Annotated in this window: 122 protein-coding genes, 1 tRNA gene and 1 riboswitch (2 of these 124 only partly in view); of the genes, 62 read left to right on the top strand and 61 right to left on the bottom strand. The window is 68.8% G+C overall.

The genetic code is table 11. The annotated features are described in order from the left end of the window. The 7 genes from ATK74_RS10695 to hutH all read right to left on the bottom strand — a co-directional run. On the bottom strand, positions 1 to 659 hold the 5' portion of the coding sequence (locus ATK74_RS10695) for an amino acid ABC transporter ATP-binding protein (RefSeq protein ID WP_098461015.1). The gene continues 115 nt to the left of window position 1, outside the view; only the first 659 of its 774 coding nucleotides appear in the window; it begins with the start codon at positions 657 to 659; its stop codon lies off the left edge, out of view. Beyond that, complete coding sequence (locus ATK74_RS10690; RefSeq protein ID WP_245840893.1) at positions 656 to 1483, bottom strand: amino acid ABC transporter permease; 828 nt, start codon at positions 1481 to 1483, stop codon at positions 656 to 658. Before ATK74_RS10690 ends, ATK74_RS10695 begins: the two co-directional genes overlap by 4 nt. Before the next feature lie 119 nt (positions 1484 to 1602). After that, positions 1603 to 2499, bottom strand: a complete 897-nt coding sequence (locus ATK74_RS10685; RefSeq protein WP_143483636.1) for an ABC transporter substrate-binding protein — start codon at positions 2497 to 2499, stop codon at positions 1603 to 1605. A 226-nt stretch (positions 2500 to 2725) separates the two neighbouring features. Then, positions 2726 to 3154 (bottom strand): DUF3830 family protein, encoded by a 429-nt coding sequence (locus ATK74_RS10680; protein ID WP_098461012.1) that lies wholly within the window; start codon positions 3152 to 3154, stop codon positions 2726 to 2728. 19 nt (positions 3155 to 3173) lie between these two features. Continuing rightward, a complete protein-coding gene (locus ATK74_RS10675) occupies positions 3174 to 3662 on the bottom strand; it encodes a cucumopine synthase-related protein (protein WP_098461011.1) in 489 nt (162 codons plus the stop codon). Between the two features lie 96 nt (positions 3663 to 3758). Next, on the bottom strand, positions 3759 to 4628 hold the full coding sequence (locus tag ATK74_RS10670) for a MurR/RpiR family transcriptional regulator (RefSeq protein ID WP_098461010.1): 870 nt from the start codon (positions 4626 to 4628) through the stop codon (positions 3759 to 3761). A 129-nt stretch (positions 4629 to 4757) separates the two neighbouring features. Beyond that, positions 4758 to 6275 carry a histidine ammonia-lyase gene (hutH, locus tag ATK74_RS10665; RefSeq protein WP_098461009.1) on the bottom strand — a complete coding sequence of 506 codons (1518 nt, stop codon included), beginning with the start codon at positions 6273 to 6275 and terminating at the stop codon, positions 4758 to 4760. Between the two features lie 77 nt (positions 6276 to 6352). Between hutH and ATK74_RS10660 the strand changes: the two genes are divergently transcribed. From ATK74_RS10660 to ATK74_RS10650, 3 genes are all read left to right on the top strand, one after another. Beyond that, positions 6353 to 7096 carry an IclR family transcriptional regulator gene (locus ATK74_RS10660; protein WP_098461008.1) on the top strand — a complete coding sequence of 248 codons (744 nt, stop codon included), beginning with the start codon at positions 6353 to 6355 and terminating at the stop codon, positions 7094 to 7096. Beyond that, entirely contained in the window at positions 7097 to 7537 is a 441-nt protein-coding gene (locus ATK74_RS10655; RefSeq protein WP_211283352.1) for an acyl-CoA thioesterase, read from the top strand. An 85-nt stretch (positions 7538 to 7622) separates the two neighbouring features. Continuing rightward, entirely contained in the window at positions 7623 to 9365 is a 1743-nt protein-coding gene (locus tag ATK74_RS10650) for an ABC-F family ATP-binding cassette domain-containing protein (protein ID WP_098461007.1), read from the top strand. 99 nt (positions 9366 to 9464) lie between these two features. On the opposite strand, the gene ATK74_RS10645 is transcribed toward ATK74_RS10650, so the two are convergent. Together ATK74_RS10645 and ATK74_RS10640 are read right to left on the bottom strand one after the other, a co-directional pair. Then, a complete protein-coding gene (locus ATK74_RS10645; RefSeq protein ID WP_098461006.1) occupies positions 9465 to 9662 on the bottom strand; it encodes a hypothetical protein in 198 nt (65 codons plus the stop codon). Between the two features lies 1 nt (position 9663). Next, on the bottom strand, positions 9664 to 10242 hold the full coding sequence (locus ATK74_RS10640) for a DUF3043 domain-containing protein (RefSeq protein WP_169923819.1): 579 nt from the start codon (positions 10240 to 10242) through the stop codon (positions 9664 to 9666). A 69-nt stretch (positions 10243 to 10311) separates the two neighbouring features. Here ATK74_RS10640 and ATK74_RS10635 point away from each other — a divergent pair, with 69 nt between their 5' ends. The 3 genes from ATK74_RS10635 to ATK74_RS10625 all read left to right on the top strand — a co-directional run bounded on the left by ATK74_RS10635 (position 10312) and on the right by ATK74_RS10625 (position 12083). Further along, the gene (locus ATK74_RS10635) at positions 10312 to 10653 is read left to right on the top strand and encodes a hypothetical protein (RefSeq protein WP_098461004.1); all 342 of its coding nucleotides are present in this window, start codon (positions 10312 to 10314) and stop codon (positions 10651 to 10653) included. Beyond that, positions 10650 to 11654 carry a glycerate kinase gene (locus tag ATK74_RS10630; protein ID WP_098461003.1) on the top strand — a complete coding sequence of 335 codons (1005 nt, stop codon included), beginning with the start codon at positions 10650 to 10652 and terminating at the stop codon, positions 11652 to 11654. Before ATK74_RS10635 ends, ATK74_RS10630 begins: the two co-directional genes overlap by 4 nt. 81 nt (positions 11655 to 11735) lie before the next feature. Continuing rightward, positions 11736 to 12083, top strand: coding sequence for a HesB/IscA family protein (locus tag ATK74_RS10625; protein WP_098461002.1), 348 nt, complete (start codon positions 11736 to 11738; stop codon positions 12081 to 12083). A gap of 27 nt (positions 12084 to 12110) precedes the next feature. Here the strand turns inward: ATK74_RS10625 and ATK74_RS10620 are convergent, their stop codons facing one another. Together ATK74_RS10620 and ATK74_RS10615 are read right to left on the bottom strand one after the other, a co-directional pair. Next, positions 12111 to 13388 carry a sensor histidine kinase gene (locus ATK74_RS10620; protein WP_098461001.1) on the bottom strand — a complete coding sequence of 426 codons (1278 nt, stop codon included), beginning with the start codon at positions 13386 to 13388 and terminating at the stop codon, positions 12111 to 12113. Between the two features lies 1 nt (position 13389). Further along, positions 13390 to 14082, bottom strand: a complete 693-nt coding sequence (locus tag ATK74_RS10615; RefSeq protein ID WP_098461000.1) for a response regulator transcription factor — start codon at positions 14080 to 14082, stop codon at positions 13390 to 13392. A gap of 48 nt (positions 14083 to 14130) precedes the next feature. On the opposite strand from ATK74_RS10615, the gene ATK74_RS10610 reads away from it, so the two are divergent. Further along, on the top strand, positions 14131 to 14505 hold the full coding sequence (locus ATK74_RS10610) for a hypothetical protein (RefSeq protein ID WP_098460999.1): 375 nt from the start codon (positions 14131 to 14133) through the stop codon (positions 14503 to 14505). Between the two features lie 65 nt (positions 14506 to 14570). After that, positions 14571 to 15395 (top strand): cytochrome b5 domain-containing protein, encoded by an 825-nt coding sequence (locus ATK74_RS10605; protein ID WP_211283351.1) that lies wholly within the window; start codon positions 14571 to 14573, stop codon positions 15393 to 15395. 135 nt (positions 15396 to 15530) lie between these two features. Here the strand turns inward: ATK74_RS10605 and ATK74_RS10600 are convergent, their stop codons facing one another. Further along, positions 15531 to 16976, bottom strand: coding sequence for a GuaB1 family IMP dehydrogenase-related protein (locus ATK74_RS10600; protein WP_098460998.1), 1446 nt, complete (start codon positions 16974 to 16976; stop codon positions 15531 to 15533). Between the two features lie 145 nt (positions 16977 to 17121). On the opposite strand from ATK74_RS10600, the gene ATK74_RS10595 reads away from it, so the two are divergent. Next, positions 17122 to 17541, top strand: a complete 420-nt coding sequence (locus ATK74_RS10595) for a response regulator transcription factor (RefSeq protein ID WP_098460997.1) — start codon at positions 17122 to 17124, stop codon at positions 17539 to 17541. Then, entirely contained in the window at positions 17538 to 18584 is a 1047-nt protein-coding gene (trpD, locus tag ATK74_RS10590; RefSeq protein ID WP_098460996.1) for an anthranilate phosphoribosyltransferase, read from the top strand. The genes ATK74_RS10595 and trpD overlap by 4 nt, the downstream gene beginning before the upstream one ends. A 21-nt stretch (positions 18585 to 18605) precedes the next feature. Here the strand turns inward: trpD and ATK74_RS10585 are convergent, their stop codons facing one another. Beyond that, complete coding sequence (locus tag ATK74_RS10585) at positions 18606 to 19541, bottom strand: aldo/keto reductase (protein ID WP_098460995.1); 936 nt, start codon at positions 19539 to 19541, stop codon at positions 18606 to 18608. Then, positions 19538 to 20398, bottom strand: coding sequence for an aldo/keto reductase (locus ATK74_RS10580; protein WP_098460994.1), 861 nt, complete (start codon positions 20396 to 20398; stop codon positions 19538 to 19540). Before ATK74_RS10580 ends, ATK74_RS10585 begins: the two co-directional genes overlap by 4 nt. Positions 20399 to 20515: 117 nt before the next feature. On the opposite strand from ATK74_RS10580, the gene ATK74_RS10575 reads away from it, so the two are divergent. Further along, entirely contained in the window at positions 20516 to 21406 is an 891-nt protein-coding gene (locus tag ATK74_RS10575) for a LysR family transcriptional regulator (RefSeq protein WP_098460993.1), read from the top strand. 12 nt (positions 21407 to 21418) lie between these two features. On the opposite strand, the gene ATK74_RS10570 is transcribed toward ATK74_RS10575, so the two are convergent. The 4 genes from ATK74_RS10570 to ATK74_RS15710 all read right to left on the bottom strand — a co-directional run bounded on the left by ATK74_RS10570 (position 21419) and on the right by ATK74_RS15710 (position 25532). After that, entirely contained in the window at positions 21419 to 23287 is a 1869-nt protein-coding gene (locus tag ATK74_RS10570) for a tetratricopeptide repeat protein (protein WP_098460992.1), read from the bottom strand. 77 nt (positions 23288 to 23364) lie between these two features. Then, positions 23365 to 24030 carry a prepilin peptidase gene (locus ATK74_RS10565; RefSeq protein WP_098460991.1) on the bottom strand — a complete coding sequence of 222 codons (666 nt, stop codon included), beginning with the start codon at positions 24028 to 24030 and terminating at the stop codon, positions 23365 to 23367. A 9-nt stretch (positions 24031 to 24039) separates the two neighbouring features. Continuing rightward, positions 24040 to 24543 (bottom strand): hypothetical protein, encoded by a 504-nt coding sequence (locus ATK74_RS10560; RefSeq protein ID WP_098460990.1) that lies wholly within the window; start codon positions 24541 to 24543, stop codon positions 24040 to 24042. Positions 24544 to 24614: 71 nt separating this feature from the next. After that, positions 24615 to 25532, bottom strand: coding sequence for a sunset domain-containing protein (locus ATK74_RS15710; RefSeq protein WP_098460989.1), 918 nt, complete (start codon positions 25530 to 25532; stop codon positions 24615 to 24617). A gap of 118 nt (positions 25533 to 25650) precedes the next feature. On the opposite strand from ATK74_RS15710, the gene ATK74_RS10550 reads away from it, so the two are divergent. Then, a complete protein-coding gene (locus ATK74_RS10550) occupies positions 25651 to 26169 on the top strand; it encodes a peptidylprolyl isomerase (RefSeq protein WP_098460988.1) in 519 nt (172 codons plus the stop codon). Positions 26170 to 26331: 162 nt separating this feature from the next. Beyond that, positions 26332 to 27084, top strand: coding sequence for a nitroreductase family protein (locus ATK74_RS10545; protein ID WP_098460987.1), 753 nt, complete (start codon positions 26332 to 26334; stop codon positions 27082 to 27084). A gap of 22 nt (positions 27085 to 27106) precedes the next feature. On the opposite strand, the gene ATK74_RS10540 is transcribed toward ATK74_RS10545, so the two are convergent. The 3 genes from ATK74_RS10540 to ATK74_RS10530 form a co-directional block, all read right to left on the bottom strand. Continuing rightward, positions 27107 to 27382 (bottom strand): Lrp/AsnC family transcriptional regulator, encoded by a 276-nt coding sequence (locus ATK74_RS10540; protein WP_098460986.1) that lies wholly within the window; start codon positions 27380 to 27382, stop codon positions 27107 to 27109. A 10-nt stretch (positions 27383 to 27392) separates the two neighbouring features. Further along, positions 27393 to 29180 (bottom strand): DEDD exonuclease domain-containing protein, encoded by a 1788-nt coding sequence (locus tag ATK74_RS10535; RefSeq protein ID WP_098460985.1) that lies wholly within the window; start codon positions 29178 to 29180, stop codon positions 27393 to 27395. A gap of 61 nt (positions 29181 to 29241) precedes the next feature. Beyond that, entirely contained in the window at positions 29242 to 30417 is a 1176-nt protein-coding gene (locus ATK74_RS10530; RefSeq protein ID WP_098460984.1) for a hypothetical protein, read from the bottom strand. A gap of 62 nt (positions 30418 to 30479) precedes the next feature. Here ATK74_RS10530 and ATK74_RS10525 point away from each other — a divergent pair, with 62 nt between their 5' ends. The 3 genes from ATK74_RS10525 (at position 30480) to ATK74_RS10515 (ending at position 32877) form a co-directional block, all read left to right on the top strand. Beyond that, complete coding sequence (locus ATK74_RS10525) at positions 30480 to 30713, top strand: hypothetical protein (protein WP_098460983.1); 234 nt, start codon at positions 30480 to 30482, stop codon at positions 30711 to 30713. Positions 30714 to 30820: 107 nt separating this feature from the next. Further along, a complete protein-coding gene (locus ATK74_RS10520; protein ID WP_098460982.1) occupies positions 30821 to 31840 on the top strand; it encodes a C40 family peptidase in 1020 nt (339 codons plus the stop codon). Between the two features lie 44 nt (positions 31841 to 31884). Continuing rightward, complete coding sequence (locus ATK74_RS10515) at positions 31885 to 32877, top strand: hypothetical protein (RefSeq protein ID WP_143483634.1); 993 nt, start codon at positions 31885 to 31887, stop codon at positions 32875 to 32877. An 18-nt stretch (positions 32878 to 32895) separates the two neighbouring features. Here ATK74_RS10515 and ATK74_RS10510 read toward each other — a convergent pair whose 3' ends face one another. Beyond that, positions 32896 to 33639: an alpha/beta hydrolase gene (locus ATK74_RS10510; RefSeq protein WP_169923818.1), complete on the bottom strand. Its 744-nt coding sequence runs from the start codon at positions 33637 to 33639 to the stop codon at positions 32896 to 32898. Between the two features lie 46 nt (positions 33640 to 33685). Here ATK74_RS10510 and ATK74_RS10505 point away from each other — a divergent pair, with 46 nt between their 5' ends. Genes ATK74_RS10505 through ATK74_RS10495 form a run of 3 tightly spaced genes read left to right on the top strand, consistent with a single transcriptional unit; the run spans position 33686 to position 36862 of the window. Next, on the top strand, positions 33686 to 34441 hold the full coding sequence (locus ATK74_RS10505; protein ID WP_098460980.1) for a lysophospholipid acyltransferase family protein: 756 nt from the start codon (positions 33686 to 33688) through the stop codon (positions 34439 to 34441). Positions 34442 to 34446: 5 nt separating this feature from the next. Continuing rightward, complete coding sequence (locus tag ATK74_RS10500; RefSeq protein WP_098460979.1) at positions 34447 to 35835, top strand: class II 3-deoxy-7-phosphoheptulonate synthase; 1389 nt, start codon at positions 34447 to 34449, stop codon at positions 35833 to 35835. Position 35836: 1 nt separating this feature from the next. Further along, positions 35837 to 36862 (top strand): threonine aldolase family protein, encoded by a 1026-nt coding sequence (locus ATK74_RS10495; protein ID WP_098460978.1) that lies wholly within the window; start codon positions 35837 to 35839, stop codon positions 36860 to 36862. Positions 36863 to 36865: 3 nt separating this feature from the next. Here the strand turns inward: ATK74_RS10495 and ATK74_RS10490 are convergent, their stop codons facing one another. Next, the gene (locus tag ATK74_RS10490; RefSeq protein WP_143483633.1) at positions 36866 to 37099 is read right to left on the bottom strand and encodes a hypothetical protein; all 234 of its coding nucleotides are present in this window, start codon (positions 37097 to 37099) and stop codon (positions 36866 to 36868) included. A 67-nt stretch (positions 37100 to 37166) separates the two neighbouring features. Here ATK74_RS10490 and ATK74_RS10485 point away from each other — a divergent pair, with 67 nt between their 5' ends. The 3 genes from ATK74_RS10485 to aroQ all read left to right on the top strand — a co-directional run bounded on the left by ATK74_RS10485 (position 37167) and on the right by aroQ (position 40146). Beyond that, positions 37167 to 38468 (top strand): shikimate dehydrogenase, encoded by a 1302-nt coding sequence (locus ATK74_RS10485; protein WP_098460976.1) that lies wholly within the window; start codon positions 37167 to 37169, stop codon positions 38466 to 38468. Positions 38469 to 38620: 152 nt separating this feature from the next. Beyond that, on the top strand, positions 38621 to 39652 hold the full coding sequence (locus ATK74_RS10480; RefSeq protein ID WP_169923817.1) for a YeiH family protein: 1032 nt from the start codon (positions 38621 to 38623) through the stop codon (positions 39650 to 39652). A gap of 47 nt (positions 39653 to 39699) precedes the next feature. Next, the gene (aroQ, locus tag ATK74_RS10475) at positions 39700 to 40146 is read left to right on the top strand and encodes a type II 3-dehydroquinate dehydratase (RefSeq protein ID WP_098460975.1); all 447 of its coding nucleotides are present in this window, start codon (positions 39700 to 39702) and stop codon (positions 40144 to 40146) included. Here the strand turns inward: aroQ and ATK74_RS10470 are convergent. Then, the gene (locus tag ATK74_RS10470; RefSeq protein ID WP_098460974.1) at positions 40143 to 40649 is read right to left on the bottom strand and encodes a ClbS/DfsB family four-helix bundle protein; all 507 of its coding nucleotides are present in this window, start codon (positions 40647 to 40649) and stop codon (positions 40143 to 40145) included. The two genes, aroQ and ATK74_RS10470, sit on opposite strands and share 4 nt — an antisense overlap. Positions 40650 to 40715: 66 nt before the next feature. Here ATK74_RS10470 and ATK74_RS10465 point away from each other — a divergent pair, with 66 nt between their 5' ends. Next, the gene (locus ATK74_RS10465; protein WP_098460973.1) at positions 40716 to 41360 is read left to right on the top strand and encodes an MBL fold metallo-hydrolase; all 645 of its coding nucleotides are present in this window, start codon (positions 40716 to 40718) and stop codon (positions 41358 to 41360) included. A 477-nt stretch (positions 41361 to 41837) separates the two neighbouring features. Here ATK74_RS10465 and pknB read toward each other — a convergent pair whose 3' ends face one another. Continuing rightward, a complete protein-coding gene (gene pknB, locus ATK74_RS10460) occupies positions 41838 to 43829 on the bottom strand; it encodes a Stk1 family PASTA domain-containing Ser/Thr kinase (protein ID WP_098460972.1) in 1992 nt (663 codons plus the stop codon). Positions 43830 to 43945: 116 nt separating this feature from the next. Here pknB and ATK74_RS10455 point away from each other — a divergent pair, with 116 nt between their 5' ends. Next, positions 43946 to 44647 carry a thiamine phosphate synthase gene (locus ATK74_RS10455; protein WP_211283350.1) on the top strand — a complete coding sequence of 234 codons (702 nt, stop codon included), beginning with the start codon at positions 43946 to 43948 and terminating at the stop codon, positions 44645 to 44647. 237 nt (positions 44648 to 44884) lie between these two features. Next, the gene (locus tag ATK74_RS10450) at positions 44885 to 45493 is read left to right on the top strand and encodes a GNAT family N-acetyltransferase (RefSeq protein WP_169923816.1); all 609 of its coding nucleotides are present in this window, start codon (positions 44885 to 44887) and stop codon (positions 45491 to 45493) included. A 113-nt stretch (positions 45494 to 45606) separates the two neighbouring features. Here ATK74_RS10450 and ATK74_RS10445 read toward each other — a convergent pair whose 3' ends face one another. Then, a complete protein-coding gene (locus ATK74_RS10445; RefSeq protein ID WP_098460970.1) occupies positions 45607 to 46701 on the bottom strand; it encodes a polyprenyl synthetase family protein in 1095 nt (364 codons plus the stop codon). A gap of 52 nt (positions 46702 to 46753) precedes the next feature. On the opposite strand from ATK74_RS10445, the gene ATK74_RS10440 reads away from it, so the two are divergent. Beyond that, positions 46754 to 47680: a methylenetetrahydrofolate reductase gene (locus ATK74_RS10440; protein ID WP_098460969.1), complete on the top strand. Its 927-nt coding sequence runs from the start codon at positions 46754 to 46756 to the stop codon at positions 47678 to 47680. Positions 47681 to 47683: 3 nt separating this feature from the next. Here the strand turns inward: ATK74_RS10440 and ATK74_RS10435 are convergent, their stop codons facing one another. From ATK74_RS10435 to ATK74_RS10420, 4 genes are all read right to left on the bottom strand, one after another. After that, complete coding sequence (locus tag ATK74_RS10435) at positions 47684 to 49849, bottom strand: HelD family protein (RefSeq protein WP_098460968.1); 2166 nt, start codon at positions 49847 to 49849, stop codon at positions 47684 to 47686. Positions 49850 to 50326: 477 nt separating this feature from the next. Then, positions 50327 to 50755, bottom strand: coding sequence for a hypothetical protein (locus tag ATK74_RS10430; RefSeq protein ID WP_098460967.1), 429 nt, complete (start codon positions 50753 to 50755; stop codon positions 50327 to 50329). Then, the gene (locus ATK74_RS10425) at positions 50752 to 51564 is read right to left on the bottom strand and encodes a permease prefix domain 1-containing protein (RefSeq protein ID WP_143483632.1); all 813 of its coding nucleotides are present in this window, start codon (positions 51562 to 51564) and stop codon (positions 50752 to 50754) included. Before ATK74_RS10425 ends, ATK74_RS10430 begins: the two co-directional genes overlap by 4 nt. Continuing rightward, positions 51557 to 51898, bottom strand: a complete 342-nt coding sequence (locus tag ATK74_RS10420) for a PadR family transcriptional regulator (RefSeq protein ID WP_098460965.1) — start codon at positions 51896 to 51898, stop codon at positions 51557 to 51559. Before ATK74_RS10420 ends, ATK74_RS10425 begins: the two co-directional genes overlap by 8 nt. Positions 51899 to 52058: 160 nt before the next feature. Here ATK74_RS10420 and infA point away from each other — a divergent pair, with 160 nt between their 5' ends. The 7 genes from infA to rplQ all read left to right on the top strand — a co-directional run bounded on the left by infA (position 52059) and on the right by rplQ (position 55979). Continuing rightward, positions 52059 to 52280 (top strand): translation initiation factor IF-1, encoded by a 222-nt coding sequence (gene infA / locus ATK74_RS10415; protein WP_098460964.1) that lies wholly within the window; start codon positions 52059 to 52061, stop codon positions 52278 to 52280. A gap of 75 nt (positions 52281 to 52355) precedes the next feature. Then, a complete protein-coding gene (gene rpmJ / locus ATK74_RS10410) occupies positions 52356 to 52469 on the top strand; it encodes a 50S ribosomal protein L36 (protein WP_002514836.1) in 114 nt (37 codons plus the stop codon). Positions 52470 to 52755: 286 nt separating this feature from the next. Next, complete coding sequence (rpsM, locus tag ATK74_RS10405; protein ID WP_098460963.1) at positions 52756 to 53130, top strand: 30S ribosomal protein S13; 375 nt, start codon at positions 52756 to 52758, stop codon at positions 53128 to 53130. A 36-nt stretch (positions 53131 to 53166) separates the two neighbouring features. Continuing rightward, positions 53167 to 53583 (top strand): 30S ribosomal protein S11, encoded by a 417-nt coding sequence (gene rpsK, locus ATK74_RS10400; RefSeq protein WP_098460962.1) that lies wholly within the window; start codon positions 53167 to 53169, stop codon positions 53581 to 53583. A 26-nt stretch (positions 53584 to 53609) separates the two neighbouring features. Beyond that, positions 53610 to 54215, top strand: coding sequence for a 30S ribosomal protein S4 (rpsD, locus tag ATK74_RS10395; RefSeq protein ID WP_098460961.1), 606 nt, complete (start codon positions 53610 to 53612; stop codon positions 54213 to 54215). Between the two features lie 119 nt (positions 54216 to 54334). Beyond that, positions 54335 to 55339, top strand: coding sequence for a DNA-directed RNA polymerase subunit alpha (locus ATK74_RS10390; protein ID WP_098460960.1), 1005 nt, complete (start codon positions 54335 to 54337; stop codon positions 55337 to 55339). Positions 55340 to 55358: 19 nt separating this feature from the next. Next, positions 55359 to 55979 carry a 50S ribosomal protein L17 gene (gene rplQ, locus ATK74_RS10385; protein WP_098460959.1) on the top strand — a complete coding sequence of 207 codons (621 nt, stop codon included), beginning with the start codon at positions 55359 to 55361 and terminating at the stop codon, positions 55977 to 55979. A gap of 101 nt (positions 55980 to 56080) precedes the next feature. Here the strand turns inward: rplQ and ATK74_RS10380 are convergent, their stop codons facing one another. The 3 genes from ATK74_RS10380 to ATK74_RS10370 form a co-directional block, all read right to left on the bottom strand. Beyond that, positions 56081 to 56722: an NAD(P)-dependent oxidoreductase gene (locus ATK74_RS10380; protein ID WP_098460958.1), complete on the bottom strand. Its 642-nt coding sequence runs from the start codon at positions 56720 to 56722 to the stop codon at positions 56081 to 56083. Positions 56723 to 56797: 75 nt separating this feature from the next. Further along, positions 56798 to 57520 (bottom strand): MBL fold metallo-hydrolase, encoded by a 723-nt coding sequence (locus tag ATK74_RS10375; protein ID WP_098460957.1) that lies wholly within the window; start codon positions 57518 to 57520, stop codon positions 56798 to 56800. Further along, a complete protein-coding gene (locus ATK74_RS10370; RefSeq protein WP_098460956.1) occupies positions 57517 to 57855 on the bottom strand; it encodes a YrdB family protein in 339 nt (112 codons plus the stop codon). The genes ATK74_RS10375 and ATK74_RS10370 overlap by 4 nt, the downstream gene beginning before the upstream one ends. Positions 57856 to 57932: 77 nt before the next feature. Between ATK74_RS10370 and ATK74_RS10365 the strand changes: the two genes are divergently transcribed. Continuing rightward, a complete protein-coding gene (locus tag ATK74_RS10365; protein ID WP_098460955.1) occupies positions 57933 to 58505 on the top strand; it encodes a TetR/AcrR family transcriptional regulator in 573 nt (190 codons plus the stop codon). Between the two features lie 207 nt (positions 58506 to 58712). Here the strand turns inward: ATK74_RS10365 and ATK74_RS15685 are convergent, their stop codons facing one another. The 12 genes from ATK74_RS15685 to trmB form a co-directional block, all read right to left on the bottom strand. Next, positions 58713 to 59519, bottom strand: coding sequence for a resuscitation-promoting factor (locus tag ATK74_RS15685; protein ID WP_098460954.1), 807 nt, complete (start codon positions 59517 to 59519; stop codon positions 58713 to 58715). Positions 59520 to 59616: 97 nt separating this feature from the next. Next, positions 59617 to 60699, bottom strand: a complete 1083-nt coding sequence (locus ATK74_RS15680) for a resuscitation-promoting factor (protein WP_169923815.1) — start codon at positions 60697 to 60699, stop codon at positions 59617 to 59619. Positions 60700 to 60812: 113 nt separating this feature from the next. Next, positions 60813 to 61421 (bottom strand): superoxide dismutase, encoded by a 609-nt coding sequence (locus ATK74_RS10350; RefSeq protein ID WP_098460952.1) that lies wholly within the window; start codon positions 61419 to 61421, stop codon positions 60813 to 60815. Positions 61422 to 61483: 62 nt separating this feature from the next. Next, positions 61484 to 62344 (bottom strand): ECF transporter S component, encoded by an 861-nt coding sequence (locus ATK74_RS10345; RefSeq protein WP_098460951.1) that lies wholly within the window; start codon positions 62342 to 62344, stop codon positions 61484 to 61486. Beyond that, complete coding sequence (locus ATK74_RS10340) at positions 62344 to 63930, bottom strand: ABC transporter ATP-binding protein (protein ID WP_098460950.1); 1587 nt, start codon at positions 63928 to 63930, stop codon at positions 62344 to 62346. The genes ATK74_RS10345 and ATK74_RS10340 overlap by 1 nt, the downstream gene beginning before the upstream one ends. Next, positions 63927 to 65081 carry a CbiQ family ECF transporter T component gene (locus ATK74_RS10335; protein ID WP_143483631.1) on the bottom strand — a complete coding sequence of 385 codons (1155 nt, stop codon included), beginning with the start codon at positions 65079 to 65081 and terminating at the stop codon, positions 63927 to 63929. The genes ATK74_RS10340 and ATK74_RS10335 overlap by 4 nt, the downstream gene beginning before the upstream one ends. Before the next feature lie 5 nt (positions 65082 to 65086). After that, positions 65087 to 65893 (bottom strand): hypothetical protein, encoded by an 807-nt coding sequence (locus ATK74_RS10330; RefSeq protein ID WP_098460948.1) that lies wholly within the window; start codon positions 65891 to 65893, stop codon positions 65087 to 65089. Further along, positions 65890 to 67476 carry a terpene cyclase/mutase family protein gene (locus tag ATK74_RS10325; protein WP_098460947.1) on the bottom strand — a complete coding sequence of 529 codons (1587 nt, stop codon included), beginning with the start codon at positions 67474 to 67476 and terminating at the stop codon, positions 65890 to 65892. Before ATK74_RS10325 ends, ATK74_RS10330 begins: the two co-directional genes overlap by 4 nt. An 84-nt stretch (positions 67477 to 67560) precedes the next feature. Beyond that, positions 67561 to 67701, bottom strand: a riboswitch (cobalamin riboswitch). Between the two features lie 62 nt (positions 67702 to 67763). Then, the gene (locus ATK74_RS10320) at positions 67764 to 68066 is read right to left on the bottom strand and encodes a hypothetical protein (protein WP_098460946.1); all 303 of its coding nucleotides are present in this window, start codon (positions 68064 to 68066) and stop codon (positions 67764 to 67766) included. A gap of 40 nt (positions 68067 to 68106) precedes the next feature. Next, positions 68107 to 68703: a class I SAM-dependent methyltransferase gene (locus tag ATK74_RS10315; protein ID WP_098460945.1), complete on the bottom strand. Its 597-nt coding sequence runs from the start codon at positions 68701 to 68703 to the stop codon at positions 68107 to 68109. Further along, positions 68703 to 69512: a tRNA pseudouridine(38-40) synthase TruA gene (truA, locus tag ATK74_RS10310; protein ID WP_098460944.1), complete on the bottom strand. Its 810-nt coding sequence runs from the start codon at positions 69510 to 69512 to the stop codon at positions 68703 to 68705. The genes ATK74_RS10315 and truA overlap by 1 nt, the downstream gene beginning before the upstream one ends. After that, positions 69509 to 70213 (bottom strand): tRNA (guanosine(46)-N7)-methyltransferase TrmB, encoded by a 705-nt coding sequence (gene trmB, locus ATK74_RS10305; RefSeq protein WP_098460943.1) that lies wholly within the window; start codon positions 70211 to 70213, stop codon positions 69509 to 69511. Before trmB ends, truA begins: the two co-directional genes overlap by 4 nt. A 74-nt stretch (positions 70214 to 70287) precedes the next feature. Here trmB and ATK74_RS10300 point away from each other — a divergent pair, with 74 nt between their 5' ends. From ATK74_RS10300 to ATK74_RS10285, 4 genes are all read left to right on the top strand, one after another. Beyond that, a complete protein-coding gene (locus tag ATK74_RS10300; protein WP_098460942.1) occupies positions 70288 to 70671 on the top strand; it encodes a GntR family transcriptional regulator in 384 nt (127 codons plus the stop codon). Further along, the gene (locus ATK74_RS10295) at positions 70668 to 71522 is read left to right on the top strand and encodes an ABC transporter ATP-binding protein (RefSeq protein ID WP_098460941.1); all 855 of its coding nucleotides are present in this window, start codon (positions 70668 to 70670) and stop codon (positions 71520 to 71522) included. Before ATK74_RS10300 ends, ATK74_RS10295 begins: the two co-directional genes overlap by 4 nt. Next, positions 71519 to 72157, top strand: coding sequence for an ABC-2 transporter permease (locus ATK74_RS10290; protein ID WP_169923814.1), 639 nt, complete (start codon positions 71519 to 71521; stop codon positions 72155 to 72157). The genes ATK74_RS10295 and ATK74_RS10290 overlap by 4 nt, the downstream gene beginning before the upstream one ends. A 504-nt stretch (positions 72158 to 72661) precedes the next feature. After that, complete coding sequence (locus ATK74_RS10285; RefSeq protein ID WP_098460939.1) at positions 72662 to 73270, top strand: MarC family protein; 609 nt, start codon at positions 72662 to 72664, stop codon at positions 73268 to 73270. A 40-nt stretch (positions 73271 to 73310) separates the two neighbouring features. Here ATK74_RS10285 and ATK74_RS10280 read toward each other — a convergent pair whose 3' ends face one another. The 3 genes from ATK74_RS10280 to ATK74_RS10270 all read right to left on the bottom strand — a co-directional run bounded on the left by ATK74_RS10280 (position 73311) and on the right by ATK74_RS10270 (position 77834). Further along, complete coding sequence (locus ATK74_RS10280; protein WP_098460938.1) at positions 73311 to 74015, bottom strand: DsbA family oxidoreductase; 705 nt, start codon at positions 74013 to 74015, stop codon at positions 73311 to 73313. A 395-nt stretch (positions 74016 to 74410) separates the two neighbouring features. Then, entirely contained in the window at positions 74411 to 76489 is a 2079-nt protein-coding gene (locus ATK74_RS10275; RefSeq protein WP_211283349.1) for an elongation factor G-like protein EF-G2, read from the bottom strand. Between the two features lie 64 nt (positions 76490 to 76553). Beyond that, complete coding sequence (locus ATK74_RS10270) at positions 76554 to 77834, bottom strand: citrate synthase (RefSeq protein WP_098460937.1); 1281 nt, start codon at positions 77832 to 77834, stop codon at positions 76554 to 76556. Between the two features lie 263 nt (positions 77835 to 78097). Between ATK74_RS10270 and rplM the strand changes: the two genes are divergently transcribed. The 3 genes from rplM to glmM are packed head-to-tail and all read left to right on the top strand — an operon-like array spanning position 78098 to position 80440. Then, complete coding sequence (rplM, locus tag ATK74_RS10265; protein WP_098460936.1) at positions 78098 to 78541, top strand: 50S ribosomal protein L13; 444 nt, start codon at positions 78098 to 78100, stop codon at positions 78539 to 78541. Positions 78542 to 78555: 14 nt separating this feature from the next. Next, a complete protein-coding gene (rpsI, locus tag ATK74_RS10260; RefSeq protein ID WP_098460935.1) occupies positions 78556 to 79071 on the top strand; it encodes a 30S ribosomal protein S9 in 516 nt (171 codons plus the stop codon). A gap of 13 nt (positions 79072 to 79084) precedes the next feature. After that, positions 79085 to 80440 carry a phosphoglucosamine mutase gene (gene glmM, locus ATK74_RS10255; protein WP_098460934.1) on the top strand — a complete coding sequence of 452 codons (1356 nt, stop codon included), beginning with the start codon at positions 79085 to 79087 and terminating at the stop codon, positions 80438 to 80440. A gap of 23 nt (positions 80441 to 80463) precedes the next feature. Here the strand turns inward: glmM and ATK74_RS10250 are convergent, their stop codons facing one another. Both ATK74_RS10250 and coaA read right to left on the bottom strand, forming a co-directional pair. Further along, positions 80464 to 80871, bottom strand: a complete 408-nt coding sequence (locus ATK74_RS10250) for a GNAT family acetyltransferase (RefSeq protein ID WP_098460933.1) — start codon at positions 80869 to 80871, stop codon at positions 80464 to 80466. 1 nt (position 80872) lies between these two features. After that, positions 80873 to 81850 carry a type I pantothenate kinase gene (gene coaA, locus ATK74_RS10245; protein ID WP_098460932.1) on the bottom strand — a complete coding sequence of 326 codons (978 nt, stop codon included), beginning with the start codon at positions 81848 to 81850 and terminating at the stop codon, positions 80873 to 80875. Between the two features lie 63 nt (positions 81851 to 81913). On the opposite strand from coaA, the gene glmS reads away from it, so the two are divergent. The 12 genes from glmS (at position 81914) to ATK74_RS10185 (ending at position 92482) form a co-directional block, all read left to right on the top strand. Further along, positions 81914 to 83758, top strand: coding sequence for a glutamine--fructose-6-phosphate transaminase (isomerizing) (gene glmS, locus ATK74_RS10240; protein WP_098460931.1), 1845 nt, complete (start codon positions 81914 to 81916; stop codon positions 83756 to 83758). Next, positions 83755 to 84105, top strand: a complete 351-nt coding sequence (locus ATK74_RS10235) for a holo-ACP synthase (protein WP_098460930.1) — start codon at positions 83755 to 83757, stop codon at positions 84103 to 84105. The genes glmS and ATK74_RS10235 overlap by 4 nt, the downstream gene beginning before the upstream one ends. Further along, positions 84105 to 85511 (top strand): bifunctional ADP-dependent NAD(P)H-hydrate dehydratase/NAD(P)H-hydrate epimerase, encoded by a 1407-nt coding sequence (locus ATK74_RS10230; protein ID WP_211283348.1) that lies wholly within the window; start codon positions 84105 to 84107, stop codon positions 85509 to 85511. The genes ATK74_RS10235 and ATK74_RS10230 overlap by 1 nt, the downstream gene beginning before the upstream one ends. 60 nt (positions 85512 to 85571) lie before the next feature. Next, a complete protein-coding gene (gene tsaE / locus ATK74_RS10225) occupies positions 85572 to 86528 on the top strand; it encodes a tRNA (adenosine(37)-N6)-threonylcarbamoyltransferase complex ATPase subunit type 1 TsaE (protein ID WP_098460929.1) in 957 nt (318 codons plus the stop codon). Next, complete coding sequence (gene tsaB, locus ATK74_RS10220; protein WP_098460928.1) at positions 86525 to 87178, top strand: tRNA (adenosine(37)-N6)-threonylcarbamoyltransferase complex dimerization subunit type 1 TsaB; 654 nt, start codon at positions 86525 to 86527, stop codon at positions 87176 to 87178. Before tsaE ends, tsaB begins: the two co-directional genes overlap by 4 nt. After that, positions 87175 to 87645 carry a ribosomal protein S18-alanine N-acetyltransferase gene (gene rimI, locus ATK74_RS10215; protein WP_098460927.1) on the top strand — a complete coding sequence of 157 codons (471 nt, stop codon included), beginning with the start codon at positions 87175 to 87177 and terminating at the stop codon, positions 87643 to 87645. Before tsaB ends, rimI begins: the two co-directional genes overlap by 4 nt. After that, positions 87642 to 88685, top strand: coding sequence for a tRNA (adenosine(37)-N6)-threonylcarbamoyltransferase complex transferase subunit TsaD (gene tsaD, locus ATK74_RS10210; protein WP_098460926.1), 1044 nt, complete (start codon positions 87642 to 87644; stop codon positions 88683 to 88685). Before rimI ends, tsaD begins: the two co-directional genes overlap by 4 nt. Beyond that, entirely contained in the window at positions 88685 to 89164 is a 480-nt protein-coding gene (locus ATK74_RS10205; RefSeq protein WP_098460925.1) for an NUDIX hydrolase, read from the top strand. Before tsaD ends, ATK74_RS10205 begins: the two co-directional genes overlap by 1 nt. A 73-nt stretch (positions 89165 to 89237) precedes the next feature. Then, positions 89238 to 90005, top strand: coding sequence for a prolipoprotein diacylglyceryl transferase (locus ATK74_RS10200; RefSeq protein ID WP_098460924.1), 768 nt, complete (start codon positions 89238 to 89240; stop codon positions 90003 to 90005). Next, entirely contained in the window at positions 89998 to 90528 is a 531-nt protein-coding gene (locus tag ATK74_RS15180) for a hypothetical protein (RefSeq protein WP_143483630.1), read from the top strand. The genes ATK74_RS10200 and ATK74_RS15180 overlap by 8 nt, the downstream gene beginning before the upstream one ends. After that, complete coding sequence (locus tag ATK74_RS10190) at positions 90525 to 92132, top strand: radical SAM protein (protein ID WP_098460922.1); 1608 nt, start codon at positions 90525 to 90527, stop codon at positions 92130 to 92132. The genes ATK74_RS15180 and ATK74_RS10190 overlap by 4 nt, the downstream gene beginning before the upstream one ends. Beyond that, positions 92132 to 92482: a hypothetical protein gene (locus ATK74_RS10185; protein WP_211283347.1), complete on the top strand. Its 351-nt coding sequence runs from the start codon at positions 92132 to 92134 to the stop codon at positions 92480 to 92482. The genes ATK74_RS10190 and ATK74_RS10185 overlap by 1 nt, the downstream gene beginning before the upstream one ends. 10 nt (positions 92483 to 92492) lie before the next feature. Here ATK74_RS10185 and ATK74_RS10180 read toward each other — a convergent pair whose 3' ends face one another. Next, complete coding sequence (locus tag ATK74_RS10180) at positions 92493 to 92723, bottom strand: hypothetical protein (RefSeq protein ID WP_143483629.1); 231 nt, start codon at positions 92721 to 92723, stop codon at positions 92493 to 92495. Between the two features lie 104 nt (positions 92724 to 92827). Between ATK74_RS10180 and ATK74_RS10175 the strand changes: the two genes are divergently transcribed. Continuing rightward, positions 92828 to 93961, top strand: a complete 1134-nt coding sequence (locus ATK74_RS10175) for a class I SAM-dependent methyltransferase (protein WP_098460920.1) — start codon at positions 92828 to 92830, stop codon at positions 93959 to 93961. A gap of 262 nt (positions 93962 to 94223) precedes the next feature. On the opposite strand, the gene ATK74_RS10170 is transcribed toward ATK74_RS10175, so the two are convergent. Further along, the gene (locus ATK74_RS10170; RefSeq protein ID WP_098460919.1) at positions 94224 to 95321 is read right to left on the bottom strand and encodes an ABC transporter ATP-binding protein; all 1098 of its coding nucleotides are present in this window, start codon (positions 95319 to 95321) and stop codon (positions 94224 to 94226) included. 176 nt (positions 95322 to 95497) lie between these two features. Between ATK74_RS10170 and ATK74_RS10165 the strand changes: the two genes are divergently transcribed. Next, on the top strand, positions 95498 to 96211 hold the full coding sequence (locus ATK74_RS10165) for a DedA family protein (RefSeq protein WP_098460918.1): 714 nt from the start codon (positions 95498 to 95500) through the stop codon (positions 96209 to 96211). Between the two features lie 266 nt (positions 96212 to 96477). Here the strand turns inward: ATK74_RS10165 and ATK74_RS10160 are convergent. The 3 genes from ATK74_RS10160 to manA form a co-directional block, all read right to left on the bottom strand. Continuing rightward, positions 96478 to 96553: transfer RNA gene (locus ATK74_RS10160), tRNA-Thr, on the bottom strand. 74 nt (positions 96554 to 96627) lie between these two features. Beyond that, a complete protein-coding gene (locus tag ATK74_RS10155; protein WP_211283346.1) occupies positions 96628 to 97143 on the bottom strand; it encodes a nucleoside/nucleotide kinase family protein in 516 nt (171 codons plus the stop codon). A gap of 1 nt (position 97144) precedes the next feature. After that, positions 97145 to 98326, bottom strand: a complete 1182-nt coding sequence (gene manA / locus ATK74_RS10150; protein WP_098460917.1) for a mannose-6-phosphate isomerase, class I — start codon at positions 98324 to 98326, stop codon at positions 97145 to 97147. Between the two features lie 188 nt (positions 98327 to 98514). On the opposite strand from manA, the gene ATK74_RS10145 reads away from it, so the two are divergent. Continuing rightward, a complete protein-coding gene (locus tag ATK74_RS10145; protein ID WP_098460916.1) occupies positions 98515 to 98799 on the top strand; it encodes a DUF3263 domain-containing protein in 285 nt (94 codons plus the stop codon). Between the two features lie 9 nt (positions 98800 to 98808). Here the strand turns inward: ATK74_RS10145 and ATK74_RS10140 are convergent, their stop codons facing one another. After that, positions 98809 to 99276 (bottom strand): hypothetical protein, encoded by a 468-nt coding sequence (locus ATK74_RS10140; protein WP_098460915.1) that lies wholly within the window; start codon positions 99274 to 99276, stop codon positions 98809 to 98811. A gap of 244 nt (positions 99277 to 99520) precedes the next feature. Here ATK74_RS10140 and groL point away from each other — a divergent pair, with 244 nt between their 5' ends. The 3 genes from groL to ATK74_RS10125 all read left to right on the top strand — a co-directional run bounded on the left by groL (position 99521) and on the right by ATK74_RS10125 (position 103587). Beyond that, positions 99521 to 101149 (top strand): chaperonin GroEL, encoded by a 1629-nt coding sequence (groL, locus tag ATK74_RS10135; protein WP_098460914.1) that lies wholly within the window; start codon positions 99521 to 99523, stop codon positions 101147 to 101149. Positions 101150 to 101343: 194 nt separating this feature from the next. Next, positions 101344 to 102834 carry an MFS transporter gene (locus tag ATK74_RS10130; RefSeq protein WP_211283345.1) on the top strand — a complete coding sequence of 497 codons (1491 nt, stop codon included), beginning with the start codon at positions 101344 to 101346 and terminating at the stop codon, positions 102832 to 102834. A gap of 45 nt (positions 102835 to 102879) precedes the next feature. Beyond that, on the top strand, positions 102880 to 103587 hold the full coding sequence (locus ATK74_RS10125) for a copper homeostasis protein CutC (RefSeq protein ID WP_098460913.1): 708 nt from the start codon (positions 102880 to 102882) through the stop codon (positions 103585 to 103587). Here ATK74_RS10125 and ATK74_RS10120 read toward each other — a convergent pair. From ATK74_RS10120 to ATK74_RS10110, 3 genes are read right to left on the bottom strand one after another with little or no spacing between them, the layout of a single operon-like run. Continuing rightward, positions 103584 to 104504 (bottom strand): cation diffusion facilitator family transporter, encoded by a 921-nt coding sequence (locus ATK74_RS10120; RefSeq protein ID WP_211283344.1) that lies wholly within the window; start codon positions 104502 to 104504, stop codon positions 103584 to 103586. The genes ATK74_RS10125 and ATK74_RS10120 overlap by 4 nt on opposite strands. A 5-nt stretch (positions 104505 to 104509) precedes the next feature. Continuing rightward, complete coding sequence (locus ATK74_RS10115) at positions 104510 to 105034, bottom strand: NUDIX hydrolase (RefSeq protein WP_098460911.1); 525 nt, start codon at positions 105032 to 105034, stop codon at positions 104510 to 104512. After that, entirely contained in the window at positions 105031 to 105804 is a 774-nt protein-coding gene (locus tag ATK74_RS10110; RefSeq protein WP_098460910.1) for a hypothetical protein, read from the bottom strand. Before ATK74_RS10110 ends, ATK74_RS10115 begins: the two co-directional genes overlap by 4 nt. A gap of 146 nt (positions 105805 to 105950) precedes the next feature. Here ATK74_RS10110 and ATK74_RS10105 point away from each other — a divergent pair, with 146 nt between their 5' ends. Together ATK74_RS10105 and ATK74_RS10100 are read left to right on the top strand one after the other, a co-directional pair. Next, positions 105951 to 106337 carry a cold-shock protein gene (locus ATK74_RS10105; protein ID WP_098460909.1) on the top strand — a complete coding sequence of 129 codons (387 nt, stop codon included), beginning with the start codon at positions 105951 to 105953 and terminating at the stop codon, positions 106335 to 106337. Beyond that, positions 106337 to 107107 (top strand): DUF3027 domain-containing protein, encoded by a 771-nt coding sequence (locus tag ATK74_RS10100; protein ID WP_098460908.1) that lies wholly within the window; start codon positions 106337 to 106339, stop codon positions 107105 to 107107. The genes ATK74_RS10105 and ATK74_RS10100 overlap by 1 nt, the downstream gene beginning before the upstream one ends. On the opposite strand, the gene ATK74_RS10095 is transcribed toward ATK74_RS10100, so the two are convergent. Beyond that, complete coding sequence (locus ATK74_RS10095; RefSeq protein ID WP_098460907.1) at positions 107057 to 107395, bottom strand: DUF2530 domain-containing protein; 339 nt, start codon at positions 107393 to 107395, stop codon at positions 107057 to 107059. The two genes, ATK74_RS10100 and ATK74_RS10095, sit on opposite strands and share 51 nt — an antisense overlap. A gap of 38 nt (positions 107396 to 107433) precedes the next feature. Between ATK74_RS10095 and ATK74_RS10090 the strand changes: the two genes are divergently transcribed. Beyond that, a complete protein-coding gene (locus ATK74_RS10090) occupies positions 107434 to 108957 on the top strand; it encodes an NCS2 family permease (protein ID WP_098460906.1) in 1524 nt (507 codons plus the stop codon). Between the two features lie 73 nt (positions 108958 to 109030). On the opposite strand, the gene ATK74_RS10085 is transcribed toward ATK74_RS10090, so the two are convergent. After that, positions 109031 to 109391 carry the 3' portion of a DUF7691 family protein gene (locus ATK74_RS10085; RefSeq protein WP_098460905.1) on the bottom strand. Its footprint extends 275 nt past the window's final position, so only the last 361 of its 636 coding nucleotides appear in the window; its start codon lies beyond the right edge, outside the window; it ends in the stop codon at positions 109031 to 109033.

The raw sequence follows: 109391 nt of genomic DNA, 5'->3' as shown, positions 1-109391 counted from the left end.
GCCACCTCACGGGCGAAGCCGATCTCGTGGGTGACCACGATCATGGTGGTGTCGCTGCTCTCGGCGAGTTCGCGAATGACTGTCAGCACCTCGCCGACCAGCTCCGGGTCGAGGGCCGAGGTCGGCTCGTCGAACAGGATCAGCCGCGGCTGCATGGCCAGGGCGCGGGCGATGGCGACTCGCTGCTGCTGGCCGCCGGACAGCTGGGCCGGATACGCGCCTGCCTTGTGGGCCAGGCCGACCCGATCCAGGAAGTGCTGGGCCGTGGCGATCGCGTCCGCCTTCGGTGCGCGGCGGACGGTGATCAGCCCGCAGGTGACGTTCTCCAGCACGGTCAGGTGCGGGAACAGATTGAACGACTGGAAGACCATCCCGATGTGGCTGCGCTGGCGGCACAGATCGCGGTCACTGAGTTCGAACAGCCGGTTGTCGCGCTGCTCATAGCCGATCACCTCGTCGCTGACCCGGATCACTCCGGAGTCGATGCTGATCAGGTGGTTGATCGCGCGCAGCAGCGTCGACTTGCCTGAGCCGGACGGGCCCAGGATGCAGGTGACGGTGTTGGCCTCGACATCCAGCGACACCTGGCGCAGCACTTCCAGGCTGCCGTACCGCTTGGAGACGTTGCGGATCTGGACCGAATGGCTGTGCGGCTTCATGAGGCGATCTCCGAGGTGGTGCGGACGAACCGGAACGGGCTGCGGCGGGCCGAGGCGCCTTGATCGCCGCGACCGAAGTGCCGTTCGATGAAGCCCTGGCCGAAGGACAGCAGCGAGGTCAGCAGCAGGTACCAGATCGAGGCGCAGATCAGCAGCGGGATGGTCTGGAAGGTGCGCGAGTAGATGCTCTGCGCGGCGTACATCAGATCGGCCAGCGCGATCACCGAGACCATCGAGGTGGTCTTCAGCATGCCGATGGTCTCGTTGCCGGTGGGCGGGATGATGATCCGCATGGCCTGTGGCAGGACGATCTTGCGGAACGCCTGGAATCGGGTCATGCCCAGTGAGGAGGCGGCCTCGGCCTGGCCCGGTGGCACCGCCAGGATGCCGGCCCGGACGATCTCGGCCAGGTAGGCGCCCTCGTTCAAGCTGAGCCCGAGCAGCGCCGCGGTGAGCGGGGTGATGATGTCGTTGATGTTGGTCGAGAACCACGGCTCAGCGAACGGCAGGCCGATGCTGAACTCGGGGTAGAGGTAGCCGAGGTTGTACCAGAAGACCAGCTGGACCAGGATCGGCGTCCCCCGGAAGAACCAGATGTAGGCCGAGCTGGTGCTGCGGAAGATCTGGCTCTGGGAGACCCGCATCGCGGCCAGGATCACCCCGAGAGCCAGGCCGATGACCATCGCTGCGGCGGTCAGTGCGATGGTCATGGCCAGGCCGGACAGGATCGGCTTCGAGAACAGGTACTCGAAGACCACGTTCCACTCGAAGCGCTCGTTGGTGACCAACGAGTGCCCGACAGTGGCGATGAGAAGGGCGATCACAGCGATCCCGACCCACCTCCAGGGGTGCCTCAACGGTGTGATCGGCAGGGCCTGCAGATGGGCCGGGTTCGCCATGCTCGTGTCGTTTCTACTCAGGGACGGATGTGGTTACCGGATGCTCACTTGATCGGCCGGGTGGTGGCCAGGTTGATCCCCGGCTCGTTCAGGGCCAGCGAGCTGATGTCCCACTTCTTGAGGATCTCGGCGTAGGTGCCGTCGGCGATGATCGCCTCCAGGCCCTTCTGCCACTCGGCGATGGTGGCCGCGTTGTCCTTGTTGAAGATCATTCCGAGGTACAGCTTGGGCAGCTTGGAGTTCTCGTGAATGACCAGCTTCACCGGCGCGGTCTTGTTCAGCAGCGCTGCGGCCGCGGTGTCCTGGACGACGAAGTCGACCCGGCCGGCGTAGAGCGCGTTGTAGGTGGCCGGAGCGTCCGGGAACTCCTTGATCTCCACTTCCTTCTTGCCGGAAGCCACGCACTCGGGGTTGATCTCGTTCTTGATCAGGTCCACGGTGTCGAAGCCGGTCTGGGCGCCCATGGTCTCGCCGCAGACGCTCAGCGGGTCGGTGTCGTTGATCGGGCCGGCGTACTTCTCGGTGGTCACCACCGAGATCTCGGCGTAGATGAAGTCGAGGAAGGTCACCTGCTTCTCGCGGGCCTCGCGGTCGGAGATGCACTCCATGGCCAGGTCGTAGCGTCCGCTCTGGACGCCCGGGATCAGGCTGTCGAAGTCGGTGTTCTCGACCTTCAAGGTGACGCCGATCTTGGCGGCGATGGCGTTCCAGATGTCCGGCTCGAAGCCGATCATGGTCTCCGAGCCCGCCTCGATCGACTCACAGGGCGGGTAGTTGGCATCGGTGGCCAGAGTGACGACCTTGCCGGCAGCGCTGGACGCGGCCGGGCTGGACGGCGCCGAGCTGGATGCGGCCGGGCTGGCTGCGGTGTTCGCACTGCAGCCAGTGATCAGCAGCGAGGCGGTGGCTAGAGCGGCTAGCCAGGTGGTGGGACGGGTCACGTTTACTCCTGTGCGACGGTGGGCTGTGGCGGTCCGGATCAGGGGTGATGCGCGAGGAGTTGGGTCGCGCCATTCGGTGCCTGACTCGAGTATTGACGAATGGACTCTTTCGTGGCCAGAGTCTGCTGAATGGTTTACATACATGTAACTGCGGCGTAATGGACGGGGCCGGGGACGGCGAGGGGCCGTCCGGAAGTCTCCAGACGGCCCCATCGCGGTGTGCGGACTAGTCGGCTCGGAGCCGGAGTTCAACCACCTTGTCCTGCTTACGCCAGACCTGCTCGCCGACCAGGGCGAGCTCGGTCATGCCGTCGATGACCTCGCCGATGTAGCTGTTGAGTAGCGGCTCAACGGCCAGATCGTCGCTGTAGGTGACGCCGAAGACCTGCCGGGGCGCGTAGAACACCACGGTGCCGGCCACGGTGCCCTTCTCCTTGCGGCGCAGATCCCCGATGTCCTGAGTGAGCATGGGGTTCTCCATCGGCATCACGATGGGCAGGACGGCGAAGAGCTGGTCGCCGACCAGGGTGGCGTGCTGCAGGCGGGTCGTCATCGGCAGTGCCTCCCGCAGCTTGGCCGCGGTCTCGGGGACGACGTCCTCGAAGATCCGGATGGCGCAGGTCTGGGTGCCGTCGACGATGAAGTCGATGATCATGAAGGTTCCTCTCGGGTGTTCAGGCGGTCTGGCGGGCGTCGGCACGGGGGAACGCGCTGGCGATTCCCCAGGGGAAGACGCTCTGGATCCACATATGCACCCGGTTCATGTAGGACAGAGCGGCGCCGGTGACCTCGCGGAACTCCTCGAGGCTCTCGGCGGCGCGGGCGCCCTCGGCGTAGCGGTGCGTCCACTTGCAGATGAGTGGCAGCCCCACGAAGTCGAAGAAGTCGGCCTTGTAGTCGACGATCTGGTTGACCACCATCTTCAGGGTGTCCAGATCGGCCCCCGGCTTGCGGCTGATCTCGATCAGCCCCCAGAGCACCTCATCGGCCAGGGTGCGGGCTTCGCCGTCGGCGTACAGCAGCGAGGTGAAGTACTGCTTCTTGGGTCCGGTGAGCCGGGGGATGATCCCGTTGCCGAGGTCTCGGACGTCCTCAGGCAGGGTCAGCCAGATCCGTTCTCGCTCGGCATCCAGCTCGGCGATCACGTCGTGGACTAGTGACATGCGGGTCCTTTCGTAGGCGCGTTACCGCCTCAGTATCCCGCATGGGATCATTCATGCCAGCTCGGTAATGAATGATTCACAAACACGTAACGTGGGTCAGGCTCGGTACATCCCGGCGGCCTCGGCGGCGGCCTCGTAGGCCTCCAGCCGGCGATGGGCGGCTGCCACGTCCACCTCGGTCATGGCCGAGAGCAGCACATTGGCCACGATCATCGGCACGGCATAGGAGTCGAAGGGCAGTGAGGAGTCCACCGGCGAGATCAGCAGCCGGTCGGCCGACCCGGCGGCCAGTGAAGCCACGCTGTCGGTCATGCAGACCACGGTCAGCCCGACCTCTTTGGCCTTGTCGATGAGCTCGAGGGCGTCCTCGGCATAGCGGGGGAAGACCATCATCAGGGCTGCGGTGGCACCGGCCGAGCGGGCCTGGATCAGAACGTCCACGTCGCCGCCCATGAAGGACGGGACCAGCCGGACGTCGTCGAGGAACTGGGACGCGCAGTAGGCGAAGTACTGGGCCACGGACGCCCCGGCGCGCAACCCGGCCACCACCAGTGGGCGGCTGCTGGCCAGGATGGCGGCCACCTCGCGCATCTCGTCCTCTTTGGCCAGTGACTCGCGGACCTGCGCCATGGCGGCCAGTTCGAAATCGATCGATCGCTGCCACTCATTGCGCGGCTGGGAGTCGCCGTGGCCCGGGGCCCGGCCGGCCTCGCGCATGGCTGCGCGCAGCTGCGGGTAGCCCTCGAAGCCCAGCGCTACCGCGAACCGGGTCACCGACGGCTGGCTGACCTGGGAGAGCTCGGCCACCTCGGTGGCGGAGAGGTAGGCGGCGCGATCGGAGTGCCGGATCAGAGTGCGGACGATGTTGCGCTGGGTCGGCGTCAGGTGGACCGAGCGCACCAGCTCGACCAGCAGGTCAGCGCCCGCGCTCGACTTCTCGACCTGGAGTCCGACCTCGTCGCTCATGCTCGTCCTTCCGCCCAACTCGGCGGGCGGGCACGCTGCGAACGCCCTTGCGAGGTGGCTCTACAGATACGTTACAGGACAAGGCTGTCGTGAAAGAACGCATTCGCCAGATTCGGCGAGAGCGTTCTCTCAGGCGTGATTGGCGGCGGCCAGCAGGCCACCGCTGACGATCAGCTGGCGGGTGGCCTCGATGTCGGGGGCCAAGAAGCGGTCGGGGCCGGGGCCGTCCACCACCTCGCGCAGGGCGGCGATGGCCGCACCGGTGGCTGCACCGGGCTGCAGGGGAGCGCGCAGGTCGATCCCGCGGGCTGCGGTGAGTACTTCGATGGCCAGGACGCGGGCCAGCCCGTCCACGGCGGTGCGCAGCTTGCGGGCCGCCGCCCAGCCCATCGAAACGTGATCCTCCTGCATGGCGCTGGACGGGATCGAGTCGACGCTGGCCGGAACCGCCAGCCGCTTGAGGGTGGAGACGATGCCGGCCTGGGTGTACTGGGCGATCATCATGCCGGAGTCGATGCCGGGGTCGTCGGCCAGGAACGGCGGCAGGCCGCGGTTGCGGGTAGCGTCCAGGAAGCGGTCGGTGCGCCGCTCGGAGATGCTGGCCACATCGGCCACCCCGATGGCCAGGAAGTCGAGCACGTGGGCGATCGGGGCGCCGTGGAAGTTGCCGTGGGACTCCACCCGTCCGTCGGCGAGCACCGAGGGGTTGTCGATGGCGGCGGCCAGCTCGCGCTCGGCGATCATGGACGCGTAGCCCAAGGCGTCGCGCAGGGCGCCGTGCACCTGCGGGGTGCAGCGCAGCGAGTAGGCGTCCTGGACGACGCCGTCCCCGTGCCGATGGCTGGCCACGATCGGCGAGCCGGCCAGGAAGCGGCGCAGGTTGGCCGCGCTGGCGGCCTGGCCCAGCTGCGGACGCAATGCCATCAGGTCGGCGGCGAAGACCCGGTCGGTGCCGAGCTGGCCCTCGACGCTCATGGCCGCGGCCAGGTCGGCCACCTCGGCCAGCTGCTCCAGATCGGCCAACGCCAGGACGAGCATGCCGAGCATCCCGTCGGTGCCGTTGATCAGGGCCAGGCCCTCCTTCTCGGCCAACTCGACCGGGGTGAGCCCGTGCGCGGGCAGCGCCTCGGCGGACGGACGCAGCTGCCCGTCCTCGAGCACCTCGCCCTCGCCGATCAGGGCCAGCGCGGCGTGGGCCAGCGGAGCCAGATCGCCGGAGCAGCCCAGGCTGCCGTACTCGTGGACGGCCGGCACCAGAGGCGAGTTGAGCAGCGCCGCATAGGCCTGTGCCGTGGACAGTCGGACCCCGGTTCGTCCGCTGGCCAGGGTCTTCAGCCGCAACAGCAGCATGGCCTTGACCACCTCGGGCTCGACCAGCGGGCCGTTGCCGGCCGCGTGGGAGCGGATCAGGCTGCGCTGCAGCCGGGCGCGTTCGGAGACCGGGATGCTCCGGGTGGCCAGTGCGCCGAAGCCGGTGGAGACCCCGTAGATGCCGTCGCCGGCCGCAGCCAGGGCGTCGATGTGGGCTCGGGATGCGCTGATCTCGGCCTCGGCCTCGGGGCTCAGCCGGACCTGAGCTCCGTGGCGGGCCACCGCGACCACGTCCGCGCGAGTGAGGGGGACGGTTCCGACTGCGATCTGTGCCATGGCGCCATTCAAGCCAGCGACGGTTGCCGATTGAACAACCTGGGACGTGGTGCTGTCTCGGATGCGAGACTTGACCCATGCCTCGTCCGGTTCCCGCAGCGACCGCGGCCCTGCAGGTGCTGCGCTATCTGTCCGAGCGGACCAGCCCGGTGCCGGCGGCCCGGATCGCCGCCGACCTCGGTCTGCCCCGCTCGACCACTTACCACCTGCTGGTCGCCATGGCCGCGGAATCGTTCGTGGTGCACTACCCCGACGACCAGCTGTGGGGGGTCGGGGTGGCCGCCTGGGAGGTGGGCCAGGGCTACACCCGGCAGGCGCCGCTGACCCGGTTGGCTCGGCTGCCGATCGCGCGTCTCGTGGACTCACTAGGGCTTTCGGCCCATCTGGCGGTTCTGCTCGGCTCCGAGGTGGTCTATCTGGTCGAGGAGCGGGCCGCCGGACGTGCCCGGCTGGTCACCGACGTCGGGGTGCGGCTGCCCGCGCATCTGACCGCGTCCGGGCGGGCCATCCTGGCCGGGCTCTCGCCGGCTCAGGTCCGAGCGCTGTATCCGAGCCGGACGAACCTGGTCCGCCGCACCGAGGTCGGTCCGCAGACGCTGGCCGAGTTGCGCGGGCTGCTGGCCGCCACCCGGCACCGCGGCTGGGCCGAGGAGGATTCCGAGGTCACCGAGGGCTTCGCCTCGGTGGCGATCCGGCTGGACTCGCCGTCCAATCTGGCCGCGGTGGCGGTCACCTGGCAGTCGCCGCTGGAGGTGGACGTGGCCGTGGTGCTCGACCGGCTGCGGACGACTGTGGCCACCATCGAAGCTAGGCTGCGCTGAGTGGAAGCTGATCACACCGAACCGCAGTCCGACGACCGGGAGCCTCGTGGCGTCCTGGTTCTTCGCACGCTGGCCATGCCCCGGGACACCAACCCGTGGGGGGACATTTTCGGCGGCTGGATTCTGTCCCAGATGGACGTGGCTGCCGGACTGATGGCCGGTGAAGTGGCCCAGGGTCGTTCGGCCACAGTGACCGTGGACGGGGTGGTCTTCCATCGTCCGGTGATCGTCGGTCACACCGTGTGCATCTATGCCGAACTGCTTCGTGTCGGACGCTCCTCGATGGACATCCGCTTGGAGGTCTGGACTCGCGACCTGGTGCACCGCTGGGAGCCGGAGCGCGACTTCGTGGCCGAGGCCGTCTTCCGCTACGTGGCCGTGGATGCCGAGGGCGCGCCCCGGATGATTCCGGACAACCCGGAGTTCTTCACCCGCTCCTAACCCCCTCCCGATCCTCGCAAGCTGTGAGTCACGCGGCGACATCGCCGCCTCACTCACAGCTTGTGAAGCCGCTACGGTGGCTGACGTGGGTCATGTGGACGTCGCCGGGGTGCGCTACCAGCTGCCGGACGGGCGCGTGCTGCTCGATGAGGTGTCGTTCCGGGTCGGCGACGGCGCCAAGGTCGCTCTGGTCGGCGCGAACGGTGCCGGCAAGACCACTCTGCTGCGGATCATCATCGGCGATCTCGCCCCGCATTCCGGCGCGGTGACTCGTTCCGGCGGGCTCGGAGTGATGCGCCAGTTCGTCGGCCAGGGCGTCGTCGAAGGTGGCAGCGAAGACCCCACGGTGGCTGAGCTACTGCTGTCGGTGGCTCCCGAGCGCATTCGCAACGCCGCAGCCAAGATCGACGAGCTGGAGCTGGCCCTGATGGAGGGCGACGAGCTGTCGGTCCAAATGGCCTACGCCGAGGCGCTGTCGGAGTTCGCCGACGCCGGCGGCTACGACCTGGAAGTGCTCTGGGACGTGTGTACGACCGCAGCTCTCGGCGTGCCCTACGACAAGGCCAAATACCGCTCCTTGCGGACGCTGTCGGGTGGTGAGCAGAAGCGGCTGGTGTTGGAGTACCTGCTCCGCTCACCCGAAGAGGTGCTGCTGCTCGACGAGCCGGACAACTACCTGGACGTCCCGGGCAAGACCTGGCTGGAACAGCGGATCACCGAGTCGGCCAAGACGATCCTGTTCATCTCGCACGACCGCGAGCTGCTGGCCAACACCGCCACCGCGGTGGTCACCGTCGAACTCGGGGCCGAGGGCAACCGGGTGTGGACGCATCCAGGCGGCTTCGCCAGCTATCACCAGGCTCGCCGGGACCGGTTCGCGCGCTTCGACGAGCTGCGCCGCCGCTGGGACGAGGAGCACGCCAAGCTCAAGACGCTGGTATTCACCCTGAAGCAGAAGGCCACCTTCAACGACGGCATGGCCAGCCGCTACCAGGCCGCCCAGACCCGGCTGCGCAAGTTCGAGGAGGCCGGCCCACCCACCGAGCAGCCGCTGGAGCAACAGGTCAAGATCCGCCTGCGCGGCGGACGGACGGCCAAGCGGGCTCTGGTCTGCGAGCAGTTGGAGCTGCGGCTGCCGGCCGGCGCGGCAGCGTCCGAGGTGCTGATGAAGCCCTTCGACCTGGAGGTGTGGTTCGGCGAACGGGTGGCCGTGCTGGGCTCGAATGGCTCGGGCAAGTCCCACTTCCTGCGGCTGCTGGCCCGCGGCGGCACCCTGCCCGACCTGGAGCATGAGCCGGTCGGTGATGCCACCGCACTGGCCCCGGTGGCGCACACCGGACGGGCCAAGCTGGGCGCGCGGGTGCGTCCGGGCTGGTTCGTGCAGACCCATGAGCATCCCGAGCTGATCGGACGGACGCTGCTGGAGATCCTGCATCGCGGTGATCTCACCCCCGACGGCCGCGGACGGGCCGGCATGGGACGCGAGCAGGCCAGTCGGGTGCTGGATCGCTATGAGCTGTCGGCTGCGGCCGAGCAGAGCTTCGAGACCTTGTCCGGCGGTCAGCAGGCCCGGTTCCAGATCCTGCTGCTGGAGCTATCCGGGGCGACCATGCTGCTGCTCGACGAGCCCACCGACAACCTGGACGTCCAGTCCGCCGAAGCGCTCGAAGAGGGTCTGGCCGCCTTCGAGGGGACGGTGCTGGCGGTCACCCACGACCGTTGGTTCGCCCGCAGCTTCGACCGTTTCGTGGTGTTCGGCTCCGACGGCTCGGTCTACGAAGCCGACGAGCCGGTCTGGCAGGAGACCCGGGTCCAGCGCGTCCGCTGAGCCTGCAGGTGCACAAGCTGTGAGTTTGGCGGCGACATCGCCGGGCAACTCACAGACTGTGGGATGGGGCGGCGGAGTTGGGTCGCTGCCGGAGGGTTCTCAGGCGTCCAGGCTCATCGGGCCGTAGACCAGACGTCCCTCTTCGTAGAGGGAGACTTCGCGGACGCCCAGGTCGTCCAGCTCCAGGTAGTGCTCGGTGAGCCAGGTCTCGGCCGCGCTCTGGTCGGCGAAGTCGACGTTCAGGTTCAGGCCGGCATCGTCGATCGGCTCCGGGAACAGCGCCCAGGAGTAGGCCATCTCAGATCTCGTCGCCCGGCTTCACCCGGGCGGCCGGCACCCGGAACCGACGGAAGTTGATCGAGCGGTTGATCCCATAGGCGAGCAGGCCCTTCAGCGGGACCCGCGGCAGCCGCTGAGCGTGCAGCTTCTTGTAGCCGGCCCACATCAGGAACAGGTCACCGATGATCGCGAAGATGACCACGTAGGGCAGGAAGGCCGCGATGGTGGCCAGCTGGGTGTTCACGTAGACCAAGGCCAGCGAGACTGCGAGGCTGATCATCAGAGCCGGCATCGACCACTGGGCGAAGCCCTTGCGGGAGTCGATGAAGTCGCGCATCAGCACGCGTCCGGGCTCGTTGTCAGCCTCGACGAAGGAGCGCTGCCGGGCGGCCGCCTGGGCCTGCCGATCGGCCTTGCGCTGCTGCGCCGGAGTCAGGCTGGGGTGCAGCCGCTCCCGACGTGCCGCCTCGGCCTCCTTGCGGGACGGCGTCGGGGCGTCCTTCTTGGCTGGCTGGGCAGCCTGAGGGGCGGCGCCGGCGTCAGTACTAGTCGGCTCGGCGGCCTCTTCAGACCGCTCGTAGGGGCGGAACAATCCCACTTCAAACCTCGGTGTGGTGCGACGATGTCCGCAACATCCTAGTGGGCACAGAGCGGACGGAGTTCAGCGATGTCGGACGAGCAGGCGGTCACCGCCGCCGAGCGGGAGTACCAGGCTCGGCTGGTGGCTCTGCACGAGGCCCGGGCTGCGCTGGCGTCCGCCTCGGCCCGGCTGCGCCGTCAGCACCTGGATCGCCGCCTCGCCGCGACCGAGACCGACGGATCCGAGGCCGCGCTCGGCGCACACATTGAGGATCTGACCTCGCAGATCGCCCAGTTGCGTGCCCACGCCGAGGCGCAACGTCAGCTGTTGCGTCGGCTGACCGATGCCGACTACGAGCCGATCGAGGTCGCCGAGGCCGAGTTGGAAGCCGGTCACTTCGAGCAGCCGCCGTTCCAGGAGGCACAGTGAGCACGCCCGGCGGCTTCGACGGGCTCGGCCAACCTGAAGGCCGGTCGGTGAGCGTGTCGAAGGGACGGCTGCGAGTACTGGTGGCCACCGACCGGATCGGGGCGCTGGACTCCCTGGCGGCCGGGACGGCGCTGGCCCGGGGGTTCGCCGATCACGCCACGGTGGCGGTGGTGCCGCTGGCCGCCGGTGGGCCCGACCTGGCGGCGGCCGTAGCCGCGCTGACCGGTGCCGAAGCGGAGGTCGACCGCGATCGCTGGTGCGTCCGGACGTCCACGCTGGCCCTGTTCGGGCAGCGCGACACCGATCCGGACTCGGCCGGCTTCGGGCGATGGGTCGCGGCCGGCGTCGGCGATGCGCACCGGGTCGTCCTCGACCTGACCGGGCTCGGCGCGGCCGATGGCGGCGCCGGACTGCTCGAAGAGGCCCGGGACGCCCTGGCTGGACGCGACGTGATCGGCATCGTGGACGCCGAGGACCTCGACCTGCCGGCCACCGGGATCAACTCAGGGCATGCCAAGCGGGCCTACGCCGCCGGTGCCGACATCGCCGACGTGCTGGCCGCGGACGCCCGGCTGCGCGCCTGGGCCGAGAGTCTGGGCGAGGGGCTGGCCACCCGTGCCGGCGGGGGAGCGGCCGGTGGGGTGGCCCTGGCCGTCCTCGGTCTCAACGGACGGATCGTCACCGGTCAGCACTATTGCCACGAACTGGCCTCACTAGGGCAAACGATGGCCGCATCGGACCTGGTGGTGACCGGAACCACCAGCATCGGTGCCCTGGAGCGCGGCGGTCCGGTGGTGGCCCAAGTGGCTGCCTGGGCAGGGGAGGCTCTGCGCCCCTGCCTGGCATTCACTACCGGTGATGCCCTGTCACGGCGTGAATTACGGACCTTCGGCATTGAAGCGGCCTACTCCCTGGACCCTGATCCGAGTTCCGAGCAGCTCACCGCGCTGGCCGCGCGGGTGGCGTCCGGGTGGGCCGGTGGGGCTGCCGCTGACGCGTAGACTCATCGCACCGAAGGCGGAATACCAGGCCCCGAGCAGGGGTTTTCCTGGTCGTCATCTGTGATGCGGAAGGAACTGCCCATGTCTATTGATGCCAAGCCCACCACCGGCGTCGCCCTCACCGAGGCCGCTGCTGGCAAGGTCAAGGCGCTGTCGGCCGGCGAAGAGAACGCCGATCTCCAGTTGCGCATCTCGGTCGCTCCCGGCGGCTGCTCGGGCCTGCGCTACCAGCTGGCTCTGGACGACCGGAAGCTCGACGGCGACATCGTCAGCGAGTTCTACGGCGTCGAGGTCGTCACCGACAAGATGAGCTCGCCCTACCTGATCGGCGCCACGATCGACTTCGTGGACACCATCGAGCAGCAGGGCTTCACCATCGACAACCCGAACGCCACCGGCTCCTGCGCCTGCGGCGACAGCTTCCACTGAGCCGAACCCCGGCCACAGCGGACGCGACTAGCCGAGGCTCGTCCTCGGCAAGCTGATCTGAACCCGAAAGCCGCCCTGGGGAACCGGGGCGGCTTCGGCATGCCCGCCGACATCGGCGACCAACCGTTGCAGGATCCGCAGGCCCTGGCCAGAGGTACCGCGGCGCGGCTCGGGCTCCTCGCTGACCGGGCCGGGGCCGGAGTCGGTGATGGTGAGCAGGATCTGGGTCGCTTCCGCAGTGAGCTCCACGGCGAAGCTGGTGCCCTCGGGAGTGTGCGCGAAGACGTTGTCGATGCCGATGTCCACGGCGTCGCCCAGAGCCAGGGCGCTCAGCGGGACCGGGAGCCGGCCCGCCGGCAGCCGGACGTTCAGGGCCCGGCCCTGATCTTCGGCCAGCGGCGTCCAGAAGGCGATCCGCTCGGCCACCACGGCACGGGCATCGCAGCCGCCGGGCAGATCTTCGCGCAGCGGCTGCCGGGCCCGGCGGACGACGTCGTCGATGGCGTCCTGCAGTTCACCGATCGATCCGGTCAGGGCGGCTGCGCTCTGCGGGTCGGAGACCTGCTCGGCTTCCAGGCGCAACGCCGTTACCGGGGTGCGCAGCCGATGCGCCAGGCCGGCCACATTGTCCCGTTCGGCCGCCAGCAACTGCTCGATCCGGTTGGCCAGGCCGTTCAGGGCCGCGCCGAGTTCCACGGTCTCGCTGGTGCCGGCCAGCGGCGCTCGAGCGGCCAGGTCACCTTCGCGGAGCCGATGAGCGGTGGCGGTCACTGCGACCAGCGGCTGGCTGATGCTGCGTCCGGCCAGCGAGGCCACGCCGATGGCCACCGCGCACAGGACCAGGCCGAGCGCGATGATGATTCCCCAGGCCAGGCTGACTCCTGCGTTCAGTTGGGCGTCGGTCATGGTGGCCCGGACCACGAACACGCCGGACTCGACGATCACCGGCGCATAGGCCCGCCCACCGGCGGCGTCCCGCACCGAGAAGGCCTCTCCGGCCGCGGCGCGCAGGTAGTCCGGATCGGTGGCCACGGACGGCCAGGCGGCGCCGACCACGGTCTTGTCGGCCAGCACCACGCTGGTCTTGGCCGCCGATCCGGCGATGGTCGGTGCCAGCAGTTGGGCCAGCTTCGGGTTCTCCTGGAGCCCGGCGGCGGTGGTCGCCACCAGGCTGGCCTGCTGCCGGGCCAGCGACATGCCGCGATCCTCGGCGCTGGTCCGCACCAGGATCAGCAGCGGAATCACGAATGAGGCGACGATGGCGGTGCTGATGATCGCCACCATGGCGGTGATCCGGCGCCGCACGTCAGGCCTCGGGTTCCGGGGCGACCAGCTTCAGCCCGACGCCGCGGACGGTCTGCAGGTAGCGCGGTTCGGCGGCCGTCTCGCCCAGCTTGCGGCGCAGCCAGCTCAGATGGACGTCCACAGTCCGATCGCCGCCGCCGTAAGGCTGGTGCCAGACCTCGGCCAGCAGCTCGTGCTTGGTGACCACCTCGCCGGCCCGGCTGGCCAGCGTCCACAACAGATCGAACTCCTTGCGGGTGAGCTCGAGTGCGACTCCGTCCAACTCCGCTTCGCGGTTGGCCGGGTTGATTGACAGGCCGCCGATCACCAGCGATGCCCCCGGCTCGGCGGACGCTCCGGCGCGGCGCAGCACCGCCCGGATCCGGGCGCCGAGCTGCTCGCTGGCGAACGGCTTGACCAGGTAGTCGTCGGCGCCCGAGTCGAGGGCCTGAACCACGGTCTTGTCGTCGTCTTGGGCGGTGACCACGATCACCGGGACGCTGCTGACCGCCCGCAGCATGCTCAGCACCTGCAGTCCGGACAGATCCGGCAAGCCCAGGTCGAGCAGGACGATCTCCGGCTGTTCGCCGATGGCCGCGGTCAGGCCGTCCGCACCGGTGCGGGCCAAGCTGACCACATCACCACGATCGGTGAGTGTGCGCTGCAGTAGCCGTCCGATGTTCGGATCGTCCTCGACGACCAGTACCCGCGTCACAGCAGAAAGCTACCCCCACCCATCGGTAGGAGATGGGATCATGGCCTCGTGCGCGGACGCTGGGTGTTGATCGGACTGCTCTGGATCGCCACCGTCGCCGGCACCTCGGCCCTGGTCTGGACGGTGATCTCGGTCGCCGGGCTGCGCGGTGGGAACACGGCGATGGTGGCTTCTGCGCCGGCCGACCCCGACGGTACCGCAGTGCCCGGCTACTGGCGCGGAGCCGTCGGACGAGTGACCGCCACCTGCAAGGGCGACGACATTTCGATCGGCACCGTGGTGCCGCAGCCCGGCTATACCGCGGAGTTCTACAACCGTGGCCCGGTGCGGCTCGAGTTGGAGTTCGAAGGTACTCAGGGCGGATCGGACGTCTACCTGATCGTCCGTTGCGTCGATGGGGCGCCACAATTCCAGCACCGATGAGCTGTGGGCGAGGACTTAGCCGACGCTTGAGGTTCTCTTGAGGTGGGTCTTCCTAGGCTCAGGCTGTGACGACACTTGACCTGAACCTCTTTGACTCCATCGCAGGCCTCCCGGTGCACCCGCTCGTGGTGCACTTCGCGGTGGTGCTGCTGCCCCTGGCCGCGCTGGCCCTCGTGATTTTGGTGATCGTCCCGCGCTGGGCTGATCGCTTCGGATGGGTCACCCTTGCCGCTCTGGCCGGGGGTACGGCAGCGGCATTCGTGGCCAAAGAGTCCGGGGAAGCGCTCGCCGCCAAGATCGGGGAGCCGGCCGCTCACGCGACCTATGGAGACTGGCTGCCGCCACTGGCAGTTGCGCTGCTGCTGGTGGCGGTGGGCTGGTTCATCCTGCACCGCCGCGCCGCCAAGGCCGGACGGGGCCGCACCGCCGGCGTGATCGTGGCCGGTGCGTTGGCCGCGGTGCTTGCCCTGGGGGTCACCGGCCTGACCGTTGCGGTTGGCCATACCGGCGCCCAGGCCGCCTGGGGTGATGTCGAGGCTGAGGCAGCCGCTCCGGCAGAGACTCCTGCCCCGGCTGACAGCCCGTCCGCATCGGCTGCTGGTTCGACGTCGGCCAGCCCGACCGCGTCCCCGACGGCATCGTCCGGCGCCACCGCAGGCAGCTACAGCCTGGCCGAGGTGGCCAAGCACGCCGACGCCAACTCTTGCTGGTCTGCGGTCAACGGCAAGGTCTACGACCTGACCAAGTGGATCAACCAGCACCCGGGTGGCCCGCGTCGGATCCTGGCCATGTGTGGCAAGGACGCCTCCGATGCGTTCAACGGTCAGCACGGCGGCCAGGCCCGTCCCGAGAAGGAGCTGGCCGGCTTCGAGATCGGCACCCTCAGCTAGGCCGCTCAGCGACGGGCGCCTCTCCCGTCGCTGAGCCCGCAACGCCGCACGGCCCGGTTTCCGCGCCACTCCTTGTCATAGGAGTGGACGACGGGAACCGGGCCGTCTTGCGCTAGCGGAAGCGGACGGACGGGGTCACCAGCTGGAGTGCAGCGGGCGACCCTCGTTGTAGCCGGACGCGGACTGAACCCCGACGATGGCCTGGTTGGCGAACTCGACGAGGTCCCGAGCGCCGGCGTAGGTGCACGAGCTGCGCACCCCGGAGACGATGAAGTCGAGCAGGTCCTCGACCCCGGGACGAGCCGGATCCAGGTACATCCGCGAGCTGGAGATGCCCTCCTCGAACAGGGCCGCGCGGGCCCGCTCGAAGGCCGACTGGCTGCGGGTCCGGGCCCGGACGGCCCGGGCCGACGCCATCCCGAACGACTCCTTGTAGGGCCGTCCGTCCGAGGCATACAGCAGTTCGCCGGGCGACTCGTGAGTCCCGGCGAACCAGGAGCCGATCATCACCGCTCCGGCTCCGGCGGCCAGGGCCAGGGCCACGTCCCGGGGATGCCGGACGCCGCCGTCGGCCCACACGCTCTTGCCGGACTCGCGCGCCTCGGCCGCGCACTCCAGCACCGCCGAGAACTGCGGACGGCCCACGCCGGTCTGCATCCGGGTGGTGCACATGGCGCCCGGTCCGACCCCGACCTTGATCACGTCGGCACCGGCCTCGATCAGGTCGGCGGTACCGTCCGCGGTGACCACATTGCCGGCCACGATCGGAACCGTGCGGTCGGACGCCTCGACCACCGCGTGGCAGCGCTCCACCGCGGAGATCATCCGCTCCTGGTGGCCGTGCGCGGTGTCCATCACCAGGACGTCCGCGCCGGCCTCGAGCAGGGCTTCGACCCGGGCCTCGACGTCACCGGAGATGCCGACGGCAACCCCGATCTTCAGCCGCCCGGACGCATCCAGTGCCGGGGTGTACAAGGCAGCCCGCAGGGCGCCCTTGATCGTCATCAGGCCGACCAGCCGCCCGTCCGCCACGGCCAGGGCGGCGCGGTGCCGGTGCGCCGACAGCTCGTCGAAGACCTCGGTCGGAGTGGCGTCGGGAGAGACCAGAGTGAGGTCCGAGCTCATCGCCTCGTGCACCTGGGAGAACCGGTCCATCCCGGCCAGATCAGCCTCGGAGACGGTGCCGATCGGGGCGCCGTCCTGGTCGACAACGACCACCACCTGGTGGGCCCGCTTGGGCAGCAGCATTAGCGCCTCACCGACCGTGGCGTGCGGATCGATGGTCAGCGGGGTGTCGAAGACGGTATGGGCGGACTTCACCTTGGCGATCGCGTTGGCCACGATGTCGGTGGGCAGGTCCTGCGGAATCACCGCGATCCCGCCGCGGCGGGCTACGGTCTCGGCCATCCGGCGTCCGGAGATGGCGGTCATGTTGGCCACCACCAGCGGCAGCGGCAGGCCCAGCCCGTCGGTGCTGGTCAGATCGACGTCGAGTCGCGAGGTCACCGACGAACGCCGTGGCGCCATGAAGACGTCGTCATAGGTCAGGTCGTAGTCGGGCTTACCGGTCAGGAATCTCACCGGGAAAGATTACCGGGTGGCCACTAGGCCGGCTCGAAAAGGGTGGAGAAGTCAGTAGGCGAGGCCCGTGGCGAGGGACGGCTCGGGGCTGGCCGGGCGAACCGGCTACGATGACGGGACCGGCTGAAGTGAACAGGACGAACCGATGAGCGAAGACCGCACCGGCACCGCGCGGGTGCTGCTGTACTCCGACGATCGCACCGTGCGTGAGCAGGTGCGGTTGGCCCTTGGTGAGCGGCTGGCCGCCGACTTGCCGCCTCTGGAGTTCGTCGAGGTGGCCACCCAGCCCCTGGTCCTGCGGGCCCTGGACGCCGGCGGCTTCGACCTGATCATCCTCGACGGCGAGACCGTGCCTTCCGGTGGCATCGGTCTGAGCCACCAGCTGAAGAACGAGCTGCTCGACTGCCCGCCGATCCTGCTGCTGGTCGCCCGCGTCGCCGACGCATGGCTGGCCACCTGGGCCGAGGCGGACGCCATCGCGTCCTACCCGATCGATCCGCTGCGCCTGCCCGTGGCCGCCGCCGGGCTCTTGCGCAGCCGGGTGGCTGAGCAGGCCCAGGCGTGAGCCTGACCTGGCCCCAACTACTGGCCGATCTGGTCGCCAGGCGTGATCTGACGCCCGAAGCGGCCAGCTGGGCCATGGACCAGATCCTCGGTGGCGAACTCACCGCCGTCCAGATCGCCGGCTTCGCGATCGCGCTGCGGGCCAAGGGCGAGACCGTGGCCGAGATCAGTGGCCTGGCCCAGGCCATGCTCGACCGAGCCACCCCGCTGTCGGTGAACACCGACGCCGTCGACATCGTCGGCTCCGGTGGCGACCGGGCCAACACTGTCAACGTCTCCACGATGGCCGCGATCGTGGCCGCGTCCATGGACGTCCCCGTGGTCAAGCATGGCAACCGAGCCGCGTCCAGCGCCTGTGGCACCGCCGACTGCCTGGAGGCCCTCGGGGTCGCCCTGGACGTCCCGCCGGCCGCCCAGGCCGGCGTGCTGGCCGAGGCCGGGATCGTCTTCCTGTTCGCCCCGCTCTATCACCCCTCGCTGCGCCATGCGGCAGTGGCTCGGCGTGAGCTCGGGGTGCCCACCACCTTCAACTTCCTCGGCCCGTTGGCGAACCCGGCTCAGCCGAAGGCCCAGGCCGTCGGCGTGGCGGACGCCCGGATGGCCGCCCTGGTGGCCGGCGTGATCGCCGGCCGCGGTCACCGCGGTCTGGTCTTCCACGGCACCGACGGGCTCGACGAGCTGACCACCACGACAACTTCGCAGGTCTGGCTGATCGGGGACGGGCAGGTGGCCGAGGCCAGCCTCGACCCTGCCGAGTTGGGCCTGGCGCCGGCGCGTCCGTCCGATCTGGTCGGCGGCGACTCGGCCCACAACGCCCAGGTGGTCCGGACGGTCCTGGCCGGCGAGCCCGGCCCGATCCGTGACATCGTCACCCTGAACGCAGCCGCAGCCGCCCTGGCCTACGCCGGCCCGGTACTGGACCAGCCGGTGGCCGCCCAGTTGGCCCCGATGCTCGAGGCCGCCCAGGCCGCGATCGACTCCGGTGCCGCTGCGGCCACGCTGGAGCGCTGGATCCGAGTCAGCCAGGCCGCCCGCGAGAGCTGAGTTCGACCCGGCCGGATCGGCTCAGGGCACCAGGTGCCCGGCGGCCACGGCCAGTTCGTACCACTGCGCCCGAGTGAGTTCGACCTCGGCGCCGGCCGCCGCAGCGGTCAGCCGCTGCGGGTTAGTCGTTCCGAGGACCACCTGCATCTTCGCCGGGTGCCGCAGGATCCACGCGGTGGCGATCGCCTCCGGGCTCACCTGGTACTCACCGGCCAAGCGGTCGATCACGGCGTTCAGCTCGGGGTAGGCCGGGTTGCCCAGGAAGACGCCGGTGAAGAAGCCGGCCTGGAACGGTGACCAGGCCTGAATCGTGAGGTCGTTTAGTCGGCAGTAGTCCAGGATGCCGAGATCGCGGCTGATCGACTGGTCGGCCCCGTTCATGTTCATGGCCAGGCCCTGGGTGATGATCGCGGCGTGAGTGATCGACAGCTGCAGCTGGTTGGCCAGTAGCGGCTGTCGGACGTAGCGCTTCAGCAGCTCGATCTGAGCCGGGGTGTGGTTGGACACCCCGAAGTGACGCACCTTGCCGGACGCAGACAGCTCGTCGAAGGCCCGAGCCACTTCCTCCGGCTCGACCAGGGCGTCCGGACGGTGCAGCAGCAGGACGTCCAGGTAGTCGGTGCGCAGCGCGGTCAGCGACCCGTTGACCGCCTCGATGATGTGCTCGTAGGAGAAGTCGAAGTACGGACCCTCCTTCACGATGCCGGCCTTCGACTGCAGGACGATCTGTTCCCGCTCGGACGAACTCAGCCGCAACGCCTCGGCGAACCGGGCCTCACAGGCATGCGCCGGCGCCGAGCCGTAGATGTCGGCGTGGTCGAAGAGGGTCACTCCGGCGGCCAGGCTCGCGTCGTACAGGGCGCGCACCTCGGCGTCGGAGAGCTCCTCGATCCGCATCATGCCGGCCACCACGGCCGGCACCTGCAGGTCGCTGGTACCGAGCGGGAACGTCTTCATCGGGCCGACAGCCGATCCAGCTCGTCAGCGGTCAGCACCAGTTCGGTGGCCGCGGCCGAGTCGGTGATGCTGGTCGGACGGGACGCGCCCGGAATCGGGATCACCGTGTCGGACAAGGACAGTTCCCAGGCCAGGACGACCTGCTGCGGGCTGACCCCGTGAGCGGCCGCGATCTCGCCGAACGCCTGGTGACGTTCGCCGACCGCTGCGGCGCCGCGAATCCCGTCCAGCGGGCTCCACGGCAGGAAGGCCAGGCCGAGCTTCGCGCAGTGGTCGAGCTCGGGCCGGGTCACCTGATGCCGCGGCGAGAACTGGTTCTGCACCGAGACCAGGCGTCCGCCGAGAATCTGGTTGGCCTGATCGATCTGGGCCACGCTGGCGTTGGAGATGCCGGCCAGCTGGATCCAGCCTTCGTCCAGCAGCTCGGCGATGGCGCCGATCGAGTCGGCGTAGGGGACGGCCGGGTCCGGCCGATGCATCTGGTACAGCCCGATGGCCTCGACGCCGAGCCGCTTGGCCGACGCCTTGCAGGCCTCCTTCAGGTAGGCCGGGTCGCCGTTCTGGGTCCAGCTGCCGTCACCGGGGCGCAGGTGGCCGCCCTTGGTAGCGACCAGCACCTCGGAGGTGTCGCCGCCATAGCTGCGCAGCGCCTTGGCGATCAGCTCCTCGTTGTGGCCGACCTCACCGGCGAGCAAGTGGTAGGCATCGGCGGTATCGATCAGGGTCACCCCGGCGTCCAGGGCGGCGTGGATGGTGGCGATCGAGCGCTCTTCGTCCGGACGCCCCTCGATGGACATCGGCATTCCGCCCAGTCCGATGGCGCTGACCGTGCGCGGGCCGATGTTGCGGTACTTCATTGCGACGTGCCTCCTGCCTGGGCCCCGGTTTCGGACCATCTGAGGCCCACCATAGGCACCGGATAATCTAGAAGTCCAACAAGCTGCATCGATCTATTTCAGAAGGACGTGGCATAAATGGATCTGCGTCAGATGGAGTACGTGCTGGCCTTGGCCGACGAGCAGCACTTCACCCGGGCCGCGTCGGTCTGTGGGGTCACCCAGTCCGGCTTGTCGGCTTCGATTCGGGCTCTGGAAGGCGAGCTCGGCACCGAACTCTTCCATCGGACGACCCGGCGGGTGGAGCTCACTGACGCCGGGCTGGCCCTGCTGCCCTACGCGCGGGAACTGCTCAGTCAGGCCAGTGCCGGCCGGGACGCCGTGGTCCGGGTGACCCGGGCCCTGTCCGGGCAGCTGCGGGTCGGTGCCGAGCAGTGCCTGGGGGCCATCGACGTCCCCGCTTTGCTGGAACGCTTCCATCGCCGCTACCCGGCCGTGACCATCCGGTTCACTCAGGCCGGATCGCTGGAACAGCTGGATCAGCTGCGGGCCGGAGAGCTGGACGTGGCCTTCGTGGCCACCACCGACCACCTGGGTGGCCTGGAGCGGATCGAGATCGGACGCCGTCCGATCGTGGCGCTGTGCCCGCCCGGCCACCGGCTGGCCGGAATGACCCGGGTCGGCTGGTCCGATCTGGACGGGGCCGACTTCGTCGACCTGCACGAGTCCTGGGCGGTTCGGCAGCTCAACGACGGGCTGGCCCGCAGCCACGGCATCCACCGGCGAGTCAGCTGCACGGTCAACGACGTCCACACCCTGATCGACCTGGTCAAGCGCGGATTGGGACTGGCGCTGGTGCCGCAGAACATCGCCAACAAGCCCGAGGCTGCCGTGCTCACCCAGCTGCAACTGCCGGCAGGCACCGCCGACTGGGTGGTTTCGGCGGTCTCCGCCCAGCGCAGCTCGGGCTCGGTGTCGGCGACTCACCTTCTCGAACTGCTGGACGACTCGGTGGCCTGCGCCTCCTGATCGAGCCCGGCGCTACGCCTGAGCCGACGGCGGGCCTTGCAACTTAGGGCCCTGCTGTTCGGGGTTCTCCCGGCTGTCGATCGAGCTGAGGCCGGTCTGGCCCAGCCAGCTCGCGGCCGTCTGGCGTGCCGTGCCCAGCGCTGTCTCGAACCGTGCGGGCCACCGTGCGGCCAGTCCCTCGTAGAGGGTGATGGCCTCATCGATGGCCCGCTGAGCCTCGGCCGTTCGGTCCAGTTCCGCCAGCCGGTGGGCCTGGTTGGTCAGTGAGTCGGCGAGGTCCGGGGCGGCGGCAACGGGTCTGCTGGTGACTCGCTGTCGGCGGAGGGTGACCGCTTCGTTGCTGGCGACGAGAGCGTCTTCCTGGCGGCGCAGGGCCGCCAGGCAGGTGGCCTGATTGGCCAGCGCGTCGGCGAGTCCGGCGGTGAACGCATCAGGCCTGGTCTGGGCGAGTTCTCGATAGAGGGTCACGGCGGGGATGCTGGCGGCCAATGCGTCAGTTGGGCGGCCCAGTTCTGCCAGACGCTCAGACTGGTTGTTCAATGACATGGCCAGGTGAGGGGTGAAAGCGTCGGGCCGGGTGTCGGCCAGGTTCTGGCAGAGGGCGACGGCTTCGTCGATGGCGGCCAGAGCTTCTTCTCGCCGACCTAGTACTGCCAGGCGTTCGGACTGGTTGTTCAGCGCCATGGCCAGCTCAGGGTTGACGACGTCGGACCGGGTGCTGGCCAAGTGGCGGCGCAGGACGACGGCTTCGTTGATGACAGTGAGGGCCTCATCGGGGCGGCCCAGTTCTCCCAGACAGTTCGACTGATTGCTCAACGCCCGCGCCAATTCGCGGCCGAACCGGTCGGGTCGAGTGCTGACCAGGTTCCGGCAAACGGCGACGGACTGATCGATGGCGGCCAGCGCCTCGTCTCGGCGGCCCAGCTCCAGCAGGCAGTTCGACAGGTTGTTCAGCGATGTGGCCAGCTTGGGGTTGAACACGTCGGGTTGGGTGTCGGCCAGGTCCTGGTAGATGGCGACGGCCTGGCTGATGCCGGCCAAGGCCGCCTCTTGGCGGCCGAGGCTTGCCAGATGGCGAGTCTGGTTGGTCAGTGCCATGGCCAGGTCGGGGGTGAAGGCATCGGGTTGGGTGTCGGCCAGGTTCTGGTAGATGGCGACGGCTTCGCTGATCGCGGCCAGCGCCTCTTCTGGGCGACCGACTTCTGCCAGGTGGTTGGACTCGTTGGTCAGTGAGCTGGCCAGGCCGGGGGTGAACACATCGGGCTGGGAGCTGACCAGGTGCCGGCGCAGGGCGACGGCGTAGGTCACAGCGTTGAGCGCTTCTTCTCGGAGTCCTAGTTCTGCCAGCTGGTTGGACTGGATGTTCATCGATCTGGCTAGGCCGTCGGCGAACACGTCGGGTCGGGCTTCGACCAGCTTCTGGTAGATGATGATGGCTTGGGTGATGGCGGCCAGGGCCTCTTCTCGTCGTCCTAGCTCGGCCAGCTGGTTGGACTGGCTGATCAACGATCTGGCCAGGCTGGGGGCGAATGCGTGGGGTCGGGTGTCGGCCAGGTTGTGGTAGATGATGATGGCTTGGGTGATGGCGGCCAGGGCTTCTTCTCGGCGTCCTTGTTCTGCCAGCTGGTTGGACTGGCCGATCAACGACGTGGCGAGGTCGGGGTTCCATGCATCGGGCGGAGTACTGGCTGGGCTGCGGTGCCGTCGTCGCGGGCTGGACACGGCGCGCACCGGGCCGGCGAGATAGGCTGCCGCGATCGCTGCCACGGCGACCACAGCCCAGGCGCGAGGTTGTCCTTGGGCGTTCAGGGCCAACACCAGCAGACTGCCGGCCGCTCCGACAACGAGGAGTGCCCAGATGCCTCGCGCTAGTTTCCACATCACAGAGGGAAAACTAGGACGCGACGCCGGTCGGGTGGTGTCAATCGCGCGACTCGGCACTGATCTGGCCGCTCAGCTCAGAGGAAGCCGATGAACTGGCCGACGATCAGGGCGAGCGGCGGGCCGATCAGCATCGAAGGTCCGTAGGGGATGCCGCGACCGCGGGCGGCGATCAGGCTCCAGACCATCCCGACCAGGGAGCCGATCAGGAAGGCCCACAGCAACAGCGGCATCGAGGTGGCGCCGGTGATCACGCCCAGCACCGCGGCCAGCCGGACGTCCCCGAACCCCAACTGGCCGCCGCTGAAGTACCAGATCAGCCAGAACAGGCAGAAGCAGCCAACCCCGCCGACAGCCGCCCACAGCAGGATGCTCGGATCCGCCGACAGCCAGGCGGCCAGGCCGGCCCCGGCGATCGCGATACCCAGCCCGACATAGTTCAGCCGCAGTGGCAGGAGTCCGGTACGTCCGTCGATCAGGCCGAGCAGCGGACCGGTCAGCACCAGCGCCGACCAGGCCAGCCACAGTCGCGGATCGGTGAGGTAGAAGGCGATCAGGCCCGTGGCGAGCGTCGCCGCCGCCACAGTGATCCGGAAGCCGGGGGAGAGCAGTTCGGCGTACGGCCGGGCGTCCGGCTCGTCCGGCGGGACCGGGAGCCAGCGCAGAACCGGGCCGGTCAGAGCGGCCACCAGGCCGGTCAGCAGCACAGCCAGCAGTGCGGGGGTGATCGCTTGCCAGGGCACGTCGGCAGCCTACGCGCTCGCCTGTGCCGGAACCTCGACCCCCGCCGCACGGCGCGGACGAGTGGTGGCCGGCGATCCGGGCACCGACTGGAGTGAGCGGTGCCACTGCAGCCGGGCTGCCTGCGCGAGCAACTCGGTCAGCCGACTGCACAGGGCTGCGTCGAGCAGACCGATCAGCTCGGACTCGCTGAGCCGGCAGTACCGCGCCAGCGCGGCCGGCGAGCAGCCGGCCGCGAGCAGCTCAGTGATGACGACCGCGGCGGGCTCGGCCGGCACCCAGATCCGGCTCTGGCCGAGCAGGCGCTCGGCATCCAGTGCCAGCAGCGCGCGGGCGGCCGTTGCGGGCAGCCGGGTGCGGTGGCGTCCATCGCGGCCGAAGAGCAGATTGCGGATCAGGGTCGGAGGCAGGTTGCCTGCCCCGGCGATCACCGGCCAGGGCAGGCCGGTCTGGTCCAGGACGCGGCGGACGTGTGCGCGGAAGGGTGCCGCCAACACCCACAGATCATCACTCACACCCTAGATAGACGAATCCGGGGCCCGACTGTGAGTCGGACCCCGGATTCTCTGTGCTGTTGGAAATCAGCTCAGCGTTGGGCCCTGGTGAAGCCGGCCGCCTGAGCGGCCTCTTCGCTCTCGAACCAGACCTCGGCGATGGTGCGCTCGTACGCGGCCATCCCGGGGACGTGGTACTTCAGGGATCGGTCATTGCCCTTGATCTCGTAGCCTGCCGGCGGCTCGTCGCCGACGTAGGAGCCCGGACCGTAGGCGCTGGCCGACGGCTCGGCCGGAGCGTCCGCGGTTGTGGCGGGTTCGGTTGTGACGGGTTCACTGACTGTGGGCTCGGTCACCGGCTCGGCCACGGAGTCCTCGAACAGGTCATCGTCGTCGAAGGTCGGGTCGGCCACATAGGTGCTGTTCTTCGGCACGTGGTTCTCCCAGCCGGTGGCCGGGTCGGCGAACAGCTTGCGGACGGCCACGAACACGCCGCCGAGCAGAGCACCGGCCAGCAGGACCCGTCCGAACGTCCGCCACCCGGAGCGCTTCTTCTTGCCCGACGCCTTCTCCAGCTGGGCGGCCAGCGCGGACGCGGCAGCAGCGGCTTGGATCTCCTTGGCCAGCGGCTGGGCGGCCAGGTGACGCAGCTGCGCGGCCAGGGCCGGCAGGACGTCCTCCTGCACCCGCTCACGGGCGTAGTCGACGGTCGGCGGGATCCGCTCCAGGACATCGTCCACGGCCGGACGAACCTTCTTCACGGTGGCGTCCACGGCCGGCGAGACCCGGCTCAGCGCATCGTCGATGGCCGGCTGGACCTTCTCGAAGGTGTCGGCCGCGAAGCGGGCGCTGCGGATCTGGGCTTCCTTCAGGCCGGGGCGCAGTTTCGCGTACGCCTGGTCGGCCAGGTCGCCGCCCTCGCGCAGGGCCTGCTCGACATAGGGGGACAGGCGATCAACAGCAGCCTGGGTGCCCTCTTCCACTGAGTGGAGCAGTTTCTTGGTCTTCATGTGCCTCCGTTGCTCAGCCTGCACAGTCGTGCCTTGTCGTTAGTGACCACCGTACCCGCCCCGGGCGGTGGCTACCCAGCATCTGCAACGATGGGGGCGAGTAGAAAGGAAGGCCCCTATGGCCCAGACCGCAACCCTGCACACGAATCACGGTGACATCGTGATCGAACTCTTCGCCGACCAGGCCCCCAAGACCGTGGACAACTTCGTCGGACTCGCCACCGGGACCAAGGAGTACCTCGACCCGAAGAGCGGCGCCCGGACCACCGGCAAGTTCTACGACGGGCTCACCTTCCACCGGGTGATCGACGGCTTCATGATCCAGGGCGGCTGCCCGCTGGGCACCGGCACTGGTGACCCGGGCTACCGGTTCGGTGACGAGTTCCACCCCGAGCTGAGCTTCAACAAGCCCTACCTGCTGGCCATGGCCAATGCCGGGCCCGGCACCAACGGCTCGCAGTTCTTCATCACGGTGGCGCCGACCCCGCATCTGAACCGTCGGCACACGATCTTCGGTGAGGTGAAGGACGCCGCCTCGCAGCAGGTGGTCGACTCGATCGCGACCACGGCCACCGGCCGGATGGATCGTCCGGTCGAGCCGGTGGTGATCTCCTCGGTGGACATCAGCGAAGCCTGAGTTCTCCCGCAGTGGGACGAAGGGGATGGTTCCCTTTCGTCCCACTGTTGCGTTCCGGGCCTGGCTAGGGCACCGTCCCCAGTTCGGGCATCCACCGGACGTGCGGTGCTGACGGGCGTAGCCTCAGCTGTCAACTGCACGTCCGCTCGGGGGAGCCGCCGCATGCCCAACCAGACGATCCGCACTCAGCTGGAGCACCGCTCGATTCGGGCCTTCCGACCCGAGCCGGTCAGCGAGGACGTCATCTCGATCCTGCTGGACGCCGTCGATCGCGCGGCCACCAGCAGCTTCTATCAGCAGCGCACGGTGATCCGGGTCGTCGATCCGGACGTCCGGACTGCGGTGTACGCAGCCTCCGGGCAGCCCTACGTCGGCGGTGACCGCGGCGAGCTGTTCATCTTCGTGGTCGATCTGTATCGCAACGCGAGGATCCGCGATGAGGCTGGCGTCGACATCGGCGTCCTGTCGTCCACTGCGCTGTTCCTGCAAGGCGTCGAGGACGTCCTGATCGGCGCCCAGAACATGGTGGTGGCCGCCGAGAGCCTCGGCCTGGGCACGGTCTACCTGGGCAGCATCGGCGGCGACCCGCAGTCGGTGATCACGGCCCTGAAGCTGCCGCCCTACACGTTCCCGCTGGTCGGGTTGCTGGTCGGGCACGCCGACCAGGAGCCGACCCTCAAGCCGCGGCTGCCGCGGGAGTTCAGCTATGCCGTCGATGCCTACCCGCAGGTGGCCGATTACCACCAGGCGTTGGCCGGCTACGACGCGGTCGTGAAGACCTATTACGACCTGCGCGACGCCAGCAAGCCGGTGGACACCTTCACCCGGCAGATCGAGACCAAGCCTGGCGGTGGACGAGCCGAGCAGGCTCCGGTGCGGGCCGCGCTGACCGCGCAGAAGCTCGCCCTCTACTGAGGGCGGTCGGGAACCGGCGGGGTCAGCCGCCGATCGAGAATGCGGCTTCCAGGTCGAGCTTGGAGTACGCCTGGAAGGCGATGTGGGTCTCGGTGCTGAGCACTCCGGCCACCCGGTTCAGCTTCTCGGCAACGGTGGCCGCCACGGCGTCCACGGTCGGCACCCGGACCAGCGCGATCAGATCCACCTTGCCGGTGACCGAGTAGACCTCGGAGACCCCGTCGAGGTCGGCGATTTCCTGGGCGATCTCTGGGATGCGGGCCACCTCGGCCTCGACGAACACAATCGCGGTGATCATGGCCTTGATCTTAGGCCGTCGCGAGTGCGGCCGAGTCGGACGTCGCCGGGTCCGGCCCCTCGGCTTCCGGCTGGGATCCATCGGCTCCGCCGACCAGCGACGCGGCCCGCAGCTGTTCGCCTGCGCTCGGCCCGATGCCGAGCGGCCAGCACCAGTCGCCGTCGATCTCGATCAGTCGGACGCCGGGCAGCTCCAGCCAGTCGGCGATCCGCTCGGTCTCCTCGATGATGGCCGCCGGGGCTGGGCCGGACGGTGCCGCCACCCACTCGGCGGTGGTCACGGCGTCCCGGGCCACCTGCTGGGGCACCTCACCGGGCCGGGCCAGGGCGGCGGCCACCAGGCGTCCATGGCGGATCACGTGGATCTCCCAGCCGTCGTCGGTGCGCCGGGCGGCCACGATCTGTGCGCAGCCGGCCAGGCTGGCCAGCCGGTGATGCCGGGCTGCGGCCCGTCCGAAGCTCTCCAGGCGCTCGGTCAGGGCGCCGGCCTCCTCGAAGCGCTCGGCGGCCACCAGCTGGGCCAGCCGCGGCCGCAGCGCGGCCACCAGCGGCCGGAAGTCGCGGCTCAGGCAGGCCCGGACGTCCTCGACGAGTTCGGCGTACTCGTCCCGGCCGATCGTGAACTGGCAGGGCGCCGGGCAGCGTCCCATGCCGGCCAGAGCACAGGCCGGGCTGGCCTTCCGGGTCGACAGCCGGGCTGAGCACTGCCGCAGCCGAAACGCGTCGTAGATGGCCAGCATGGCCTGCTCGGCGGCCTCCTTGCGCCGGAACGGACCCAGATAGGTGGCGCCGTCGCCGGCGGTGCGGACGATGGAAAGCCGGGGGTAGGGCTCGTCGGTGAGCTTGAGCCACAGTTGCCGCTCGGGGAACTTGGAGCGCCGGTTGTAGCGCGGGGAGTGGGCGCCGATCAGCCGCAGCTCCAGGACGTCCGCCTCCAGCGGGGTGCGGCAGACCGTGGTCTCGACCGAGGTGGCGATCCGGACCATCTCGTCGATCCGGGACCGGGTCTCGGCCGCGGTGAAGTAGCTGGCCACCCGCTTGCGCAGGTTGCGGCTCTTGCCCACATAAAGCACCTGGCGGCGCGGCTGGCCGTCCGGGCCGGGCAACTCGGCGATGAACTGGTAGATGCCGGGGGCCGAGGGGACGTCCTTGGCCATCGTCCGCTTGGCGCGGCGCTGCGGGGAGACCTGGCGGGTGAACTCGAGTAGCTCGGGCAGCGTGTGTGCGCCCAGGTTGCCGATTCGCTCCAGCAGGCCGTGCAGCACGTCGACTGTGGCTTTGGCGTCGTCCAGAGCGCGGTGGTTGGGCGTGGTGGTGGCGCCGAAGTGGGCGGCCAGGGTGCCCAGCTTGGCGTTGGGCACCTCGTCGCGCAGCAGCACCTGGCGGGCCAGGGCAAGAGTGTCGACCACGGCCGGATTCGGCCAGGGGTAGTCGTAGCGCTCGCAGGCCCGGCGCAGGAAGCCGGTGTCGAAGCGGGCGTTGTGGGCCACCAGGACGCTGCCGGCGGCGAACTCCAGGAAGGCCGGCAGCACCTCGGGCAGCTTGGGGGCATCGGCCACCAACTGATCGGTGATCCCGGTGAGGACCGCGATCAGTGCCGGAATGTGCGCGTTCGGGTTCACCAGGGTCTGGAACTCGCCGACGAGCTGGCCGCCGCAGACCTTCACGGCCCCGATCTCGGTGATGGCGTCGGCGTCGCCGCCGCCGGTGGTCTCCAGGTCGACCACGCAGAACGTCACGTCGGCCAGCGGCTGGCCGAGATCGGCGAAGCTGGGCTGGAGGAGCGGTGACGGACTCACCCCTGTGACGCTAGCCCCCCGGACTGACAGCCCCGGCCCGGCGCCGCCGCGTGTCGGACCTTCAGCAGGGGCTGCGGTCGATGGCCCACAGCGTCCGCCCCTGCAGGACGTAGAGGCGCGCGCCGACGCCGGCCAGCCCGGTCACCGTGATCGGTGGGGACGGTTCCGAATCGCCCTGACCAGGGCGGATGGTGGTGGAACCGTCCCTGCGGTCCGGGAGGGGGAGGGAGCGCCAGCCGGAGTCGCAGCGGACCAGGAGCGTGGAGTCGGGGCCGTTCCCGGCGAGCACCGGACGGCCCTGCCAGAGCGCCAGCTGCGGGACCGGATCGGGGGAGCCGTTCGAGCCCACGGCGGCCGAAGTCGTGCCTGCGGGCAGCTCCGGGCCGGAGGCGGACGGCTGGGTGCCCGTCGTCACCGACCAGGCCACCAGCTGGCCGTGCACCCAGCCGGCCAGCCAGCACGAGGTGCCTTCGGCCGGGCAGGCCACGGCCTGGGCCCGGGCTAGCCCCGGACCGTCCTGGCCCGGCACGGCCAGCTCGAGCCGGGTCCAGTCGCCGCCGGGCCGGCCCACCCAGGCCAGCGGACGCTGTCGCAGTGGCTGAGTCAGCTGCACCTCATCGCCGGCGATCACCAGCTGATCCCCGGCGCTGCTCTGCCCGCCGAAGCCGAGTTGGGAGGTCGGGTTCGAGGCCAGCGTGGCCGGACGATCAGCGACCTCGGTCCAGGTCGTCCCGGACTCTGCGTAGAGCGCGGCCCGGGCTCCGGTGGCTGTGGTCCGACTGCCCAGGACGACCGGGGCATCGCCGACCCAGCCGATCCCGACCAGTGGCCCGGCGTCATGGCCGCCGAAGGTGAAGAACTCCTGCGGGTGGCTGGTCAGGGTGCCGGCGGACAGCGAGCTGTCCCAGACCGTCCAGCGCGGGTTGGAGTGGGCGCCGCTGATCATGGTGCCCAGTGCCTGCAGCTGATCTCCGCGTACGGCCAGCTGAACCAGTTCGGCGGCTTCAGCCTCCGGCCCGTCCGGGGCCACTCGGAGCGCGGTTGGTGTGCCGGTGGTGTTCAGCACTGCCAGCGCCGGTCCCCCGGAGGTGCTGCCGCCAACCAGCAGGCGATCTCCGGCCACGGCCAGGCCGGCCGGCCGCAGCGAGCCCAGGTCGATCGACTGCCAGGTCGGCGCGGCCGTGCAGCTGGTGGTGAGCAGAGCTGTGCAGAGCAGCCAGGCGGACCGCAACCTCATGCGCGAACCCTAGTCGCGACGTGAGTCGGAGAAATGTCAGTGCAGGCAGAGATGCTCAGGTCATGGACGTGATGCGAGTGGACTGTGGGACCTGCCGGGCGCGCGGCCCGGCCTGCGCGGACTGCGCGATCTCGGTGCTGCTGGGGCCGATGCCCGACGAGGTGTTGCTGGACGGTCCGGAGCGGGCCGCCCTGGCTGCGCTGGCCGGTTCGGGACTGCTTCCTCCGCTGCGGTTGACGGTCACCGAACGAACTGAGTCACCCATTCGAGTTGTCTTTCCGGAGGTTGCCCCTTAGGATTTTCTCAGTTTTACTTCAGCGACTCTCAGGTCGCGACTACTGGGGGGTTCTAGATGCCGGCAGGCTCAAGGTTACGAGCACTGATCGCCGTAGCCAGTGCCACGGTGCTGATCTCAACCGCAGTAGCAGCCGGCACGGCCAACGCCGAGCCCACACCCAGCCCGAGCCCGAACCCGTCGGCCAGCAGCAAGTCGCTGGCCGCCCCGCGGACCGCGGCCGAGGCCAAGCAGCGGGTCAAGGACCTCACCGAGCAGGCCAGCCAGATCGGCGAGCAGTACGACGAGGCCACCGACGCGTTGGCTGATGGCAAGGCGCGGCTGAAGAGCCTGAAGGCCGACATCGACGCCCAGCAGCAGAAGGTCGACGCCCTCACCGCTGAGGCTCGGACCATTGCGCTGATCCAGTTCCGCAACCGTGACCTCGATCCCACCGTCCAGGTCTTCACCAGTGGCGATCCCGATTCGCTGCTGGCCCGGCTCTCCACCGCCGACAAGGTCGACGACAACATGGAGAGCACCCTGGCCGAGCAGCAGGCCCAGCAGGCCAGCCTGGACGACATGAAGCGCGCCCTCGACGCCGAGGTGCAGGCGCTGGCCGACCAGGAGCAGAAGCTGGCCGACCTGAAGTCGCAGATCGACCAGAGCGTCCAAGAGGCGCAGGACCTCTACGACCGGTTGGACGCCCAGGAGCAGGCCGCTCTCAACGCTGCCGATGGCGGCTCGACCACCTTCGACCCGGGCGAACTCGCTCCGGGTGAGGCCAGCGCCAAGGCGCTGACCGTGATCAAGTACGCGACGTCCAAGGTCGGCTCCTCCCAGTACGTCTGGGGCGCGTCGGGCCCGAACGCCTTCGACTGCTCCGGCCTGATGCTGGCCTCCTACCGCACCGTCGGCGTCTCGCTGCCGCACTCCTCCCGGGCGATGTCCCAAATGGGCCGCCCTGTGGCCCGCGGCGATCTCAAGCCCGGCGACCTGATCTTCTGGTACAACCCGGTGCACCACGTCGGGATGTACATCGGCAATGGCAAGATCGTCCATGCCCGCAACGTCCGCTCGGATCTGGTGATCCAGAGCCTGGCCAGCTACCCGGCACCGTGGGCCGGCGCCCGCCGGATTCTGGGCTGACCGCCCCGCGGTTTCGGCTATGGCCAGCAGCGTTGCTGCTGGCCATGTCTGCGTGTAGCCCCGCGATCGCGCCGGCGGTCACCACCGAGCAACTGGCCGGACGGCTCTCCGCAGCCCTGGCTGCCCAGGATCGCCCCGGCTTCGCCGGCGCGCTGGGTGCGTCCGCGGCCGTCCGCGCTCAGGGCGAACGCTGGTACGACCTGCTCAGCCCAGCACAGGCTCGACTGGTGGCTCTGGGCGCCGACCAGGTGCAGGTGACCGACACGCTGCCCGGCGATCATCGTCCCGCCACCGAGCGGCTGACGCTGACCTGGTCCGATCGCGGCGAGCTCACTGTGGCGGCCGCCGAAGGGACGCCGCTGTGGGCCCTCGAGCCGGCCGTGGCGACCAGCGGACCGGCCGGGACGGTGCTGAGTGCGGCCTCCGAGGCGCAGGCGAAGTCCTGGCTCGCGCTGGCGACCGAGGCTGTGGCCGCCGTGCGGGCCTCCGGGGTGGCCGATGACGGCTGGACCGGCCGGCTCGTGCTGGAGGCCCCGGTGTCGGCCGACGACTTTGCGCTGCTCACCGGCAGCACCGCCGACACTTCGTCGGCGGTGACCAGCTGTCGCACCGGGACGCCCCGGATCGTGCTCAGCCCGAAGCTGAGCGAGTTTCCGGACGACGTCCGGTTCGCCACCCTCACGCATGAGGCCGTCCATGCGGCCACCGACTCGGCGTGTCAGCACGGGCTGTCCTGGGCGGTCGAAGGGCTGGCCGAGTCTGTGGCGGCACATGCCGACCCGGCCACTGCTGCGGCCAACCGCCGGCTGGTGATCGACTACCTGGCGACGCATCCGGTGCCGTCCGCGCTGCCTGAGCATCCCAGTACGCCGACCGACTACGCGCTGGCTCAGGTGGCTGCCGACGAGCTGCGCCGTCGACTGGGCGCCGCTGCACCGGCGTACTTCGCCCGGGCCACCCGGGCGGCCCTCAGTGACACTGAGATCGCCCAGGCGACCACCTGGTATCGGCAGGCCCTGCGCAGCCTGGACGGGTGAGCCGACCCCTCGGCGAGGTCAGCGGCGATGCTCGTCGAAGAACTCCAGGGAGCCGCGGAAGACGGTCTCCTTGTCGTGATCCATGGTCGCGACGTGGTAGCTGTTGAGCAGAATCCGCTCGATGCGCTCCTCGCTGGAGACGTGGCTCATGATGAACGCCGTCGAGGAGGCCGGGACGACGTGGTCCTCGGCCGACCGGTAGACCAGCAGCGGGCAGCTGACCAGGTCCAGGCAGGCCCGGACGTCCACCCACACCCGCAGCATCGACGCGGCCGCCTTCAGCGGCGTCCGGTCGTAGGCGAACTCGTCGGCCGTGGGGTCCTTCAGGTCGGAGCCGACCGCGCTGGCCGACGCCATGAGCTTCGACAGGAACGGGGCGAAGTTGGTCTTGAACTGACCCATCACGGCCGGGTTCACCAGGACCAGGCCGGCCACGTCATCGGGATAGTGCTCGGCCAGCCGCAGGGCCAGCGCACCGCCCATGCTCAGCCCGGTGATGAAGACCTGCTGGCACTGTGCGCGCAGGCTGAGGAACTCGCGCTCTACGCAGCTGTACCAATCCTGCCAACCGGTGAGGTTCATCTCTTGCCAGCTGGTGCCGTGCCCGGGCAACCTCGGCACCGCCACCCGATGGCCAGCGGCTTCGGTGAATTTCGCCCACTCCAGGAGCGACCACGGCGAGCCGGTGAACCCGTGGCAGAAAAGGACGCCCACTGGGCCAGTACCGGCGTGGTACGGGCGCGCGAAATCGCTGACCTGCATGCGCTCATCGTAGGCTGTTGGCCAGTTTCACGGGCAAAGGGCGCGGATGTACGACTTCTTCAAAACGCTGCTGTTCATACCGCTGGTGCGCTGGTTCTTTCGGGCCTCGATCACCGGCACTGAGAACCTGCCGGCGACCGGTGGGGCGTTGGTGGCCAGCAACCATCTCTCGGCCGGAGACACCTTCGTGCTGCCGGCCATGCTGAGCCGCAAGCTCACCTTCCCGGCCAAGGCTGAGCTGTTCCGCGGTGACCGCGGCCTGGGTTCCAAGCTGGTCGCCTGGTTCCTGAAGGCCATCAAGATGGTCCCGCTGGATCGCTCCGGTGGACGGGCCAGCCTGGAAGGCCTGGCTCCGGTACTGAACGTCCTGCATGAGGGTGGCCTGGTCGGCATCTACCCCGAGGGCACCCGCTCCCCGGACGGACGGCTCTACAAGGGCCACTCCGGAGTGGCCCGGATGGCGCTGGCGGCCAACGTCCCGATCATTCCGGTGGCCATGTTCGATACCCAGACCGTCCGCCGACTGGGGATTCCGTGGATCAGTCGGCCGCGGATCGTGATCGGTGAGCCGCTGGATTTCTCCCGCTTCGCCGACCAGCACGACGACCACGCCCTGCTGCGCTGGGTGACCGATGAGGTGATGGCGGCCATCCAGGAACTGTCCGGCCAGACCTACGTGGACGCCTACGGATCGTCGGTCAAACGCGGCTCGCTGAGCCCGGCTGAGGCGGACGCTCGGATCCTGCCCCGTCCAGGCTATGGAGCCACCCCGCCGCCGGCGGTGCTGGGCGGGCTATCCTGACCGGCGTGTCCGAACCGATTCCGTCGCTGGCCGAACTGCATGCTCTAGGCGCTGCCCAGCAGCCGGCCTATCCGGATCCGGATGCGGTCGCCAAGGTCGTTGCCGAGTTGCGGAACCGTCCGCCGCTGGTGTTCGCCGGCGAGTGTGACGATCTGCGTGGCCGGATCGCCGAGGTGGCGGCCGGACGATCCTTCCTGCTCCAGGGCGGCGACTGCGCCGAGACCTTCGAGACGGTGACCGCCGGCAACATCAAGAACAAGCTCAAGGTGCTGCTGAGCATGGCCGTGGTGCTCACCTACGCCGCGCAGGTGCCGGTGCTGAAGGTGGGCCGGATCGCCGGCCAGTACGCCAAGCCGCGCAGCCGGGACACCGAGACCCGCGGCGGGGTGACCCTGCCGGCCTACCGTGGCGACGCCGTCAACGCGCTGGCCTTCGAGCCCGATGCCCGCCGGCCCGATCCGCGTCGGCTGCTGGAGGTTTACAACCACTCGGCGGCCACCCTGAACCTGCTTCGCGCCTTCGTCAAGGGCGGTTTTGCCGACCTGCGGGCCATGCACAACTGGAACGCCGACTTCGTCCACAACTCCAACGTGGACTCCCGCTACGAGGAGCTGTCCGACGAGATCAGCCGGGCGCTGGCCTTCATGGTGGCCTGTGGCGTGGACAACGATCAGTTCCGGACGGTCGACTTCTACTCCAGCCACGAGGCGCTGCTGCTGGAGTACGAACACTCGCTGACCCGGATCGATTCGCGCACCGGTGCCCCGTACAACACCAGCGCACACCTGGTCTGGGCCGGGGAGCGGACCCGTCAGCCCGACGGCGCCCACATCGCCTACCTGAGCCGGTTGCGCAACCCGCTCGGGCTGAAGGTCGGCCCGAAGACCACCGGCGCCGACGCCCGGGAGCTGGTCGAGCGGCTGGATCCCGATTGCGAGCCTGGCCGACTGACCATCATCAGCCGAATGGGTGCCGGCTACGTCCGCGACGCGCTGCCGCCGATCATCGAGGCGGTCGAGGCCACCGGACGCAAGGTGGCCTGGGTCTGTGATCCCATGCACGGCAACACCTTCGAGACCGCCACCGGCTACAAGACCCGGGCGTTCAGCCAGGTGGCCGACGAGCTCAACGGCTTCTTCGACGTCCATCACGAGCTGGGCACCTGGCCCGGCGGCGTCCACGTCGAGCTGACCGGGGACGACGTCACCGAGTGCGTCGGCGGGGTGGACGAGCTGAACGAGGCCGACCTGGCCAACCGTTACGAGACCGCCTGTGATCCGCGACTGAGCCGCAACCAGTCCCTGGAGCTGGCCTTCCTGATCGCCGACCGGCTGACCGATGGACGGATCCACCGGGTGAACCCGGTGCAGGAGTTCCAGGCGGAGGACTTCTGACGTGATCGACCTGCGTAGCGACACGCTGACCCGACCGACCCCGGAGATGCTGGCGGCAATGGCCGCCGCGCCGGTCGGGGACGATGTCTACGGCGAGGATCCGACCATCAACGCCCTCGAGGCCAAGGTGGCCGCGATGCTCGGCCATGAGGCCGGACTATTCGTCACCACCGGCTCGATGGGCAATCTGCTGGGCATCTGGTCACTGGTGGCTCCTGGCCAGGAGGTGGTCTGCGACGTCCGCGCGCACATCGCCCGGGCCGAGATGGGCGCCCACGCCGCCCTGCACGGCACCACGATGCGTACCTGGACCTCCCCGGACGGCGTCACTGACGCGGCCACCATCGCCTCGGTGATCACCCCGGACGCCGGGCCGTACCTGGTCTCGACCGCCGCGGTGGCGCTGGAGAACACCCACAACTTCGGCGGCGGCACCGTCCAGCCTTATCAGCACCTGGTCGAGGTCTCCGCGCTGTGCCGCGACGCCGGCGTGGGGCTGCACCTGGACGGCGCCCGGCTGTGGAACGCCCACGTGGCCACCGGGGTACCGCTGGCCGACTACGGGCGGCTGTTCGACACCGTCAACGTCTGCTTCTCCAAGGGCCTGGGCGCGCCGGTCGGCTCGATGCTGGTCGCCAGCGCCGAGGTCATCGCCAAGGCGCGGGTGCAGCGCAAGCGGCTGGGCGGCGGCTGGCGGCAGGCCGGAGTCCTGGCCGCAGCGGCCGACTACGCCCTCGAGCATCACCTGCCCCGGCTGGGTGAGGACCACGTTGCGGCGAAGGCGTTCGCCGAGCAGGTCGTCGCACTGGCCCCGGACGCGGTGGACGTGTCGAGCGTGGCCACCAACATCGTGGTGCTGAGCACCGGAACCCGTCCGGCGGCCGAGGTGGCGAAGGCTGCTGCAGAAGCCGGGGTACTGGTCTCGGCCCTCGGGGCACATATGGTGCGTGCGGTGACCTACCAGCAGATCAGCCTGGATCAGGCGGCCAGCGCCGGACAGATCCTCGGCGGGATCCTCGCGGCCTGAGCCTCAGCCGGCGGCGCGGACGAAGTCGGCGACCTCGTCCAGCATCTCCACCAGGTGTTCGGGCTGGCCGGTCCACACCTGACGGGCGGTCGGCAGTCCGGCCCGGATCATCGAGGCGGCCAGGTCATCCACGGCCATCCCGCGCGGGGCCGGACGAGCCGCGATCTCGGCGGCACGCGAGCGAAGCTCCGGGCTCAGCCCGTCCCACCAGGTCTGCAGGGTCTGCTCGTCGATCACGTCGCCGATCTTCCCACGGTCACGGCCGGACCAGTCCCGGCCAGGGCCATGTGACAGCATGTGAGCCGTGAAAGCTGCCGTCCTGGGTTCCCCGATCGCGCACTCGCTGTCGCCGTTGCTGCACCGCACCGGCTACGCCACCCTCGGCCTGGACGAGTGGAGCTACCAGCGCTTCGAACTGACCGCCGCCGACCTGCCGAGCTTCCTGGCCGGGCTGGACGAGTCGTGGCGCGGGTTCAGCCTGACCATGCCGCTGAAGCAGGCCTGCCTCGAAGTGGCCGACGAGGTGACCGCGCTGGCGGCCCGGGCCGGGGCCGGCAACACCCTGGTGCGCACGCCGACCGGCTGGCGTGCCGACAACACCGACATCCCCGGACTGGTGGCTGCGCTGCGTCCGTCCTGGGGCGGCTGGACGTCCGCGGCCGTGCTGGGTGCCGGGGCCACCGCCCGCTCGGCGATCCTGGCCTTGGACGAGCTCGGGGTGACCGCGGTGACCGTCTACGCGCGGCGTCCGGCGCAGGCCGACGACCTGATCTGCTGGGCGGCCACGGCCACGCCCGGGCTGCGGGTCACCGCGGCCGACCTCGGCAGCTGGGCCGCCGGCGGCGAGCCGGCCGTGATCTCCACCCTGCCGGCCGGCGCGATCGATGGGACCGGTATCGCCCCTGGTGGCGGCCTGGTCTTCGACGCCGTCTACGCCGGTTGGCCGACCCCGCTGGCCCGGGCCGCCGCGTCCGCCGGACGGACGGTGGTCGGCGGCGCCGAGCTCTTGCTGGCCCAGGCGCTGCTGCAGTTCGAGCAGTTCACCGGCGTCCGGCCCGATACCGAGGTGCTACGCCGGGCACTGGCTGCGGCGATCGAGCCCAAGATCGTCATGGTCGGCTTCATGGGGGCCGGCAAGACCACGGTCGGCCGGGCTCTGGCGTCCTGGCTGGGTCGCCCCTTCGTCGACACCGACGAGCTGATCGCCGCATCGGCCGGACGCAGCATCGCCGAGATCTTCGCCGAGGACGGGGAACAGTTCTTCCGGCGGCTGGAGGCCGAGGCCATCATCGAGGTGCTCACCGGTGCCCCGGCCGTGGTGTCGCTGGGTGGGGGAGCGGTCGGCACCCGCGCGGTCCGCGAAGCGCTCACCGGGCACCGGGTGGTCTTCCTCGACGTCGGCTACGACGAAGCCTTGGCCAGGGTGGGAGCCGACTCCGGGCGTCCGGTGCTGGCTCGTCCGGACCTGCCCGAGTTGTACGCGGCCCGTCAGCAGCTTTACCGCGAGGTGGCCACAGTGACGGTTCCCTCGACCGGCGAGCCCGGCCAGACCCACCAGGAGCTGGCCGATCAGCTCACCTCGCGAGTCCTTGCCGCGCTGGCCTGAGGTTCGGCGCCGCCGGAGCTTCCTGTATGGAGTTCGTCGCATCCGTCCCACCATCGCAGCCGGACGCCTGAGGCTGACCGACATCGGTCAGCACGCCCCGGTTGGCCGGATCGGGGTCACCTCAGATCATCGACCGCATCTAGGCTGACCCGGTGACCGAGACTGCCGCCAACCCCGTCCCACCTGCTGTGGGCGTCCAGCCCTCGATCTGGATCGGGATCGGCCTGTCCGTGGCGGCCGCCGGCGTCTCGTGGGGAGTGGGCCTGCTCGTCCCCGGGCTGAGCGCCATGCTGGTGGCCATCCTGCTCGGCGCGGCGCTGGCCAATCTGCTGCCGACCGATCACCGGCTGATGGTGGCCGCTCGTCCGGGCCTGGCCATCTCGGCTCGTCGGCTGCTCCGGGCCGGCGTCGTCCTGCTGGGGCTGCAACTGGTGCTGGGCGACATCCTGGCTTTGGGATGGCCCACGGTGGTCGGGGTGGTGGTGATCGTGGCCGGCACCCTGGCGGCCACCCTGGCGCTGGGCCGGCTGCTGCGGATCGGTGCCACCCAGACCCTGCTGATCGCCGGCGGCTTCTCGATCTGCGGGGCCGCGGCGGTGGCTGGCATCGACGGGGTGCTGGCCAAGCGCAAGGACGAGGAGGCGGCCACGGCCGTGGCGCTCGTGGTGGTCTTCGGGACGCTGATGATTGCGCTGATGCCGACGCTGGCTTTCGCGCTGCACTTGGATCCGCGGACCGCCGGGATCTGGACCGGAGCGTCCACCCATGAGGTGGCCCAGGTGGTGGCCGCAGCCGGGATCATCGGGCCGGCCGCGCTCACCGTGGCCGTGCTGGTGAAGCTGGCCCGGGTGCTGATGTTGGCTCCGGTGCTGGCCGTGATCTCATTCCGGCAGCGCTCGGCCGGGCTGGAGCCGGGTGCGGCCCGTCCACCGCTGGTACCGCTGTTCGTGGTCGGATTCATCGCCATGGTGGCGGTTCGCAGTCTCGGCGTGCTGCCGCCGGTGGTCATCGACATCGCCAAGCTGGCCCAGGCCTGGCTGCTGGGGGCGGCCATGTTCGCCCTGGGCACCTCGGTGCACGCCAGCGTGCTGCGCCGCACCGGCACCCGTCCGGTGGTTCTGGCCGCCGCTGCCACTCTGGTCGTCCTGCTGTTGGGTGGTCTGGTGGCCTTCGTGGGCCGCTAGCCGCGCCGTACGGCCGCCGCCGACCGGCCTGTGGGAGAGTTGGACGCATGGACGTGCTGGTCATCAACGGGCCCAATCTGAACACTCTCGGCACCCGTGAGCCCGAGATCTATGGCAGCACCACGCTGGCCGAGATCGAGGACGGGCTGCGCGCCCAGGCGTCCGCAGCCGGGCTCAGCCTGGATACCTTCCAGAGCAACCACGAGGGCGAGATCATCGACCGGCTGCATGCCGCGCGCACCGATGGCACCCGCTTCGTGATCATCAACCCCGGTGCTTTCACCCACACGTCGGTGGCGATCCGGGACGCGTTCGCCGCGGTGGCCGTCCCGTTCCTCGAGGTGCACATCTCGAACGTCCACGCCCGCGAGGAGTTTCGGCGCCACTCTTACCTGTCGGACCTGGCCGTTGGGGTGATGACCGGCTTCGGCGTCTACGGCTACACCATGGCGCTGGACTACGTGATCACCGCGCTGGGCACCGCCGGCGACTAGAACGCACTGCGCTGGTGCTTGCGCAGTTTCTTGATGGCCCAGTCGTAGTGGCTTGAGGTGGACCCCACCAGGTACGCACCCAGCGAGGTGGATCCGGTCCAGGCGTAGTGCTTCTTCTCGAACAACTCGGGGTCGTGCTGGGCGTCGATCAACGCCTGGAGCTGGTCATGGCTGGCATGCAACTGGCCGCGGACCTGGTCCAGCGGGACGTCCTGGTACTGCGCCCGGATCTCGGCGTTCAGGGCGGGCAGGGTTCGCCAGGTGTAGCCGGGCGCGGGGGCATGTACCGGACGTCCGGCGCTCCCGTCGGCGTACCAGCCGAGCATCATCAGATGCCAGTGATGCAGGTGGGCGAGCACATCGCGGACGTTCCGGTCCCGGTCGGGGAACGTGAACTCCGCGGTCCGCTGCTCCTCGCTGAGCCCGTCCACCAGCTGCAAGAGGGCGGCAAAGTTGCGCTGACTAGCCTCGCTGAGTGCTGCGGCGGTGGTTGGACGGGGCATTCTCGACAGTCCTCCATTGGCTCGGTCGGCCCGATTTCCGGGCGCCGACTCGCGTAAAGTCGACGTATGCAACTTACCCACCTTGGGCATTCGGCCGTTCTGGTCGAGGTCAACGGACTGCGGCTGCTGCTCGACCCGGGCAACTTCTCTCCCGCCTGGCACGGACTGACCGAGCTGGACGCCATCCTGATCACCCACCTGCATCCCGACCATGTCGATCCGGCCAACGTCCCGGCCCTGATCGCGGCCAATCCGGACGCCCGGGTGCTGGTCGAGCCGAGCGTGATCGAGGTTCATCACCTGGAGCGGGCTGAGCCGATCACTGCCGACACCAGCATCAGCCGGGGCGGGGTGACCGTGGCTGCGGTCGGCGGACTGCACGCCGTCATTCACCGGGACATCCCGCAGATCGGCAATGTCGGAATGGTGATCAGTGCCGAGGGTGAGCCGACCTTCTTCCATCCCGGCGACTCGTTGGCCGCGGTGCCGTCCGGGGTGGACGTGCTGGGGGTGCCCGCCTACGGGCCGTGGGCCGCGATGAAGGAGACCGTCGACTTCGCCCGGGCCGTAGCGGCTCCCCAGGGCTTCTTGATCCACGAGGGCCTGCTCAGTGAGCGCGGCTGGGGCCTGATCTTCGGCCGGATCGGGGACATGACCCCGACTCAGCCGGTCGATCTGCGTGCCGGCCAGCCCTGGACCCCGTCCGCCTGATTCGCCGCGTGGCGTCCGTCCTCATGGTTCCCGCTACCGACTGTCACTCTTGCTGCCGAGATTCCGGTAGCGCGGGTTGCGTTCGGTAGCGCGAGCTGGGTTGGGGGACGTTCTGGCGGCGTCCGAAACAGGAGTTGGCGGCCGAGACGAGGCTCGGCCGCCAACGATGCTCGGGCCCCTCTTGGCCTAGAGCCATACCTGCCCGCCAGCCGGTGTCGGCGTGGGCCGGATCGGATCAGTCCCCCCGAATCGATCCCATCCATAGCGTTCGGGTCCCCAAAACCCCTCCCGCCGCGAGCCGCAGGATCCCCTTACTGCGACTCCAGTGACCGACCCTCGACACCCCCGCGCGAGCATTGTCGGCCCGAGCCACCAGGTGGCCCGTTCACCAATTAAGACACTAGCTCGCCGTCTCGATGACGCAAGGTCCAGAATTCTCTGTGAGATTTCTGCGGCGGACGGCCATGGGCCGTCGGCTCAGCCGATCACCAAGATGATCTCGGAGCCGGTCTTGGCCTTCTTGCCCTCGCCCGGCTTCGTACCCAGGGCGAGGTTGCCGAACCAGCCCTGCCTCTGCACGCTCACCTTGAAGCCGAGCGAGACGAGCTTGTCGGTAGCGGCTTCGCCACTGAGCCCGCGGACGGGCGGCACCACCGTGAACTCCGGGCCCTTCGAGACCACGAAGGTGATCGTCGAGTTCTTCTCGACGTTGCCCTTCTTCGGGTCCTGCGACACCACCGATCCGGCCGGCACCTTGTCGGAGAACGCATCCTCGCCGCGCTGAACGATCAGTCCGGCGGTTTGGTAGTAGGTCTGGGCGTCGGTGAACGGCTTGCCGACATAGCTGACGATCTTCACCGGCGCCGGGCCCTTGGAGACCTTCAGATCCACCGGGGTGTCCCGCTTCACCATCCGGTCGGCGGGCAGGGACGCCGTGATCACCTGCCCGGCCGGAGCCGAATCGTCGTAGACCTCGGTGGTCTTGCCGAGGGTCAGGTGGTTGGCTTCCAGGGCGAGCCGGGCATCCTCGACCGATCGTCCGACCAGGGACGGCACCGGATATCGCTCGGGGCCCTTGGAAATCACCACGATGACCTCGCCACCGTGCAGGATCTGGTCACCGGCCTTCGGGTCGGTGCTGATCACTTGGCCGACCGGCACGTCCTCGCTGTAGTCGGTGGCCACCTTGATGCTGAGGCCGTTCTTCGTGGCCAGCGCCTGGGCCTCGGCCTGGGTCATGTTCCCGAAGTCCGGAGTGGTGGTGAACCGTCCGCTGAACCAGTACCAGCTACTCGCCCCGAGCAGGGCGGTGATCACCAGGAAGACGATCAGCGTGATGAGTCCGCGCCGGCGCCGCTTCACCTGGCGCTGCGCCAGCGGGACCGCGGCCGGTGAGATCACCGGGCGGTCGAAGTAGGGCATCCCGTCGGTGGCGCCGGGCTGGCCCGGGCTCAGCGGAGTGGACGGAGTGAACCGCATGGTCGTGGTCCGCTGGACGTCGGCCGGCACCCCGATCACCGGAACCTGGGCGGTCAGCTGGGTGTTCGGATCCAGCGAGGTCTCCTGCATCCGGGCGGCCAGCGCCGGGTCGGAGGTGATCCCGGACTCCAGCGCGGCTCGGGCCTGGCGCAGGTGGTCGAGCAGCACCGAGGCGTCGGCGGGACGATCGGCCGGCTGCCGGGCGGCGGCGGCCAGCACCAGGGCGTCCAGGTAGTCCGGGATCGCCTGCCGGGTGTTGCGCCACTGCTCGGGGGCCGCGGTGGACGGCGCTCGCAGATCATTGTGGACGTGGCTGTAGGCCACCTGGATCGGGGTGTCGCCGGTGTGCGGCTTGGCCCCGGTGAGCATCTCGTAGAGCACCACACCCAGGGCGTAGACATCGCAGCGGGCGTCCGCGCGGCCGTGGGTGACCAGCTCAGGGGCGATGTAGGAGACCGTCCCGATCAGCATCCCCTGCGCGGTTGCGGTGTGTGCGGTGATCGCCCGGGCCAGCCCGAAGTCGGCCACCTTCAGCTGCCCGCGGACCGACAGCAGCACGTTCTCCGGCTTGAGGTCGCGGTGAATGATCCCGGCCTCATGCGCGGCAGCGACCGCAGCGGCGATCGGCAGCATCAGGTCCAGGGCCCGCTGCGGCGGCATCGGCGCCTCACGGCTGATCACATGGCGCAGCGTGGAGCCCTCGACGTACTCCATCACGATGTAGGGACGTCCGGCGTCGGTGCCCTGATCGAAAACCGCCACCACGTTCGGGTGGGAGAGCCGAGCCGCCGAGCGGGCCTCGCGGTCGAAGCGGCTGACGAAGTCGGCATCCGAGCCGAGGTTGTCGTGCATGATCTTGAGCGCGACTGTGCGGGTCAGCCGCAGGTCATTGGCCAGGTAGACCGTCGCCATGCCGCCGCGCGCCAGCTTCCGGACGACTTCGTACCGACCGTCGACCAGATGGCCCACCAGGGCGTCAGCGTTACTCATATGCGGCTACTCGGCTCCGGAACAGTCGGGGAAGTAGGCCGTCCAGACCTACCCGCGATTGTAGAACGCCGCCTGAATCGCTCCCGGGCGACCCGCCGCGCAGCTAACCTGGCCCGGTGACCGCGCTGATGGGGTTGGCCACCCGGCTGGGACTGGCCCGATTGTTGTTGATCACCGGTACCAGGTCCGGGCCGGACGACCTGGCCGGCTTTGCCGACGCGGCCTTCTCCGGTGGCGTCGACCTGCTGCAGCTGCGCCAGACCGGGGCCGAGGAGGACGAGCTGCTGGCCTGTCTGCAGGCGCTGCGCGCGGTCGCCTACCGCTACCAGGGTCTGGTCAGCGCCTATGAATCCGGCCATCTGGCCCAGCGGTTCGACGCCGACCTCTTGCAGCTGCCCGAGCGGGGAATGTCCGCGGCCAAGGCCCGCGACTTCCTGCACGAGTACGCGCTGGTCGGACGTTCCTGCCACGGCCCGTCCGCGATCGACGCCGCCCTGGCCGACCCGCAGGTGAACTTCCTCACCGTCGGCCCGGTCTTTCCCGACGCCGGCCCCGGACTCGCGCTGGTCCGCTACGCCGCCCAGGCTGCCCCGCCCGCCGACCCGGACGCGAAGCCATGGTTCGCCATCACGGGGATCACCGCCGACAACCTCGACCAGGTGCTGGCCGCCGGTGCTCGCCGGGTCGCGGTCTCCCGGGCTATCACCGAGGCGGACGACCCCGCTGCCGCAGCGCACGCCCTGAAGGACCGGCTGCGCCGAGCCTGGAATGACGATCCGGCCATGCAGGACCTGACTTTGAAGATGTTCCGTCGCTGAGCTGCGGACCTCGGCAGGCTCAGCCAGCGGAGTTGCTCGGACCACACAGGCCTGAGAAGCTATTCAGTGCATGTTGACCTTCGGATACCCGGTCGCCCGCTGAGCCTGGACACCACAGCGCGTCAGTGTGATCTGGCGCGCCCTGGGACGGCCCGGACTCCCCGGGTGTCCAGCAACAGTCCCGCTCTCTGACTCGGCTGAGCCGTGCGCTCGGCCGCGGGAACCGAAATGGAAAACATGTCCAACATCATCATCACCACTCTCGATCCGCAGCACCGTCACGACGCCGCGGGGATCGTGCGCGACGCCTTCTGGGATCTCTACCGACCCGGCTGCGTCGAGCACCTGATCCTTGATCTTGCCCACACCGCCCCGGAGTACCTACCCGGGCTGGAGTTGGCCGCCGAACTCGACGGCGAACTCGTCGGAGTCGGACTGGCCACCACGGCCACCGTCATCGGTGCCGACGGCAGCCAGACCGGCGTGAGCTATCTCGGGCCGCTGGCAGTGGCTCCGGCCCAGCAGCGCAGTGGCATTGGCGGGGCGCTGCTCCGCGAGTTGCTGCGCCGCAGCGCCGCCCTCGGGCTGCCGGGGGCACTCCTGTACGGGGATCCCGGGTACTACCAGCGGTTCGGCTTCGTCGACGCCGCCGCGTGGCAGATCACCACACCGGACGGGGCGAACTTCGCCGCCTTCCAGGGAGTCGAGCTGCAGCCCGGCGCTCTGGCCGGAGTCAGTGGACGGCTGGTGGAGTCCTCGATCTTCGAAGTCACCACCGAACAGGCCGACGTGTTCGACCGGGGCTTCCCGCCGCGGGAGAAGCACGTCACCGACACGCAGTTCTGAGGGTTCGGGGGCGGCTTCGGTCGCCCCCGACGCAGGCTTCGGCGGGTTCAGGCTTCGACAGGCTCAGCCACCGGGGATGAGGGCCGGTCCCTGAGCTTGTCGAAGGGTCCGGCTCAGGCCTCACGCTGGGTGGCCAACACGACCAGCCGGGCCAGCGCCGTCCGGGCCGGTGCGGCGATCCGCTCGTCCAGCACGGCGGACGCCACCCGGGCCGCGTCGGCGATCTCGGCTTCGGCGGCGGCCAGCGCCCCGGAGTCGACGATGATGGCCCGGGCCTGGTCGACCTCCTCAGGGCTGAGCGGACGGCCCAGCAGCCCGGCCAGGCGCTCGGCCTGGTCCCGGGGTGCCCGGGCCATGGCGTTGGCCACCAGCACGGTCAGCTTGCCCTCGCGCAGGTCGTCCCCGGCCGGCTTGCCGGTGACCTCGGCGTCGCCGAACACGCCCAGCACGTCGTCGCGGAACTGGAAGGCCCGGCCCAGCGGCGAGCCGAACCGGCCCAGCAGCTCGAGCAGCTCGGCGGAGCCGCCGCCCAGCGCCGCTCCGATCTGCAGCGGGCGGATCACCGTGTAGCGGGCGGTCTTGAACTCCACCACCCGGCGGATCTGCTCGTCCACCGATGCCGGCGCGGCCAGCACGTCGGCCAGGGTCCGGCTCTGCGCAGTGACGTCCAGGTACTGCCCGGCGGCCACCTCGGCCCGGACTGCGGCCAGCAGCGGCTGCGCCTGGGCCAGCCGCTCGGCCCCGGAGGTGTCGGCCAACTCCACCGACCAGGCCAGCAGTAGATCGCCGAGCAGGATGGCCCCGCTGCGTCCGAAGCCGTCCGAGTCGCCGCGCCAGCCGCCGGCCGCATGCCGGGCGGCCAGTTGGACGTGGGCGGCCGGCAACCCGCGCCGGGTCTGCGAGCCGTCCAGGACGTCGTCGTGGACCAGTGCCGAGACGTGCAGCAGATCCAGGCTGGCCGCCACCTGCAGGACCGCCTCGGGCACCTCGGTGCCACCGGCAGCGGCCAGGTAGCCCCAACAGCAGAAGGCCGGACGCAGCCGCTTCCCGCCGGCGGTGAAGGCGTGGGCCAACTCACGCAGCTCGTCGAGCTCAGCTCCGACTCCGGCCAATCGGCCGACGGCCGCGTCCAGGAAGTCGGTCAGGCTGGTGCCGACGGCGTCGATCAGGTCGGCCGACAGCGGCTCGGATGCGTCCAGGGTGACCACGCACTGAGCCTAGGCCACCCGAGCGGGGCATGGTTGGCCTAGCCTTGCCGCCATGCCATCGCCACGCCCGTCCATTGCCCGGCTGCTCGCTGCCGGCGGTCGCCCGACGATGTCGTTCGAGTTCTTCCCGCCCAAGGACGATGCCGGCGCCCAGACGCTGCTCGATGCCATCGACGCTCTCGAGCCGCTGGCCCCCGATTTCGTCTCGGTCACCTATGGCGCGACCGGCTCCAGCCGGGAGCGCACCATCGAGGCCACCCGGCTGATCAGCCCGCGGACCAGCGCCATCACCGTCGGGCACCTGACCTGCGTCAGCCAGTCGGTGGATGACCTGGGTGCCGCCATCGACGCCTACACCGAGGCCGGCGTCGGGCACATCCTGGCCGTGCGGGGCGACCCGCCCGGTGGGCCGACCGCGCCCTGGCAGCGGCACCCGGACGGTCTGGACAATGCCACCGAGCTGGTCGAGCTGGTGAAGTCGCGTGGCGACTTCTGTGTCGGCGTCGGTGCCTTCCCGGACGCCCACCCCGACCGCAAGGACGTCGAACTGGACGCCCGGATCCTGGCTGACAAGCAGCGGGCCGGGGCCGAGTTCGCGATCACCCAGCTGTTCTTCGATGCGGACGCCTACTTCCGGCTGGTCGAACGGGCCGGACGCCATGGCGCCGACCTGCCGATCATCGCCGGAATCATGCCGGTGACCACGATCAGCCAGATCGAGCGGTTCGCCGGCTTCTCCGGTGCCGACCTGCCCCGGGCGGTCACCGATCGGCTGCACGCGGTCGCCGACGATCCGGCCGCGGTCCGTGAGGTCGGGGTCGAGATCGCCGTCGAGTTGTGCGATCGGCTGCTGGCCGGGGGAGCGCCCGGACTGCAGTTCTTCACCCAGAACCGGTCTCGGGCCACCGCCGAGATCCTCGGCAGGCTGCGCCGGATTCCGCCGCACACCGAGCCCGTGGGCTCAACGGACGGCGAGTAAGGCCTAGTCGGCCAGCGGTTCCCGCCAGCTGCCGGCGCCGTCCAGGTCGATGGTGACCAGTCGCTGGGTGGGTCGGGTCAGGGCCACGTAGAGCACCCGGATCCCGCCGGGGGATTCGGCCACGATCTCGTCCGGGCCGACCACCACGACCGCGTCGAACTCCAGACCCTTGGCGTTCAGTGGGCTGACCACCGACAGCCGCGGATCCTCGGGCAGCTCGAGAGTGCCGATCCGGGACGGGGCCGCGATCACTGCCACCGTGCCCTCTACGGCGGCCAGCGCCTCGGCGACAACTCGACGCAGTTCGGCATCCAGGGCCGACGAGGACACCGTGAGCAGGGCCGGTTCGATCCCGGTCGAGCGGACGGCATGGGGCAGATCGGCGTTCGGGAAGTGCGGCTGGACGATCCGGGCGGCCAGATCGAAGACCTCGGCCGGCGAACGGTAGTTCGTGGACAGCCGGAACCGGCGGTTGGGGGCCACTCCGATCAGGTCGACCAGGGCCTGCTCGGTCTCGGCCACGTCCGGCCAGGAGCTCTGGGCCGGGTCGCCGACGATCGTCCAGCTGGCCGCTGGGCCGCGGCGACGCAGCATCCGCCACTGCATCGGGGTGATGTCCTGGGCCTCGTCGACCAGCAGGTGCGCGAAGGTGTCCTGCGGGTCGGCCTGCGGATCGATCTCGCGGACGTTGCGCAGCTGGTCGGCCACGGTGACCAGCTCCTGCATCCGGGAGCCTTCGTTGAGGAAGACCAGCTCGTCGGTCTCCTCGGCGACCTGGATCGGGCCGAGCAGAGCCACCAGCTCGTCGAGCAGGGCGATGTCGGCCACCGAGAAGTCCGAGGGCTGGTAGCTCTCGGCCAGGGCGGCCCGCTCGGCGGCGTCCAGGGTGCCGGACGCAACCGCCTCGACCACATCCGGATCGGCCAGCCGACGCAGCACCTGGGCCGGCAGCAGGTCGGGCCACCACTCGGTCAGGAAGTTGCGGACGATCGGCTGGGAGCCGATCAGATCGTCCAGAGTCTCGTCGTCCAGGTCCCAGCCGTCGGGCACCTGGCGGCGCAACGCCCCCAGGATGGCCGCGGTCGCCTCGCCGCGCGCCTGGTTGGGACGCAGCCGGGCCAGGATGTCGCGCCGGATCCGGTCCACCTGGGCCACCGAGAGCTTCAGCACCTCGCCCTTGACCGATGCCCAGACCGCCGGACGGTTCGGGTCGAGGCTGATCAGCGGCAACGCCACCAGTTCCTTGAGCACCTTCAGCATCCGGGTGGAGCCCTTGACCGTGGCGGCCAGCGCGGCGTCCTGCCGGGCCGAGGAGAAGCCGAGCACGTCGACGGCCACCTGGCCGATGGCGCGCAGGGTCACCGAGTCCTCACCCAGGCTGGGCAGCACCCGTTCGATGTAGTCCATGAACAGCCTGCTGGGCCCGATCACCAAGATCCCGCCACGCTCGAAGCGGCGCCGGTTGGAGTACAGCAGATAGGCCGCCCGGTGCAGAGCGACCACGGTCTTTCCGGTTCCGGGGCCGCCGGCGATCACGGTCACCCCGGAGTGCTCGGCGCGGATCGCCTCGTCCTGCTCGGCCTGGATGGTGGCCACGATGTCGCGCATCTTCGGGCCGCGGGCCCGCTTGAGGGCGGCCATCAGGGCGCCCTCACCGATCACCGGCAGGTCGCTGCGGGCGGCGGACGAGTCCAGCAGGTCGTCCTCGATCCCGATCACGATGTCGTTGCGGCAGCGCAGCACTCGGCGACGGACCACGTCCATCGGGTCGTTGGCCGTGGCCCGGTAGAACGGTTCGGCTGCCCGGGCCCGCCAATCGATCACCAGCGGCTCGTAGTCGTCGTCGCGGACGCCGATCCGTCCGATGTAGCGGATCTCGCCGTCGCTGTGGTCGAGCCGGCCGAAGACCAGGCCCTCATGCTCGGAGTCGATGATCGCCAGCCGCTTGGCAGCGGCGAAAGCGAAGGCATCTCGCTCGAAGAGCGCGGTGCCGTCCTCTTCGCGAACCCAGGTCTCCCGGTCGGAGCGGTAGATGTCCTGGCCGGTGGCGGCTACCCGCTTGGCCGAGCTGGCTGCCTTCTCCAAATGTTCGTAGACCAGGTTGACATGGGCCTGTTCAATGGCCAGTTCGCGTTCGAGAGCGGAGTGGGGTGCCCCAGCTGAATCCACGTGGTGTCCTTCGCCAATAGTGAGCGACGGACAAGTCTACGCCAGCGGCGCGGCCCACGTCTCGCCCTCTGTCCGGACGGCTCGTGGACGGTTCTGTTACGGTCCGTCCCTCTCGTCCGTTCCCGCTGCCGATCGCAACTCCTGCTACCGATATTTCGGTAGCGAGGGTTCCACTCGGTAGCGAGAGCGCGGAGGTGCGGGATGTCTTGGCCAGGCGCTTGGGGACGGTCCCGTTGCGGTCCGCCACTCGCTGGGAAGGGGCAGCCCCCATGCTTCGCGCGGCTCGACTGGCTCTTGCCCGTTCCCGCTACCGATCGCAACTCGCGCTACCGACTTTTCGGCAGCAAGGGTTCCATTCGGTAGCGAGAGCGGGGGGGGTGATGGGTGTCGAACCGTCCGGACGGCTCGCGGACGATCTGTCGACCGTCATCACGCGGCAGGACGAGACCGTTGTCATCCCGCCGCGCGGAGGTTCCTCTAGGCCGTGGCGGGGGTCACCTGCGGCGCTCGTCCGGCGCGGACGCGTCGCAGTACCTGCCGCACCGTGATCCCGGCCACCACCCCGAGATGGGTGACCGCCAGATAGCCGAGGATGAACAGCTCGTCGGAATGATCCCAGCTCAGCTCCAGCTGGCCTCGATGGAACAGCGGCTCGGGAATGGCGACGGCGACCAGCAGGCAAACGACCAAGACCATCGGGTCGTAACCCCGCCGCAGTCCCAGGAGCGCCGCGCCGAGGAAGGCAAGGGCCGGGAAGGCCACGTACCGCACGGTGATGTGCAGGCCGGTCAGGTCCATGTCATCCATGCCCCAGCCGCCGGTCGGAGCCAGCTCGAAGGCCCACAGCAGGCCGAAGAGTCCGACCACCCCCACGATGTAGGGCCAGGTGTTGAGTAGCCGCCTCATGGCTTCCTCCTCAGTGCAGAGATCAAGATGGCCGAGGTCCCCAGCACTGCGACCACGGTGACCAGGATCATGGCGATGGGCTCCTGGCTCAGGTAGGCGATGACCGCGGCCAGCAGGAGCCCGGCGAACACGAGCCCGACCAGGAGGATTCCGCCGATGGCTGCGGCGGTCACCGGCTGGCGGTGCGCCCGGGCCAGTTCGCGGGACAGCTCGACCGGGTCTCCGAGTTCAGCAAGGGTTTGGGTCATGGCCGCGTGCGGCTCGGCACCGGCTGTCACCAGTTCCTCGTGTCGACTGGTGGCGTGCTGGTAGAGCTCGGTCACGGCGTCGGCCCGCTCGCGGGGGTCGTTGATGGTGGCCGTTGCGATCGTGGTGAAGGATCGCAGCCCGGGGAGCTCGGGCGACTTCAGACCGGCTACCGGGTCCGGTGCTCTGCGCAGGCTGGCGCCGGTCGCCAGGCCCAGGAAGACGGACGCACAGGTGAGCGGCAGCGTGGCCAGGATGGTTATCGAGTACTCACTGATCAGTTGCTGAGGCTCCCCGGGCCCGATCCGGGTGGCCACGATGGCGACCAGGCTGGTGAGGCAGATGCCGAAGGCGGTCCGGTGATCCCACCCGTGGCGACGGCCCAGCACCACACCGAGTGCTACCAGGGCGAGCGGCTCGAACACCCAGGAGAGGCCGAGCGCGGTGGCTGCCTCGGCCCAGATGCTCTTGGTGCCGAGCGGGACGGGCAGAACCCGGATGCAGCTGATCAGCGCCGCAGCCACCAGGTAGAGCCATCGCAGTGGGGTTTTTGACTTAGTCATGTGGCAACTCCTCGGCCAGGACGGCGTCAATCGCGACGGTGAGGTTGCGCCACTGACTGCGGCGCTCGACCAGCTCACGCCGACCACGGTCGGTGATGGCGTAGTACTTGCGCTGGCGGCCGGACTCGGCCTGGCGCCAGTAGGCGTGCAGCATCCCGTCTCGATCCAGGGTGTGGAGCACCGGATAGAGGGAGCCTTCGGAGAACCGGAAGGCCCCGGACGAGATCTGCTCCAGCGCTTTGATCAGCTGATACCCGTAGAGATCTGCTTGCGCCAGCAGGTGCAACACCAGCAGCGGTATCGTCCCCTTCAGCAGCTGCTTGTCGATCTCCATGGGCGCTCCTCGTATGCCTCGATAACCAAGGTATCGGAGTCCGAGGTATCGGTAAAGAGCTTTCGATTTGGGGACGTTGCGGCTCCTGCCGTACGCTTGACCCTTGCACGACCTGTGCTTGCAGGCGCGTGCGCTCAAACTGGTTCAGCGATTGGGAGTAATGGCGAAGAAGGAAGGCGCCCTCGAGCTCGAGGGGACGGTTGTCGAGGCACTGCCGAACGCAATGTTCCGGGTGGAACTGTCGAACGGTCACAAGGTGCTTGCGACGATCAGTGGGAAGATGCGGCAGCACTACATCCGCATCATTCCGGCCGACCGTGTCGTCGTCGAGCTTTCTCCCTATGACCTGAGCCGTGGGCGCATCGTCTTCCGGCACCGGTAGTCAACGCAAGAATCCACCACCAGTCCGATCGCAGGGGGTTTCCCTGTGCCCGGCGATGAGTCAGAAAGTTGCTCGATGAAGGTTCAGCCGAGCGTCAAGAAGATTTGCGACAAGTGCAAGGTCATTCGCCGGCACGGTCGCGTGATGGTGATCTGCGATAACCCGCGCCACAAGCAGCGCCAGGGCTGAGCTTCGGCTCATCCCGGTAAGCACGTCCTGAGCCTGTCGAAGGACTGTCGCGGGACGCGGACACCGGCCTTCGGGCATGTGACAACTGAATAGCCCCGAGAGGGGACGGGCCGAAAGACCCGAGCGGCTTCGGCCGCATAACAGACAACGTGATCGCAACGGCGAGGTTCACCTCGGCGGCACCCCCGGACGAAGGCCGGGGCCCCTACTGACAGGTAGCGGGACGCATCACGCCAGACACCTTCGCGAGTCGGGAAACCGGCTCGATTACCTGAGAGGTATGTGCATGGCACGCCTGATCGGGGTCGATCTGCCGCGCGAGAAGCGCCTCGAGATCGCCCTCACTTACATTTTCGGCATTGGCCGTACCCGCGCCAAGGAAACCCTGGCAGCCACTGGCATCAGTGGCGACATCCGTGTTCACCAACTCACCGACGACCAGCTCGTTGCGCTTCGCGATCACATCGAAGCCAACTACGAGACGGAAGGCGATCTGCGACGCTCCGTCGCCGCCGACATTCGCCGCAAGATCGAGATCGGCTCCTACCAGGGCCGTCGTCACCGTATGGGCCTGCCGGTTCGTGGTCAGCGCACCCGAACCAACGCTCGCACCCGCAAGGGCAAGAAGAAGGCCGTCGCCGGGAAGAAGAAGGCCCGCTAACCGCGGTCCTGACACAGGAAACCAGGAGTAACTGAGTTGGCTACTGCAGGACGTACCGCGGCCCAGAAGGCTGCGAAGACCAAGCTGCGTCGCAAGGAAAAGAAGAACGTCGTCGCCGGACAGGCGCACATCAAGAGCACGTTCAACAACACGATCATCTCGATCACCGATCCCACCGGTGCGGTGATCGCATGGGCCTCTGCCGGCACCGTCGGCTTCAAGGGCTCCCGGAAGTCCACCCCGTTCGCTGCCGGTATGGCCGCTGAGGCCGCTGGCCGCCGCGCCATGGAGCACGGCATGAAGCGGGTGGACGTCTTCGTCAAGGGTCCCGGCTCCGGCCGCGAGACCGCGATCCGTTCGCTCGGCGCCGTCGGCTTGGAGATCGGTCCGATCTCCGATGTCACCCCGGTGCCGCACAACGGTTGCCGTCCGCCGAAGCGCCGTCGCGTCTAGTACCTGAGCCGAAGAGGAGATAGAACATGGCCCGTTACACCGGCCCAATCACGAAGAAGTCCCGCCGGCTCGGCACCGACCTGGTGGGCAATGACAAGGCCTTCGAGCACCGTCCGTACCCGCCGGGTATGCACGGTCGCGGCCGCACCAAGGAGAGCGAGTACCTGCTTCAGCTCAAGGAGAAGCAGAAGGCTCGTTACGCCTATGGCGTGCTCGAGAAGCAGTTCCGTCGCTACTACGAAGAGGCCAACCGGCTGTCCGGCAAGACCGGTGACAACCTGCTGATCATCCTCGAGTCCCGTCTGGACAACGTCGTTTACCGTTCCGGCCTGGCGTCCACTCGTCGCCAGGCTCGCCAGCTCGTGGTCCACGGCCACTTCCTGGTGAACGGCAAGAAGGTGAACATCCCCAGCTACCGGGTGAGCGCCTACGACGTGATCGACATCAAGGAGAAGTCGATCAACCTGACCCCGTTCGTGGTTGCTCGTGAGACCCACAACGCTCAGGTCGTCCCGGGTTGGCTCACCGTCCGCCCGAACAAGGGCCGGATCCTGGTGCACCAGCTGCCGGTTCGCGAGCAGATCGTCATCGACGTCACCGAACAGCTGATCGTCGAGCTCTACTCCAAGTAAGACCCTGATGCTCCTCCCCACCGCTTGGCGGGGAGGAGCATTGGTGCAAGACCCGTCGTCGGTCAGAGCGGCCGGCGAGGCGATCACCGTCAAATAGTGGGCGGTCGAAAGGAAGTCACATGCTCATTGCCCAGCGTCCGATCCTTACCGAAGAGGTCGTCGACGAATACCGCTCGAGGTTTGTCATCGAGCCCCTGGAGCCCGGCTTCGGGTACACCCTCGGCAACTCGCTGCGTCGCACGCTGCTGTCGTCCATCCCGGGCGCCGCGGTGACCAGCATCAAGATCGAGGGTGCCCAGCACGAGTTCTCCACCCTGCCCGGTGTCGTCGAGGACGTCACCGAGATCATCCTGAACCTGAAGTCCCTGGTCCTGTCCAGCGAAGAGGACGAGCCGGTGCTGATGTACCTGCGCAAGTCTGGCGCCGGCTCGGTGACCGCGGCCGACATCGCTCCGCCGGCCGGCGTGGAGATCCACAACCCGGATCTGCACATCGCCACCCTCAACGAGGACGGCAAGATCGAGATGGAGCTGGTCGTCGAGCGTGGCCGTGGCTACGTCTCCTCGGTCCAGAACAAGAACCCCGACGCCGAGATCGGCCGGATCCCGGTCGACTCGATCTACTCGCCGGTGCTCAAGGTCACCTACAAGGTCGAGGCCACTCGTGTTGAGCAGCGCACCGACTTCGACAAGCTGATCGTGGACGTCGAGACCAAGGCCTCGATCAAGCCGCGCGACGCCGTCGCCTCTGCGGGCAAGACCCTGGTCGAGCTCTTCGGCCTGGCCCGCGAACTGAATGTCGATGCCGAGGGCATCGAGATCGGCCCGTCCCCGGTGGACGAGCAGCTTGCTGCGGATCTGGCGCTGCCGGTGGAGGAGCTCAAGCTCACCATGCGCAGCTACAACTGCCTCAAGCGTGAGGGCATTCACACCGTCAGCGAGTTGGTCTCCCGCTCCGAGCAGGACCTGCTGGACATCCGCAACTTCGGCTCCAAGTCGATCGAGGAAGTCAAGCTGCGCCTGCACGAAATGGGCCTCTCTCTGAAGGACAGCTCGCCGGGCTTCGACCCGCTGGGTGCCCTGTCCAACTACGACAGCGACGTCGACTACGACGACTCGTACTGAGCAACAGGAGACATTGAACATGCCAAAGCCGACTAAGGGCCCTCGTTTCGGCGGTAGCCCGGCGCACCAGCGGATCATCCTGGCCAACCTGGCCACCCAGCTGTTCCAGCACGGGAAGATCACCACCACCGAGGCCAAGGCCAAGCGCCTGCAGCCGCTTGCTGATCGGCTGATCAGCAAGGCCAAGCGTGGCGATCTGCACAACCGTCGTCTGGTGCTGCAGACCGTCACCGACCCGGGCGTGGTGCACATCCTGTTCGCCGACATCGCTCCGAAGGTCGCCGAGCGCGACGGTGGCTACACCCGGATCACCAAGATCGGTCCGCGCAAGGGCGACAACGCCCCCATGGCCGTGATCGAGCTCGTCACCGAGACCGTCGAGGAGTCCCGCAAGGCCAAGGAGAAGGGCGCGGCCAAGAAGGCTGAGCCGGCCAAGGCTCCTGCTGCCAAGAAGGCCCCGGCCAAGAAGGCTCCGGCCAAGGCCGAGGTCGTCGAAGAGGCTGCTGTCGAGGCCGTCGCGGACGAGGCCGTCGAGGCTGAGGCTCCGGTCGAGGAAGCCGTCGTCGAGGAGGCCCCGAAGGCCAAGAAGGCTCCGGCCAAGAAGGCTGCGGCCAAGGACGAGGCTGAGGCCGAGGCCTGATCCGCCCATAACGACAGACATCGCCCGTCCCCATTGGGGGCGGGCGATGTTTGTGTGTGGCGACTGGTTCAGCCAGTCATCACCGGCGTGGCCGGTGAGGCTCAGTGCGCGACGTGGAAGCGGCGCCGCGTGTGCCGCGGCTCCTCGATCTCGTCCAGGACGGCCAGGGCCAGGTCCGCGGCCGAGATCTCGGACTTGCCGTTCTCGTCGGAGAGCAGGATGTCGTCGCTGGTCCGGTAGCTGCCGGTGACCGTGCTGGGCACCCAGGAACCGAACTCCGCTGCGGGGCTGACGTAGAACCAGTCCAGGCCCTCGGCTGCGGCCCGGAAGGCCTCGAGCTTGTAGACGCCCAGCTGCATTTCGGCCAGCACGTCGGCCGGCGGGTTGGCCACGTCGATGATCCGCGGTCCGCCCTCGGCGACCAGCAGCGAGCCGGCACCGCCGAGCACGCCGAGTCGGAAGCCGTTCTCGGCGGCGAGCCGGGCGAGATCGTCGAAGATCGCCTCGACCTGGCCGACCATGTCGCCGCGGGGCGAGAGCGCCTCGAAGACCACGTCGGCGCCGGCCACGGCCTGCGCCCGGAAGTCGGCATCCTGCAGGCTGCCGGTGAGGTAGGCGACGCCGTCCAGCGGCTGCTCCGGAGCGCGGCGGGCGACCGCCGTCACCTCATGTCCACGCTTGGCGGCCTCGGCCGCCACTGCGGCGCCACCGTAACCGGTGCCACCGAGGACTGTGATCTTCATGGTTCCCCATTCGTTGTTGTCAAAGACTGCCGCATGAAAGAGCACTGTTGACGGCTCAACTATTCCCGGATCGGGTCAATGATTGTGCGCCGTGCGCGTGATCTCGTCCTCCAGGCTAACCGGGGTGATGTCGGGCAGGGCCGGGCCATGGCCCGGGACCAGCCACCCGGTCGGCAGCTCGGCCAGGGCGTGCAGTGACGTCACGGCCTGGGCGGGCTCGTCGGTGAACGGCGCGGGGGCCAGTCCGCGGCGTCCGGTGAGCACGTCCCGGGTGGTCAGGGCGTCGCCGACGAACAGCGCGCCAACGCTGGCGAAGTGGAAGGCGACGCTGCCGGGGGAGTGGCCGGGCAACCCGATCACCTGCGGCCGACCCGGGACGTCCAGGGTGATCGGCGCCTCGAAGCTGGTCACCTCGGTCAGCCACTCGGTCTTCAGGCCGCCATGGGTCGCCGCATAGCCGAGGAACTGCACCACGGCGAAGGGGCTGGCCTTGCCCCAGCCGGTCTCGGGCTTGGGGCCGCCGGTGGCTCGTCCGGCATCGGCGGCGTGGATGTATGCCGGCACGCCGTGCTCGCGGCGCAGCCGCTCAGCGAAGCCGACGTGGTCGGAGTCGCCGTGGGTGAGCAGGATGGCCGAGATGTCTTCGGGATCGGCTCCGATCGAGCCGAGCTCGCGCAGCAGGGGCTTCCAGTGGCCGGCCAGTCCGGCGTCCACCAGGGTCAGGCCGTCCGGGGTGACCACCAGGTGGCAGGCGACCAGGTCATTGCCGATCCGGTGCAGACCTTCAGCGAGCTTCATGCGAACTCTCCCGTCCTCGGGCCGACCAGCAGCAGGACGGCCTGGTTGGCGACCAGCAGGGCAGCGAAGCCGAGGCCCCACCACAGCTGCCCCGATAGTGCCAGGGTGCCGGCCACGGCGAGCAGGAGGATGGTCCCGACCAGCTCGCGTGAGCTCAGCGGGATCGGGCTGGACGCCTTCGGCGCCAGGAACAGCCCCCAGACAGTGGCCAGCGCGATGGCGCCGGCGATCGCGCCCAGCGGGCGCCAGCCGGAGGGGGCGAACTGAAAGCCCAGGTATCCGGCGGTGGCGACACCGGCCAGCTCCAGGCCGAAGCGAACAGCGAGGTTCAACATCACATCTCCTTCTTGTGATAGCTACGGTACCTAGCTATGATGGCTACACGCAATAGCCAACAGGAGAGGGGGCAGCAATGCCTACTCCAGCACGGACCTCCACGGCGCAGATCGTCGCGGCCGGCCGCAGCCTGGCGTCCGCCGAAGGGCTGGACGCTTTGACCATGCAGCGGGTCGCCGCGCTGGTCGGCGTCCGGGCTCCGTCGCTGTACAAGCGGGTGCCCAGCCGGGCCGCGCTGGTCCGCCTGGTGGCGTCCGATTTGTTGGCCGAGCTGGGTGCCGCGCTGGCCGACAGTGGCGGCTCCGGGGATCCGGAGGCCGACCTCACCCGACTGGCTCACGCCTTCCGCGCCTTCGCCCTGGCTGAACCCGGCATCCTGTCGCTGGTGTTCAGCCCGCTGCCCGCCGAGATGGCCCCGGATCCTCAGGACGTGGCGCGCAGTGTCGAGCCGCTCCTGGTCCTCACCGGAGCGATGGTCGGTCCGCAGCGGGCCTTACCGGCGGCCCGGACCCTCACCGCCTGGATCTCCGGCTTCGCCCGGATGGAGGGGCAGGGCGCCTTCGGGTTGGGCGGCAGCGTCGATGAGGCCTTCGACTTCGGCCTGGACGTCCTGCTGGCCGGTCTGCGAGGAGCTGGATCGGCCCACTGAGCGGCCGGCGTCCTCTGGCTCGCGTGGGCGGCAATGGGGTCGTCCTCGGGCGTGCGGGGTGGCTGGGGTGGACGGTAGTGGAACCGTCCCCGCCGGATGCGGACATGGCAACGCCCCCAGGCCGCTCGGGGGAAGTGTTCCGGCCTGGGGGCGTTGGCTCAGTGGGTCAGCGGGGCGTGAGTCGCCCCGGCCGCTGAGCAAGGGCGATCAGGCGCAACTCCACGGCCGGGTGCCGCGCTTGGCGTACAGCCGGTTGGCCACGGTGACCTGCTCGGCCTTGCTGGCCTTGTGCGGGTAGGACGCGAAGTCGCGACCGCCGTTGGAGCGCCAGGTGCCCAGGTTGAACTGGAGGCCGCCGTAGTAGCCGTTGCCGGTGTTGATGTGCCAGCGTCCGCCGGACTCGCACCGCGCGATCCTGTTCCATAGCTTCATTCGGGCCAGATTGAGCGCCTTGCCCTTGGTGCCGACCTCAACAACCTTGGTCACCGGTGCCAGCAGGACGTTCTCGCTCACCTTCACCTTGGCGGTGACCTTGCCGTTGGCCGTGGTGATCGTGTAGGTCCGCTCGGCGGAACCGAGCTGGCCGGGGGTGATCACCTTGGTGGTGCCCTTGCGCATGGTGTTGTTGGGGATCTTGGTGACCGCGAACGGGATCTTCTCGGTGACGGTCGTGGTGACGGTGACCACCCGGTAGACGGTGATCTTCATCTTCTTCTTGAGCACGGTGCTCAGAGCCGGCTTGACGTAGTCGTCCGGGCCGAGGGTGATCTGGCGAGCCAGCAGCACGTCGGCCACGGTGACCGCGCGGGTCTTGATCCGCTTGGCCTTGGCGGTGCCGACCTTGAGGGTGACGCTCTTCAGCTTGCCGCTCAGGTTCGGGGTTGCCGCCGGGGCCGTGGTGGTGACGCTCGCGGTGGCGTCCACGGTGCCGGCGGGGACGATGGCGTCAGCAGGGGTGCCGCTGGCGCCGACCAGAGCGAGGGTCAAGGCGAGGCCGATCAGAGTCTTCTTCACAGGTTCCGTCCAAGGTGCTCGGGGGTAATCCGCGTGTCAGCCTGCCCTATCCTGAGAAAATGGTCAAGTTTTCTCAGGAAACGTGGGGGTGGCTAGCTCAGGCGCAGGTCCAGGGACGAGTGCCGGCCTTGGCGTAGTACCGGTTGGCAACAGTGATTTGTTCGGCCCGGCTGGCCTGGTGCGGGTAGGCCGCGAAGTCGCGTCCACCGTTGGACTTCCAGGCGGCCAGGTTGAACTGGAGGCCGCCGTAGTAGCCGTTGCCGGTGTTGATCGACCAGTTGCCGCCGGACTCGCAGCGAGCGATCCGATCCCACATGGCCGCCCGGGCCAGGTTGATCCCGGCGCCGTTCCCGGTCACCTTGGAGCCGACAGCGATCACCTGAGCGACCGGCTTGGCCAGCACGGTCTCGCTGACCAGGGAGCGATCGGTCTTCTTCCCGTCGATCTCGACGACCCGGTAGATCCGGGTGGCCTTGCCGGCCTTTCCGGTGCTGACTACGCGAGACTCTCCCAGCCACAGGGTGGGGTCGGACTTCTTCTTGCTGGCGAAGGCGATCGACTCGGTGCGCTGGAGCGTCGAGATCCGGACTCTCTGGACGACCACGCGGTCGCCCTCGGCGAGCACGGCCTGGGTCGACGGGCTGACCCGGTCCTGGGCCCAGGTGGTCACGTTCTGCTCGGCCAGCAGATCGTCCACGGTGTTCGCAGTGGTGGTGATCGAGCGAGTCTTGCCGTCCACCACGAGGCGGACCTGCTTGGGGGTGCTGACGGTCACTTCCAGGCCGGTGCGCGGCACCGGGCTGGCCAGCGCCACCGACGTCCAGGAGCGGTTCAGGTCGGGAACCTTGGCGGCCAGCGCGTCGGCCAGCTCCACCTCGGTGGTCATGAATGTGCCCTCGGAGCCGTCCAGGGTCAAGGTGATCGGCTTGGCATAGCGCACCGTGATCACCGAGCCATTGGAGACCGGAGACTGGGGGGCGGGGGAGACCTGGTCCAGCCCACTCACCGTCACGCCGTTCGCCGACAGGACGTCGGAGACGGTGAGGGCGAAGGTCGACGTCGGGCGTTCCACCCCGTCGACGACCAAGCGGACGTCCTTGTGCAGCGCGGCGCCGGTCGCGACTCCGCCGCCGGTGAGGGCGAGCGTCACCGCAGCGGTGGCGAGGTGCTTGAAAGCCAAGAGAAATCCCCCAGGGATAGGCAACTGGTTTGATCAGCGTGCCCGATCCTGAGAGCTCGGTCAAATTCTCTCAGGAATCTCCCTGGGGGATTCCGTGTCGGTGTGGTCCTCGATCAGAGGATGTCGGCCGCCTTCGCCTTGGCCAGCCGCTGGGCCACATCGGCCCAGTTGACGACGTTCCACCAGGACTTCACGTAGTCAGCCTTGACGTTCTTGTACTGCAGGTAGAACGCGTGCTCCCACATGTCCAGCTGGAGCACCGGCAGCTGCCCGACCGGCAGGTTGTTCTGCTGGTCGTAGAGCTGGTTGATGTTCAGTCGCTTGCCCAGGGTGTCCCAGACCAGCATCGCCCAGCCGGAGCCCTGCAGCGAGTTGGCTGCGGCCTCGAACTGGCCCTTGAAGCCGGTGAACGAACCGAAGAACTCGTCGATCGCGGAGCCGACCTCACCCTCGGGCTCGCCGCCGCCGTTGGGCGACATGTTCTTCCAGAAGACCGAGTGGTTGATGTGGCCACCCAGGTGGAAGGCCAGGTCCTTCTCCAGCTTGGGAATCGCCGCGAAGTCGGCCTTTTCGCGCGCTTCGGCGAGCTTCTCCAGAGCGGTGTTCGCGCCGGCCACATAGGCGGCGTGATGCTTGCTGTGGTGCAGCTCCATGATCTCTCCCGAGATCGACGGGGCGAGTGCACCGTAGTCGTAGTCGAGATCCGGCAGGGTGTAGGCCATCTTTGCGTTCCCTTCGTAGCGGTCTATGGCAATCATTCGCCTCAACCCTGCTACCCGGCTGGCTATTCCGGTCGCGTCGGTGCGGCAATTGCTTCCGAGATCAGGTGCGGAGGGGCGGCGTGCGGCACGACCCGGGCCGATGGGCTCCGGGTCGGCTCCGGCGTGGCCGCGTCCTCGGCGAAGACTGCCGGACGCGCCGCGCGGCGCAGGATCCGGAGCAGTGGCACTCCGAGCAGCATGATCAGGGCGGCGTTGGTCAGGGCCCGGCCCAGGTTCCAGCCCATCGAGGTGGCGATGTTGTACAGGACGAACCGGTGCAGGTTCTCCAGTGCGCCCAGGCTGGCGTCGAAGGAGATCTGGGTCTCGTTGCCGATCCCGTAGGGCCAGAACGAGAAGTCCATCACCCAGCCGTAGGCGAAGGCCGAGACCATCCCATAGCCGGCCAGCAGCCAGATCTCGGCCCACCCCTTCGCCTTCGGCAGCAGCCCTGCGAACAGGCCCACGAAACCGGCCGACAGCATCTGGTAGGGCAGCCACGGCCCGACTCCGGAGGTGATCAGCGCCGAAGTGAACAAGGTGATGGCTCCCAGCGCGAAGCCGAAGCCGGCCCCGAACACTCGTCCGGCCAGGATCATCAGGAAGAAGATCAGTTCGAAGCCCGCGGTTCCGGCGCTCAGCGGACGCAGCACCGTCCCCACCGCGGCCAGGACGCCGAGCATGGCCAGCGTGCGGGCGTCCATCCGGCCACCGGCCACCTCGGACAGCACTACAGCCAGCATGGCGGCCAGGGCCAGGGCGAACATGATCGGCGCCTGGGTCGGCGACATCCCCGACTCCGGGCGCAGGAACAGTGGCCAGCTGAACGCGATGACTCCCATCACCACCGCGACCGCCAATGCCACCGAGATCCGTCGCCGCTCCATCACAACCCCCTGGCCACGTCGTCGGGGGTGAGGATCCGGGCCGGTGCGAAGACCTTGGCCATCTGCGGCGCGTAGGCGGGCGAGGAGGTGAGCAGTGCGGAGGTGCTGCCGTCGGCGATCAGCTCGCCGTCGGACATCAGGATGGTGCGCTCGCTGACCGCGGCCGCGAACTCGACGTCGTGGGTACTGATCAGCACGGCCACTCCGGTTGCGGCCAGTTCGGAGATGATCCGGCGCAGTTCGGCCTTGGCCCGGTAGTCCAGGCCTCGGGTCGGCTCGTCCAGCAGCAGCACCGGTGGGCGCGCGGCCAGTTGGACGGCCAGCACCAGCGCCAGCCGCTGGCCTTCGGACAGATCCCGAGGATCGCGATCGGCGGCCAGCCGCACCCCGAGAGAGTCCAGCAGGGCGGCGGTGGTTCCGGGCTCGGCGTCGCTCTCCCGGTCGGCCTGGTCGCACTCGGTGGCCACGCTGGGCAGGTAGAGCAGGTCGGCGGCGGTCTGCGGCACCAAGGTGACCAGTCGCCGGGCCTCGGCCGCGCCGAGCCGACGCGGGTCGTGTCCGTCCACGTCGAGGTCTCCGGCGCAGCTCAGCGCGCCTTGCAGGGCCCACAGCAACGACGACTTGCCGGCCCCATTGCGTCCGAGAAGGGCGGTGATGCTGCCTTCATGGAGTTCGAGGTCGACGCCGGCCACTGCGACGGTCTGCCCGTAGCGGACCTCGATCCCGTGCGCGGCCAGGGCGACCGGACCGGTGACGGCCGTCCGTACCGGGGGTGGGCTGGGCAGCAGCCCTGCGGTGAGCACCCGGCGCCGGGCCTCCCGGACGCTCAGTGGCACGTCGGGCCAACCCGCGGCCCGGGCCAGTTCGGCCAGCGGGGGACGGACGCTGGCTCGAGTGAGCACTTGGCGCGGTTCGCCGTGCACCAGACTGCCGTCACCGGGCAGCCAGATCATCGAGTCGGCCGCCTGCATGACCCGCTCGAGTCGATGTTCGGCCAGCACCACGGTCAGCCCCACCTCGTGGACCAGGGTGGAGATCGCCGAGAGGACGTCCTGGGCTGCGGTGGGGTCCAGGGCCGAGGTCGGTTCGTCCAGCACCAGCACCCGCGGCTGAGCGGCCAGTACGGCGGCGATCGCGACCCGCTGCTGCTGGCCACCGGACAGGTCGAGCAGCGGACGACGACGCAACTCGGCGATGCCCATCAGATCGAGGGTCTCCTCGACCCGCTTGCGCATGGCGGTCGGGTTGATCCCGAGCTGCTCCATGCCGTAGGCGACCTCGTCCTCGACGGTGTCGGTGACGAAACCGCGCAGCGGATCTTGGCCCACGTAGCCGACCACGTCAGCCAGATCGCGGGGACGGTACTTGGCCGTGTCGCGGCCATCCACCAGGACCCGGCCGCGGAGCAGCCCGCCGGTGAAGTGCGGCACCAGGCCGTTGATCGCGCCCAACAGGGTGGACTTGCCGGAGCCGGTGGTTCCCACCACCAGGCATAGGTCGCCTTCGGGCAGTTCGAAAGACACGCGATCCAGCACCGGAGCATCAGCTTCGGCGTAGCTCACCGACACCTGCTCGAAGCGGATCACTGCAGCACCAGCTCGCGTTCGGATCGTGGCCGTAGCGAGCGGATCTGGGTGTCGTTGCGCACCGACTCGGTCTGCACCGATGCCCGCGCCCGGCTCAGCGGGATCGGCGCCAGCACCAGGGCGATCAGGACCAGCATCGGCAGGCTCACGCTCGGCCAGGACAACGGGTCCGTGGTCGGGAACAGGGCCGCCGGATCCAGCAGGCCGGCCAGGGTCGGGCTCAGCAGGTCCGGGTTCAGCCAGCCCAGGCCGAGCACGATCACCGCGGCCAGCACCCCGCTGGCGGCGATCAGCGCGTCCCGGCCACGCCAGGGCAGCGGACGGTAGCTGGTCACCTGCAGGCGGCGTCCGGCCAGCCGCAGGCCCAGCACCGTACCGAACAGCCCAGCCGCCAACAACAGGCAGGCGACCTGCCAGTAGTCGGTGCTGAGCAGCAGAAAGACCCCGATGGTGGCGGCCATCGAGGAGCTCAACATGAGCGGCAGAGTGCCCTTGGTGGGCAGGCCGCGGGTGCGCGCGAAGCCGCGCGACTCCATGCCGGCGGCAAGCGCCATCGAGCGATCGATGGCGTCGGCCAGCACGGGCATGGCAATGGTGGCCAAGGCTTTCAGGTTGGTCGCCGAGTCTCCGCGCAGTCGGCGAGCCCGGCGGACCCGCTGCACGCTCTCGATCAGCTGCGGGGCCACGCTGAGCGCGATCACCACGGCCACCGATGCCTCGTACAGCGCGGCCGGTACTGAACGCAGCGCCTGCCGCGGGTTGGCCAGAGCATTGGCCGCCCCGATGGCCAGCAGCATCACCGCGAGCCGCAGCGCGTCGTAGAGGGTGCCGGTGAGCGCCTCGGCGGTCACCGCGCCGCCCAGCTGGATGCCGGCCGCCCATTCCGGAAGGGGGATCCGGGGCAGTTCGAAGATGACGGTCTCACCGCGTCCGCTGCCCAGCACGATCTGGAAGAACATCCGCATCCCGATCACGAAGGCGCTGAGCAGCAGGTAGGCCCGCACCGAGCGCGCCCAGGGGGCATCGCTGCGTCGCAGCATCACCACCGTGACTATGGCGGTGGCGATCAGGGCGAGCAGCAGCGGATTGGTGGTGCCACTGACGGCGATCCCGATTCCGATCGCCCAACACCACCATGCCCAGGGATGCACTCGGTTCAGCGGCGTCGTCCCTTCACGAGCCACCAACCGCCCAGGCCGCCGGCGGCGGCGATCACGGCGATCCCGGCGGCGATGGTGCCGGTCGGGCTGCCGGAGGCAGGAGGTGTGGCTTCGGCCGTCGGAGCCTCGGCGGCCACGGCGGACATGTTCGCGGTGGTCGTCGATGCGACGGCGGACGGGGTGAGGATCGACTCCGCGGTGCTCGGCGAGGCCGAGGTGCTGGCTGTTGCCTTGGCGGTCGCCTTGGCTGTGCCGCTGGCCGACGCCGTGCTGGACGCCGTGGCCTTCTTGGTCGGCTTCGGGCTCGCCTTGGTGGGGGTCGGGCTGGGCGTCGGCTCGGTGGTGCCGGCGGTCGGCGCCCCGGCCCGCGGCGCCACCTTACCTTCGCTCAACGACTGGTAACGCCAGCCCTCGGCGTTGCCCTGCGACGGGTGGTAGGCGTCGGCACCCAGGCTGGAGTAGCTCCAGTCGGAGTAGCTGCCGTCGGCCTGCCGGGTGGCATGCCAGTAGGACCAGTAGGCCTTGCTGGGGTCGGACTTGCCGCTGGGCCTGCCGCCGATCTTGAGGATGAAGCCGTTGTCGATGGTCACCGAGAAGCCGGCGCTGCGCAGCGCCTTGGTGCCGGTGCTGAAACCATCGCGGGCACAAGAGGCCTGGGGCGCCCGGGTGCCGTCATCGACGACCACCCAGACGCCACTGCAACTCACCGCGGCCGGCAGGGGTGCGGCCTGCGCGGGGACAGCCGCCACCGGGCCGACGGCGAGGATCGCCGTCAGCCCAGCAGCGAGGAGGCGATGCCTCACTTGGTGACCTTCGGGGTCGACAGCGAGGTGCGGACCGCCGTCTGGAGACCGGAGCCGCTGGCCGTGATGCTGACCTTGATGGTCTTGCCCTTGTCAGCCTTCTTCAGCTGGTAGGTCTTCCCGGTGGCCTTCGCGATCGGCTTCCCGCTGCGGAACCAGCGGTAGCTGAACTTGTCCGGCTTCGGGGACCAGGTTCCGGTGACGACAGTCAGCTTCTTGCCCACCTTCGTGACGCCACTGATGGTCGGGCGCGGAGCCGAGGTGTAGGCCTTTGGCGGCTTCACCGAGGGAGTCGGTGCCGGGCTCGCGGTCCACGGAATGCTGCTCGGGATCCAGAGATGGGCCTCGGCCACGCCCTTGACCGGGTGCGAACTTGCCGGTCCGGTCTGGGCGTAGTCCCAGGCGCTCCAGGTGCCGGTGGCCGGGTCGAGAGTCGAGGTCCAGTAGCTCCAATAGCCCGAGCCGAAGGTGGTGTCGCAGCCGGCCGGGAACGAGCGGATCTGGCAGATCGACGGCCCGAACTGCGTGCTGAAGGTCTTCACCGAGAAGCCGGCGCTGGCCAGGGCCGCAGCGCCGGTGGCGTACGTCGTCGCGCAGCGGGTTGCCACCTGGCCATTGCCGCGGTCGACCACAACCCAGACGCCGGAGCAGGAGGTGGTCGCGGAAAGCATGGCCGGCGGCGTGCTGCCGCACGCGGCGAGCTTCAGCGACACCGTCGACAGGTTCGTCCCGCTGAGCAGCCACAGCGCCTCGGAGGTCGCCATCAGGTTGGACCGGGTGCCGCCGAGGCTGTTGGCGAACCCGCCGTCCTTCAGCTGCACTCCGGTCAGCCACGCGCGCGCGGCGGCGGACGCCGAGTCGCTGCCGACGGCGGCGAGAGCCGAACCCATCAGGCCGGTCGAGTCGACCGGGGAGTAGTTGTCCCAGTAGCCGGCACCGGTCTGGTGATCGGTCGCCCAGCTGATGGCGTCGCTGAGCGCGGACTGCTCGGCCTTCGAGTCGGCGATGGCCCGCAGCGCGATGATGGCCAGCGCCGTCGAGTCGGGATCGTTCTGGCCGAAGGAGCCATCCTTGTTCTGCTGGGAGAGCAGTCGGGTGACCATGCTGTCGGGGATCGTGGCGCCGGTTCGGTCGAGCGCGATCAGGGCCAGCGCCTGCGAGAACGGGTAGCCACCGACGTCGCCATTGCTGGGCAGGTTCTTGGTGATCGCCGCGACCAGGTTCTGCTTGGCGAACTTCGTCGGGTTCAGGCCGAGGGCGTCGACGGCGATAGCGAGCTTGGCGGCCGCTGCGGGCTTGCCCTTGATGTAGCTCTGCGCTTGGCCTTCGAGGTGGCTCACCAGAGTCCGCAGCGGGGCGGCGTAGGTGCACTGGCCGGTGCCGGCCAGACCGAGGGCCGAATCGATGTTGCTGCTGGTCTGGCTCTTGCTCGGAAGATGAGTGGCCACATAGTTCGCAGCGGAGTTGGTGGCGACGTCGGCCATGTCGGCGACGGCCAAGGGGGCAGGGGCGGCGACGAGGCCGACCAGGGCGACGGCTACTGCAGACCCGGCAGCCAGCCATCGACGGAGAGTATGGAACACCTAGGAGTCCTTTCGCGCGGGGCAAATGAGGACTCCGGCCCACAACAGGCGCGTCCGGCTCACCCCGTATGCCTCGACGGGTTGATGTTGAGCCAAAACCAGGCGGGCATTCCGACTTGGCCGGTGAAAGCCGGCGTCACGGCTGCGGGTCAGTCCCGGATTCTCACCGGGTTCCCCCACATTGGTTCAGGTGGTGAAACCATAACTCAGATCCGGCCGGGTGCCGAGTGGGGGCAGGCAAAACGGGCACCGGCGAACCGGTGCCCGTCTCAGGTGGTGGGGGTGGGTCAGGCTTGTGGCTTGTCCTCGCCGTCGATCAGACCTTTGATTGCATTGGTGGCCTCGTCGGCCGCCTTCTTGGCATTCTCGGGGAAGTCCGCGGCGAAGTCCTTGACCGCCGTGGTGGCGTCGTCTGCGAACTTCTTCGCATTCTCCGGGAGGTCTCCAGCCAGATCCTTGGCCTTCTCCACGGCCTCGCCGGTGAAGTCCTTAGCCTTGTCAAAGGCGTCTTCGGCGAAGTCGCCGGCCTTCTCGCCGAACTCCTTGGCCTTGCCGATCAGGCCGCCCAGGAAGCCTTCGGTGTCACTCATGATGGACCTCAATTCTTGATGTGGCGAATCTAGTCCAATTCTAGGCGGCCTGACGAACCTCCAGAAGGCGGAAGCCCTTCGCACTGCCGATCCGTTGACAATCGAAGCCCGAGTCGTTGAGCCAGACCTGCAGCGAGTCGGCGCCGAGGTTGCGTCCGACCACCAAGACGGCGCGTCCGGCCGGAGTCAGCCGGGGCAGCCAGGTCAGCAGCAACTCGTGCAGGGCCTGCTTGCCGATCCGGATCGGTGGGTTCGACCAGATCTCGTCGTAGCGGACGTCCGGATCGACCTGATCAGGCAGCAGCGGACGCACCCGGTCGGCGACCTCGTGATGGCGGGCATTCTCGGCGGTCAGGGCCAGGGCCCGTTCGTTGACGTCCACGGCGTCCACCGAGACGCCGGGGACGGCGCTGGCCAGCGCGATCGCCAAGACGCCGTAGCCGCAGCCCAGATCCAGGGCGCGAGTGGCGTCGGTCGGTGGGATCACCTCGCGGAGCAGCACCGCCGTGCCCTGATCCAGGCTGTCGTAGGAGAAGACGCCGTCGGCGGTGGTGAACTCCCAGTCGGTGTCCCAGAAGTGGGCAGTGATCTGCCGACGGTGCTCCGGAGTTGTCGGGGTGTGGAAGTAGTGGCTCATCAGTCCTCCAGGCTGCGTCGGGCCTTGGCTTGGCTCACTCGGGCGGCCAGCTCGTCATCGCTGGGGTAGCCGACCTGCTCCAGGACCAGGCCGTGGGCGGGCATCACCGGCACTTCGCCGCTGCGCTGGTCGGCGGCCAGCAGCCCGGCCAGCCAGTCGGGGCTGCGCCGTCCGGTGGCCACCTCGACCAGGGCTCCGGTCAGCGAGCGGACCATCGAGTGACAGAACGCGTCGGCCCGGACGTGCAGCTCCACCCGTCCGTCCGGGAGCCGGTGGGCGGCCAACTGCTGCAGCTCGCGGACGCTGGTGGCACCTTCGCGGAACCGGCAGAAGGCCACGAAGTCGTGCAGGCCGAGCAGCGGCTGAGCGGCCCGGTTCAGCAACTCGAGGTCGAGCGGCTGCTTGACTCGGGCCGTGGTGAAGCGATCCAGCGGGTCCAGGTCGGCGTCGGCGAGTCGATAGACGTAGTGCCGCCAGATCGCGGCGAATCGGGCGTCGAAGCCGTCCGGGGCGATCGAGACTCGCCGGACGGTCACATCCTCGGGCAGGGCGGCCCGCAGCCGGCGCTGAAGGGTCGCGACCACGGCGTCCGGATCGGGCAGGTCGAGGTCGAGGTGAGCCACCTGGCCGCGGGCGTGGACCCCGGCGTCGGTGCGTCCGGCGCAGGTCAGCTCGGGTGGGGTGGGCAGCCGAAGCACTCGGCCGATCCAGGTCTCGAGTTCGCCCTGGACGGTGCGCAGGCCGGGCTGGCCGGCCCAGCCGTGGAAGCCGGTGCCGTCGTAGCTGATGTCGAGGCGGTAGCGGGTCATCGCCGGTAGCTCAGGTCGTAGATCTCGCGGCCCGCGCTGCGTCCGCGCTGCTCGTACTTGGTCACCGGACGCAGTTCCCACCGCGGCGCCCAGCCGTCGTGCTCGTTAGTCAGGCCGGCATCGGCGTCCAACACCTCGCGCATTGCTTCGGCGTAGTCGGCCCAGTCGGTGGCCAGCCGCCAGCGTCCGGCGGGAACCAGTCGGGAGCCGACCAGGGCCGCGAACTCCGGGCTGACCAGGCGTCGCTTGTGGTGCCGGACCTTGTGCCAGGGATCAGGGAAGAAGGTCCACAACTCGCTGATCGTGGCCGGCTCGAAGACGGTGGCCAGCGCCTGGGCTCCGTCGGCGATCACCAGCCGGACGTTGCTGACCCCATGCCGGGCCAGCCGGCCCAGCGTGGACGCCACGGCCGGGGTGTACACCTCGAAGGCGATCACGTTGGCATGCGGATGGGCCTCGGCCAGCGCGGTGACGGCGTGCCCGGTGCCCGAGCCGATCTCGACCAGCAGTGGGGCCTCGCGTCCGAAGACGCCGGCCCAGTCGATCTGCGCATCGGTGGCGATCGAGGTCACTCGCTCGCCGGCCGGCAGCTCGACCACCCAGTCGTCGTGGTAGAGGTCCCAGGCGCGCTGTTGGGCGGCGTTCATCCGTCCGCTGCGCCGGACGTAGCTGACCACGTCGCGGTGGATGCGTTCGGACATGGCGGCCATTCTAGAGTGGCGCCTCGGTGTCCATACTGTCTATAGTGTCTATACACAGATAGAAGGAGTCCTGGATGCGGGTCGTCATCTCGAACACCGCGGAAAGCCCGCTGTACGAGCAGATCGCCGAGCAGGTCAAAGCGGCGATTCTGACCGGCGAGCTGGCCGACGGCGACCAGCTGCCGTCGGTGCGCGGGCTGGCCCGCGACCTGCGGATCAGCGTGATCACCACCAGCCGGGCGTACTCCGAGCTGGAGGCGTCCGGCTTCATCACCAATGTCCAGGGCCGGGGCGCCTATGTGCTGCCGATCGACTCTCAGCTGGTCCGTGAGCAGCTGTTGCGCCAGATCGAGACCGCCCTCGGGCACGCCGTCGACCACGCCCGGCTGGCCGGGCTGGATCGGGCCGAGCTGATCGCCATGCTGGATGCGCTTCTCGTCGAGGAGGGGCACCGATGAGCGACTACGCACTGCGGCTGGACGGCGTCCGGGTGCAGCGGGGCAGCTTCGAACTGCAGGTCGATCTGGAGCTTCCCGAGGGCTACATCATGGGGCTGGTCGGCCCGAACGGGGCCGGCAAGACCACGACCATCCGGACGATCCTGGGGATGCTGACTCCCGCCGCCGGCACCGTAGAGGTGCTCGGCCAGCGGCTGCCGGCGCCGGCCGGGCTGCGCGAGCAGATCGGGGTGGTGCTGGATCAGGCCAGCCTGGTCGAGCAGTGGCGGCTGACCCAGGTCGAACAGGCGCTGGCCCCCTTCTATCAAGCCTGGGACCGCAACGGCTACGCCGACCTGCTCAAGCGGTTCGGGCTCAGCCCGTCCGCGCGAGTGGGGGAGCTGTCCCGGGGGATGAGCATGAAGCTGCAGGTGGCGATCGCCTTGTCGCACGGCGCTCGGCTGCTGGTGCTGGACGAGCCGACCTCGGGGCTGGATCCGGTGGCCCGCGATGAGCTGACCGGGATCCTGGGGGAGTTCCTGGTATCGGAGCGGCACAGCGTGCTGTTCTCCACCCACATCACCTCCGACCTGGAGCGGGTGGCCGACCAGATCACCTTCCTGCATGAGGGACGGGTCTGGTTCAGCGGCGCCACCGACGATCTCCGGGATGCCTACCGGCTGGTCCGCACCGGCCCGGACGGCATCGACCCCGCGATCATCGAATGCCATGGGCTGCGCCGCAGCCCGACCACCGCGGAGGCGCTGGTGCCGTCCGCCGAGGTCGGGTTGCTCGGCTCGGGGGCTGTGGTGGAGCGGCCCAGTCTGGATCAGATCGTGGTGCACCTGGCCAGCAAGGAGGTGGTGGCATGACCGGGCTCAGTGCCGCGATGCGGCTCGACCTGTGGGTGCTTCGTCCCTACGTCCGGCAACTCGGCGCGTTCGTGGTGGCCATGTTGATCTTCGGGTTCTTCACCGGTTGGGGGAGTAATGGCCTGATCATCGCGGCCATCTATGCCGCACCGCTGGCCAGCTACCCGTTCGCGGCGTCGGAGAAGAGTCGGCTGGAGACCATGTACGCCTCGCTGCCGGTGGACCGACCGACCCTGATTCTCTCGAGGTACCTCGTGACCACCGGCATCTGGGTCGGCCTGACTGCGGCCTTCGCGGCATTGGGCCTGATGGGTGGGTTGCGCGGCACGACCGATGAACCCCAGGCCTGGGCCATGCTGCTGCCGCTGGCGGCGCTCCTCTACGCGGTGCTGGTCGGCATCCAGCTGCCGGTGATGTACCGCTACGGCTACACCAGCTCGCGAATGTTCGCCTATCTGCCGCTGCTGCTGGTAGCTGCCGTGATCGGGTTCGCCGGTGCGGTCGCTCCGAAGTTCCTTGAGGGCTTCTTCCTGGGTTGGGCGGCGCTCCCGTCCTGGTTTGGCTGGCTGGTGGCGGCCGGGCTCCTGGTCGCCTCCTACTTCGTCTCGGTGCGCACTGCGCGGCTCTCCGGCTGACTCCGGACGGCTTCTGCTTCGTCCCACCTTGCGGGTTGGCGTCGACCTGGGCGGATCGTTCTCGGCCTCCGTGGTCGGGCTGGGCGAGTGCGTTCCGTTGCGCAGGGCTTGGGGTCAAGGGATACGGCTTTCGAACGATCCGCCCGGGCCGACTCTTCCTGCTCCCGAGTGCTGGGTCGACATCGACCTGGGCGGGTCGTTCTCGGACTGCGTGGTCGGGTGGGGTGTGTGGGTGCGGTTGGGCGGTGCTTGGGGTCAAGGGATACGGCTTTCGAACGATCCGCCCGGGCCGACTCTTCCTGGCTCCACGTGCTGGCTCGGCATCGACCTGGGCGGATCATTCTCGGCCTCCGTGGTCGGATTGGGGTTGGGTGCGAGCGGCGGGCCGTGGGCTCAGGGATACGGCTGTCGGGCGATCCGCCTAGGCCGACACCTCTGGCGCGTCAAAGGTGGACGGGTGCCGGAGATTGGCCGCGGGCGATGGCTCGGATCTAGGCTGGCGGGATGGTCTTCGACCTCAACTTGTTTCTGACCACCGCGGTGACGCTGTTCGTCATCGTCGACCCGCCCGGTCTGCTGCCGGTGTTCCTGGGCCTGACTAACTCGTTCACCCTCGAGCAGCGCAAGCGCGCCGGCGACAAGGCGTCCGCTGTTGCCTTCGGTGTGATCGCGCTGTTCGCCCTGTTCGGGCGGCAGATCCTGGACTACCTCCAGGTGTCGGTGCCGGCCATGCAGGTCTCCGGCGGACTGCTGCTCTTGCTGATCGCCCTCGAGCTGCTGATGGGTCACGGCGAGGATCCGGTGTTGCACGACAACGTGAACGTCGCCATCGTGCCGCTGGGCACTCCGCTGATGGCGGGGCCCGGTGCGATCGCCGCCAGCATGTTGGCCGTCCAGAAGGCGCCCGGGCTGGCCGGCTACGTGACCGTGGGTCTGGCCCTGGTCGTGGTGATGTTCCTGGTCTGGCTGTTCCTGCGGTTCGCCGAGCGGATCCGTTCAGTGCTCCGCGAAGGCGGCACGGTGCTGGCCTCGCGGATCGCCGGCCTGCTGCTGAGTGCGATCGCTGCTCAGATGATGGCGGACGGAATCTTCGGCTTCATCGCCGCCCACTGACCTCCAGCGGGCGGCTCAACTCCCGGCGAGTGCCTCCGGCTCAGCAGCCGTCGATCCCGCAGGACGGGTTGTCCGACCCTGTGGCCAGGGTGATCAGCGGCGTCGGGTTCAGTTCGTGCCACACCTGCTCGATGGCCTCGGCAAACGCCTCGACCGGCTGCGCCCCGGAGACTCCGTACTTGTCAGCGAAGACGAAGGTCGGAACGGCGTGGATGCCAAGCCGTCCGGCCTGGACGATGTCGGCCTCGACCTCGGCGTCCACCTGATCGGAGTCGAGGTCACCGAGTTCGGTCAGCCCAACCGATGCGGCCAGATCGCGCAGCACGGACTCGTCCCAGATCGAGCGACCCTCGGCGAAGTGCGCGGTGAACAGCGCCTTCTTCAGCGCCCAGGTGGTCGCGCCGGACGGGTCCTGGCGCTGAGCCAAGTGCAGCAGCCGGTGAGCGCGCCGGGAGTTGGCCACCGACAGCGCATCGAAGTCGAACGGCAGGCCATCGGCGGCACCGACGGCAGCCACCTGGCTGATCATGGCGGACGCCCGGCCGAGGTCCAACCCCTTGCTTGAAGCCAGATATTCGGCCTCGCTGCCCTCGTACGACTCGGGCAGGGTCGGGTCGAGCTGGAACGAACGCAGCTGAACCGTCACCTGATCGCGGTGTTCGAAGCCGTCCAGGGCTTGCTGGAACCGGGAGAGCCCGATGTAGCACCACGGGCAGGCGATATCTGACCAGATCTCAATCTTCACGCCGCCTGCAACGCGCGCAACCCGCCAGGGATTCCCGGCGTCGTCCGGCCTCGTGTCAGGCGCAGAACGCGGAGTTTGTTGCGTTATGACGGGCTCGAGTGGGGACCGGCGGGTGTACTGCGGGTCTTGTTACCGAAAGAGGACCGAGGTGAGCCCTTTTCGGTAACGAACTCCGCGGCTGGCGCCGCCGACGCCGTGCTCGGGCGTCATTCGGTAACAAGACCCGCGCCAGGGCCTGCATGGGCTGACGTCGGGGGCCCGGGGCTGGCGGAGGCTGAAGGTGGCATGAGCTGAGGCCGGCCGGGGACAAGCGGAACCGTCCCTGCGCCCCTCGGCCCTGGGTGACTCCCGGGGGTGCCGTCCCCGCCCCCTAGAGCAGGGACGGCACCGGAAACTCAGTTGGACTTGGCGAACTTCTCGGTCAGGTTGGACGGCAGCAGCTCGTAGCCGTGGAACTCGCGGCTGAACGAGCCCGAACCGTGCGCGATGCCGCGCAGGTCGATCGCGTAGCGGGCCAGTTCCAGTTGCGGCACCAGCGCCCGGATGATCGCCTTGTGGCCCTCGGAGTCGGTACCGAGCAGCTGGCCGCGGCGTCCGGTCAGGTCGTTCATCACCGCGCCCAGGTACTCCTCGCCGACGATCACGGTGACCAGATCCAGCGGCTCCAGCAGGGCGACCGTCTTCGGGTTGGCCGCCTCCTTCATGGCCAGCGAGCCGGCCAGCTGGAAGGCCATGTCCGAGGAGTCCACCGAGTGCGACTTGCCGTCGAACAACGTCACTCGGACGTCCACCATCGGGAAGCCGGCCAGCACGCCCTTCTCCAGCTGCGTCCGGACGCCCTTCTCCACCGAAGGAATGAACTGCCGGGGCACTGCGCCACCGACCACCTTGTCGACGAACTCGAAGCCGCCGCCGCGGGGCAGGGGCTCGATCTCCAGGTTGCAGACCGCGTACTGGCCGTGGCCACCGGACTGCTTCACGTGCCGGCCGAGCGCGGTGAGCTTGGCGATGAAGGTCTCCCGCAGCGGGATCTTCAGATCCTCCTGCTCGACCTTGACCCCGTAGCGATCGACCAGCCGGGCCAGCAGCAGATCGGCGTGCGCCTGGCCGGTGGTCCACAGCACCAGTTGGTCAGAGCCGCCGCGATCCAGCCGGACGGTGGTGTCCTCGACGGCCAGCCGCTGCAGCGCTCCGGACAGCTTGTCCTCGTCATTGCGGGTGGCCGCCCGGATCGCCAGCGGCAGCAGCGGCTCGGGCAGTGCCCACGGCTCCACCAGGGCCGGGTGGTCCTTGGCTGAGATGGTGTCACCGGTCTCGGCGGTGGTCAGTTTGGGCACCATCACGATCTCACCGGCGATGGCGGTGTTGCGGGGCTTCAGTTCGGTGCCGACCGCGGCCTGGATCAGGCCGATCCGCTCCTCGTTGTCGTGGTCGGGGTGCGCGTCATCAGCGGACGCGTGGTGACCGCTGATATGCACCAGTTCCTCCGCCTTCAAGGTGCCGGAGAACACCCGGACCATCGACAGCCGTCCGGCGAACGGGTCGGTGGTGGTCCGGATCACCTGCGCCACCAGCGGGGCGGACGGGTCGGTCGGCGGCACCGGCAGCTCGGCACCGGCCGGGGTGGTGGCCGACGGGTTCGGGTGCAGGGACGGGGTGGGGAAGCCGTGCTCGATCAGTCGCAGCAACTCCTCGACACCGACGCCGGTGTTCGAGGCCACCGGCAGCACTGGGTACAGGTTCGCGGTGGCAACCGCCTTGCGCAGATCGTCCAGCAGGTACTCGGTGTCCAACTCCTCCCCGCTGAGGTAGCGGTCCATCAGCGAGTCGTCCTCGGCCTCCTGGATGATCGCCTCGATCAGCGGGCCGCGCCAGGTCTCCACATGGGAGTCGTCGGAGGTGAGCTTGCGGTTGACCACCTCTCCGCTGGAGTAGTCATGCTCCTCGAGGCTGAGCAGGCCGATGTTGCCGGCGATCACGCCCGGTGCCGACAGGGTCGGCACGTGGGTGGGCAGGACGCCTTCGCCGAACTTGGCCTGCGCCTCGGCCACCGAGGCGTCGAAGTCGGCGTGGCCGGCGTCCAGCTTGGTCAAGGCGATGATCCGGGGCAGGTTCGCCGCCGTGCATTCCTCCCACAGCGCCTGGGCGGCACCGTCGATGCCGTCGGCAGCGGAAATCACGAAGATGGCGGCGTCCGCGGCCCGAATCCCGGCCCGCAGTTCGCCGACGAAGTCGGGGTGGCCGGGGGCGTCCAGCAGGTTCACCAGGACGTCGCCGGTGACCAGGCTGGCCAGGTAGAGCTGGGCGGCGCGCTCGGCATCCTCCTTCTCGCCGCGGTAACCGACCAGGCGGGACTTGAGCAACTGCTCGAACAAAGAGGTCTTTCCCGATCCGGCGTTTCCGATCAGGACTACGTTGCGGACGTCGTCGGGACTGGACACCTGCAGCGAGGCAGCGCTCATCTTTGAACTCATGGGGACTACCTAACTACTCGGTTCTAGCCCCCGCAAGCACTTTTCCGGATTGCCCCGGACGCCCTCAGTCGCGCGCCTCCATGGGCACGTAGCTGCGGGTCTGATAGCCGGTGTAGATCTGCTTGGGCCGGACGATCTTCTGCTCGGAGTCGGTGATGAACTCCTGGTATTGGGCGGCCCAACCGGAGGTCCGGGGGACCGCGAACAGCACGGTGAACATCTCCGGCGGGAAGCCCAGCGCCTCGTAGATCAGGCCCGAATAGAAGTCGACGTTCGGGTAGAGCCGCCGGGAGACGAAGTAGTCGTCCTCCAGGCCGTGCTTCTCCAGTTCCAGGGCCACCCGCAGCAATGGGTTGACTCCGGTCACCTCGAACACGTCCTCGACGCTCTTCTTGATGATTTTCGCCCGCGGATCGTAGTTCTTGTAGACCCGGTGGCCGAAGCCCATCATTCGGGTCTTGCCGGCCTTCACGCCTTCGATGAACTCCGGAACCCGATCGACGCTGCCGATCTCGCGAAGCATCTTCAAAACTGCCTCGTTCGCGCCGCCGTGCAGCGGCCCGTGCAGGGCGCCGATTCCGGCCGAGCAGGAGGTGAACAGATCGTTTCCGGAGCTGGCCACCGAACGCACCGCATTGGTCGAGCAGTTCTGCTCGTGGTCGGCGTGCAGGATGAACAGCACTTCCATGGCGCGAATCAGCCGCGGGTCGGCGTGATAGCGCCGTTCGTTCTGCTTGAACAGCATCTGCAGGAAGTTGTGGCAATAGCCATAGGAATCGTCGGGATTGATGTACGGCTTGGCCTTGCCCTTGCGATAGGCGAAGGCGGCCAGCGTGGGCATCTTGGCGATCAGTCGGGTGATGTTCAGGTAGCGCGCGTCCGGATCGTCGAAGTTCTGGGCGTCCGGGTAGAACGAGAAGAATGCGGCGACCGACGCCATCAGGATGGTCATCGGGTGGGCGTCGTAGGGGAACCCGGCCAGCACCGTCTTCAGCTTGTCGGGCAGCATCCGGTGTTCGGTGACCTCGAGCTCCCACTGCGCGAGCTGGGCGGCGTTGGGCAGCTCGCCGTGCAACAGCAGGTAGGCAACCTCGAGATAGGTGGAGTGCTCGGCCAGGTCCGCGATCGGGTAGCCGCGGTACTCCAGGACGCCGGCCTCGCCGTCGATGTAGGTGATCGAAGAGTGACAGACCGCGGTGTTGACGAAGCCGGGGTCGAAGGTTGCCAAGGGCTGGCCGTCGACGATGACTTTGCGCAGCTCTGGTGCCTTGATCGTGGCCTCGGTAATCGCCAGGTCAGCCTCGACCCCCGTGGCGGGGTAACGGATCTGGAGAGTGTGTGCCATGGGTTTCACCATAGGAGGTAACCGTTACGGTCAGGTGTCATCTTGCTTGGATGCTGGATCTAGGGCAGGGTGCCTGGTATCGGCTGGACGTACGGGACGACTACCGGCGCCGCCCGGGCTCATGGCTCGGCTGCGGCTGGCTCGGTTTTGACCCCCTCGATCGTCCAGGGTAGCCTTAGGCGCTGTTGCGCTGCGGTCTGCCCTCACCGGTCGACCCCGCACGATACGAAGCGATACAACTTATGGAAGCAGGTCACAGACCCGTGTCTACGTACAGCCCCAAGCCTGGTGAGATCACCAGGGCCTGGCTTGTGATTGATGCTGAGGATGTCGTCCTCGGCCGGCTGGCCGTCACCGCGGCGACCCTACTGCGCGGCAAGCACAAGCCGCAGTTCGCCCCGCATGTCGACGCCGGTGATTTCGTGATCGTGGTCAATGCTTCCAAGATCGCCCTGACTGGCAAGAAGGCCCACGACAAGCTGGCCATCCGGCACTCCGGACGTCCGGGCGGCCTGAAGTCGGTTCCCTACGGCGAGCTGCTGGCCAACGACCCGCGCAAGGCTGTTGAGCGCGCCGTCTGGGGCATGCTGCCGAAGAACAAGCTCAGCCGTCAGCTGATCAGCAAGCTCAAGGTCTACGCCGGCCCGGAGCACCCCCACGCTGCGCAGAAGCCGCAGCCGTACCAGATCACCCAGATCGCTCAGTGAGCCGAGGAACCAACGTGACCGAGACTGTCGAAGAGACCGTGGCCGACGAGGTCGTCCCCTTCGTTGAGGACGATCGTGAGATCGCTTACCGCGCTGAGGCCCAGGCCAGCGCCCCGCAGCCGGGCGGACGTCCGGCTGTGATCGCCGCTGCTGGCGCCACCGGCCGCCGCAAGGAGGCCATCGCCCGAGTGCGGATCGTCCCCGGTGACGGCAAGTTCTCGATCAACGGCCGTTCGCTGGAGGACTACTTCCCGAACAAGCTGCACCAGCAGACCGTCAACGAGCCCTTCGTGACCGCTGCGGTCGTCGGCTCGTACGACGTCATCGCGACCATCGTCGGTGGCGGCGTCACCGGCCAGGCCGGTGCGCTGCGTCTTGGCATCGCCCGCGCGCTGAACGCCGTGGACGTCGAGGCCAGCCGTCCGGCTCTGAAGAAGGCCGGTCTGCTCACTCGCGATGCGCGGGTCAAGGAGCGCAAGAAGGCCGGTCTGAAGAAGGCCCGCAAGGCTCCTCAGTACAGCAAGCGCTGATCCGGGTCGGGCGATGGCTCGACTGTTCGGAACGGATGGGGTTCGCGGCACCGCGAACCTGGATCTGACCGCAGAGATCGCGCTGGAGTTGTCCATTGCGGCCGCTCATGTGCTGGCCGAGGCTGGCGTCTTCGGGGCAGGGCATCGTCCCTTCGCCTTGGTCGGACGCGACACCCGAGCCTCTGGGGAGTTTCTGGAGGCTGCCGTGGTGGCCGGTTTGGCCTCTGCCGGTGTGGACGTGGTCCGACTCGGCGTGATCCCGACCCCTGGGGTGGCCTACTTGGTCGGCGCCATGGGTGCCGATCTCGGCGTCATGCTGTCGGCCAGCCACAATCCGATGCCCGACAACGGGATCAAGTTCTTCGCTCGTGGCGGGGTCAAACTCGACGACGCCATCGAGGACATGATCGAGCAGCGGATGGGCGAGCACTGGGATCGTCCGATCGGCTCCGACGTGGGCCGGGTCACCGATGACCGCGGCGCCATCGAGGCCTACATCGCTCACTTGGTGGCCAGCCTGGGCACCGACTCCAGCCTGGAGGGCCTGAAGGTCGTCATCGACTGTGCCAACGGCGCTGCGCACCTGACTGCTCTGGCGGCATTCGACGCCCAGGGCGCCGAGGTGATCCCGCTGCACGCCAGCCCGGACGGGCTGAACATCAACGACAACTGCGGCTCTACTCACCTCAGCCCGCTGCAGGCCGCCGTCGTCGAACACGGCGCCGACCTCGGAATCGGGCTGGACGGCGACGCCGACCGCTGCCTGGCCGTCGATCACCGCGGTGAGGTCGTTGATGGCGATCAGATCCTGGCCGTGCTGGCCCTGGCTATGCAGGCTGCCAAGACGCTGCACTCCGACACCGTGGTAGCCACGGTGATGAGCAACCTCGGCTTCCTGAAGGCCATGCGTGCCGCGGGGATCCAGGTCGATCAGACCAAGGTCGGCGACCGCTACGTCCTGGAGGCCATGAACGCCAACGGCTTCACCCTGGGCGGCGAGCAGTCCGGTCACGTGATCATGAGCGAGCACGCCACCACCGGGGACGGGGTGCTGACCGCGCTGCATCTGGCCGCGCAGCTGGCCCGGACCGAGCGTCCGCTGTGTGACCTGGCAGGTGTGGTCACCCGGCTTCCGCAGGTGATGATCAACGTCTCCAACGTGAACAAGGCCTGGGCCGGCATCGACCCGGTGGTGAACTCGGCGGTCTCCGCGCAGATCAAGGCGCTCGGTGATTCCGGACGGGTGCTGCTGCGTCCCTCGGGTACCGAGCCGCTGGTCCGGGTGATGGTCGAGGCCGAAACCGAAGAGCGGGCGCGCGAAGTCGCCGAGCTGCTGGCCGGAGTGGTCAAGGAGCGGCTCAGCCTCTGAGCCGGTTGGCTGCCTGCCGGGCCTCAGTCGAGGCGGCGGCCCAGCACCACGCAGTACTGCGGGATGTAGCCCAGGTGGTCGTAGAAGGACAACACGGCGTCGTTCTCGGTGCGCACCATGAACTGGATCTTCGGCGCGCCGACCTCTTTCAGCCAGTGCTCCGCCGCGGCCATCAGCTCGCGGCCGAGGCCACGCCCGCGGTGTGATCCGGCCACGGCCAGGTAGTAGACCCAGCCGCGGTGCCCGTCCCAGCCGACCATGGCGGTACCGACCAGGCGTCCGCCATCACGGATGCCGAGAACAGTCGAAGAAGGGGACTCCAGGGCTCTGCGGAAATCGGAGCCGGCGTCGTTCCAGGGCCGGTTGAGATCGGCCTCTTCCCACAGTGCAACTGCCGCGGTGGCGTCGGCGCTACCCAGTGCCTCGATCACCTCACACCTTTCGGATGCGCACCCAACTCACCTGGTGGTTGGGGCCTTTTCGAAGAATAGCGGTGGCCCGGCCTCGGGTGGGACGGATGTTCAGCTCGAGATTGGGCCCGTTGATGGCGTCCCAGATCCCCTTGGCGGTCTCGATGGCGTCCGGCTCGCTGAGCGCGCCGTAGCGAGCGAAATAGGAGTCTGGATCCTGGAACGCAGTCTGGCGCAGGTGCAGGAAGCGGTTCACGTACCAGTTGCGCACATCGGTGGACGCCGCGTCGACGAACACCGAGAAGTCGAAGAAGTCGCTGACCGCCAACCCGGTGGTGCCGTCGGAGCGGCGGCGAGCCGGCTGCAGGACGTTGAGGCCTTCGATGATCAAGATGTCCGGGTGAGAGACGGTGATCCGCTCGTCCGGAAGGATGTCGTAAGCGAAGTGAGAGTAGACCGGCGCAGTCACTTCCGGGGCGCCGGACTTCACGTCCATCACGAACTGCAGGAGCGCCCGCCGGTTGTACGACTCCGGGTAGCCCTTGCGCTCAAGCAGGCCGAGTTCGGCCAGGGTGTCATTCGGATAGAGGAAGCCGTCGGTGGTGACCAGGTCGACTCGAGGGGCGCCGGGCATCCGACGCAGCAGTTCGGCCAGCAACCGGGAGGTGGTGGACTTGCCGACGGCCACCGATCCGGCCACACCGATCACGAATGGAGTGCGCTGTCCGGACAGCCCGAGGAACTCGTGGCTGGCCGAGAACAGGTCGCCGGTCCGTTCGGTGTACAGGCTGATCAGCTCGGTCAGCGGCAGGTAGACCTCACGCACTTCGGAGGCGTCGGTGGGGTCGCCGATACCGCGCAGCCGTTCCAGGGTCCCCTCGTCCAGGTCGGCCGGACGGGTGGCGGCCAGTGCCGCCCAGTGCCGTCGGTCCAGGGTCAGATAGGGCCCGTAGGGGTTGTCTTCCGGGGCCTGTTCGGCCTCGTCCACTGTGCCTGTCATCGCCTCCGACTCCTGTAGGGCCAGTTGTCCTAGTCTGCCGGACTCGCCGGTACAGTGACGCCTATGTGCGGGATTATCGGATATGTCGGGCCTCGGGACGCTCGTGGGGTAGTGATTTCCGGGCTACGCCGGATGGAGTACCGCGGGTACGACTCGGCCGGGATTGCCGTGCTGGACGGCGGCGCCATCCAGTGGCGCAAGAAGGCCGGGAAGATCTCGAACCTCGACGCCGAGCTGGCAGAGCGTCCGCTGCCGGTCTCCGGTACCGGGATCGGCCACTCCCGGTGGGCGACCCACGGTGGGCCCACCGATCAGAACGCACACCCACATCTGGGTGGTGCCGGACGGGTGGCCCTGGTCCATAACGGGATCATCGAGAACTTCGCCTCGCTGCGATCCGAGCTGGCCGCCCAGGGAGAGGTCTTCGTCTCCGAGACCGACACCGAAGCCGCGGCGGCCCTGCTGGGCCGTGAGGTGGCCGCCGGGGCGGACCTGGCTGAGGCCATGCGCCGGGTGTGCCGGCGGCTGGAGGGTGCCTTCACTCTGGTCGCCGTGGACGCCGCGGATCCCGGTCGGGTGGTCGCGGCCCGGCGCAATTCACCGCTCATGGTGGGCGTGGGTGAGGGCGAGAACTTCGTGGCCTCCGATGTGTCGGCCTTCATCGAGTTCACCCGGCACGCCATCGAGCTGGGCCAAGATCAGGTCGTCGACGTGCATGCCGATTCGATCGTGGTGACCGACTTCGAGGGCCATCCGGCACCGACCAAGCCGTTCGAGGTGACCTGGGACCTCTCGGCAGCCGAGAAGGGCGGCTACGACTGGTTCATGCGCAAGGAGATCTTCGAGCAGCCGAAGGCCGTGGCCGACACCCTGCTGGGCCGCTACACGGCCGCGGGTGCGCTGCAGCTCGACGAGCTGCACATCGGTGAGGACGAACTGCGCCGGATCGACAAGATCATCATCGTGGCCTGTGGCAGCGCCTACTACGCCGGCCTGGTGGCCAAGTACGCAATCGAGCACTGGACCCGGGTTGCCTGTGAGGTGGAGATCGCCTCTGAGTTCCGGTACCGGGACCCGATCATCGACGGCTCCACTCTGGTGGTGACGATCTCCCAGTCCGGCGAAACCGCTGACACTTTGATGGCGATCCGGCACGCCCGGGAGCAGGGGGCCAAGGTGATAGCCATCTGCAATACCAATGGCGCAACCATTCCGCGTGAGTCCGATGCTGTGCTTTACACCCACGCCGGCCCCGAAATCGGGGTGGCCTCGACCAAGGGCTTCCTGACCCAGGTGGCGGCCTGCTACCTGCTGGGGCTGTATTTGGCGCAGGTGCGCGGCACCATGTACGACGACGAGATCGCCAAGGTGATGGAGGAGTTGGCGGCCACCCCGCCACTGATCCAGCAGGTGCTGGATTCGCTCGACGCGATCCGGGAGTTGGCCGCGCGGCTGGTGGACACCGAGTCGGTGCTATTCCTGGGTCGGCACGTCGGCTACCCGGTGGCCCTGGAGGGCGCGCTGAAGCTGAAAGAGATCGCCTACCTGCACGCCGAGGGTTTCCCGGCCGGCGAGCTCAAGCACGGCCCGATCGCGCTGGTCGATCAGGGCGTCCCGGTGTTCGTGGTGGTGCCGCCGCAGGGTCGTGACCAGTTGCACGACAAGGTCATCTCGAACATTCAGGAAGTCCGGGCCCGTGGCGCGTTCACCGTAGTGGTGGCCGAGGCCGGCGATCCCGAGGTCGGCGCCTACGCCGATGTGCTGTTCAGCTTGCCGAAGGTGTCCACCCTGCTGCAGCCGCTGTTGGCCGCCGTCCCGCTGCAGATGTTCGCCTGTGAGGTGGCGACGCTGAAGGGCTACGACGTCGATCAGCCTCGCAACCTGGCCAAGAGCGTGACCGTCGAATGATCGTCGGCATCGGTCTGGATCTCACCGAGGTGTTCCGGTTCTCCCGGGCCATCGAGCGCAAGGGCGTCCTGGAGCGGCTGTTCACCCCGGCCGAGCTGATCGGTGCCCCCAAGGAGCGTCTGGCCGGCCGCTTCGCCGCCAAGGAGGCGATCGCCAAGGCCATCGGCGCGCCCAAGGGCCTGGTTTGGACCGACGTCGAGGTGCTGGCCGACGAGTGCGGCCAGCCCTACATCACCACCTACGGGACGGTCGCCGCCCGACTCGCCGAACTCGGCGTGACCAGGGTCTTCGTCTCGATCACTCACGACGCCGGAGTAGCGGCCGCCATGGTGGTCTGCGAGTCCTGATGGACGGCTACCTGGTCGAGCAGATCCGGGCCGCCGAGGCGCACGTCTTCGAGCTCCTCGACCCGGACGTCCTCATGCAGCGCGCCGCCGCCGGGTTGGCTGCGGCCATCCTGCGCCGACTGGACGGGGCCTACGGATCCCGAGTGCTGCTGGTGGTCGGTTCCGGAAACAACGGCGGGGACGCGCTGTGGGCCGGCGTCCGGCTGGCTCGTCGCGGCGTGGTCGTCCGAGCCTGGCGGACCGGCGCGAAGGTGCATCAGGCCGGCTGGGACGCCTTCCTGGCCGCCGGCGGCCGCGAGGTGGGCCGGGACCAGGCGCTGGCCGACCTGCAGGGCTGGGATGTCGTTGTCGATGCGGTGGCCGGGATCGGTTCCCGACCCGGCCTGGACCAGCCGGTGGCCGACTTCGCCGAGTCCTGCCGGGCCTCCGGAGTTCGGGTGGTGGCCGTCGACCTGCCGTCCGGGGTGGCCCCGGAGCCGCCGTTCGTCGAAGCCCCGCACTTCACTGCGGCGCTCACCGTCACTTTCGGCGGCTACAAGCTGTGCCAGCTGACCGAGCCGGGTCGCTCGGCCTGCGGCGAGATCGAGCTGATCGACATCGGGCTGGACCTGTCCGAGCCCGAGGTGTACCAGTGGCAGCCGGCCGATGTGGCCGCGGCCTGGCCGGTGCCGTCCAGCGACTCGGACAAGTACTCCCGCGGCGTGGTCGGGCTCGACACCGGTTCCCCGGACTACCCGGGTGCGGCGCTGCTCAGCGCGGCCGGAGCGGTCTACTCCGGAGCGGGCATGGTGCGCCACCTCGGACCGCTGCCGGTGATCAATCGAGTGCTGGACGCGTTCCCGAATGTGGTCGCCGCCCAAGGACGGGTGCAGGCGCTGGTGATCGGGTCGGGCTGGGGCCAGCGCAAGGACACCAAGACCGTGGCCAAGCTGATGGCCGCCGGAGTGCCGCTGGTCATCGATGCGGATGCGCTGCGCCAGCTGCCCGGGGCCGGCCGGCCGACAGCGCTGCTCACCCCGCACGCCGGTGAGCTGGCCTTCCTGCTCGGGGTGGAGCGATCGGCGGTGACCACTGACCCGCTGGCTGCGGTCCGGCAGGCGGCCGAACGTACCGGCTGCACGGTGCTGCTCAAGGGCGCCACCCAGTACGTGGCCGCTCCCGGTGTGCACACCGTCCAGCTGGCCGTGCCCGGCCCGTCCTGGACCGCGCAGGCCGGCTCGGGGGACGTCCTGGCCGGAATCGCCGGCACCCTGCTGGGCGCCGGCGTCCGCACCGCTACCGCGGCCGTCCTGGCCGCCTCGATCCAGGCGCTGGCCGCCCGGGCCACCCCTGGGCCCGTGCCCCCGCAGCAGTTGGCCGGAACGCTGCCCACGGTGATCTCCGCGCTGCTGGATGCCGAGCCGTGAGCGGAGTTGGCTTAGAATCGTAGGGTTCGCCCGGCGATCGCCCGGCGGGGAGGAACCTGGATGCAACGCACCTTGCTCGCCGAGAGTCTGCTCGGCGACGGTCGCGCCTTGCAGATCGTGACGGCCGAAGCCTGGAATGCGCAAGTGCTGAGCGACGTGATCCTGGACGCCTTCGGCAATCGCCCGGTGATCGATCCGCCGCCACCGGCCCTGGCCGAGACTCCGGAGTCGGTCGCATCCGCCCTGACCGACGGCTTCGGTGTGTTGGCTCTGGTCGACGACGAGCCGGCCGGTGTGGTGATCGTCAGCTTCGATGGTGATGCCTCCGGGATCCACCGGGTCTCGGTGCGTCCGGTCTTTCAGCGGCTGGGGATCGCCTCGGCCATGATCGCCGTCGTGCTGGAGTCGCTGGCGTTGCGCGGCGTCCATCGGGTCGGGCTGGTGGCCCGGGCCGAGTTCCCGCAGGTGGTGGCCTGGTGGCAGCGGCACGGGTTCGTCGAGACGTCTCGGCAGGGGACCGCGCTGCAGCTGACCCGTGAACTTCCGGTGTGCGTGATGGCCCGGACCGCGGAGGAGACCCAAGATCTCGGGCACCGGCTGGCCGGACTGCTCCGAGCCGGTGACCTAATCATCGCGGCCGGCGATCTGGGAGCCGGCAAGACCACTCTGACCCAGGGGATCGGGGCCGGGCTCAACGTGGCCGGTGCGGTGATCTCGCCGACCTTCGTGCTCTCCCGGGTGCATCGGCCGCTGGCCGACGGCCCGGCCCTGGTCCACGTGGACGCCTACCGGCTCGGCTCGCCGGCCGAGCTCTATGACCTGGATCTGGACGCCTCGGCCGCCGACGCGGTCACCCTGGTCGAGTGGGGCACCGGGATCGCCGAAGGGCTGGCCGACGACCGGCTGGAAATCGACATCCGGCGCAGCCTGGACCCCGAGGACGAGACCCGATGGATCTTCCTGACCCCGATCGGCGAGCGGTGGACTGCCGTCCGTCCCCTCTTGGAGGCGCTATGAGTTCACTGGTTCTGGGCATCGACACCGCCACCGACGTCCGGGTCGGGTTGGCCGCGGACGGAGCGGTGGTGGCCTCGGCCGCTGTCGCCGACACCCGGGCCCACGCCGAGCAACTGATGCTGCTGGTGCAGCAGGTACTGGCCGAGGCCGGCCATGCCGTGAACGACCTCACCGAGGTCGTGGTCGGGATCGGCCCGGGCCCGTTCACCGGGCTTCGGGTCGGGGTGGCTGCCGGTCACACTCTGGCCGCCGCCCTGGGCCTGCCAGTCCGCGGCGTGTGCAGCCTGGACGTGGTGGCCGCCGAGTGGGCGCGCCGCGGCGACGCTCCGGCCGAGTTCCTGATCGCCAGCGATGCGCGGCGCAAGGAGGTCTACTGGGCCCGCTACGACCGCACCGGACGCCGCGTGGACGGCCCCGCGGTAAGTGCTCCCACCGAACTGCCCGCGCTGCCGCTGGGTGGCCCCGGCGCACATCTGGTCGCCGATGAGGTGGCCGGCCCGGACACGATCAACGCCGGGCTGCTGGCCGCTCTCGACCTGCCCGATGCCGGGCTGGAGCCGCTGTACCTGCGCCGCCCGGACGCCGAGGTGCCGACCCGACTGAAGTCCACGCTGCTGCAGCCGCGACTGGCGGTGAACCGGACGAAATGATCATCTCGCACGCCACCGACGCCGATCTGGACGCGATCTGCGACCTCGAAGAGGCCGGTTTCGCCGAGTTCGAGCGCTGGTCGAAGCAAGCCTGGGCCGATGAGTTGGCCGGTGACCGCTGGGTGATCACCCGGCTGGACGCTCACGCCAAGGTGATCGGCGTGGCCAGCTTCGGTGTGGCCGACGACATGGCCGATCTGTTCCGGGTGGTCGTCCATCCCGAGGTGCGGGGCCGGGGGATCGGCGCCTCGCTGGTCCACGCCGGACTGGATTGGGCGGCCGCGGTTGGCGCTCGCCGGATGCTGCTCGAGGTGCGTCCGGACAACCACTCGGCCGTGGGCCTGTATCGCCGGCTGGGGTTCGAGGAGATCAGCGTGCGCCGCGACTACTACGGCCAGGGCCACGATGCCCTGGTGATGCAGCGTGGGGTCGGCAGCGAAGACCGATGGAGGGTGGAGAGCGCATGAGTGGTCCCTTGGTGCTGGGCATCGAGTCCTCCTGTGATGAGACCGGGGTCGGCATCGTCCGCGGCCACGAACTGTTGGCCAACGAGGTGGCCTCCTCGGTCGAGGAGCACGTCCGATTCGGCGGAGTGGTGCCCGAGGTGGCCAGCCGCGCCCACCTGCAGGCGATCGTCCCGGCGCTGCAGCGCGCCCAGGCCAATGCTGGCATCGACCTGTCCGAGGTGGACGCCATCGCGGTGACCTCCGGACCGGGCCTGATGGGCGCCCTGGTGGTCGGCCTCGCCGCCGCCAAGGCGCTGGCCGTGGCTCTGAACAAGCCGTTGTACGGGCTCAACCACCTGGTCGGCCATGTGGCGGTCGATCTGCTCGACCACGGCCCGCTGCCGATGCCCTGCGCGGCCCTGCTGGTCTCCGGCGGGCACACCTCGTTGCTGCACGTCCGTGACATCACCGGGGACATTACCGAACTCGGTGCCACCATCGACGACGCCGCCGGCGAGGCCTACGACAAGGTGTCCCGGCTGCTCGGCCTGGGCTATCCCGGTGGCCCGGTGATCGACAAGCTGGCCGCCGAGGGTAACCCGAAGGCGATCGCCTTTCCGCGTGGCCTGACTGCGCAAAAGGACCTGGTCAACCACCGCTTCGACTACTCGTTCTCGGGGCTGAAGACTGCGGTCTCGCGTTGGGTGGAGACCCGTCGCCGCGACGGCCAGGAGGTGCCGATGGCCGATGTGGCCGCGTCCTTCCAGGAGGCGGTGGCCGACGTGCTGACCGCCAAAGCCGTGGACGCCTGCGACTACCTCGGAGTGGACACCATCCTGCTCGGCGGGGGTGTGGCCGCGAACTCGCGGTTGCGCGGCCTGCTCGAGGAGCGGACGGCTGCGGCCGGTATCACCTTGCGCCGGCCGCGTCCGGGGCTGTGCACCGACAACGGAGCCATGATCGCGGTGCTCGGTGCCGAGGTGGTGGCTGCCGGACGGCGTCCGAGCTCTCTGGACATCGGCGCCGACTCCGGGATGCCGGTCGGCACCGTCGTGGCCTGATGTACACCCCGATCGTCGGCACCCTGGGCTACCTACTCAGCGACGACGGCCAGCGGGTGCTGCTCGTCCATCGCAGCCGGGACGGCGACGTCCATGCCGGAAAGTGGAACGGACTGGGCGGCAAACTTGAGCCCGACGAGGACGTCTACACCTGCCTGTGCCGCGAACTGCGCGAGGAGGCCGGGATCGAGGTCACCTCCGCCCGGCTGCGCGGCACGGTGTCGTGGCCTGGCTTCGGCCCGGACGGCGAGGACTGGCTCGGCTTCATCTTCGTGGTGGACTCCTTCACCGGCGAGCTCCCCGAGCGCAACGAGGACGGCCCGCTGGCCTGGCACCGGATCGACGAGCTCGACGCTCTGCCGATGTGGCCGGGGGACCGCTACTGGCTGTCGATGGTCTTCGACGACGGCCCGGCTTTCCACGGTGTGATGCCCTATGCCGGCGGCGAGCCGGTCTCCTGGAGCTGCGCCCGTCCCTGACCGCTCGGCAGTAGTGCGGCTATCCGCGGCGAAGGCTGGCAAATTCTGCGGCCGGCCACCCTAGGGTGCTGCCATGATCGGGCTCCCGTTTGCCGGCAATGCGCTGGTGCACGGCCTGTTCATGGGGCTGGGCATCCTGGCCGGGCTTGGCGTTTTCGGCTACGAGGTGCGGCGCCGTCGGCTTCACGACGATCGACTGTGGGTGATTGCCGGAGTCAGCGTGGCTCTCGGAGCGATGGGCTCGCGGTTGGGCACGTGGTTCCAGTTCATCGACCCGCGGCAGAACGAGCCGATCGAGTTGTGGTGGACCGACGGGAACCGCAGCGTCCTTGCCGGACTCTTCTTTGCCTGGATCGGGGTCTATCTCGGCAAGCTGATCACCGGCTACCGGAGCTCCACCGGGGATCTGTTTGCGCCGGCGGTGGCCCTAGCCATGGCCATCGGACGCGTCGGCTGTCTGCTCACCGAGCTGCCCGGCCAGCCGACCGGTGCGAACTGGGGGATCGTGCTCACCCCTCAGCAGACAGCCATTCTCGGTGGGCCGGCCGGGGTCGGCCTGCACCCCAGCTTCGCCTATGAGATCGTCTTCCAAGTGATCGCCTTCGGCTGGCTATGGCTCAACCGCGATCGGCTACCCCGCTCGGGGGATCTGTTCATCTGTTATGTCGCCGGCTACGCGCTGTTCCGGTTCGGGGTGGAGTTCGTCCGCGCCAACGAGCAGGTGTGGTTCGGACTGACCCGACCACAGTGGTTCTTACTGGCGGGGCTGCCACTGCTGGCTTTCCGGGTAACCCGGATCCAGTGGGCAACCCCGGCAACGATCGGAGGATCTGATGACTGACCAGCCACCAGGCCCGGGCTTCTTGCCGCCCGGCCAGCAACCCGAACCGCCGATCGGGGGCCCAGTCGGCGCGCCGCCGCCAGGCCCGGGGACGCCGCCGCAGGGGTTCCCACCCACTCCGCCGCCTGGCTCGGGCTTCCCGTCCGGCCCGCCGCCGCAGGAGTTCCCGTCCGGTCCGCCGCCGCAGGGCTTCCCGCCCGGGCCGCCACATAGCTATCCGCCGCAGCCCGGCTCAACCCGTCCCCGCGGACGCGGCTCGATCGTGCTGGGCATCGGGATCACCTACGCCACCTTCGCCGCGGCCTGGTTCTGCCTCACGTTCGCCTTCACCTCCGACGCGCTGGCCGGTCCGTTGTCGACGCTCTCGGCGGTCCTGCCCATGGCGCTGATCGTGGTCGGGATCGTCTTGGCTGCGCTGCCGAAGACCACCAGGACCGGGGCCGGGATCCTGATCGGGATCGGCTCAGCCATCCTTGTCGCCGGCGGCCTGTGCGTGGCACTTCTCTCCGGGCTGGGTCGATGACCTCGGCCACGACGGATCGTCCGGGACGGGTGGAGCTGCCGCTGCGTCCGGGAACGCTCGGGCCCGGCCAACCCCTGCGCGGTGACCGGATCCACCGCTACGTCACCGCCTACTGTCCGGAATGCCACGACCCGGACGCCGAACTGGCCGACGTGCAGCGGCTGTCGGGTGCACTGCTGGTCCGCGACGACCGGGTCTGGCTGCAGCGGGCCTGCCCGACCCACGGGCTGGTCACCACGCTCTACGACGAGGACCCGCACATCCTGCGCTATCTGGAGCAGTGGCAGGCACCCACGAAGCTGCACGTTCCCGACCAGGCCGACAACTTCCGTCCGATGCCTGAGGCCTTCGCCTACGGGCTCCCTGCCTTCCACACCCAGCACACCTGCATCCTGCTCGAGGACATCACCGAGCACTGCAACCTGAAGTGCCCGACCTGCTTCACGGCGTCCGGGCCGCAGCTGGTCGGGGTGGCCCCGCTGGCCGACGTGCTGGCCAATGTGGATGCCAAGCTGGCCCGGGAAGAGGGACGCCTGGACGTACTGATGTTGTCCGGCGGCGAGCCGACGCTGTACCCGCAGCTGGCCGAACTGCTGGACGAACTGGTGGCCCGCCCGATCGTCCGGATCATGCTGAACACCAACGGCCTGCTGGTGGCCCAGGACGACCAGCTGCTGGCGCTGCTGAAGTCGCATCGGGATCGGATGGAGATCTACCTGCAGTACGACGGGCCGTCCGCCGAGGCGTCCAAGCACCACCGCGGCGCCGACCTGACCCGGTTCAAGGAGGCGGCCATCGCCCGGCTTTCCGAGGCCGGGATCTTCACCACCTTGGTGATGACCGCGGCCCTGGGCGTCAACGACGGCGACATCGGGGCCGTGGTCCGCAAGGCCCTGGACACCCCGTTCATCGGTGGGGTGGCCATTCAGCCGGTCTTCGGCTCCGGACGCGGCCAGGGCATCGACCCGCTGAACCGGCTCACCCACACCGGGGTGCTGTCCCGGCTCGGCCCGCAGACCGACAACGTCGTGCAGTGGCACGACCTGACGGCGCTGCCCTGCTCGCATCCGCACTGCTCGTCGGTGGGCTACCTGCTCAAGGACGACGCCGGGGTCTGGCGGTCACTGACCGCACTGGTCGGCCACGACGAGCTGCTCCGCTGGCTGGAACTCGACCCGGAGAGCCTGGCCAACCGGGTGGCCGATCGAGAGCTTCCTCAGCAGCTGCGCCAACTTGTGAAGAGCTCGCTGCTCGACCTGCTCAGCGAGCAGGCCGCGCTGAGCAACCCGCGCACGGGCCAGCTCTGGAAGAACATCTGCACCCAGTGCGATCTGGGGATCAGCACGCTGGCCACGCTGGCCTCGTCCAAGCTGCCCGGCGGGGAGGACCGGATGCGCCGGCTGCTCGCCGAGCGGGTCAAGCGGATCACCATCAAGCCGTTCCAGGACATCTCGACAATGATCGAGGAGCGGCTGATCCAGTGCTGCGTCCACGTCGGGACGACCAGCGATGCCGGCGCTCACCAGTGCGCCCCGTTCTGCGCGGTGCAGGCGTGGGGCAAGCTGGGGGCACAACGGCTGAGCACCCCGAAAGGCAGACGGTGATGAGTGAGGTTCCCGATCAGGCGGCCCGGATCGCGGCCGGACCCCGTCCGTCCGACTTCCTGCCGGGCGCCAGCGGCCCGGACGGCACCGCCGAGGCCCCCTTCGATCCGCTGAAGCTGTGCATCTTCGCCACCATCGCCATGCTGGGCTGGATCTTCGGCCCGGCCGCCGTGGTGGTGTTCGCCGTGGTCGGCTTCGTCGGCTACTGGAAGGCGCGCCAAGCCGGACTCACTCGCTCGAAGTGCTATCTGCGCGACACCCGGCTGGTGCTGGCCTACTTGGCTGTATTCGCCGTGGCCGGGCTGGTCGGGGTGGCGCTGATCGTCCAGCGCTGGCTGGGTTGGGCCTGATCCGCAGGGCTCAGGCGGCCGCGGCCTTACGCGGGCCGGCCAGGCCGAGCCCGGTGAAGAAGCCTCCGATGATCCCGATCGCGAAGCCCAACCACAGAGTCGGGTAGGGGTTGATCGGGTTGATGCTGTTCTTGGGCTGCATATTGCCCCAGACGTCCAGCACACCCCAGACCATGATCCCGGCCGCGGCCAGCACGGCGACGATCCCGATCGCGAGGCTCACTTTGGAAAGTACCTTCATGGCGCTGATCATAGGCATCCGAGGACGTTCTGGCTGGCGGCAACTCCGGTCAGCCCGTCCGTTCCGGCCGCCGTCCGCCGGATCGAGCGGCTAGGTTTGCCCTCATGGATGCGCAGTTGGCCGGCTGGCTGGTGTCACCGGCCGCCGCGCCGGCGCTCGCTGCAGCCGCCGCTGAGACCGATCCGGACTCGCTGGGTGCGGCACAACGCTTGCGTCGCGACTTCCCGCCTGACCAAGCTGCCGCCGTCCTGACCCAGGCCGGGCTGCGCCGCAAGGCGGTGGCCAAGTTCGGTGAGCGAGCCGGCCACCTCTTCTTCACCGGAGCCGGCCTGGAGCAGGCCACGAGGGCCGAGGTGGCCCGCTGGCGCGCTGCCCGGTTCGCCGCGGCCGGGGCCACCCGGGTCGTCGATCTGGGGTGCGGGCTGGGCGCCGACGCTCTGGCCTTCGCCGATGCCGGGCTGGACGTGCGCGCGGTCGACGCCGATCCGGTGACCGCGATCCTGGCCGGGGCGAACCTGGGCCGTCCGGTGGACTGCGCGGACGCCGTCGAGGTGGCCGAGGCACTGCTGGCCGACGCCGATGCGGTCTTCCTGGACCCGGCCCGCCGAACTTCGGCCGGACGGACCTGGCGGATCAGCGACCTGTCGCCGTCCTGGGAGTTCGCCACCGGCCTGCTGGCCGGACGGTTGGGCTGCATCAAGGCCGCACCCGGACTGCCGTCCACGGCCATCCCGGACGGAGCCGGAGCCACCTGGGTCAGCCATTGTGGCGATCTGGTGGAGACCTCGGTGTGGAGCTGGGGGAGCCGGGTCGCGGTGCTGCTGCCGGACGGGCTGGAGCTGGCCAGTGGGCCGGCGCCACGGGTCGGGGAGGTGGGCGGCTATCTCTACGAGCCGGACCCGGCGCTGATCCGGGCCGGCGCGCTGGGCCGGCTGGCTGAGCTGCTTGATGCCCACGCGATCCAGCCCGGGATCGCCTACCTGACCGGTGACGTCGCGGTGACTACCGGCTATGCGACCGGCTTCGCCGTGCAGGAGATCCTCCCCTTCGAGGAGAGGGCTCTGCGCGCCTGGGTCCGCGAGCACGGTGTCGGGATCCTGGAGATCAAGGCGCGCGGCCTGGACGTCGATCCGGCCGTCCTCCGCCGTCGGCTCAAGCCGTCCGGGGCCGCCTCGGCGACGCTGGTACTGACCCCGACCCCGGCCGGCGCCCGGGCCCTGGTCGTCCACCGCCTCTGAACCCGCCCCGCCGCCAGCTTCGCGCTACCGAATGGAACTCTTGCTGCCGAAATCTCGGCAGCAAGAGTTCCATTCGGTAGCGCGAAGCTGGGGTCGGGGATGACGGGGTGCTGGGTGTTGGGTTTGGGGACGCGGAGAGGGGGTGTGGGGGCCGTGCGGAGGTGGGCGGCGCGCGACGGGAGTGGACGCCAAGAGGGTCGACCGGAGTGGACGCGAAGAGGCCCGACCGGAGATTCCGGCCGGGCCTCTTCGGTGATGCCAATCAGTCGTTCAGGCGCTCCTGCGTCTTCTCGGAGAAGACGTGGATGTTCGCCGGATCGATCGTGTTCAGCTTGATGGTGGTGCCGCGCTGGGACGGCTTGCGGGCCGAGACCCGGGCCACGATCTGCTGAGCGGTCAGCTTCTCGGCGGTGTCCAGACCGGCCAGGGTGCCGTAGATGTAACCGTCGGCGCCGAGTTCCTCGACGACGTCCACATCCAGGCTGAAGCCGTCATCGGAGACCCGCAGGTTCTCCGGACGGACACCGACGGTGAGGGTCTCCTCGCCTTCGGCCTTGGCCAGCACCTCGCGGGCGATCGGCAGCACGTAGTCGCCGACCTGCACGCCACCGGGGACGATCTTGCCGCTGAGCAGGTTCATGGCGGGCGAGCCGATGAAGCCGGCGACGAACAGGTTGGCCGGCTTGTCGTACAGGCTGAGCGGGCTGTCGACCTGCTGCAGGATGCCGTCCTTCATCACCGCGACCCGGTCGCCCATGGTCATGGCCTCGACCTGGTCATGGGTCACGTAGACGGTGGTGACACCGAGCCGGGTGACCAGCGCCGAGATCTGAGTACGGGTGGAGACACGCAGCTTGGCGTCGAGGTTCGACAGCGGCTCGTCCATCAGGAAGACCTGCGGCTGACGGACGATTGCGCGACCCATGGCGACCCGCTGCCGCTGGCCACCGGACAGCGCCTTCGGCTTGCGGGACAGGAACGACTCCAGGCCGAGCAGCTTGGCGGCGTCCATCACTCGGGAGTCGCGCTCCGCCTTGGGAACGCCGGCCATCTTCAGGGCGAAGCCCATGTTGTCGGCGACGGTCATGTGCGGGTACAGCGCGTAGTTCTGGAAGACCATCGCGATGTCGCGATCCTTCGGCGGCAGATCGGTGACGTCGCGGTCACCGATGTTGATCCGTCCGGCGTTGACCTCTTCGAGGCCGGCGAGCATGCGCAGGGAGGTGGACTTGCCACAACCGGACGGGCCGACGAGCACCATGAACTCGCCATCACCGATCTCAAGGTTGAGCTTGTCGACGGCCGGGTGATCCGAGCCGGGGTAGACCCTGGTTGCGTCATTGAAACTGACAGTGGCCATGCCAAATAATCCTTTCCACGGGCAGGTACGTGCCCGACGATCCGTAGTGGAATACGGCCGCCGAAGCGACCAGGTCCCATACTTGCACGCGGGTCCCCCGGTTGGCGAGTGCAGTCTCGTTCCCTAGTCACCCATCGGTCAGCTGGTGGACTCAGCGCACCGGGTAGGCTGCCCGAGTGAGCGAATCGCCGACCCCGGAACCGGCCACCGAACCGGAATGGTGGGACGACCCGTCCCTGCCGTGGCGGCACAAGCCCACCAAGGCTGATCTGGCCTGCTTCAGTTGGCTCGGGGTGGCCGGCGTCTACGGGTTGGTCATGCTGTGGCTGCGCTGGACCTTGATCACACTGAGCCCCGCAGTGCTGGCCTCCCTCGGCTCCTGGTCGGGGATGGTGATGGTCGGCGCGCAGACCGCCGTCGGCAACCAGTGGTGGCCGCTGATCCTCTTCCTCGGCACCTTCGGCCTGATCAAGTTCGACTGGATCTACTGGTGGGCCGGACGGTTGTGGGGGCCCAACCTGATCGAGGTCTGGTCGGGGCGATCGGAACGAGCGCGCCGCATCAACGCCTGGGCTGAGCGCTTCGCCCGCAAGTACGACCTCGCGGCCCTGGTGGTGTCGATGATCCCGTTCGTTCCCGGGCGCGGGGTCGTGGTGGCCGTCCTGGGTGAGGCGGGGACGAGCTTGCGCAAGTTCCTCACCGTCTCGATCCTGTCTTCGGCGGTGGTGAACGCGGGACTGTTGTGGATCGGCTTCCAGATCGGTGAGCCGGCCGTCGATGCGGTCAAGCAGTACGGCAACTATCTGCTGTGGATCTCCGGAGCGGTTCTGGTCGGCACCATCGTCATGGTCTACCGGCAGCAGCAGCAGAGCCGGAAGGCCGCGGGCTGAGCCCGGCGGACGACTCTTCCCGCGACACCCGGTCTCATCCGCAGTAACGCCACCCGAGCAGGCATTACGCTCGGCTCACGGCGGGGCACCCCACAAGCTGGCTGAGACCTTCATTTCGGACCTTCGGGTTCGGGAGCCACTCGAGTCGAGGAAGGTCGACGTCAGAACCCACCCTCCGGTGAGCGGGTGCCTGTCGATCGATCCCCCAACCTCCCTGGGCAGGCATTGCAGTTCCCGGAGGGTGGGTCTGGGTGAGTCAGCGGGGATGGAGCCTCCGACAGGAATCGAACCCGCGACCGTCCGCTTACAAGGCGGGTGCTCTACCAACTGAGCTACGGAGGCAATAGGGCCAGCGCCCGGCCTCATTGTGCCGGTTGCCGGACGCGCCTGTCGAAAACTGTGGCCGGGCTCCTCGCTCAGCCGGGCAGCACCAGGTCAGCCAGCAGCCAGGGACGGTGGTCCTGCCAGTGGGCGACTTCCTGGGCCGCCCATTCGTCCCAGTGGCTGGCGAAGACCGCACCATCGCGGGCCAGGGCGCGGCGCCGGCGCAGCGGCTCGTCCAACTCCATCCAGATGGCCAGGTTGGCCACGGCCCGACTGGCCTCGGTGAGAGCCCCGCACCCCTCGACCACCAGAGGCAGGGAGCGGTTCAGGCTGCGCCGTGGCCCGGGACGTCCGTGCGCCCAGTCCCAGGTGGTGAAGCCGCTCCCGGTGATCAGCCGCGGCACCAGGGCCGAGCCACGGGCCAGGCCCTGCCAGCCCGGGTACAGCTCGTCCAGGCCGACAACTTCCACCTTGCCCGGCCAGTCGTCGGCGATCTCGGCGGCCAGGGTGGTCTTGCCCGAGCCGGCTCCGCCGTCGATCAGGATCACCGGACGCGCGCTGGCCGATCGAAGCTCGGCCAGCTGGCGGCGCAGGCTCTGGGTCAGCACCTCAGTGGACGCCGGCGGCGGTCACGAAGACCAAGCCGTCCCCTTCGATGGTCGGGTTCTCCTCGGCACCCAGGAAGGCCGCCTCACCGGAGCCGAGCTCGAGAGCGGTGCCGTCGGCCTGCAGCCGGGCCGAGCCGCCCACCATCAGCAGCACTCGGGCCGAACCCAGGCCTGGGACCGGCGTGGGCAGCGGGCTGGTCCGAATCCGCCAGACGTCGAACTCGGGGCATTCGGTCGGGAAGTGCTCGACCCCGGGTGCCTCGGTGGTCGGGGTGACCCGAGTCGGGGTGATCGCTTCGAACTCGACAACCTTGACCAGTTCGCCGACGTCGACATGCTTGGCGGTCAGGCCGCCGCGAATCACGTTGTCGGAGTTGGCCATCACCTCGACCCCGGTGCCGGCCAGGTGGGCGTGCATTCGTCCGGCGGGGACGAAAGTGGCGTCGCCCGGCGCCAGCACCACTCGGTTCATCAGCAACGCGGCCAGGATGCCGGGATCGCCGGGGAACACCTCGTCCAACTCGATCACGGTACGGGCGAACTCGCCGAGTTCCCCAGGGGCGTCCTTGTGCTTCATGGCCGCCGCGCAGACCAGCTCGGACAACTCGGCGCGCTCGCCGCTCAGGCTGAGCACGTCCAAGAAGACCTCGGCCATGGCTGCCGGGCCTTTGCGCTCGGTGAGCGGCCCGATCACCGACGCCAGCTCGCTGCTGACCCCCAACTGATCGAACAGCCAGGCGGTGCGGGTCGGTTCCCGGAAGCCGTTCAGGCTGTGGAACTCCGACAAGGCGATGAGCATCTCCGGCTTGGGCCAGTCGTCGCGGTAGGTGCGCTCGGGCGCATCCAGGGCGATCCCGGCGGCGTTCTCACGGGCGAAGCCTTCTACGGCCTGGGCTCGGGACGGGTGCGCCTGCAGGGACAGGGCATGCCGGGCCGACAGCACCTTGACCAGGAAGGGCAGTTGCTCGCCGAACTCGTCCCGGCTCTTGGCGCCAAGCAGTTCGGGCTGTTCGTCCAGCACCTCATCGAGCCGCCGACCTTCGACGGTGGCCGGGCCCAATGGGTGTGCTCCCAGCCAGTACTCGGCGACCGGCTGACCGTTGGGAGCGACGCCGAGCAAGTTCGGGATCGCGTCGGTCGTGCCCCAGGCATAGTGCTGGATCGCGCCGTTCAGCCGCTGCATGGGGGCCTTCCTTCGCTTCTGGGAGGTGGCTCTGACCGAGCCTCAAATGAGTCTAGCCAAGCTGTACTGGCAGAGCCCGGGTCGGCGGGCGGGTTGTCCGGGTATCGACCGGACCCGCCTGGACGAGACGTCCGATCAGTGTCTCCGAGCGAATGACATCGGTGTGATTCACGGTCTAGAATCGACGCATGGCCGAACCGATGCTGATCGCTCCCGCTGAGCTGAACGAGCAGCAGGCTGCCCTCCTCGACTTCGAAAAGCAGTGGTGGGCGCTGCCGGGCTCCAAGGAGACCGAGATCAGGGAACGGTTCGACATCTCGCCGACGCGCTACTATCAGCTGCTCAACTCGCTGATCGACTCCGACGTGGCGCTGGCTCACGATCCCTTGCTGGTCAAGCGGCTCCGCCGCCAGCGGGCTACCCGGCAGAAGGAGCGCACTGCGCGCCGGCTGGGTGTCAGCCTGCACAGCTGAGCGCGACTGTTACTTCGCTCCGCGCAGCGCGGACCTGATCCGACGCAGTCCGGCATTGTTGCGGGGGAGTTCCGGATAGCCCCCGCGAGTCAGCCCCGCCGAACTCTCGAAGAAGTTGGCCGAGGCCGGATGGCCGGTGCGCAGCCACGACCAGGCCGAAGCCAAGCCGTAGCCGACCAGGAATGGCAGGCCCAGGCAGTAGCACCATTGCCAGGCATGGACGGCCTCGTGGGCGGTGGTTCCCGGACGTTGCTGTTCGAGTTCGTCCAGCCGCCGGCCCGGCACGATGATCACATTGCCCACGGTGAAGGCGCCGGCCTTCGGCACGCCCGGCCGATAATGCTCGGCCAGCACCAGGCCGTCCGGACCACCGCTGAGTCGGGCTCGACCGGCCAGGGCGATCAGGAGCCCGAGCGGGGTGGAGAGGTTGACCAGGTTCGCAGTGGCCCGCAGGGCTGAGGTGGCGGTGACGGGCACCGTCCCATTGTGCCTGCCGCGGGCGGTCCGAACCGGTGCGGAACCGTCCTCTTCGGCGGGTCCAGACGTTTGCACTCTCTAGGTGTGAGTGCTAAACATGTATTAGCACTCTCGTCGTGAGAGTGCCATTGTCTAGCTCGATGAGATCCACTGGATCGTCCGTCGCGGGCATCGAAGCGACCAAGACCTGGAAGTTCACCAGTGGGGCCTAGCCCCCGAGACGTCGAAGGATTGCCGAACAGACATGGCGAAACTGATTGAGTTTAATGTCGAGGCGCGCCGCGGCCTGGAGCGTGGGATGAACACCCTCGCCGACGCCGTGCGAGTGACCCTCGGCCCCAAGGGCCGCAATGTGGTCCTGGAGAAGAAGTGGGGCGCCCCCACGATCACCAACGACGGCGTTTCGATCGCCAAGGAGATCGAGCTGGAGGACCCCTACGAGAAGATCGGCGCCGAGCTGGTCAAGGAGGTCGCCAAGAAGACCGACGACGTCGCCGGTGATGGCACCACCACCGCGACCGTGATCGCTCAGGCGATGGTCCGCGAGGGCCTGCGTAACGTCACCGCCGGCGCCAACCCGATGGGCCTGAAGAAGGGCATCGAGAAGGCCGTCGCCGCCATCGTTGCCGAGCTGGGCAACCAGGCCATCGAGATCGAGACCCGTGAGCAGATCGCTGCCACCGCGTCCATCTCTGCCGCCGACACCACCGTGGGCGAGATCATCGCCGAGGCCATGGACAAGGTCGGCAAGGAGGGTGTGATCACCGTCGAGGAGTCGAACACCTTCGGCCTCGACCTCGAGCTCACCGAGGGCATGCGGTTCGACAAGGGCTTCATCTCGCCGTACTTCGTCACCGACGCCGAGCGGATGGAGGCCGTCCTGGACGACCCCTACATCCTGATCGTCAACTCCAAGGTCTCCAACCTGCGCGACCTGCTGCCGCTGCTGGAGAAGGTCGTCCAGTCCGGCAAGCCGCTGCTCGTCGTGGCCGAGGACACCGACGGCGAGGCGCTGGCCGGTCTGATCGTCAACAAGATCAAGGGCACCTTCAAGTCCGTGGCCGTCAAGGCTCCGGGCTTCGGTGACCGCCGCAAGGCCATGCTGGGCGACATCGCCATCCTGACCGGTGGCCAGGTCGTCTCCGAGGAGGTCGGCCTGAAGCTGGACGCCGTCACCCTCGACCTGCTCGGCCGGGCCCGCTCGGTCAAGGTGACCAAGGACGAGACCATCATCATCGACGGTGCCGGCGACGCCGAGCAGATCGCCGGTCGGGTGGCTCAGATCCGTCGCGAGATCGAGAACTCCGACTCCGACTACGACCGCGAGAAGCTGCAGGAGCGGCTGGCCAAGCTGGCCGGCGGCGTTGCCGTGATCAAGGTCGGCGCGGCCACCGAGGTCGAGCTCAAGGAGCGCAAGCACCGCATTGAGGACGCCGTCCGCAACGCCAAGGCTGCGGTCGAGGAGGGCATCGTCCCCGGTGGTGGCGTCGCGCTGCTCCAGGCTGCCGCCATCGCCAAGGTTGCCGTCGAGTCGCTGGTCGGCGACGAGGCGACCGGTGCGCAGATCGTGTTCACCGCCTGCTCAGCTCCGCTGAAGCAGATCGCCATCAACGCCGGCCTCGAGGGCGGCGTGGTGGCCGAGAAGGTGGCCAACCTGCCTGCCGGCGAGGGTCTCAACGCGGCCACCGGCGAGTACGTGAAGATGGTCGAGTCGGGCATCATCGACCCGGCCAAGGTGACCCGTTCCGCACTGCAGAACGCGGCCTCCATCGCGGCGCTGTTCCTGACCACCGAAGCGGTCATCGCCGACAAGCCGGAGAAGACCCCGGCCATGCCGGCCGGCGACGGCGGCATGGGCGGCATGGACTTCTGATCCCTCCTCGGCACACGCGCCGAGAGGATCAGGACTGATCCATCGCAGTACCTCAGCAGGGCCGGTCACCTTCGGGTGGCCGGCCCTGCTGCATCTGTCATAGGTACGCATCGCCCCGCGGAAAAGGGGACAGTTCCCTTTCCTGTGGCGTCCGCGGTGGGAATGATCTGCTCGGACCTGTCGTTGGAGACCAGGTGAGTAGCGAAAGAGGCACGACGGTCGGGTTCCGCTCCGAGCGAGGGGCGGTGCTGCTGGCGTTGATGCTGGCTACCGGGCTGATCGCCATCGACGCCACCATCCTGGCCACCGCGGTCCCGTCCGTGGTCGCCGAACTGGGGGAGTTCAACCAGTTCCCCTGGCTGTTCTCGGTCTACCTGCTGGCCCAGGCGGTCTCGGTGCCGATCTACGCCAAGCTGGCCGACACGATCGGACGCAAGCCGGTGATCCTGGTCGGAGTCGGGCTCTTTCTGATCGGCTCGGTGCTGGCCGGTTTCGCGTGGAGCATGTCCGCGCTGATCGGCTTCCGGGTGTTGCAGGGCTTGGGTGCCGGGGCAGTCTCACCGATGGCCATGACCATCGTCGGTGACATCTACACCGTGGCCGAGCGGGCCCTGGTGCAGGGCTACATTGCCAGCGTCTGGGCGATCTCCTCGGTGGTGGGACCGGCACTGGGCGGCCTGTTCTCCCAGTTCGTCTCGTGGCGCTGGATCTTCTTCGTGAACGTCCCGCTGTGCCTGATCGCCGGCTGGGCGCTGGTTCGCTCCTATCGGGAGACCATCGTGCGCCGCCGGCATCAGATCGACTTCGCCGGCGCCGGCCTGCTCACCGTGGGCCTGACCGCGCTGATCCTGGCCCTGCTCGAGGGCGGCAACGCCTGGGCCTGGGTGTCTTGGCCGAGCCTGGCCAGCTTCGGGATCGGCATCGCTTCACTGGCGGTGTTCCCGCTGGTCGAGCGGCGGGCCGCCGAGCCGATCCTGGAACTGTCGATCCTGACCCGGCCGCTGATTCTCACCACCACGCTGATCTCGTTGGGGATCGGCGCGCTGATGATCGGGATCACCAGCTTCGTCCCGACCTACCTGGAGAACGCGCTCGGCGCCGTCCCGCTGGTGTCGGGGATCGCGGTCGCCGCATTGACCCTCGGCTGGCCGCTGGCCGCCGCACAGTCCGGACGGATGTACCTGCGCTACGGCTACCGGACCACGGTGGTGATCGGCGGGGCCATCGCCCTGGTCGGCGCGGTGGCACTGGCCATCAGCGGTCCCTGGCCGAGCGTCTGGACGGTGGCCATCATCGCCTTCGTGATCGGCTTCGGGCTGGGCTGGACGGCCGCGCCGTCGCTGATCGCGGCCCAGGCCTCGGTGGGCTGGGACGAGCGGGGCGTCGTCACCGGGGTCAACGTCTTCGCCCGGTCGGCGGGCAGCGCGGTCGGGGTGGCCGTCTTCGGAGCCATCGCCAACCAGGTGATCGCTTCCGGTCGAGGCGAGCACGACTTCGCCACTATCGTCTCGGCCTCCACCGGGGTCTTCATCGCCGTCGCGGTGGCCGCGGCCCTGATGGTGCTGGCCAGCCTGTGGCTGCCCCGGGGCGCAGTGGACGCCGCGGCCTACTCGGCCGACGCCATTGCACCGGCTGATCCGACATCGGCGGTCAGCCTCGCAGATGCGGAGCCGGCCGGCGCCTGAGCGTGTCGGGTGCGGCCGGTGCCGGCCACGTCCCATCATTGAGCCATGAGCGGTCTGCTCGAGGTGATCGCGCTGAACGCCGCCGACGCCGAGCGTGCGGAGGCGGGTGGCGCCGACCGGGTCGCTGTCCTCGGCGAACTCGATGACGGCGGGCTCTCGCCGACCCCGAAACTTGTCGCAGAGGTGCGCCGGGCAACCAGCGTCCAACTACGGGTGATGGTCCGGCTGCGGGATGGCTACAGCACCGATGGGGGCGAGGCCGTCCGGCTGCGCGGGCTGATGGCCAGCTACGCCGAAGCCGGTGCCGACGGGATGATCCTCGGCTTCCTGAACGGTCTGGGCGAGGTGGACGTCCCGCTGATCGAGGAGTTGGTCAGTGACGGCACCTGGCCGTGGACCTTCCATCGCGCGATCGATGCCACGCTGGACTCCGATCGAGCCTGGCTGGCGCTGCGGCGGTTGCCCCGGCTGGACCAGGTACTGACTGCCGGATCGGCCCGCGATGTCGAGAACGGCCTGACCGAGTTGGTGGCCCGGGCCAAGGCCGATCCGTGGGCGGCCGGCTTGATCATGGCCGGCGGAGAGTTGCGGGCCGAGCACGTCCCCTGGCTGACCCGGGCCGGAGTCACCGCCTTCCAGGTGGGGTCGGCGGCGCGCCCGTCCCGCTCCTACTCCCAGGACGTGGACGAGGGGCTGGTCCGGTCCTGGCGCACCTTGATCAGCCAGGAGTCGCGGCACCGTCCAATGGGCTAGGCGGACTCGGGGATCGGCTCGATGTGGACGAACGTGGTCGTCCCGGGCAGTGCGGCGTCGACCGCAGCCTCCACCTCATCGGCCAGATCATGGCCGTGCTGGACGGTCCAGCTGCCCGGCACCTCCAAGGTGGCGTAGACGAAGCGCTGCCGTCCGGACTCCCGGGTGCGCAACTCGGTGACATCGACCTTCGGATCGGCGCAGGCATGGGCCAGGACCGCAGAGACGATGGCGATCTCATCCTCGGGCAGGGCTGCGTCGAGCAGGCCAACCACCGAGCGGCGGACCAGCTGGTAGCCGGTGAACAAGATGTTGATGCCCACACCGATGGCCACGATCGGGTCCAGCGGCATCCAGCCGGTGAGGGCGACCAGGCCGATCCCGACCAGCACGCCCACCGACGTCCACACGTCGGTGAGTAGGTGCTTGCCGTCGGCCTCGAGGGTGATCGAGCGATGGGCTCGACCGGCCCGCAGCAGGGCCAGGCCCACGCCGAGGTTCAGCAGACTGGCCACCACCGAGATGGCCAGGCCGATGCCGAGCTGCTCCAGCGGCTCCGGCTTCATCAACCGGCCGATGGCCGAGTAGATGATGGCGGCCGCGGCCACGAAGATCAGAGCGCCTTCGACGCCCGCCGAGACGTACTCGGCCTTGCCGTGGCCGAAGTCGTGGTTGTGGTCGGCCGGCTTGGCCGACAGCCGGATCGCCCAGGCCGCAACCAGTGCGGCCACCAGGTTCACCGTGGACTCGGCGGCGTCCGACCACAGGCCCACCGAGTTGGTGAGGTAGGCGGCCAGCGACTTGATCGTCACCGTGGCCAACGCAGTGGCCACCGAGAGCCAGAGGAACCGCTCCAGCAGCTTCTGACGGTCTTCAGGCCGTGGGAGATCAGGGCTATCGGCTACCGGGGAGGACACCCGGGTCATCTTACCGGGACGGTGGACTCTTCGACTCGTCCCAGCTGGAGCACGGTGGGCGCCCCGACTCTGGCTACCAAGTCAGGAATCATGGCCGGCCATACCGGCTCGGTGAGTTGTGCCAGGGCGTCCAGCCGATGCCAGGCCCAACCGTCCAGTCGCAGGAGTTCGGACGCGGTCAGCCCGCCCGGGACCGGCTCGAACGGCGCCTCGACCACCATCACGAAGAAGCTCTCTCGCTGGACCAGGATCCGATCCGAGTACCCATGGACGGCTTCGCGCTCGGCCACCGGCCCGATCAGTTGGTGGGCATCGACCAACAGCCCGGTCTCCTCGGCCAGTTCGCGGGCAGCGGCGTCCCGGTCGCTCTCGCCGGGGTCGATCCCGCCGCCCGGGGTGACCCACCATCGACTGCCCGGCACTCCGGGATCGGTGTCGGCCAAGAGCAGCACCGAGGTCAGGTCGGTGACCACCACTCGGGTGCCGCGTCGCTGGTGACGCCGACGCGCGTCGGCCGGCGGCACGCTCATCGGTAGCGGAACGGTTGTTCGCCGGCACGCAGGGCCGAGCCGACGATCAGGCTCAACGTGATCGCCACCACCCAGCTGGCCAGTTGGCAGCTGCCCGCCAGGCTGGCGAACAGGGCGTCCAGATCGTTCCCGGAACTGGCGATGCTGAACATGGCGATGGCCAGCATCGCGAAGCCGGTGAACTGCCAGGTGCGATGGACGGCCTCGCGCCGATAGCCGATCCGTGAGCTGAGCACGAAGGCGATCACCAAGGTGAACGGGGCCGCCCAGCCGAAGACCATGCCGATTGCCATGGTGATTGCCACACCGGGGGTGATTCCAGCCAGCAGCTGCCGGACGGTCACCCGTGGCGACTCGACCGGAACCGGGACCGGCGGTGGGGCGAACCACTGCTGGCTGCCCGGTGCCGGGAACGGGCTCGGGTTGACCTGAACCGCGGCGTGCGGCGCCGGTGGTGCCAGGTAGCCGCCCAGTGGCGCGTCGGTGACTCCGAACGGCTGACTCGGCAGCCGAGGCTCGGTGCTGGTCAGCGGGGTGACCTGGGAGATGAAGGGCAGGTTCGGGTTGCGTCCCGGTGCCGCCGAGGGGGCCAGTGCGGCCAGGGCCGGCTGCTCCTGCTCGGGAGCGGTGAATCGAGGCTCGGCGTCGGGAACCGGCACAGCCGGGGGAGCCGGAACCGGGTCGACCTGCAGCGGCTCGGCGTCCGGCATCACGAATGCGGCCGGGCGCACCAGCGGCGCGTACTCTGGTCCGTCCTGCCAGCTGGCCATGGGCCAATAGTAGGCGGACCGGGGACGCCGGGGCGTCCGGGGCGAGTTGTGCTGCCGGCAGCGGTGTGCTCGCTGGCCGGGTATTGGTTAGGCTGGAGGCTGGTCGAGAAGTCGATCATCAGTTGGTTGCGGGAGTTGAGGCGAAAATGCCAGTCGGCAAGGTGCGGTACTACGACGCGGAGAAGGGATTCGGGTTCCTCTCCAAGGATGAGGGCGGGGACGACGTCTACGTCCGCGCTGCGGCGCTGCCGGACGGCGTGACCAGCCTCAAGCGCGGCCAGAAGGTCGAGTTCGGTGTGGTGGACGGCAAGAAGGGTGAGCAGGCGCTGTCGGTGCGGCTCCTCGATCCGCCGCCCTCGCTGTCCAAGGCTGCCCGCAAGTCCCCGGAGGTCATGGCCATCATCGTCGAGGATCTGATCAAGATGCTCGACAACGTCGGCAACGGCTACCGCAGAGGTCGCCACCCAGATTCCAAGGTGGCCGGCAAGACCGCGGCCGTGTTGCGCGCGGTCGCCGACGAGTTGGAGCTGTAGTGGCTGCCACTCTCGAGCTGGATGCGGTCTGCGCCGGAGCCGTCGAACTGGCCCGAGCGGCAGCCGTCCGCCGCGCCGGTGTGCTGGAGGTCGGCGAACACCTCGGGGTGGTTGCCGAGGACGTCCGAGTCGCCACCCATCGGTTTGCCTGCGTGCACCCGGGCTACCCGGGCTGGCAGTGGGAGGTGAGCGTGGTTCGGGCCGCCCGAGCCAAGGACGCCACCGTCAACGAGGTCACCCTGCGTCCCGGTGAAGGTGCCCTGCTGGCACCGGCCTGGGTCCCGTGGAGCGATCGGATCGGCCCCAAGGACCTCACTCCCGGAGTGCTGGCGCCGACCGCGGTCGACGACGTCCGGCTGGAGCCGGGCTACACCGGTGGCGAGTTCGCTGCCGATGCCGACCCGGCTGAGGCCAGCCAGGTGCGGGCATTGGTGGCCGAGTTGGGCCTGGGCCGCGAGCGCGTCCTGTCGATCGTCGGACGAGACGATGCCGCTGAGCGCTGGCTGGACGGACCCGGTGGCGCCGAGAACTCGATGACGCAGCAGGCACCGGCCAACTGCGTCACCTGCGGCTTCTTCGTCGGGCTGAGTGGCAGCCTGGGCCGAGTCTTCGGCGTATGCGCCAACGAGCTGTCGCCGGCCGACGGCTCAGTGGTGAGTGTCGATCATGGCTGTGGCGGTCATTCCGACGTCGTCGAGCCGGCTCGCGGTGTGGATCTGTCAGTTCCGGTCTGGGACACGATCCGGATCGACTCCGAGATCTTCGACTGAGCCTGTCTCGGCCTCCGGCTCATCGCCGGAGCGCTTGCGGCGGCGGGATCGGAAGATCCCGAAGCTGAGCCCGAACACGCCCATGACGGTGCCGGTCGCGGCGACCCACAGATGCCACAGCTGATCGGCGGCGATGAGCTGTGGGATGGCCGTCCACAAGATGCCGGTGGAGATCGCGAAGGCGGCAGTTCCGACGCTGACGACGGCAACTCCGTCCGGGTCCAAGGCGCGCACCGGCGCCTGCACCAACAGGGGTTTGTGCTGGTGGGCGTTTTCGATCACGGACACCACCCTATGTCCTGGCTGAGAGCCCCTACCATTCCGCCATGGCGAACCCTGGTTCTTCGACGGTTACACCGTCCTCTGCAAAGGTAAGCGGCTTCGACGCCTGGTTTGAGCTCACTAAGCGTGGCTCCAGCCTGGGTCGTGAGATTCGCGGCGGCCTGGTGACCTTCTTCACCATGGCCTACATCATCGTCCTCAACCCCATCATCATCGGCACCGTTCCGGACGTGAACGGCAACCTGATCACCGGCGCCCCGATCTCGAACGGCGCCAACATCCCGATCTCGATCGGGGCAGTGGCGGCCGCAACGGCGCTGGTCGCCGGCATTCTGACCATCTTCATGGGCAGCTATGGACGCTTCCCGATCGCACTGGCCGCGGGCCTGGGCATCAATGCCGTGGTGGCCTACACCATTGCCGCGAAGATGAGCTGGACCGCTGCCATGGGCCTGGTCTTCTGGGAAGGCCTGATCATCACGATCCTGGTCTTCACCGGCTTCCGCAAGGCCGTCTTCAATGCCGTGCCGCGCAACATCCGGGCGGCCATTTCGGTCGGCATCGGCCTGTTCATCGCCTTCATCGGCCTGGTCGACGGCGGCATCGTCCGCTCGGCGAAGGGCACGCCGGTCGAGCTCGGCGTTTTCGGTAGCCTCAACGGCTGGCCGATTGCCATCTTCGTGATCACCTTGCTGCTGTTGATCGTCCTGTACGTGAAGCGGGTCAAGGGCGCGATCCTGATCGCCATCCTCTCCGGCACCGTGATCAGCGTGATCGTTGAGACGGTTCTCCACATCGGCAAGGCCAAGGACGCGACCGGCGCCATTGTGAATGCCACCGGCTGGATGTCCAACCTTCCGGCCTTCGGTGGCTGGACCGGCGTCGACCTGAGCCTGCTCGGCAAGGCCTGGCTCAACCCCGGTGAGTTCTTCTTCGGCGGCTTCGCCAGCCCGGTCGGCGTGATCGCCGTGATCCTGCTGGTCTTCTCGCTGCTGCTGGCCGACTTCTTCGACACCATGGGCACCATCGTGGCCGTGGGCGCCGAGGGCAACCTGCTCGAGGCGGACGGCAACCCGCCGCACACCCAGGAGATCCTGATCGTCGACTCGATCGCCGCCATGGCCGGTGGCCTGACCTCGACCTCGTCGAACACCTCCTACATCGAGTCGGCTTCCGGCGTCGGTGACGGTGCCAAGACCGGTATCGCCTCGATCGTGACCGGTGTGGCCTTCCTGTTGGCCATCGTGCTGTCGCCGCTGGTCAACATGGTTCCGGCCGAGGCTGCCGCTCCGGCGCTGGCCTTCGTGGGCTTCCTGATGATGTCCCAGGTCGTCCACATCGACTGGACTGATCCGGAAGAGGGCATCCCGGCCTTCTTCGCCATCATCCTGATGCCGTTCGCCTACTCGATCACCGTGGGAATCGGCGTCGGCTTCGTGCTGTTCGTCGCCATCAAGGTGATCGTCGGCAAGGCCAGCAAGGTCCACCCGCTGTTGTGGGCTGTGGCTGCCGCCTTCTTGATCTACTTCGTGCAGGGCCCGATCCTCGACGCCGTGCTGGCCAAGTAGTCGCCGATTCACAGACGGCGTCGTCCCCTGCTGGGGGCGACGCCGTTCGGCGTTTCCGGACCGATGGTGCACCTCAGGGCTGGAAGACGGCGACCAGATCGGGCCAGGGTGGTTGCTGCGTCCAGCCCGGCCGGGCCTCCAGCCAGTCCAGGATCGTGTCGGCCAGCTCGCGGCGTGCCGGGGGCAACTCGCTCACGCAAGGTCGCCAGGACGGGGCGATCGCGGCGGCGTGCTCGGCCGGCACCCAGCCGGCCGACCACCCTGGGCCGGGCGCGAGCGGGACGCCCAGGCCGGCCTTGAGTAGGTCGGTCAGTCCCAGTCGCGAGGACACCCCGCTGCAGGCCAGGTCGAAGTCGAAGTCGGCCAGTTGCTGGCCGGTCATGGGCAGAGCCAGGCCGTTCGGGGCCAGCTCGTCCAGCCAGGCCAGCAGCAGG

Origin of the sequence: Propionicimonas paludicola (genome assembly GCF_002563675.1) — a bacterium.
In the GTDB taxonomy this organism is placed as follows: domain Bacteria; phylum Actinomycetota; class Actinomycetes; order Propionibacteriales; family Propionibacteriaceae; genus Propionicimonas; species Propionicimonas paludicola.
Note: the sequence above shows the minus strand (reverse complement) of the source record. Positions and strands in the feature narration are given on the sequence as shown.

Excerpts from the sequence above, each read along its gene's own strand:
- ATK74_RS10680 (WP_098461012.1), bottom strand. The coding sequence starts at position 3,154 with ATGATCATCGACTTCATCGTCGACGGCACCCAGACCTGCGCCATCCGG.
- ATK74_RS10675 (WP_098461011.1), bottom strand. The coding sequence starts at position 3,662 with ATGTCACTAGTCCACGACGTGATCGCCGAGCTGGATGCCGAGCGAGAA.
- ATK74_RS10670 (WP_098461010.1), bottom strand. The coding sequence starts at position 4,628 with ATGAGCGACGAGGTCGGACTCCAGGTCGAGAAGTCGAGCGCGGGCGCT.
- hutH (WP_098461009.1), bottom strand. The coding sequence starts at position 6,275 with ATGGCACAGATCGCAGTCGGAACCGTCCCCCTCACTCGCGCGGACGTG.
- ATK74_RS10660 (WP_098461008.1), top strand. The coding sequence starts at position 6,353 with ATGCCTCGTCCGGTTCCCGCAGCGACCGCGGCCCTGCAGGTGCTGCGC.
- ATK74_RS10645 (WP_098461006.1), bottom strand. The coding sequence starts at position 9,662 with ATGGCCTACTCCTGGGCGCTGTTCCCGGAGCCGATCGACGATGCCGGC.
- ATK74_RS10635 (WP_098461004.1), top strand. The coding sequence starts at position 10,312 with ATGTCGGACGAGCAGGCGGTCACCGCCGCCGAGCGGGAGTACCAGGCT.
- ATK74_RS10625 (WP_098461002.1), top strand. The coding sequence starts at position 11,736 with ATGTCTATTGATGCCAAGCCCACCACCGGCGTCGCCCTCACCGAGGCC.
- ATK74_RS10595 (WP_098460997.1), top strand. The coding sequence starts at position 17,122 with ATGAGCGAAGACCGCACCGGCACCGCGCGGGTGCTGCTGTACTCCGAC.
- ATK74_RS10585 (WP_098460995.1), bottom strand. The coding sequence starts at position 19,541 with ATGAAGACGTTCCCGCTCGGTACCAGCGACCTGCAGGTGCCGGCCGTG.
- ATK74_RS10580 (WP_098460994.1), bottom strand. The coding sequence starts at position 20,398 with ATGAAGTACCGCAACATCGGCCCGCGCACGGTCAGCGCCATCGGACTG.
- ATK74_RS10575 (WP_098460993.1), top strand. The coding sequence starts at position 20,516 with ATGGATCTGCGTCAGATGGAGTACGTGCTGGCCTTGGCCGACGAGCAG.
- ATK74_RS10570 (WP_098460992.1), bottom strand. The coding sequence starts at position 23,287 with ATGTGGAAACTAGCGCGAGGCATCTGGGCACTCCTCGTTGTCGGAGCG.
- ATK74_RS15710 (WP_098460989.1), bottom strand. The coding sequence starts at position 25,532 with ATGAAGACCAAGAAACTGCTCCACTCAGTGGAAGAGGGCACCCAGGCT.
- ATK74_RS10550 (WP_098460988.1), top strand. The coding sequence starts at position 25,651 with ATGGCCCAGACCGCAACCCTGCACACGAATCACGGTGACATCGTGATC.
- ATK74_RS10545 (WP_098460987.1), top strand. The coding sequence starts at position 26,332 with ATGCCCAACCAGACGATCCGCACTCAGCTGGAGCACCGCTCGATTCGG.
- ATK74_RS10540 (WP_098460986.1), bottom strand. The coding sequence starts at position 27,382 with ATGATCACCGCGATTGTGTTCGTCGAGGCCGAGGTGGCCCGCATCCCA.
- ATK74_RS10530 (WP_098460984.1), bottom strand. The coding sequence starts at position 30,417 with ATGAGGTTGCGGTCCGCCTGGCTGCTCTGCACAGCTCTGCTCACCACC.
- ATK74_RS10525 (WP_098460983.1), top strand. The coding sequence starts at position 30,480 with ATGGACGTGATGCGAGTGGACTGTGGGACCTGCCGGGCGCGCGGCCCG.
- ATK74_RS10515 (WP_143483634.1), top strand. The coding sequence starts at position 31,885 with ATGTCTGCGTGTAGCCCCGCGATCGCGCCGGCGGTCACCACCGAGCAA.
- ATK74_RS10510 (WP_169923818.1), bottom strand. The coding sequence starts at position 33,639 with ATGCAGGTCAGCGATTTCGCGCGCCCGTACCACGCCGGTACTGGCCCA.
- ATK74_RS10505 (WP_098460980.1), top strand. The coding sequence starts at position 33,686 with ATGTACGACTTCTTCAAAACGCTGCTGTTCATACCGCTGGTGCGCTGG.
- aroQ (WP_098460975.1), top strand. The coding sequence starts at position 39,700 with ATGGACGTGCTGGTCATCAACGGGCCCAATCTGAACACTCTCGGCACC.
- ATK74_RS10470 (WP_098460974.1), bottom strand. The coding sequence starts at position 40,649 with ATGCCCCGTCCAACCACCGCCGCAGCACTCAGCGAGGCTAGTCAGCGC.
- ATK74_RS10465 (WP_098460973.1), top strand. The coding sequence starts at position 40,716 with ATGCAACTTACCCACCTTGGGCATTCGGCCGTTCTGGTCGAGGTCAAC.
- pknB (WP_098460972.1), bottom strand. The coding sequence starts at position 43,829 with ATGAGTAACGCTGACGCCCTGGTGGGCCATCTGGTCGACGGTCGGTAC.
- ATK74_RS10450 (WP_169923816.1), top strand. The coding sequence starts at position 44,885 with ATGTCCAACATCATCATCACCACTCTCGATCCGCAGCACCGTCACGAC.
- ATK74_RS10440 (WP_098460969.1), top strand. The coding sequence starts at position 46,754 with ATGCCATCGCCACGCCCGTCCATTGCCCGGCTGCTCGCTGCCGGCGGT.
- ATK74_RS10430 (WP_098460967.1), bottom strand. The coding sequence starts at position 50,755 with ATGAGGCGGCTACTCAACACCTGGCCCTACATCGTGGGGGTGGTCGGA.
- ATK74_RS10425 (WP_143483632.1), bottom strand. The coding sequence starts at position 51,564 with ATGACTAAGTCAAAAACCCCACTGCGATGGCTCTACCTGGTGGCTGCG.
- ATK74_RS10420 (WP_098460965.1), bottom strand. The coding sequence starts at position 51,898 with ATGGAGATCGACAAGCAGCTGCTGAAGGGGACGATACCGCTGCTGGTG.
- infA (WP_098460964.1), top strand. The coding sequence starts at position 52,059 with ATGGCGAAGAAGGAAGGCGCCCTCGAGCTCGAGGGGACGGTTGTCGAG.
- rpmJ (WP_002514836.1), top strand. The coding sequence starts at position 52,356 with ATGAAGGTTCAGCCGAGCGTCAAGAAGATTTGCGACAAGTGCAAGGTC.
- rpsM (WP_098460963.1), top strand. The coding sequence starts at position 52,756 with ATGGCACGCCTGATCGGGGTCGATCTGCCGCGCGAGAAGCGCCTCGAG.
- rpsD (WP_098460961.1), top strand. The coding sequence starts at position 53,610 with ATGGCCCGTTACACCGGCCCAATCACGAAGAAGTCCCGCCGGCTCGGC.
- ATK74_RS10390 (WP_098460960.1), top strand. The coding sequence starts at position 54,335 with ATGCTCATTGCCCAGCGTCCGATCCTTACCGAAGAGGTCGTCGACGAA.
- rplQ (WP_098460959.1), top strand. The coding sequence starts at position 55,359 with ATGCCAAAGCCGACTAAGGGCCCTCGTTTCGGCGGTAGCCCGGCGCAC.
- ATK74_RS10380 (WP_098460958.1), bottom strand. The coding sequence starts at position 56,722 with ATGAAGATCACAGTCCTCGGTGGCACCGGTTACGGTGGCGCCGCAGTG.
- ATK74_RS10375 (WP_098460957.1), bottom strand. The coding sequence starts at position 57,520 with ATGAAGCTCGCTGAAGGTCTGCACCGGATCGGCAATGACCTGGTCGCC.
- ATK74_RS10370 (WP_098460956.1), bottom strand. The coding sequence starts at position 57,855 with ATGTTGAACCTCGCTGTTCGCTTCGGCCTGGAGCTGGCCGGTGTCGCC.
- ATK74_RS10365 (WP_098460955.1), top strand. The coding sequence starts at position 57,933 with ATGCCTACTCCAGCACGGACCTCCACGGCGCAGATCGTCGCGGCCGGC.
- ATK74_RS10350 (WP_098460952.1), bottom strand. The coding sequence starts at position 61,421 with ATGGCCTACACCCTGCCGGATCTCGACTACGACTACGGTGCACTCGCC.
- ATK74_RS10345 (WP_098460951.1), bottom strand. The coding sequence starts at position 62,344 with ATGGAGCGGCGACGGATCTCGGTGGCATTGGCGGTCGCGGTGGTGATG.
- ATK74_RS10320 (WP_098460946.1), bottom strand. The coding sequence starts at position 68,066 with ATGAGTGACACCGAAGGCTTCCTGGGCGGCCTGATCGGCAAGGCCAAG.
- ATK74_RS10315 (WP_098460945.1), bottom strand. The coding sequence starts at position 68,703 with ATGAGCCACTACTTCCACACCCCGACAACTCCGGAGCACCGTCGGCAG.
- truA (WP_098460944.1), bottom strand. The coding sequence starts at position 69,512 with ATGACCCGCTACCGCCTCGACATCAGCTACGACGGCACCGGCTTCCAC.
- trmB (WP_098460943.1), bottom strand. The coding sequence starts at position 70,213 with ATGTCCGAACGCATCCACCGCGACGTGGTCAGCTACGTCCGGCGCAGC.
- ATK74_RS10300 (WP_098460942.1), top strand. The coding sequence starts at position 70,288 with ATGCGGGTCGTCATCTCGAACACCGCGGAAAGCCCGCTGTACGAGCAG.
- ATK74_RS10295 (WP_098460941.1), top strand. The coding sequence starts at position 70,668 with ATGAGCGACTACGCACTGCGGCTGGACGGCGTCCGGGTGCAGCGGGGC.
- ATK74_RS10290 (WP_169923814.1), top strand. The coding sequence starts at position 71,519 with ATGACCGGGCTCAGTGCCGCGATGCGGCTCGACCTGTGGGTGCTTCGT.
- ATK74_RS10285 (WP_098460939.1), top strand. The coding sequence starts at position 72,662 with ATGGTCTTCGACCTCAACTTGTTTCTGACCACCGCGGTGACGCTGTTC.
- ATK74_RS10275 (WP_211283349.1), bottom strand. The coding sequence starts at position 76,489 with ATGAGTTCAAAGATGAGCGCTGCCTCGCTGCAGGTGTCCAGTCCCGAC.
- ATK74_RS10270 (WP_098460937.1), bottom strand. The coding sequence starts at position 77,834 with ATGGCACACACTCTCCAGATCCGTTACCCCGCCACGGGGGTCGAGGCT.
- glmM (WP_098460934.1), top strand. The coding sequence starts at position 79,085 with ATGGCTCGACTGTTCGGAACGGATGGGGTTCGCGGCACCGCGAACCTG.
- coaA (WP_098460932.1), bottom strand. The coding sequence starts at position 81,850 with ATGACAGGCACAGTGGACGAGGCCGAACAGGCCCCGGAAGACAACCCC.
- glmS (WP_098460931.1), top strand. The coding sequence starts at position 81,914 with ATGTGCGGGATTATCGGATATGTCGGGCCTCGGGACGCTCGTGGGGTA.
- ATK74_RS10235 (WP_098460930.1), top strand. The coding sequence starts at position 83,755 with ATGATCGTCGGCATCGGTCTGGATCTCACCGAGGTGTTCCGGTTCTCC.
- ATK74_RS10230 (WP_211283348.1), top strand. The coding sequence starts at position 84,105 with ATGGACGGCTACCTGGTCGAGCAGATCCGGGCCGCCGAGGCGCACGTC.
- tsaE (WP_098460929.1), top strand. The coding sequence starts at position 85,572 with ATGCAACGCACCTTGCTCGCCGAGAGTCTGCTCGGCGACGGTCGCGCC.
- tsaB (WP_098460928.1), top strand. The coding sequence starts at position 86,525 with ATGAGTTCACTGGTTCTGGGCATCGACACCGCCACCGACGTCCGGGTC.
- rimI (WP_098460927.1), top strand. The coding sequence starts at position 87,175 with ATGATCATCTCGCACGCCACCGACGCCGATCTGGACGCGATCTGCGAC.
- tsaD (WP_098460926.1), top strand. The coding sequence starts at position 87,642 with ATGAGTGGTCCCTTGGTGCTGGGCATCGAGTCCTCCTGTGATGAGACC.
- ATK74_RS10205 (WP_098460925.1), top strand. The coding sequence starts at position 88,685 with ATGTACACCCCGATCGTCGGCACCCTGGGCTACCTACTCAGCGACGAC.
- ATK74_RS10200 (WP_098460924.1), top strand. The coding sequence starts at position 89,238 with ATGATCGGGCTCCCGTTTGCCGGCAATGCGCTGGTGCACGGCCTGTTC.
- ATK74_RS15180 (WP_143483630.1), top strand. The coding sequence starts at position 89,998 with ATGACTGACCAGCCACCAGGCCCGGGCTTCTTGCCGCCCGGCCAGCAA.
- ATK74_RS10190 (WP_098460922.1), top strand. The coding sequence starts at position 90,525 with ATGACCTCGGCCACGACGGATCGTCCGGGACGGGTGGAGCTGCCGCTG.
- ATK74_RS10185 (WP_211283347.1), top strand. The coding sequence starts at position 92,132 with ATGAGTGAGGTTCCCGATCAGGCGGCCCGGATCGCGGCCGGACCCCGT.
- ATK74_RS10180 (WP_143483629.1), bottom strand. The coding sequence starts at position 92,723 with ATGAAGGTACTTTCCAAAGTGAGCCTCGCGATCGGGATCGTCGCCGTG.
- ATK74_RS10175 (WP_098460920.1), top strand. The coding sequence starts at position 92,828 with ATGGATGCGCAGTTGGCCGGCTGGCTGGTGTCACCGGCCGCCGCGCCG.
- ATK74_RS10170 (WP_098460919.1), bottom strand. The coding sequence starts at position 95,321 with ATGGCCACTGTCAGTTTCAATGACGCAACCAGGGTCTACCCCGGCTCG.
- manA (WP_098460917.1), bottom strand. The coding sequence starts at position 98,326 with ATGCAGCGGCTGAACGGCGCGATCCAGCACTATGCCTGGGGCACGACC.
- ATK74_RS10145 (WP_098460916.1), top strand. The coding sequence starts at position 98,515 with ATGGCCGAACCGATGCTGATCGCTCCCGCTGAGCTGAACGAGCAGCAG.
- groL (WP_098460914.1), top strand. The coding sequence starts at position 99,521 with ATGGCGAAACTGATTGAGTTTAATGTCGAGGCGCGCCGCGGCCTGGAG.
- ATK74_RS10125 (WP_098460913.1), top strand. The coding sequence starts at position 102,880 with ATGAGCGGTCTGCTCGAGGTGATCGCGCTGAACGCCGCCGACGCCGAG.
- ATK74_RS10115 (WP_098460911.1), bottom strand. The coding sequence starts at position 105,034 with ATGAGCGTGCCGCCGGCCGACGCGCGTCGGCGTCACCAGCGACGCGGC.
- ATK74_RS10110 (WP_098460910.1), bottom strand. The coding sequence starts at position 105,804 with ATGGCCAGCTGGCAGGACGGACCAGAGTACGCGCCGCTGGTGCGCCCG.
- ATK74_RS10105 (WP_098460909.1), top strand. The coding sequence starts at position 105,951 with ATGCCAGTCGGCAAGGTGCGGTACTACGACGCGGAGAAGGGATTCGGG.
- ATK74_RS10090 (WP_098460906.1), top strand. The coding sequence starts at position 107,434 with ATGGCGAACCCTGGTTCTTCGACGGTTACACCGTCCTCTGCAAAGGTA.